This window comes from Pseudomonas sp. MT3 (assembly GCF_054720805.1).
In genome coordinates this window covers 1-111,811 of record NZ_JBTVPY010000017.1, presented here as the reverse complement: position 1 = coordinate 111,811, position 111,811 = coordinate 1, and the positions used below count along the sequence as shown (strand labels likewise).

Annotated in this window: 103 protein-coding genes and 1 riboswitch (1 of these 104 cut by a window edge); of the genes, 62 read left to right on the top strand and 41 right to left on the bottom strand. The window is 66.3% G+C overall.

The window, feature by feature from the left end; genetic code table 11:
* Positions 1–754, bottom strand: the 5' portion of a protein-coding gene (locus ACYCAX_RS18275) for an OprD family porin (protein WP_294977459.1). Its footprint begins 548 nt before the window's first position; the window shows 754 of its 1,302 coding nt (coding positions 1–754); it begins with the start codon at positions 752–754; its stop codon lies beyond the left edge, outside the window.
* Between the two features lie 215 nt (positions 755–969).
* On the opposite strand from ACYCAX_RS18275, the gene ACYCAX_RS18270 reads away from it, so the two are divergent.
* Together ACYCAX_RS18270 and ACYCAX_RS18265 are read left to right on the top strand one after the other, a co-directional pair.
* On the top strand, positions 970–1,641 hold the full coding sequence (locus tag ACYCAX_RS18270) for a response regulator (protein ID WP_015476079.1): 672 nt from the start codon (positions 970–972) through the stop codon (positions 1,639–1,641).
* Positions 1,634–3,040 (top strand): sensor histidine kinase, encoded by a 1,407-nt coding sequence (locus tag ACYCAX_RS18265; protein WP_460248549.1) that lies wholly within the window; start codon positions 1,634–1,636, stop codon positions 3,038–3,040. Before ACYCAX_RS18270 ends, ACYCAX_RS18265 begins: the two co-directional genes overlap by 8 nt.
* A 223-nt stretch (positions 3,041–3,263) precedes the next feature.
* On the opposite strand, the gene ACYCAX_RS18260 is transcribed toward ACYCAX_RS18265, so the two are convergent.
* Positions 3,264–4,100, bottom strand: a complete 837-nt coding sequence (locus ACYCAX_RS18260) for an HDOD domain-containing protein (RefSeq protein ID WP_015476081.1) — start codon at positions 4,098–4,100, stop codon at positions 3,264–3,266.
* Positions 4,101–4,322: 222 nt separating this feature from the next.
* Entirely contained in the window at positions 4,323–5,264 is a 942-nt protein-coding gene (gene ygfZ, locus ACYCAX_RS18255; RefSeq protein WP_460248548.1) for a CAF17-like 4Fe-4S cluster assembly/insertion protein YgfZ, read from the bottom strand.
* A 170-nt stretch (positions 5,265–5,434) separates the two neighbouring features.
* Between ygfZ and ACYCAX_RS18250 the strand changes: the two genes are divergently transcribed.
* Both ACYCAX_RS18250 and ACYCAX_RS18245 read left to right on the top strand, forming a co-directional pair.
* The gene (locus ACYCAX_RS18250; RefSeq protein WP_015476083.1) at positions 5,435–5,689 is read left to right on the top strand and encodes an FAD assembly factor SdhE; all 255 of its coding nucleotides are present in this window, start codon (positions 5,435–5,437) and stop codon (positions 5,687–5,689) included.
* Positions 5,673–6,125 carry a protein YgfX gene (locus ACYCAX_RS18245; protein ID WP_041711787.1) on the top strand — a complete coding sequence of 151 codons (453 nt, stop codon included), beginning with the start codon at positions 5,673–5,675 and terminating at the stop codon, positions 6,123–6,125. The genes ACYCAX_RS18250 and ACYCAX_RS18245 overlap by 17 nt, the downstream gene beginning before the upstream one ends.
* On the opposite strand, the gene nadB is transcribed toward ACYCAX_RS18245, so the two are convergent.
* Positions 6,094–7,710, bottom strand: coding sequence for an L-aspartate oxidase (nadB, locus tag ACYCAX_RS18240; protein WP_015476085.1), 1,617 nt, complete (start codon positions 7,708–7,710; stop codon positions 6,094–6,096). The genes ACYCAX_RS18245 and nadB overlap by 32 nt on opposite strands.
* Before the next feature lie 460 nt (positions 7,711–8,170).
* Here nadB and rpoE point away from each other — a divergent pair, with 460 nt between their 5' ends.
* The 12 genes from rpoE (at position 8,171) to pdxJ (ending at position 18,720) form a co-directional block, all read left to right on the top strand.
* Entirely contained in the window at positions 8,171–8,755 is a 585-nt protein-coding gene (rpoE, locus tag ACYCAX_RS18235) for an RNA polymerase sigma factor RpoE (RefSeq protein WP_015476086.1), read from the top strand.
* Between the two features lie 31 nt (positions 8,756–8,786).
* Positions 8,787–9,371, top strand: coding sequence for a sigma-E factor negative regulatory protein (locus ACYCAX_RS18230; RefSeq protein ID WP_294977454.1), 585 nt, complete (start codon positions 8,787–8,789; stop codon positions 9,369–9,371).
* 22 nt (positions 9,372–9,393) lie between these two features.
* Complete coding sequence (locus ACYCAX_RS18225; protein ID WP_294977453.1) at positions 9,394–10,338, top strand: MucB/RseB C-terminal domain-containing protein; 945 nt, start codon at positions 9,394–9,396, stop codon at positions 10,336–10,338.
* Positions 10,335–10,790: a SoxR reducing system RseC family protein gene (locus ACYCAX_RS18220; protein ID WP_294977452.1), complete on the top strand. Its 456-nt coding sequence runs from the start codon at positions 10,335–10,337 to the stop codon at positions 10,788–10,790. Before ACYCAX_RS18225 ends, ACYCAX_RS18220 begins: the two co-directional genes overlap by 4 nt.
* A 36-nt stretch (positions 10,791–10,826) precedes the next feature.
* Positions 10,827–12,242 (top strand): DegQ family serine endoprotease, encoded by a 1,416-nt coding sequence (locus ACYCAX_RS18215; protein ID WP_015476090.1) that lies wholly within the window; start codon positions 10,827–10,829, stop codon positions 12,240–12,242.
* A gap of 148 nt (positions 12,243–12,390) precedes the next feature.
* Positions 12,391–14,190, top strand: coding sequence for a translation elongation factor 4 (gene lepA, locus ACYCAX_RS18210; RefSeq protein WP_015476091.1), 1,800 nt, complete (start codon positions 12,391–12,393; stop codon positions 14,188–14,190).
* 5 nt (positions 14,191–14,195) lie between these two features.
* Positions 14,196–15,050: a signal peptidase I gene (lepB, locus tag ACYCAX_RS18205; protein WP_015476092.1), complete on the top strand. Its 855-nt coding sequence runs from the start codon at positions 14,196–14,198 to the stop codon at positions 15,048–15,050.
* A gap of 143 nt (positions 15,051–15,193) precedes the next feature.
* The gene (locus tag ACYCAX_RS18200; RefSeq protein WP_015476093.1) at positions 15,194–15,571 is read left to right on the top strand and encodes a DUF4845 domain-containing protein; all 378 of its coding nucleotides are present in this window, start codon (positions 15,194–15,196) and stop codon (positions 15,569–15,571) included.
* Complete coding sequence (gene rnc / locus ACYCAX_RS18195) at positions 15,568–16,257, top strand: ribonuclease III (protein WP_015476094.1); 690 nt, start codon at positions 15,568–15,570, stop codon at positions 16,255–16,257. The genes ACYCAX_RS18200 and rnc overlap by 4 nt, the downstream gene beginning before the upstream one ends.
* Entirely contained in the window at positions 16,250–17,191 is a 942-nt protein-coding gene (era, locus tag ACYCAX_RS18190; protein ID WP_015476095.1) for a GTPase Era, read from the top strand. Before rnc ends, era begins: the two co-directional genes overlap by 8 nt.
* 88 nt (positions 17,192–17,279) lie before the next feature.
* On the top strand, positions 17,280–17,984 hold the full coding sequence (recO, locus tag ACYCAX_RS18185; RefSeq protein WP_015476096.1) for a DNA repair protein RecO: 705 nt from the start codon (positions 17,280–17,282) through the stop codon (positions 17,982–17,984).
* Positions 17,977–18,720 (top strand): pyridoxine 5'-phosphate synthase, encoded by a 744-nt coding sequence (gene pdxJ / locus ACYCAX_RS18180; RefSeq protein WP_294977449.1) that lies wholly within the window; start codon positions 17,977–17,979, stop codon positions 18,718–18,720. The genes recO and pdxJ overlap by 8 nt, the downstream gene beginning before the upstream one ends.
* Before the next feature lie 98 nt (positions 18,721–18,818).
* On the opposite strand, the gene cmoB is transcribed toward pdxJ, so the two are convergent.
* The 8 genes from cmoB to ACYCAX_RS18140 form a co-directional block, all read right to left on the bottom strand.
* Positions 18,819–19,787, bottom strand: a complete 969-nt coding sequence (gene cmoB / locus ACYCAX_RS18175) for a tRNA 5-methoxyuridine(34)/uridine 5-oxyacetic acid(34) synthase CmoB (RefSeq protein ID WP_460248547.1) — start codon at positions 19,785–19,787, stop codon at positions 18,819–18,821.
* On the bottom strand, positions 19,784–20,524 hold the full coding sequence (cmoA, locus tag ACYCAX_RS18170) for a carboxy-S-adenosyl-L-methionine synthase CmoA (protein ID WP_460248546.1): 741 nt from the start codon (positions 20,522–20,524) through the stop codon (positions 19,784–19,786). The genes cmoB and cmoA overlap by 4 nt, the downstream gene beginning before the upstream one ends.
* A gap of 113 nt (positions 20,525–20,637) precedes the next feature.
* The gene (locus ACYCAX_RS18165; protein WP_041711791.1) at positions 20,638–21,210 is read right to left on the bottom strand and encodes a hypothetical protein; all 573 of its coding nucleotides are present in this window, start codon (positions 21,208–21,210) and stop codon (positions 20,638–20,640) included.
* Positions 21,211–21,297: 87 nt separating this feature from the next.
* Positions 21,298–22,047 (bottom strand): substrate-binding periplasmic protein, encoded by a 750-nt coding sequence (locus tag ACYCAX_RS18160; RefSeq protein WP_015476101.1) that lies wholly within the window; start codon positions 22,045–22,047, stop codon positions 21,298–21,300.
* A 1-nt stretch (position 22,048) separates the two neighbouring features.
* A complete protein-coding gene (locus ACYCAX_RS18155; RefSeq protein ID WP_460248545.1) occupies positions 22,049–22,723 on the bottom strand; it encodes a lysoplasmalogenase in 675 nt (224 codons plus the stop codon).
* A gap of 114 nt (positions 22,724–22,837) precedes the next feature.
* Entirely contained in the window at positions 22,838–23,233 is a 396-nt protein-coding gene (locus ACYCAX_RS18150; protein ID WP_015476103.1) for a protease inhibitor I42 family protein, read from the bottom strand.
* Positions 23,234–23,476: 243 nt separating this feature from the next.
* Positions 23,477–25,876 carry an endopeptidase La gene (lon, locus tag ACYCAX_RS18145; RefSeq protein ID WP_015476104.1) on the bottom strand — a complete coding sequence of 800 codons (2,400 nt, stop codon included), beginning with the start codon at positions 25,874–25,876 and terminating at the stop codon, positions 23,477–23,479.
* 105 nt (positions 25,877–25,981) lie between these two features.
* Positions 25,982–26,788 carry an AraC family transcriptional regulator gene (locus ACYCAX_RS18140; RefSeq protein ID WP_460248544.1) on the bottom strand — a complete coding sequence of 269 codons (807 nt, stop codon included), beginning with the start codon at positions 26,786–26,788 and terminating at the stop codon, positions 25,982–25,984.
* Between the two features lie 84 nt (positions 26,789–26,872).
* Here ACYCAX_RS18140 and ACYCAX_RS18135 point away from each other — a divergent pair, with 84 nt between their 5' ends.
* Positions 26,873–27,736 (top strand): ATP-binding protein, encoded by an 864-nt coding sequence (locus ACYCAX_RS18135; RefSeq protein WP_460248543.1) that lies wholly within the window; start codon positions 26,873–26,875, stop codon positions 27,734–27,736.
* Between the two features lie 4 nt (positions 27,737–27,740).
* Here the strand turns inward: ACYCAX_RS18135 and ACYCAX_RS18130 are convergent, their stop codons facing one another.
* Positions 27,741–29,789 carry a TonB-dependent receptor gene (locus tag ACYCAX_RS18130; protein ID WP_460248542.1) on the bottom strand — a complete coding sequence of 683 codons (2,049 nt, stop codon included), beginning with the start codon at positions 29,787–29,789 and terminating at the stop codon, positions 27,741–27,743.
* Positions 29,790–30,039: 250 nt separating this feature from the next.
* On the opposite strand from ACYCAX_RS18130, the gene ACYCAX_RS18125 reads away from it, so the two are divergent.
* The gene (locus ACYCAX_RS18125) at positions 30,040–30,789 is read left to right on the top strand and encodes an AraC family transcriptional regulator (RefSeq protein WP_015476108.1); all 750 of its coding nucleotides are present in this window, start codon (positions 30,040–30,042) and stop codon (positions 30,787–30,789) included.
* Between the two features lie 788 nt (positions 30,790–31,577).
* Entirely contained in the window at positions 31,578–33,095 is a 1,518-nt protein-coding gene (gene putP, locus ACYCAX_RS18120; protein WP_015476109.1) for a sodium/proline symporter PutP, read from the top strand.
* Between the two features lie 163 nt (positions 33,096–33,258).
* On the opposite strand, the gene ACYCAX_RS18115 is transcribed toward putP, so the two are convergent.
* Both ACYCAX_RS18115 and ACYCAX_RS18110 read right to left on the bottom strand, forming a co-directional pair.
* Positions 33,259–34,455: a sugar transporter gene (locus ACYCAX_RS18115; RefSeq protein WP_460248541.1), complete on the bottom strand. Its 1,197-nt coding sequence runs from the start codon at positions 34,453–34,455 to the stop codon at positions 33,259–33,261.
* Positions 34,456–34,626: 171 nt separating this feature from the next.
* Positions 34,627–35,541, bottom strand: a complete 915-nt coding sequence (locus ACYCAX_RS18110) for a LysR substrate-binding domain-containing protein (RefSeq protein WP_294979022.1) — start codon at positions 35,539–35,541, stop codon at positions 34,627–34,629.
* 141 nt (positions 35,542–35,682) lie between these two features.
* On the opposite strand from ACYCAX_RS18110, the gene ACYCAX_RS18105 reads away from it, so the two are divergent.
* Genes ACYCAX_RS18105 through ACYCAX_RS18095 form a run of 3 tightly spaced genes read left to right on the top strand, consistent with a single transcriptional unit; the run spans position 35,683 to position 36,910 of the window.
* Positions 35,683–36,321, top strand: a complete 639-nt coding sequence (locus tag ACYCAX_RS18105) for an FMN-dependent NADH-azoreductase (RefSeq protein ID WP_015476112.1) — start codon at positions 35,683–35,685, stop codon at positions 36,319–36,321.
* Positions 36,321–36,629, top strand: a complete 309-nt coding sequence (locus tag ACYCAX_RS18100; protein WP_015476113.1) for a DMT family transporter — start codon at positions 36,321–36,323, stop codon at positions 36,627–36,629. The genes ACYCAX_RS18105 and ACYCAX_RS18100 overlap by 1 nt, the downstream gene beginning before the upstream one ends.
* Positions 36,630–36,688: 59 nt before the next feature.
* Complete coding sequence (locus ACYCAX_RS18095) at positions 36,689–36,910, top strand: VF530 family protein (RefSeq protein ID WP_015476114.1); 222 nt, start codon at positions 36,689–36,691, stop codon at positions 36,908–36,910.
* 142 nt (positions 36,911–37,052) lie between these two features.
* Here ACYCAX_RS18095 and ACYCAX_RS18090 read toward each other — a convergent pair whose 3' ends face one another.
* Positions 37,053–40,169 (bottom strand): transglycosylase domain-containing protein, encoded by a 3,117-nt coding sequence (locus ACYCAX_RS18090; RefSeq protein ID WP_460248540.1) that lies wholly within the window; start codon positions 40,167–40,169, stop codon positions 37,053–37,055.
* Positions 40,170–40,447: 278 nt separating this feature from the next.
* Here ACYCAX_RS18090 and ACYCAX_RS18085 point away from each other — a divergent pair, with 278 nt between their 5' ends.
* The 3 genes from ACYCAX_RS18085 to ACYCAX_RS18075 all read left to right on the top strand — a co-directional run bounded on the left by ACYCAX_RS18085 (position 40,448) and on the right by ACYCAX_RS18075 (position 43,286).
* Positions 40,448–40,693 (top strand): hypothetical protein, encoded by a 246-nt coding sequence (locus tag ACYCAX_RS18085; RefSeq protein WP_015476116.1) that lies wholly within the window; start codon positions 40,448–40,450, stop codon positions 40,691–40,693.
* A gap of 221 nt (positions 40,694–40,914) precedes the next feature.
* Complete coding sequence (locus tag ACYCAX_RS18080; RefSeq protein ID WP_460248539.1) at positions 40,915–41,613, top strand: class I SAM-dependent methyltransferase; 699 nt, start codon at positions 40,915–40,917, stop codon at positions 41,611–41,613.
* A 290-nt stretch (positions 41,614–41,903) separates the two neighbouring features.
* Positions 41,904–43,286: an amino acid permease gene (locus ACYCAX_RS18075; RefSeq protein WP_051070427.1), complete on the top strand. Its 1,383-nt coding sequence runs from the start codon at positions 41,904–41,906 to the stop codon at positions 43,284–43,286.
* A gap of 330 nt (positions 43,287–43,616) precedes the next feature.
* Here ACYCAX_RS18075 and ACYCAX_RS18070 read toward each other — a convergent pair whose 3' ends face one another.
* The 3 genes from ACYCAX_RS18070 to ACYCAX_RS18060 all read right to left on the bottom strand — a co-directional run bounded on the left by ACYCAX_RS18070 (position 43,617) and on the right by ACYCAX_RS18060 (position 46,875).
* Entirely contained in the window at positions 43,617–45,527 is a 1,911-nt protein-coding gene (locus ACYCAX_RS18070) for a M48 family metallopeptidase (protein ID WP_460248538.1), read from the bottom strand.
* A gap of 11 nt (positions 45,528–45,538) precedes the next feature.
* Positions 45,539–46,135, bottom strand: a complete 597-nt coding sequence (locus ACYCAX_RS18065; protein ID WP_015476120.1) for a LemA family protein — start codon at positions 46,133–46,135, stop codon at positions 45,539–45,541.
* A gap of 191 nt (positions 46,136–46,326) precedes the next feature.
* Positions 46,327–46,875, bottom strand: coding sequence for a cysteine hydrolase family protein (locus ACYCAX_RS18060; protein WP_015476121.1), 549 nt, complete (start codon positions 46,873–46,875; stop codon positions 46,327–46,329).
* A 109-nt stretch (positions 46,876–46,984) separates the two neighbouring features.
* On the opposite strand from ACYCAX_RS18060, the gene ACYCAX_RS18055 reads away from it, so the two are divergent.
* A complete protein-coding gene (locus ACYCAX_RS18055) occupies positions 46,985–47,965 on the top strand; it encodes a GlxA family transcriptional regulator (RefSeq protein WP_460248537.1) in 981 nt (326 codons plus the stop codon).
* A gap of 7 nt (positions 47,966–47,972) precedes the next feature.
* Here the strand turns inward: ACYCAX_RS18055 and ACYCAX_RS18050 are convergent, their stop codons facing one another.
* Both ACYCAX_RS18050 and ACYCAX_RS18045 read right to left on the bottom strand, forming a co-directional pair.
* On the bottom strand, positions 47,973–48,278 hold the full coding sequence (locus tag ACYCAX_RS18050) for a DUF3303 domain-containing protein (protein ID WP_015476123.1): 306 nt from the start codon (positions 48,276–48,278) through the stop codon (positions 47,973–47,975).
* Positions 48,279–48,469: 191 nt separating this feature from the next.
* Positions 48,470–48,838: a cupin domain-containing protein gene (locus ACYCAX_RS18045; RefSeq protein ID WP_015476124.1), complete on the bottom strand. Its 369-nt coding sequence runs from the start codon at positions 48,836–48,838 to the stop codon at positions 48,470–48,472.
* A gap of 177 nt (positions 48,839–49,015) precedes the next feature.
* Here ACYCAX_RS18045 and ACYCAX_RS18040 point away from each other — a divergent pair, with 177 nt between their 5' ends.
* From ACYCAX_RS18040 to ACYCAX_RS17980, 13 genes are all read left to right on the top strand, one after another.
* On the top strand, positions 49,016–49,444 hold the full coding sequence (locus tag ACYCAX_RS18040) for a VOC family protein (protein WP_460248536.1): 429 nt from the start codon (positions 49,016–49,018) through the stop codon (positions 49,442–49,444).
* A gap of 73 nt (positions 49,445–49,517) precedes the next feature.
* Positions 49,518–49,724, top strand: a riboswitch (cobalamin riboswitch).
* Between the two features lie 94 nt (positions 49,725–49,818).
* Positions 49,819–51,774, top strand: coding sequence for a TonB-dependent receptor plug domain-containing protein (locus ACYCAX_RS18035; RefSeq protein ID WP_460248535.1), 1,956 nt, complete (start codon positions 49,819–49,821; stop codon positions 51,772–51,774).
* Positions 51,774–52,475: a (2Fe-2S) ferredoxin domain-containing protein gene (locus ACYCAX_RS18030; RefSeq protein WP_460248534.1), complete on the top strand. Its 702-nt coding sequence runs from the start codon at positions 51,774–51,776 to the stop codon at positions 52,473–52,475. Before ACYCAX_RS18035 ends, ACYCAX_RS18030 begins: the two co-directional genes overlap by 1 nt.
* 311 nt (positions 52,476–52,786) lie before the next feature.
* Positions 52,787–53,674, top strand: a complete 888-nt coding sequence (locus tag ACYCAX_RS18025; protein ID WP_460248533.1) for an ABC transporter substrate-binding protein — start codon at positions 52,787–52,789, stop codon at positions 53,672–53,674.
* 89 nt (positions 53,675–53,763) lie between these two features.
* Positions 53,764–54,858, top strand: coding sequence for a D-alanine--D-alanine ligase (gene ddlA / locus ACYCAX_RS18020; protein WP_460248532.1), 1,095 nt, complete (start codon positions 53,764–53,766; stop codon positions 54,856–54,858).
* Positions 54,859–54,975: 117 nt separating this feature from the next.
* Positions 54,976–55,800, top strand: a complete 825-nt coding sequence (locus ACYCAX_RS18015; RefSeq protein WP_460248531.1) for an aldo/keto reductase — start codon at positions 54,976–54,978, stop codon at positions 55,798–55,800.
* 105 nt (positions 55,801–55,905) lie between these two features.
* The gene (locus tag ACYCAX_RS18010) at positions 55,906–56,277 is read left to right on the top strand and encodes a nuclear transport factor 2 family protein (RefSeq protein WP_015476131.1); all 372 of its coding nucleotides are present in this window, start codon (positions 55,906–55,908) and stop codon (positions 56,275–56,277) included.
* 1 nt (position 56,278) lies between these two features.
* On the top strand, positions 56,279–57,091 hold the full coding sequence (locus ACYCAX_RS18005) for a class I SAM-dependent methyltransferase (protein ID WP_294981094.1): 813 nt from the start codon (positions 56,279–56,281) through the stop codon (positions 57,089–57,091).
* 67 nt (positions 57,092–57,158) lie between these two features.
* Positions 57,159–57,632: a DUF3237 domain-containing protein gene (locus tag ACYCAX_RS18000; protein ID WP_015476133.1), complete on the top strand. Its 474-nt coding sequence runs from the start codon at positions 57,159–57,161 to the stop codon at positions 57,630–57,632.
* A gap of 52 nt (positions 57,633–57,684) precedes the next feature.
* Positions 57,685–58,113: a thiol-disulfide oxidoreductase DCC family protein gene (locus tag ACYCAX_RS17995; RefSeq protein WP_015476134.1), complete on the top strand. Its 429-nt coding sequence runs from the start codon at positions 57,685–57,687 to the stop codon at positions 58,111–58,113.
* A 149-nt stretch (positions 58,114–58,262) separates the two neighbouring features.
* Positions 58,263–58,778 carry an RNA polymerase sigma factor gene (locus ACYCAX_RS17990; protein WP_177324595.1) on the top strand — a complete coding sequence of 172 codons (516 nt, stop codon included), beginning with the start codon at positions 58,263–58,265 and terminating at the stop codon, positions 58,776–58,778.
* 5 nt (positions 58,779–58,783) lie between these two features.
* Positions 58,784–59,611 carry a FecR family protein gene (locus tag ACYCAX_RS17985; RefSeq protein ID WP_460248530.1) on the top strand — a complete coding sequence of 276 codons (828 nt, stop codon included), beginning with the start codon at positions 58,784–58,786 and terminating at the stop codon, positions 59,609–59,611.
* 79 nt (positions 59,612–59,690) lie between these two features.
* Positions 59,691–62,030: a TonB-dependent siderophore receptor gene (locus tag ACYCAX_RS17980; protein ID WP_460248529.1), complete on the top strand. Its 2,340-nt coding sequence runs from the start codon at positions 59,691–59,693 to the stop codon at positions 62,028–62,030.
* Positions 62,031–62,107: 77 nt separating this feature from the next.
* Here the strand turns inward: ACYCAX_RS17980 and ACYCAX_RS17975 are convergent, their stop codons facing one another.
* Together ACYCAX_RS17975 and ACYCAX_RS17970 are read right to left on the bottom strand one after the other, a co-directional pair.
* Positions 62,108–62,851, bottom strand: coding sequence for a TorF family putative porin (locus ACYCAX_RS17975; RefSeq protein ID WP_294975928.1), 744 nt, complete (start codon positions 62,849–62,851; stop codon positions 62,108–62,110).
* Between the two features lie 153 nt (positions 62,852–63,004).
* On the bottom strand, positions 63,005–64,762 hold the full coding sequence (locus tag ACYCAX_RS17970; RefSeq protein WP_460248528.1) for an amidohydrolase: 1,758 nt from the start codon (positions 64,760–64,762) through the stop codon (positions 63,005–63,007).
* Positions 64,763–64,876: 114 nt separating this feature from the next.
* On the opposite strand from ACYCAX_RS17970, the gene ACYCAX_RS17965 reads away from it, so the two are divergent.
* Together ACYCAX_RS17965 and hemN are read left to right on the top strand one after the other, a co-directional pair.
* On the top strand, positions 64,877–65,785 hold the full coding sequence (locus ACYCAX_RS17965) for a LysR family transcriptional regulator (protein WP_015476140.1): 909 nt from the start codon (positions 64,877–64,879) through the stop codon (positions 65,783–65,785).
* Positions 65,786–65,952: 167 nt separating this feature from the next.
* Positions 65,953–67,338 (top strand): oxygen-independent coproporphyrinogen III oxidase, encoded by a 1,386-nt coding sequence (hemN, locus tag ACYCAX_RS17960; RefSeq protein WP_041711795.1) that lies wholly within the window; start codon positions 65,953–65,955, stop codon positions 67,336–67,338.
* Between the two features lie 55 nt (positions 67,339–67,393).
* Here hemN and ACYCAX_RS17955 read toward each other — a convergent pair whose 3' ends face one another.
* The 3 genes from ACYCAX_RS17955 to ACYCAX_RS17945 form a co-directional block, all read right to left on the bottom strand.
* Positions 67,394–68,998, bottom strand: a complete 1,605-nt coding sequence (locus tag ACYCAX_RS17955) for an FMN-binding glutamate synthase family protein (protein WP_015476142.1) — start codon at positions 68,996–68,998, stop codon at positions 67,394–67,396.
* 335 nt (positions 68,999–69,333) lie between these two features.
* A complete protein-coding gene (locus ACYCAX_RS17950; RefSeq protein ID WP_294975919.1) occupies positions 69,334–70,713 on the bottom strand; it encodes an L-serine ammonia-lyase in 1,380 nt (459 codons plus the stop codon).
* Positions 70,714–70,889: 176 nt separating this feature from the next.
* Positions 70,890–71,669 (bottom strand): helix-turn-helix transcriptional regulator, encoded by a 780-nt coding sequence (locus ACYCAX_RS17945; RefSeq protein WP_294975916.1) that lies wholly within the window; start codon positions 71,667–71,669, stop codon positions 70,890–70,892.
* A gap of 162 nt (positions 71,670–71,831) precedes the next feature.
* Between ACYCAX_RS17945 and ACYCAX_RS17940 the strand changes: the two genes are divergently transcribed.
* The 3 genes from ACYCAX_RS17940 (at position 71,832) to ACYCAX_RS17930 (ending at position 74,830) form a co-directional block, all read left to right on the top strand.
* Entirely contained in the window at positions 71,832–72,650 is an 819-nt protein-coding gene (locus tag ACYCAX_RS17940; RefSeq protein WP_460248527.1) for a carbon-nitrogen hydrolase family protein, read from the top strand.
* 158 nt (positions 72,651–72,808) lie between these two features.
* A complete protein-coding gene (locus tag ACYCAX_RS17935; RefSeq protein ID WP_015476146.1) occupies positions 72,809–74,131 on the top strand; it encodes an APC family permease in 1,323 nt (440 codons plus the stop codon).
* Positions 74,132–74,185: 54 nt separating this feature from the next.
* Positions 74,186–74,830 carry a glutathione S-transferase family protein gene (locus tag ACYCAX_RS17930; RefSeq protein WP_294975907.1) on the top strand — a complete coding sequence of 215 codons (645 nt, stop codon included), beginning with the start codon at positions 74,186–74,188 and terminating at the stop codon, positions 74,828–74,830.
* A 634-nt stretch (positions 74,831–75,464) separates the two neighbouring features.
* On the opposite strand, the gene ACYCAX_RS17925 is transcribed toward ACYCAX_RS17930, so the two are convergent.
* Positions 75,465–76,874, bottom strand: a complete 1,410-nt coding sequence (locus ACYCAX_RS17925; RefSeq protein WP_460248526.1) for an MFS transporter — start codon at positions 76,872–76,874, stop codon at positions 75,465–75,467.
* Positions 76,875–77,091: 217 nt separating this feature from the next.
* Positions 77,092–77,979 carry a LysR family transcriptional regulator gene (locus ACYCAX_RS17920; RefSeq protein WP_015476149.1) on the bottom strand — a complete coding sequence of 296 codons (888 nt, stop codon included), beginning with the start codon at positions 77,977–77,979 and terminating at the stop codon, positions 77,092–77,094.
* Positions 77,980–78,093: 114 nt separating this feature from the next.
* Between ACYCAX_RS17920 and ACYCAX_RS17915 the strand changes: the two genes are divergently transcribed.
* The 6 genes from ACYCAX_RS17915 (at position 78,094) to ACYCAX_RS17890 (ending at position 85,989) form a co-directional block, all read left to right on the top strand.
* Positions 78,094–79,821, top strand: coding sequence for an acyl-CoA dehydrogenase family protein (locus ACYCAX_RS17915; RefSeq protein ID WP_460248525.1), 1,728 nt, complete (start codon positions 78,094–78,096; stop codon positions 79,819–79,821).
* Positions 79,822–79,854: 33 nt separating this feature from the next.
* On the top strand, positions 79,855–81,042 hold the full coding sequence (locus tag ACYCAX_RS17910) for a CaiB/BaiF CoA transferase family protein (protein WP_460248524.1): 1,188 nt from the start codon (positions 79,855–79,857) through the stop codon (positions 81,040–81,042).
* A gap of 71 nt (positions 81,043–81,113) precedes the next feature.
* The gene (locus tag ACYCAX_RS17905; protein WP_460248523.1) at positions 81,114–81,914 is read left to right on the top strand and encodes an enoyl-CoA hydratase; all 801 of its coding nucleotides are present in this window, start codon (positions 81,114–81,116) and stop codon (positions 81,912–81,914) included.
* A complete protein-coding gene (locus ACYCAX_RS17900; RefSeq protein WP_460248522.1) occupies positions 81,911–83,446 on the top strand; it encodes a 3-hydroxyacyl-CoA dehydrogenase in 1,536 nt (511 codons plus the stop codon). The genes ACYCAX_RS17905 and ACYCAX_RS17900 overlap by 4 nt, the downstream gene beginning before the upstream one ends.
* Before the next feature lie 31 nt (positions 83,447–83,477).
* Positions 83,478–84,680, top strand: a complete 1,203-nt coding sequence (locus ACYCAX_RS17895) for a 3-oxoadipyl-CoA thiolase (RefSeq protein ID WP_460248521.1) — start codon at positions 83,478–83,480, stop codon at positions 84,678–84,680.
* A 52-nt stretch (positions 84,681–84,732) separates the two neighbouring features.
* Positions 84,733–85,989: an OprD family porin gene (locus ACYCAX_RS17890; protein ID WP_460248520.1), complete on the top strand. Its 1,257-nt coding sequence runs from the start codon at positions 84,733–84,735 to the stop codon at positions 85,987–85,989.
* Between the two features lie 116 nt (positions 85,990–86,105).
* On the opposite strand, the gene metR is transcribed toward ACYCAX_RS17890, so the two are convergent.
* The gene (metR, locus tag ACYCAX_RS17885) at positions 86,106–87,026 is read right to left on the bottom strand and encodes a transcriptional regulator MetR (RefSeq protein ID WP_015476156.1); all 921 of its coding nucleotides are present in this window, start codon (positions 87,024–87,026) and stop codon (positions 86,106–86,108) included.
* 123 nt (positions 87,027–87,149) lie between these two features.
* Between metR and metE the strand changes: the two genes are divergently transcribed.
* Positions 87,150–89,462, top strand: a complete 2,313-nt coding sequence (gene metE, locus ACYCAX_RS17880) for a 5-methyltetrahydropteroyltriglutamate--homocysteine S-methyltransferase (RefSeq protein ID WP_460248519.1) — start codon at positions 87,150–87,152, stop codon at positions 89,460–89,462.
* A 9-nt stretch (positions 89,463–89,471) separates the two neighbouring features.
* Here the strand turns inward: metE and ACYCAX_RS17875 are convergent, their stop codons facing one another.
* Positions 89,472–89,915, bottom strand: coding sequence for a CopD family copper resistance protein (locus ACYCAX_RS17875; RefSeq protein ID WP_294975879.1), 444 nt, complete (start codon positions 89,913–89,915; stop codon positions 89,472–89,474).
* Between the two features lie 193 nt (positions 89,916–90,108).
* On the opposite strand from ACYCAX_RS17875, the gene ACYCAX_RS17870 reads away from it, so the two are divergent.
* Positions 90,109–91,104, top strand: a complete 996-nt coding sequence (locus ACYCAX_RS17870) for an alpha/beta fold hydrolase (protein WP_460248518.1) — start codon at positions 90,109–90,111, stop codon at positions 91,102–91,104.
* Between the two features lie 332 nt (positions 91,105–91,436).
* Here the strand turns inward: ACYCAX_RS17870 and ACYCAX_RS17865 are convergent, their stop codons facing one another.
* From ACYCAX_RS17865 to glpK, 4 genes are all read right to left on the bottom strand, one after another.
* The gene (locus tag ACYCAX_RS17865; protein ID WP_294975934.1) at positions 91,437–91,763 is read right to left on the bottom strand and encodes a GlpM family protein; all 327 of its coding nucleotides are present in this window, start codon (positions 91,761–91,763) and stop codon (positions 91,437–91,439) included.
* A 106-nt stretch (positions 91,764–91,869) separates the two neighbouring features.
* Positions 91,870–93,411, bottom strand: coding sequence for a glycerol-3-phosphate dehydrogenase (glpD, locus tag ACYCAX_RS17860; RefSeq protein ID WP_460248517.1), 1,542 nt, complete (start codon positions 93,409–93,411; stop codon positions 91,870–91,872).
* Between the two features lie 145 nt (positions 93,412–93,556).
* The gene (locus tag ACYCAX_RS17855; protein WP_460248516.1) at positions 93,557–94,312 is read right to left on the bottom strand and encodes a DeoR/GlpR family transcriptional regulator; all 756 of its coding nucleotides are present in this window, start codon (positions 94,310–94,312) and stop codon (positions 93,557–93,559) included.
* Positions 94,313–94,469: 157 nt separating this feature from the next.
* Positions 94,470–95,984 carry a glycerol kinase GlpK gene (glpK, locus tag ACYCAX_RS17850; RefSeq protein WP_015476163.1) on the bottom strand — a complete coding sequence of 505 codons (1,515 nt, stop codon included), beginning with the start codon at positions 95,982–95,984 and terminating at the stop codon, positions 94,470–94,472.
* 171 nt (positions 95,985–96,155) lie between these two features.
* Here glpK and ybaK point away from each other — a divergent pair, with 171 nt between their 5' ends.
* Both ybaK and ACYCAX_RS17840 read left to right on the top strand, forming a co-directional pair.
* The gene (gene ybaK / locus ACYCAX_RS17845; protein ID WP_015476164.1) at positions 96,156–96,626 is read left to right on the top strand and encodes a Cys-tRNA(Pro) deacylase; all 471 of its coding nucleotides are present in this window, start codon (positions 96,156–96,158) and stop codon (positions 96,624–96,626) included.
* 106 nt (positions 96,627–96,732) lie between these two features.
* A complete protein-coding gene (locus tag ACYCAX_RS17840) occupies positions 96,733–97,515 on the top strand; it encodes a PhzF family phenazine biosynthesis protein (RefSeq protein WP_460248515.1) in 783 nt (260 codons plus the stop codon).
* Positions 97,516–97,518: 3 nt separating this feature from the next.
* Here the strand turns inward: ACYCAX_RS17840 and ACYCAX_RS17835 are convergent, their stop codons facing one another.
* Both ACYCAX_RS17835 and argF read right to left on the bottom strand, forming a co-directional pair.
* A complete protein-coding gene (locus ACYCAX_RS17835; protein ID WP_460248514.1) occupies positions 97,519–98,604 on the bottom strand; it encodes an ABC transporter ATP-binding protein in 1,086 nt (361 codons plus the stop codon).
* A 148-nt stretch (positions 98,605–98,752) separates the two neighbouring features.
* A complete protein-coding gene (gene argF / locus ACYCAX_RS17830) occupies positions 98,753–99,670 on the bottom strand; it encodes an ornithine carbamoyltransferase (RefSeq protein WP_460248513.1) in 918 nt (305 codons plus the stop codon).
* Between the two features lie 287 nt (positions 99,671–99,957).
* On the opposite strand from argF, the gene ACYCAX_RS17825 reads away from it, so the two are divergent.
* From ACYCAX_RS17825 to ACYCAX_RS17810, 4 genes are all read left to right on the top strand, one after another.
* A complete protein-coding gene (locus ACYCAX_RS17825; protein WP_460248512.1) occupies positions 99,958–100,395 on the top strand; it encodes a hypothetical protein in 438 nt (145 codons plus the stop codon).
* A 202-nt stretch (positions 100,396–100,597) separates the two neighbouring features.
* Positions 100,598–102,691 (top strand): molybdopterin oxidoreductase family protein, encoded by a 2,094-nt coding sequence (locus ACYCAX_RS17820; RefSeq protein ID WP_460248511.1) that lies wholly within the window; start codon positions 100,598–100,600, stop codon positions 102,689–102,691.
* Between the two features lie 132 nt (positions 102,692–102,823).
* Positions 102,824–103,150 carry a Grx4 family monothiol glutaredoxin gene (gene grxD / locus ACYCAX_RS17815; RefSeq protein WP_015476170.1) on the top strand — a complete coding sequence of 109 codons (327 nt, stop codon included), beginning with the start codon at positions 102,824–102,826 and terminating at the stop codon, positions 103,148–103,150.
* A 61-nt stretch (positions 103,151–103,211) separates the two neighbouring features.
* Entirely contained in the window at positions 103,212–104,375 is a 1,164-nt protein-coding gene (locus tag ACYCAX_RS17810; protein ID WP_294980159.1) for an MFS transporter, read from the top strand.
* A 49-nt stretch (positions 104,376–104,424) separates the two neighbouring features.
* Here ACYCAX_RS17810 and bfrB read toward each other — a convergent pair whose 3' ends face one another.
* The gene (gene bfrB / locus ACYCAX_RS17805; RefSeq protein WP_015476172.1) at positions 104,425–104,901 is read right to left on the bottom strand and encodes a bacterioferritin BfrB; all 477 of its coding nucleotides are present in this window, start codon (positions 104,899–104,901) and stop codon (positions 104,425–104,427) included.
* A gap of 219 nt (positions 104,902–105,120) precedes the next feature.
* Entirely contained in the window at positions 105,121–105,336 is a 216-nt protein-coding gene (locus ACYCAX_RS17800) for a bacterioferritin-associated ferredoxin (protein WP_015476173.1), read from the bottom strand.
* A 277-nt stretch (positions 105,337–105,613) separates the two neighbouring features.
* Here ACYCAX_RS17800 and ACYCAX_RS17795 point away from each other — a divergent pair, with 277 nt between their 5' ends.
* A complete protein-coding gene (locus ACYCAX_RS17795) occupies positions 105,614–106,216 on the top strand; it encodes a peroxiredoxin (protein WP_015476174.1) in 603 nt (200 codons plus the stop codon).
* A 459-nt stretch (positions 106,217–106,675) separates the two neighbouring features.
* On the opposite strand, the gene rnt is transcribed toward ACYCAX_RS17795, so the two are convergent.
* Positions 106,676–107,356, bottom strand: coding sequence for a ribonuclease T (gene rnt, locus ACYCAX_RS17790; RefSeq protein ID WP_015476175.1), 681 nt, complete (start codon positions 107,354–107,356; stop codon positions 106,676–106,678).
* On the bottom strand, positions 107,353–108,399 hold the full coding sequence (pyrC, locus tag ACYCAX_RS17785) for a dihydroorotase (protein WP_015476176.1): 1,047 nt from the start codon (positions 108,397–108,399) through the stop codon (positions 107,353–107,355). Before pyrC ends, rnt begins: the two co-directional genes overlap by 4 nt.
* 139 nt (positions 108,400–108,538) lie before the next feature.
* Between pyrC and ACYCAX_RS17780 the strand changes: the two genes are divergently transcribed.
* From ACYCAX_RS17780 to gloA, 3 genes are all read left to right on the top strand, one after another.
* The gene (locus tag ACYCAX_RS17780; protein WP_460248510.1) at positions 108,539–109,498 is read left to right on the top strand and encodes a MotY family protein; all 960 of its coding nucleotides are present in this window, start codon (positions 108,539–108,541) and stop codon (positions 109,496–109,498) included.
* Between the two features lie 133 nt (positions 109,499–109,631).
* On the top strand, positions 109,632–110,849 hold the full coding sequence (locus tag ACYCAX_RS17775) for an argininosuccinate synthase (protein WP_015476178.1): 1,218 nt from the start codon (positions 109,632–109,634) through the stop codon (positions 110,847–110,849).
* 156 nt (positions 110,850–111,005) lie between these two features.
* Entirely contained in the window at positions 111,006–111,377 is a 372-nt protein-coding gene (gloA, locus tag ACYCAX_RS17770) for a lactoylglutathione lyase (protein ID WP_460248509.1), read from the top strand.
* A 241-nt stretch (positions 111,378–111,618) separates the two neighbouring features.
* Here the strand turns inward: gloA and ACYCAX_RS17765 are convergent.
* Positions 111,619–111,811: hypothetical protein (locus ACYCAX_RS17765; protein WP_460248508.1), on the bottom strand; the 193-nt coding region annotated here is incomplete at its 5' end.

The following is a 111,811-nucleotide window of genomic DNA, read 5'->3' as shown; positions in this document are numbered from 1 at the left end:
AGTGCTGGCGGTAGACGTCGTCCAGGGCGGCGTAGTGGTAGCGGCCGGTGAGGTTGTCGGTGAACTTGTAGTCGCCGCCAGCGAGGTCGTAGTGATCGCCTGCGGCGCTGCCGCCGGAGAAGCGGCGGTTCTTGTTGTTCAGCGCGAGGTCCTGGAAGTCGGTGGAATCGCGGTCCTTGGCCTTTTCCAGGCGGCCGCCGGTGAAGTCCAGGCCGGGCAGGTCGGTGGAGTTGAGCAGGCCGCCTTCGAAGGTCTGCGGGAACAGGCGGCTGTCGTTGGGCTGCAGGGTCGGCAGGTCGGGGATCAGGCTGCCGATCTTCAGCTCCGTCTCGGAGACCTTGAACTTTGCGGTGAGGCCCAGCTTGCTGTACTCGTCGGCGGCGCGGCCGTCGTCGTGGGTCGGCAGCAGGCCGGTGCCGGTGCGGTCCGGGCTGGAGTCGAGCTTCAGGCCGAGCATGCCCATTGCGTCCAGGCCGACGCCGACGGTGCCGGGGGTGTAGCCGGACTGGAAGTCGAGGATGAAACCCTGCGCCCATTCTTCGCGCTTGGACTGGCCGCTGCCGTCGCGGAAGTCGCGGTTGAAGTAGATATTCTGGGTGCTGAGTTTGGCGCTGCTGTCTTCGAAGAACCCGGCGGCGTCGCACAGTGGGGCGAAGCCGGCGAAAGCCATCAGGGCGCTCGCGCGGGCAGGGGACAGGCTGGCAGGGAAGGTCTTGCGGACAGCCAGTGCAGCCTGGGGCTGGGCAGTGGTCATCTGTGGTCTCCGGTTTTTGTTGTTGTCACGAAAGGGCACCACGCCGCCTTTCGCTCTGAGCAGTCTTCGCCGCTTGGGGGCGATGCTAACGGGCTAAGCTTTCACCAGGCTTTCAGTCGCCTTTCATAGTGTTTTCAGCGAATTTCCCCCATTCACAGCGGCGCGTGGATGGGTAAACTGCCGGCCCGAACCTGTCGTCGTAGGAGTGAATCCGCGTGCGAATCCTTCTGGTCGAAGACCATCCGCAGCTTGGTGAAAGCGTCGCCCAGGCGCTCAAGGGCGCCGGCTGGACCGTGGATCTGCTGCAGGACGGCGTGGCCGCGGACCTGGCCCTGGCCAGCGAGGACTACGCCCTGGCGATCCTCGACGTCGGCCTGCCGCGCCTGGACGGCTTCCAGGTACTGGCGCGCCTGCGCGAGCGCGGCAAGACCCTGCCGGTGCTGATGCTCACCGCGCGCGGCGAAGTGCGCGACCGCGTGCACGGGCTGAACCTGGGTGCCGACGATTACCTGGCCAAGCCTTTCGAACTGACGGAGCTGGAAGCGCGGGTGAAGGCCCTGCTGCGGCGTAGCGTGCTCGGCGGCGAACAGCAGCAGCGTTGCGGCGAGCTGGTCTACGACCTCGGCGCGCGGCGCTTCACCCTGGCCGAACAGGCGATGAACCTGACCTCCCGCGAGCAGGCGGTGCTGGAGGCGCTGATCGCCCGGCCTGGACGGGTGATGAGCAAGGAGCAACTGGCCGCCCAGGTGTTCGGCCTGGACCAGGACGCCAGCGCCGATGCCATCGAAATCTACGTGCACCGCCTGCGCAAGAAGCTTGAAGGCAGTTCGGTGCGCATCGTCACCTTCCGCGGCCTGGGCTATCTGCTCGAGGCCCGGGATGGCTGAGCGCCGCTGGGGCTTCCTCGGCGTGGGCAGCCTGCGCGGACGGCTGCTCTGGCGGCTGGGCGGAATGCTGCTGGTACTGCTGCTGATCGGCAGCACGGTGACCTACTGGCGCGCGCGCCATGCCGCTGACATCGCCTATGACCGCACCCTGCTGGCCTCCGCGCGGGACATCGCCGACGGCCTCTACGCCAGCGATGGCACCTTGCGCGCCAACGTGCCCTACGTGGCGTTGGACAGCTTCGAGTACGACAGCGCCGGGCGCATCTTCTACCAGGTGATCGACCCCCAGGGGCGGATGGTTTCCGGCTACGAGAGCCTGCCGGCGGCGCCCCACGGTACGCCGCGCACCGACGATTATCCGGCGCTGGCCAAGTTCTACGACGCCCAGTACCAGGGCCAGGGCGTGCGGGTGGTGAGCCTGCTGCAACCGGTCAGCCAGCCGACGGTCAGCGGCATGGCGGAAATCCGCGTGGCGGAAACCCTGGGCGCCCGCGAGCGACTGGCGCGCAACCTGCTCGGCGATACGTTGCTGAACCTGGCGCTGTCGGCCATCGCCGCGCTGCTGATGGTCTGGTACGCCGTGAGCGCCGGGCTGCGCCCGCTGGATCGCCTGCGCGCGGCGGTTGAGGAGCGCCAGCCGGACGATCTGCGGCCGTTGCCGGAAGTGCGGGTACAGCGTGAGTTGCGTCCGCTGGTGGCGGCGCTCAACCATTTCACCGTGCGCCTGCGCGAGCTGTTCGACCGGCAGTCGCAGTTCATCGCCGAGGCCTCCCATGAGCTGCGCACGCCATTGGCGGCGCTCAAGGCACGGCTGGAACTGGGCCTGCGCGAGCAGGACCCTGAGCAATGGCGCGCCACCCTGGCGGAGGCCGTGCAGAACACCGACCGGGTGACTGGGCTGGCGAACCAGTTGCTGTCCCTGGCGCGCGTCGAAAGTGGCGCGCGCGCCATCGCCGAAGGGGCGGGGGAGGACATCGATCTCGGCCAACTGGCACGGGAGCTGGGCCTGGCGCTGGCGCCGCTGGCCTATGCGCGTGGCGTTGCGCTGGCGCTGGAGGCGGACGATCCGGTGTGGGTGAAGGGGGATCCGACCCTGCTCAACGAACTGCTCAGCAACCTGGTGGATAACGCCATCGCCCACGCCCCGGCGGACGGCAATGTGATCATCCGTGTGCTGTCGCCAGCGGGACTGGAAGTGGAGGACGACGGTCCGGGGATTCCTCCGGAGGAACGCGACAAGGTGTTCCGCCGCTTCTACCGCCGCCGCCGGCAGGGTACCGGCCTGGGGTTGGCCATCGTCGGCGAGATCTGCAGCGCGCACCGGGCACGGATCGAGCTGGCGCAGGGGGCGTTGGGTGGATTGCTGGTGCGGGTGAGCTTCCCGGTGGAAAACCTTTGAGCCAGCAACGCGAAACCCGCCGGTAAGGGCGGGTTTTGGGGGGGATTGATTTCGTGGACAAGATCCACTTCTACGAGAGCTGACGCTGCGAAGTCTCAGGCAGGTCCGGCCCCTGTAGGAGCGAGCTTGCTCGCGAACCCGCCTGACAGCGGAGTCGCAGGAAACCTTGGTTCGCGAGCAAGCTCGCTCCCACGAAGAGCAAGAGTCTCGCGGAGGTTTCCCGTTACTGCAGCATGCTCATCGCGGCTTCCATCGCCGCCGAGAGGTCTTCGTCTTCCTTGAGGTTGGCCCTGGGGTCCAGGCCGAGCTTGGCGAAGGCCGGAATGCGGCTCCAGTCCAGTTCGGTGTACGGGTGCTGGCTGCCCAGGTAGCTCTGCAGGGTGGCGACCTGGACGATGTCCACGTAGTCGACCTTGGCCGAGTCGCGCGCGAAGTCCAGGTGCTGGCCCGGTACGGCGGCGATCGGCGTCGGGAATTCCCAGGCCTTGAGGATGCGCTCGCCGACGATCGGGTGGATGCGCTCGATCACATGGTTGAGGCTGATCGAGTCGGCCAGCAGCTCGCTGTGCTCCTCGGCGTAGGTGAGGATCGGCAGCACGCCGATCTGGTGCACCAGGCCGGCGAGGGTGGCCTGGTCCGGCATCAGGCGGGTGTAGTGGCGGCACAGCGCATGGCAGATGCCGGCGATCTCGGTGCTCTTGTTCCAGACCTCGCGCATCTTGCGGTCGACCACGTCGGAGGTGGCCTGGAACATCTGTTCCATCGCAAGACCGGTGGCCAGGTTGCAGGTGTAGTTGATCCCCAGTCGGCTGATCGCCATCTGCAGGTCGGTGATTTCCTTGTTGGTGCGCAGCAGGGGGCTGTTCACCACCTTGATGATGCGCGCGGTCAGCGCGGCGTCGTTGCCGATCACCTTGCTCAGGGCCTGGATGCTGATGTCCGGGTCTTCCGCCGCCTCGCGCACGCGCAGGGCGACTTCCGGCAGCGTCGGCAGCACCAGCTCATCGTTCTCGATGGCCCGCAGCAGTTCCTGTTGTACTTTGTCGGCAAGCTTGCTCATGGCACTTCCTGGTTGAGTCTGATGTCGCTTCGTGTTGAGTCGTGTTGCCGAGCAACCCGTAGGCACGGGCCGCATTGTGCACGGCGCTGCGTGGCGCGTCGGTTATTTGGGTCACCAAATCGCCAGCTTCATGCCTTGCCCCGTGCCGGATGGGGACCGCCCTGGCGACGGAAACGCCGCATCCGTGAGGGAGGAGCGCCGGGCTCCCCGCCCGGCGGGTATTCAGCGCTGAATCTCGCGGTCGCTGTCCAGGACGTAGGGCAGGTCCAGCAGGCGCAACGGCGAGCCCTCGGCCTCGCCCAGGCGCACGCGGCCGTCGGTGGCGGCGTCGTCCTGTAGCACGGCCAGCAGCTCCACACCGTCCGCCGCTTGGGCGGCCAGCACCACTTCGCCGACACTGGTGGAATGCACCGGCGAGAACAGTTCGCGGCCCGGCTCCGGCAGCTCGGCGCCGTCGAGCGCGAGACGATGCAGGCGGCGCTTGAGGCGGCCGAGGTACTGCATGCGCGCGACGATTTCCTGGCCGGTGTAGCAGCCCTTCTTGAAGCTCACGCCGCCGACGGCCTGCAGGTTGATCATCTGCGGGATGAACAGCTCGCGGGTGGCGCCGAATACCTGGCCGACGCCGGCGCGGACCTGGCCGAGCAGCCAGTCGTTGAGGCTGCCATGCGCCAGTTGCGCGTCCAGGCGTTCGCGCAGCTCGGCGGCCCGTTGTGCCGGCACCCAGAGTTCGACGCGGCCGTGGCCGAGGGCGATGGCGATCAGACCGTCGTGGCGCGCCACCCGGTCGGCCTGGCCTTCGAGCGTCAGGCCCAGTCCGGCGAGCAGGGCATCGGCGCCGCTCAGGCCGAAGCGCACCCACTGGGCGCTGTCGTCCGACAGGCTGGCCTTGGAGAACACGGCGTACTTCTTGAGATCGGTCAGTTGGCTGTCGAGCAGGTCGGCGGCCATCGCCAGCAGGTAACCGTCAGCGTCGGCGACGATGCGGAAGCTGGACGTCATGCGCCCCTTGGGGGTACAGCGCGCCCCGAGGCTGGAGGTTTCGGCGTCCAGGTAGCTGAGGTTGCAGGTCAACTGGCCCTGGAGGAATTTGGCGGCATCCGCGCCGCGTACGGCGAGGATCCCTTCGTGATCGAGAACGGTGAAGAAAGCGGAGGCGGCCATCACGATTCGCTGGAAGAAAGTTAGGGGCCTCATGATAGAGCCCGGACCGAGCCTTGTCAGCGGGTGCCGGGAGCCGGGCCGAATGCGTATAATGCCGCTCGGCTCGCGCCGGCCATCGACCGCGCGAGCGATCCGATGTATTTGCCCGCCGTTATTCGAGGTACCTGCAGATGACCGACGAAATCGAACTCAAACGCCTTTTCTGGCATAGCCGCCGCGGCATGCTGGAGCTGGACGTGCTGCTGGTGCCTTTCGTCCAGGAGGTCTACCCCGGCCTGCCGGCGGATGACCAGGCGCGCTTCCGCAAGCTGCTGGAGTGCGAGGACCAGGACATGTTCGGCTGGTTCATGCAGCGTGGCGAGCCGGAAGATGCCGACCTGCGCATCATCGTTCGCATGATCCTGGACCGTGTCCAGCCGAAGTGACCCCTTCGAATGCCGCTGGCGACCGTCCATCGGGTTGCTGGCGGCCTATCTCGGCGCGCAGGCGCTCGCCATCCTGGCGTTGCTGCTCGCCGACATTCCCCTCCACTGGACGTCGCTCGGCCTGAGCCTTTGCCTGCTGCACGCGTGCTGGGTGGTGCCGGCGCGGATTCTATTGCGCGGACCGGCTTCGGTGCGCGCGCTGCGCCATGACGCCGAGGGTTGGCGGGTGTGGAGTGAGCGGGAAGGATTCCAGCCGGTGCAACTGATGCCGGACAGCCTGGCGCTGCCGGCGTTGATCGTGCTGCGTTTCCGCCGTCCCGGCCAGTGGCTGACTCGCAGCGTCTGCGTGCCGGCCGACGCCCTGGCGCCGGACATTCACCGGCGCCTGCGGGTCAGGCTGCGCTTCAGCCGCAATAGGTGGGCGGCGCCAGGATAGTGTCGCGGGCTTCGGGCAGCAGGTCGGGATAATCGAGGGTGTAGTGCAGGCCGCGGCTTTCGCGGCGCTGCATGGCGGAGTTGATGATCAGCTCGGCCACCTGGGCCAGGTTGCGCAGCTCGATCAGGTCGCGGCTGACCTTGTAGTTCGAGTAGAACTCGTCGATCTCGTCCAGCAGCAGGCGCACGCGGTGCTGGGCGCGGGCCAGGCGCTTGTTTGTGCGCACGATGCCGACGTAGTCCCACATGAAGCGCCGCAGTTCATCCCAGTTGTGCGCGATGATCACGTCTTCGTCCGAGTCGGTCACCTGGCTGGCGTCCCAGCCGGGCAGGCCCGCAGGAACGGGCGCGCGTTCGAGTTTGCCGATGATGTCGGCCGCCGCCGAACGGGCGTAGACGAAGCACTCCAGCAGGGAGTTGCTTGCCATGCGGTTGGCGCCGTGCAGGCCGGTGAAGGTGGTTTCGCCGATGGCGTAGAGGTTCGGCACGTCGGTATGGCCGTGCTGGTCGACCAGTACGCCGCCGCAGGTATAGTGGGCCGCGGGCACCACCGGGATCGGCTCGCGGGTGATGTCGATGCCGAAGTCCAGGCAGCGCTCGTAGACCGTGGGGAAGTGCTCGCGGATGAACTCGGCGGGCTTGTGGCTGATGTCCAGGTAGACGTAGTCGATACCCAGGCGCTTCATCTCATGGTCGATGGCGCGGGCCACGACATCGCGCGGTGCGAGTTCCGCGAGCGCATGGAAGCGCTGCATGAAGCGCTCGCCATTGGGCAGGCGCAGCAGGCCGCCTTCGCCGCGCAGGGCTTCGGTGATCAGGAAACTCTTGGCCTGCGGGTGGTACAGGCAGGTCGGGTGGAACTGGTTGAACTCCAGGTTGCCGACCCGGCAGCCGGCGCGCCAGGCCATCGCGATACCGTCGCCGGAGTTGCCGTCCGGGTTGCTGGTATAGAGGTAGACCTTGCTGGCGCCGCCGGAGGCGAGCACGGTGAAGCGCGCGCCGAAAGTGTCGACTTCGCCGGTGCTGCGGTCCAGCACGTAGGCGCCCAGGCAGCGTTGGCTCTTCAGGCCGAGCTTGCGCTCGGTGATCAGGTCGACCGCAACCCGCTGCGACAGCAGTTCGATGTTCGGCCGCAGGCGCGCCTGCTCCAGCAGGGTGTTGAAAATGGCGGCGCCGGTGGCATCGGCGGCGTGGATGATGCGGCGGTGGCTGTGGCCGCCCTCGCGGGTCAGGTGGAATTCGAAACCGCCGTCCTCGCGCCCCGGCTCGTGGTCGCGGGTGAAAGGCACGCCCTGTTCGATCAGCCACTGGATGGCTTCGCGGCTATGCTCGACGGTGAACTTCACGGCGTCTTCGCGGCACAGGCCGGCGCCGGAGACCAGGGTGTCCTCGACGTGGGACTCGACGGTATCGGTGTCGTCGAGTACGGCGGCGACCCCGCCCTGGGCCCAGAAGGTCGAGCCTTGGGACAGTTCGCCCTTGCTCAGGACGGCAATGCGCAGGTGCGCGGGCAGAGTCAGGGCGAGCGTCAGGCCGGCGGCCCCGCTGCCGATCACCAATACATCATGCTGGAAGTGCTGACTCATATCCGGCTCCACCAAAAAGGCGCCCTAGTATATAGAAGGGCGCCACGGCACAATACTGGCGAACCGATGACACCGAAGGCGCCTGCAACATACGGCAGCCGCAGGGCGGACTCCCCCGGATTCCCGCTCATGCCGTGGAAGGCCGCGCGCTGGCGTTGCGTCGCAGGTGATGGATCGTGGCAAATCGCCGGAACTTTTTTAGTCGTTCCGGTTCCAACACGGAATACCTTAAGTCGCTTTCGCGCAGGCTTGGACTGCGCGGAGAAGGCGCGGGTGTTTCGCCCGATACAGTTGAATTCAACGGGCTTCGGACGCATGTCTGGGTCCGGTTGCCGCCAATGTGAAAAAACTGTGCGGCGCATGCTTGGAGGGGAGAACTTTTGCAGAAGTCCCGAGTCTATCTTGGCAGGACGATTCACCAGGGTGCTCGAAGCTCCTCCAGGTTCGTAGAGGAGCATTCATGCTAACCCAGGAACAGGATCAGCAACTGGTTGAACGGGTACAGCGCGGAGACAAGCGGGCATTCGATTTGTTGGTACTGAAGTACCAGCATAAGATCCTCGGGCTGATCGTGCGGTTCGTGCATGACGCCCAGGAAGCTCAGGATGTCGCGCAGGAAGCGTTCATCAAGGCGTATCGCGCCTTGGGTAACTTCCGCGGCGACAGTGCCTTTTATACCTGGCTGTACCGGATCGCCATCAACACCGCGAAGAACCATCTGGTGGCGCGCGGTCGGCGTCCGCCTGACAGCGATGTCACGGCGGAAGACGCGGAGTTCTTCGAGGGCGACCATGCCCTGAAGGACATCGAATCGCCGGAAAGAGCCATGCTGCGAGATGAGATCGAGGAAACCGTCCATCGCACCATCCAGCAGCTGCCCGAGGATTTGCGCACGGCATTGACCCTGCGTGAGTTCGAAGGCCTGAGTTACGAAGATATCGCCACCGTGATGCAGTGTCCGGTGGGAACGGTCCGCTCACGGATCTTCCGTGCGCGGGAAGCGATCGACAAAGCTTTGCAGCCTTTGTTGCATGAAGAAGTTTGATACAGCGGCAACAGCCAAGAGAGGTACCGCTATGAGTCGTGAAGCCCTGCAGGAGTCGCTGTCCGCTGTCATGGATAACGAAGCGGATGAGCTTGAGCTGCGGCGAGTGCTTGCAGCCTGCGGCGAGGACGCCGAATTGCGGGCCACCTGGTCCCGTTATCAACTGGCCCGTGCGGTGATGCACCGGGAGCCGGCGATGCCAAAGCTGGATCTCGCCGCCGCCGTGTCCGCAGCCCTGGTCGATGAGGCCGCGCCGGCACCGCGCGAGCGCAGTCCGTGGCGCAATATCGGCCGTCTGGCGGTAGCGGCTTCGGTGACCCTGGCCGTGCTGGCCGGTGTGCGTCTGTACCATCAGGACGACAGCGTCGCCAGCGGTCTGGCCCAGCAAGGCGCCACTCCGCAGATCGCTCTGCCGCAAGTGCAGGGGCCGGCGGTGCTGGCAGGCTACACTCAGGACGAGGCGCCGCAGGTGATCACCAATGCCCAGGGCGGGCAGACCACCTGGCATGAGCAGCGTCTTCCGGGTTATCTGCGCCAGCATGCGCAACAGTCCGCCGTAAGCGGCACGGACAGCGCTCTGCCTTACGCACGCGCCGCGAGCCTGGAAAGCCGCTGATTTTGCGACCTTAAGGAGCGTCATGCGCGCGACTACAGCACTGCTGTTCATCCTTGGCGGTCTGCTGGCATTGCCGGTGCAGGCCGCCGATGCGCTGGACTGGATCAAGCGCCTCTCCGAGGCGGATCAGCAACAGAATTTCCAGGGTACTTTCGTCTACGAGCGTAGCGGCACCTTCTCGACGCACGATGTCTGGCATCGGGTCGATGCCGATGGTTCGGTGCGCGAGCGCCTGGTGCAGGCCGATGGGCCGCGGCAGGAAGTCCTGCGGGTCGATGGCGCCACACAATGCGTGGGTGGCGGCATGGCCAGCCAGGTGGTGGCGGGGCAGCTCTGGCCCGCGCACAAGCTGAACCCGCAGGAGCTGTCGTCGTGGTACGACATTCGCGTGGCCGGCGAGTCTCGAATCGCCGACCGCCCGGCCGTGGTGCTGGCGGTGCTGCCGCGTGACCAGCATCGCTACGGCTTCGAGCTTCACGTGGACAAGGAAACCGGTCTGCCGCTCAAGTCCCTGCTGCTCAACGACAAGGGCCAGATCATCGAGCGGTTGCAGTTCACCCGTATCGAACTGACGCAGCCGGACGATGCCGAGTTGCAGCCGACATCGGCCTGCCAGCCGGTCAAGGAACTCAAGGGCACCAGCGTGAAAACCGGCTGGCATTCGGAGTGGGTTCCTCCGGGGTTCACCCTCAACAGTACCCTGCAGCAGCGCAGTCCGGTGTCGAACGACCAAGTGCTCTGCCTGGCGTACGGGGATGGCCTGGCGCGCTTCTCGGTATTCCTCGAACCACTGCACGGCGCCAAGGTTGACGATGCGCGTACCCAGTTGGGCCCGACGACGGTCGTGTCCCGGCGGTTCGCCAGTGACGATGGTGGCACGATGGTGACCGTGGTCGGCGAGATACCCAGCGGTACGGCTGAGCGGGTGGCGCTATCGATGCGGCCATCGGGAGCCCGGCCAGAGTGATCGAAGAGCGGGGGAGGGTGATAGCGGTCGAGTCCGGAGCGGTCTGGGTCGAAACGCTGCGCCGCTCCACCTGCTCGGGATGTTCGATGAACGCCGGCTGCGGACAGGGTTTCCTGGAGCGGCTGGGCGTCGGTAACGGGCGTGGCCGCGTGCGCGCCCTGTCCTCGCTACCGCTGGCGCCTGGCGACGAAGTCGTGTTGGGCGTGGGCGAGGACCTTCTCCTGAAGAGTGCTCTGCTCTTCTATCTTTCCCCTCTGCTTGGACTTTTCGCACTGGCGCTACTGGCGTCGCGGATCGGTTTGGGCGAACCTCTGGTCGTGGCGGCCGGGCTGGCGGGATTCCTGCTGGCCTGGCTGTTCGTGCGTCGCCTGTCGCGACGCCATTCGAATGATCCGGCGATGCAACCGGTTGTGCTGCGTGCGCTGGTCGGTGGGCCGTCCGGCCCGGTTTAGTGTCTTTCCCAATCAACATCACGGGAGCTGTAGTCAATGCAAACCCTGAAACGCAGCATGGCTGCGCTGGTCGCCCTGCTGGCCTTGAGCCTGACGGTCACCGCGCATGCCGAACTTCCGGACTTCACGCCGCTGGTCGAGCAGGCGTCACCGGCGGTGGTCAACATCAGTACCACGCAGAAGCTTCCGGATCGCTCCAATGCCCAGATGGGCATTCCGGATCTGGACGGCCTGCCGCCGGGCCTGCGCGAGTTCTTCGAACGCAGCATTCCCCGTGGCCAGGCGCCCCGTGGCCAGCAGCGCGAAGCGCAGTCCCTGGGTTCGGGTTTCATCATCTCCGATGATGGCTACATCCTGACCAACAACCATGTGGTGGCCGACGCCGACGAGATCCTCGTGCGCCTGTCCGACCGCAGCGAGCACAAGGCCAAGCTGGTCGGCGCCGACCCGCGCAGCGACGTCGCCGTGCTGAAGATCGAGGCCAAGGGCCTGCCGACCCTCAAGCTGGGCGACTCCGACAAGCTGAAAGTGGGCGAGTGGGTGCTGGCCATCGGCTCGCCGTTCGGCTTCGACCATTCGGTGACCGCCGGTATCGTCAGCGCCAAGGGCCGCAGCCTGCCGAACGAGAACTACGTGCCGTTCATCCAGACCGACGTGGCGATCAACCCGGGTAACTCCGGCGGCCCGCTGCTGAACCTGCAGGGTGAGGTCGTGGGCATCAACTCGCAGATCTTCACCCGCTCCGGTGGCTTCATGGGCCTGTCCTTCGCCATTCCGATCGACGTGGCGATGAACGTCGCCGATCAGTTGAAGAAGGCTGGCAAGGTCAGCCGCGGCTGGCTGGGCGTGGTGATCCAGGAAGTGAACAAGGATCTGGCCGAGTCCTTCGGGCTGGACAAACCGTCCGGCGCCCTGGTGGCGCAGCTGGTCGAAGACGGTCCGGCGGCCAAGGGCGGCCTGCAGGTTGGCGACGTGATCCTCAGTCTGAATGGTCAGGCCATCAACGAGTCGGCTGACCTGCCGCATCTGGTGGGCAACATGAAGCCGGGCGACAAGGCGGCTCTGGAGGTCATTCGTGACGGCAATCGCAAGACGCTGAACATGACCATCGGCAACCTGCCGGACGAAGACGATGAAGTCGCCGCCGTCCAAGGCAAGGGCGCCGAGCGCAGCAGCAACCGCCTGGGTGTGACCGTCGCCGAACTGACCGCCGAACAGCGCAAGTCGCTGGACATCAAGGGCGGCGTGGTGATCAAGGAAGTCCAGGGTGGTCCGGCGGCGATGATCGGCCTGCGCCCGGGTGATGTGATCACTCACCTGAACAACCGCGCGGTGGACTCCTCCAAGAGCTTCTCCGAGATCGCCAAGTCTCTGCCGAAGGATCGCTCCATCTCCATGCGCGTGCTGCGCCAGGGGCGTGCGAGCTTCATTACCTTCAAGCTGGCCGAGTAAGGCCCGGGTACTGAAAAAGGGCGGTTTCGACCGCCCTTTTTCATGCCTGTCCGTCCGGCGCGGCGTGGCGCATGGTGCCGTAGTCAGGTAAACTCCCCGGCTATTTTTCGGCGGATTGCCGCCTTCAGCCTTTCGAGTGTGTTCAGCCGTGAGTGACCTGAGTCATATCCGCAATTTCTCCATCATCGCCCACATCGACCATGGCAAGTCGACGCTGGCCGACCGCTTCATCCAGATCTGTGGCGGCCTGTCCGACCGCGAGATGGAGGCCCAGGTCCTCGATTCAATGGACCTGGAACGCGAGCGCGGCATCACCATCAAGGCGCACAGCGTCACCCTTCACTACAAGGCGAAGGACGGCAAGACCTACCAGCTGAACTTCATCGACACCCCCGGTCACGTCGACTTCACCTATGAAGTCAGCCGTTCGCTGGCCGCCTGCGAGGGCGCGCTGCTGGTGGTGGACGCAGGGCAAGGCGTGGAAGCGCAGTCGGTCGCCAACTGCTACACCGCCATCGAGCAGGGCCTGGAAGTGATGCCGGTCCTGAACAAGATGGACCTGCCGCAGGCCGATCCGGACCGCGTGAAGGACGAGATCGAAAGCATCATCGGCATCGACGCCACCGACGCCGTGGCCTGCTCGGCCAAGAGCGGCATGGGTGTGGAGGACGTGCTGGAGCGTCTGGTCAGCGCCATTCCCGCTCCGGAAGGCGAGATCGACGCGCCGCTGCAGGCGCTGATCATCGACTCCTGGTTCGACAACTACCTGGGCGTGGTCTCGCTGGTGCGGGTGAAGCACGGCCGCGTCAAGAAAGGCGACAAGATCCTGGTGAAGTCCACCGGCAAGCTCCACCAGGTGGACAGCGTCGGCGTCTTCACCCCGAAGCACACCGAGACTGCGGACCTCAAGGCCGGCGAAGTGGGCTTCATCATCGCCGGCATCAAGGACATCCTCGGCGCGCCGGTGGGCGACACCCTGACCCTGTCCAACACCCCGGACGTGGAAGTCCTGCCGGGCTTCAAGCGCATCAAGCCGCAGGTCTACGCCGGCCTCTTCCCGGTCAGCTCCGACGACTTCGAGGACTTCCGCGAAGCCCTGCAGAAGCTGACCCTGAACGACGCCGCGCTGCAGTACGAGCCGGAAAGCTCCGAAGCCCTGGGCTTCGGCTTCCGCATCGGCTTCCTCGGCATGCTGCACATGGAGATCATCCAGGAGCGCCTGGAGCGCGAATACGACCTGGACCTGATCACCACCGCGCCGACGGTGATCTTCGAGATCGTGCAGAAGAACGGCGACATCCTCTATGTCGACAACCCGTCCAAGCTACCCGACCTCTCGTCCATCGACGAGATGCGTGAGCCAATCTGTCGCGCCACCATTCTTGTGCCTCAGGAGCACCTGGGCAACGTCATTACCCTGTGCATCGAGAAGCGTGGCGTACAACGCGACATGCACTTCCTCAGCGGCCAGGTCCAGGTGATCTACGATCTGCCGATGAACGAAGTGGTGCTGGACTTCTTCGATCGCCTGAAGTCCACCAGCCGCGGCTATGCTTCGCTGGACTACAGCTTCGATCGCTTCGAGCCGGCCAACCTGGTTCGTCTCGACGTGCTGATCAACGGCGAGAAGGTTGACGCCCTCGCCCTGATCGTCCACCGCGACAACGCCCCTTACAAGGGCCGTCAGCTGGTGGAGAAGATGAAGGAACTGATTCCGCGGCAGATGTTCGACGTCGCGATTCAAGCGGCCATCGGTGGGCAGATCATCGCCCGTTCGACGGTCAAGGCGCTCAGGAAGAACGTGCTGGCCAAGTGCTACGGTGGTGATGTGAGCCGTAAGCGCAAGCTGCTGGAAAAGCAGAAGGCCGGTAAGAAAAGGATGAAGCAGGTCGGTAGCGTGGAGATTCCCCAGGAAGCCTTCCTCGCTGTGCTCAAAGTGGACAGTTGAACCCTATGACACTGAATTTCCCGCTGTTGCTGGTGATCGCCGTTGCTGTGTGCGGCGTTCTTGCCCTGGTGGACCTGGTGCTGTTCGCACCGCGCCGCCGGGCGGCCATTTCCGCCTATGAAGGCACGGTCAGCGAGCCTGATCCGGAAGTACTGGAAAAACTGAACAAGGAACCGGTGCTGGTCGAGTACGGCAAGTCCTTCTTCCCCGTACTGTTCATCGTGCTGGTGCTGCGTTCCTTCCTGGTCGAACCGTTCCAGATTCCGTCCGGCTCGATGAAGCCTACCCTGGAAGTGGGTGACTTCATCCTGGTCAACAAGTTTGCCTACGGAATCCGCTTGCCGGTGCTGGACACCAAGGTGATCCCGGTGGGCGATCCGCAGCGCGGCGATGTCATGGTGTTCCGCTACCCGAGCGACCCGAACATCAACTACATCAAGCGTGTGATCGGCGTTCCCGGCGATACCATCCGCTACACCAGCGACAAGCGTCTCTACGTCAACGACCAACTGGTGGCCGAGAGACTGATGGGCGAGGAGCCGGGCAGCCTGGGCAGCGTGACGCTGTACAAGGAAAAACTGGGCGACGTCGAGCACCTGATCCGCAAGGAAATGACCCGCTACCGCATCGAGCCGGGCCGGCAGTGGAAAGTGCCGGCCGAGCATTACTTCATGATGGGCGACAACCGCGACAACTCCAACGACAGTCGCTACTGGAACGACCCGAAGATTCCGAAGAACCTGCTGGGCATGGTTCCGGACCGCAATATCGTCGGCAAGGCGTTCGCGGTCTGGATGAGCTGGCCTGAGCCGAAACAGCGCAACCTGCCGAATTTCTCGCGAGTGGGCGTGATCCACTAAAGTTGTGAGACGTTCGAAGCCTTTGGGTGGCGAACAGTGCTAGAACCCGGGCGGGGCTGCACGCGGGGAGCGAGGCAGCCCCGCTTGCACTTGAACCCGCCGCGATTGGCGGACAATAAGAACGATACCGACATGAGGTCGATATGAAGTACGCACGTTCGCAGAAGGGCCTGTCGCTGCTGAGCTGGCTGGTGGTACTCGCCGTTGTGGCGTTCCTGGCCAGCACGGCGTTCAAGATCATCCCGCATTATCTGGACTACTACGCCATCGAGAAGGCCATCACTTCGGTGGAAACCGACAAGGCGGCCGAAGTGCGTAGCGTTCCAGAGTTCTACGCTTACGTGAGCAAGGCGCTGATGCTCAACAACATCCGCGACCTCAAGTTGGAAGATGCCCTGGACGTGCAACTCGAGAACAACGAGTTCCGCGCCCACCTGAAATACGAAAAACGCGAGCCACTGGTGCAGAACATCGACCTGGTGGTCAACTTCGACAAAGAATTCCGTGTACGAATGCCGTGAGTAACAGTCTGGATCGACTCGAGCGCAAGCTTGGCTATACCTTTCGCGACCAGGACCTGATGGTCCTGGCGCTGACCCATCGCAGTTTCGCCGGGCGCAACAACGAGCGCCTGGAGTTCCTGGGTGACGCCATCCTCAACTTCGTCATCGGCGAAGCCCTGTTCAACCACTTTCCCCAAGCCCGCGAAGGCCAGCTGTCACGCCTGCGCGCGCGCCTGGTGAAAGGCGAAACCCTGGCCCTGCTGGCCCGTGGTTTCGAGTTGGGCGACTACCTGCGTCTGGGCTCCGGCGAGCTGAAGAGCGGCGGTTTCCGCCGCGAGTCGATCCTGGCCGATGCGATGGAGGCGCTGATCGGCGCCATCTACCTGGACACCGGCATGGATTCCGCCCGTGAGCGGATCATGGCCTGGCTCGGCCCGCAGCTGCGTGAGCTGACCCCGGTGGATACCAACAAGGATCCCAAGACCCGCCTGCAGGAGTTCCTGCAATCGCGCGGGTGCGAGTTGCCGCGTTACGACGTGGTGGATATCCAGGGCGAGCCGCATTGCCGCACCTTCTTCGTCGAGTGCGAGGTTGCCCTGCTGAACGACAAGACCCACGGTCACGGCGGCAGCCGCCGCATCGCCGAGCAGGTGGCCGCCGCCGCCGCGCTGGCAGCCCTGGGCGTGGAGAATGGCCATGAGTGAGCACGAGCAAGACCAGCACGACCGATCCGAGCACGATGAAGCAGGCGCCGTTCGTTGCGGCTACGTCGCCATCGTCGGCCGCCCCAACGTGGGCAAGTCGACCCTGCTCAACCACATCCTCGGGCAGAAGCTGGCGATCACCTCGCGCAAGCCGCAGACCACCCGCCACACCCTGCTGGGCATCAAGACCGAGGGTGACGTGCAGGCGGTCTACGTCGATACTCCCGGTCTGCACAAGGACAACGACAAGGCGCTCAACCGCTACATGAACCGTTCGGCCAGCGCCGCGCTGAAGGACGTCGACGTGGTGATCTTCGTCGTCGACCGCAACCGCTGGACCGACGAAGACCAGATGGTCTACGACAAGGTCAAGTACGTGAGCTGCCCGGTCCTGCTGGCGGTGAACAAGGTCGACCGCATGGACGACAAGGGAGAGCTGCTGCCGCACCTGCAATGGCTGGCCGAGCAACTGCCCAACGCCGAAGTCGTGCCGATTTCTGCCCAGCACGGGCAGAACCTGGACATTCTCGAGGGTCTGGTCGCCGAGCGCCTGCCCGAGTGCGAACACTTCTTCCCGGAAGACCAGATCACCGACCGCAGCAGCCGCTTCCTCGCCGCCGAGCTGGTGCGCGAGAAGATCATGCGCCAGCTCGGCGCCGAGCTGCCGTACCAGGTCACCGTGGAGATCGAAGAGTTCAAGCAGGACGGCCCGATCCTGCATATCCATGCACTGATCCTGGTGGAACGTGACGGCCAGAAGAAGATCATCATCGGCGAGAAGGGCGAGCGGATCAAAAGCATCGGCCAGAACGCCCGCAAGGACATGGAGGTGCTGTTCGACTCCAAGGTCATGCTCAACCTCTGGGTGAAAGTGAAGGGTGGCTGGTCCGACGACGAGCGCGCGCTGCGTTCGCTGGGCTACGGCGACCTCTGACCTGCACTGCCCCGCGAGCCTTCGCGGGGCCCATCCTTCGGGCGCCCGAGTGCGCCTGCCTCCCGACTCCCACTCCAGGCGCAGCGCCATGAGCCTCGCTTCTACTGCCCAAGCCGCCTTCGTCCTGCACAGCCGCCCCTACAAGGAAACCAGCGCGCTGGTGGATTTCCTTACGCCCCAGGGCCGGCTGCGGGCCGTATTGCGCGGTGCGCGGGGCAAGGCCGGGGCGCTGGCGCGGCCCTTCGTGCCGCTGGAGGCCGAGTTTCGCGGACGCAGCGACCTGAAGAACGTCGTACGCCTGGAAGCCAACGGCATTCCCAACCTGCTCAGTGGCGAAGCGCTGTTCAGCGGCCTGTACCTCAACGAGCTGATGATCCGCCTGTTGCCGGCGGAAGACCCGCATCCCGCGCTGTTCGACCATTACCGAGCGACCCTGCCGCTGCTGGCCGCCGGGCGGCCGCTGGAGCCGCTGTTGCGAGCCTTCGAATGGCGGCTGCTGGACGAGCTGGGCTATGGTTTCTCCCTGGACAGCGATATCGTCGGCCAACCGGTGGCCCCCGAGGGTCTCTACCGATTGCTGCCGGACTCGGGCCTCGAGCCGGTCGGCAGCCTGCAGCCGGGGCTGTTCCACGGCGCCGACCTGCTGGCGATGGCCGAGGCCGACTGGAGCGCGCCGGGCGCCCTGGCGGCAGCCAAACGTCTGATGCGCCAGGCCCTGGCACCCCATCTTGGCGGCCGACCGCTGGTCAGCCGCGAGTTATTCATGAATCGCAAGGACAACTCCCGTGACTGAAGCCAACCGTATTCTGCTGGGTGTGAACATCGACCACGTCGCCACCCTGCGCCAGGCCCGTGGCACCCGCTATCCCGACCCGGTGAAAGCCGCGCTGGACGCCGAGGAAGCCGGTGCCGACGGCATCACTGTGCATCTGCGCGAGGATCGCCGGCACATCCAGGACCGCGACGTACGCGTGCTCGCCGAAGTGCTGCAGACCCGCATGAACTTCGAGATGGGCGTCACCGAAGAGATGATGGCTTTTGCCGAGATCATCCGCCCGGTCCACGTCTGCCTGGTGCCGGAAACCCGCCAGGAACTGACCACCGAGGGTGGGCTGGACGTCGCCGGGCAGGAGGTGCGCATCCGCGCGGCAGTGCAGCGCCTGTCCGCCGCGGGCTGCGAGGTATCGCTGTTCATCGACCCGGACCCGCGCCAGATCGAAGCCTCCGCGCGGATTGGTGCGCCGGCCATCGAGCTGCACACCGGCCGTTATGCCGACGCCCACAACCCGGCCGAAGCCGCCCATGAGCTGGCGCGCATTCGCGATGGCGTGGAGTTCGGCCTGTCCCACGGCCTGATCGTCAATGCCGGCCACGGCCTGCATTACCACAACGCCGAGCCGGTGGCGGCGATTGCCGGGATCAACGAGCTGAACATTGGCCATGCCATCGTTGCCCACGCGCTGTTCGTGGGCTTCAAGCAGGCGGTTGCCGAGATGAAGGCGCTGATCGTGGCGGCGGCGAATCGCTGATTCGCCGAGGTTCGCGAGCAAGCTCGCTCCTACACGTCAGCCGGCCACCACGGCACCGCGCTTCGTAGGAGCGAGCTTGCTCGCGAACCCGACGCAACCTAGGGCTTGCGCGCCACCAGCGTGGCGCGCAGCGGCGCCGGCAGGCCTTCGAGGGTGCGGCTGTGGTCGTCCGGGTCGAGGAAGTCCGGCAGCGACTGGTAGCGCATCCACTCGGTGGCGCGTTGCTCTTCCACCGAGGTACGGCTGATGTCCACGCTGCGCACCTCGGTGAAGCCTGCGCGGCGCAGCCACAGCTCCAGCGCCGGCACCGACGGCAGGAACCACACGTTGCGCATCTGCGCGTAACGGTCCTCGGGCACCAGCACGGTGTTCACGTCGCCGTCCACCACCAGGGTTTCCAGCACCAGTTCGCCGCCACGACGCAGGCAGTCCTTGAGCGCCAGCAGGTGGTCGATGGGCGAGCGGCGATGGTAGAGCACACCCATCGAGAACACGCTGTCGAAGCCTTCCAGCTTTTCCGGCAGGTCTTCCAGGGCGAAGGGCAGGTGCCAGGCCGGCAGGTCCGGCAGGTAGCGCTTCATGGCGAGGAACTGGCAGAAGAACAGCCAGTTCGGGTCCACGCCGACCACGCTGCGCGCGCCGGCGCCGAGCATGCGCCACTGGTAGTAGCCGTTGCCGCAGCCGACGTCGAGGACGCGTTTGCCGACCAGGTCGATGTGCGGCGAGACGCGCGCCCACTTCCAGTCCGAGCGCCATTCGGTGTCGATATGCACGCCGAACAGGTTGAACGGCCCCTTGCGCCACGGGATCAGCCCTTGCAGGGCGAGCTTGAGCTGTGCGCGGGTGTCCTCGTCACAGTCGCCTTCGAGGTTGAAGCGCTCGCGCAACTCGACGGCGGCGGCCTGCAGCGGCGGCAGGCGGTCCACCGCGGCCAGCCAGCGTTCGAGGTCGCCGTGGCCATCCTCGACCTTGCTGGCCAGTTGCGCGGGCAGCGAGGCGGCCCAGGATTCCAGTGGCGTGCCGGCCAGTTCAAGGCGCAGGCGGCCCAAGTCGAAGCGTTCGATCATGGCAGGGCAATCAGGGAGGCGAAGTTGAGGCACTGGAACCAGGGCACGACCTTGGAAAAACCGGCGGCCAGCAGGCGCTCGCGGTGGGTATCCAGGGTGTCGGGGCGCATGACGTTCTCGATGGCGGTGCGTTTCTGGGCGATTTCCAGTTCGCTGTAGCCATTGGCGCGCTTGAAGTCGATGTGCAGGTCGGTGAGCAGCTCGTGCTCCTGCTCGTCGGCGAAGCGCAGTTTTTCCGAGAGGATCAGCGCGCCGCCGGGCAGCAGGGTGCTGTGCAGGCGGGTGAGCAGATCCAGGCGCTGTTCGGGGGCGATGAACTGCAGGGTGAAGTTCAGCGCGATCAGCGAGCAGGGCTTGAGGTCCAGCTTGAGGATGTCCGCCTCGATCAGTTCGACCGGCAGCAGTTCCTGGTGCATGGCGTCCTGGGCGCGCAGGTATTCGCCGCAGCGCTCGATCATCGGCGCGGAGTTGTCCACGCCGATGACACGGCAGCCCTCGGTCTTCACGTGGCGGCGCAGCGCCTGGGTCACGGCGCCCAGCGAGCAGCCGAGGTCGTAGAGCACGCTGTTCGGGGTGGCGAAGCGCGCGCCGAGTACACCGATGTTCTCGACGATGGTGGGGTAGCCCGGCACCGATCGCTTGATCATGTCCGGGAAGACGCGCACCACGTCCTCGTTGAAGGTGAAGTCGGGAACCTGGGCTTGCGGCTGGGCGAAGATGCGGTCGGATTCGCTCACGCTGGATGGGGCCTCGTTACGCTGAACAGGCAACAGGACGCGGCGCGCCCGGTTTGCCGGGGCGCGCATTGTAGCCGAGGCGCCGGGTGCGCCCAAGCTTCAGCCGATAAGGGTCACTTGAGCTGGTCGGAGAAGTATTCGCCGGCGCCCTGCAGCGGGCCGAGCGGATTCTTCTTGTCTTCCCGGCGGCGGATGTTCGGCTCGCCGTTGCTGGTCTTGTGCACCACCACGTCGTCGATCAGCACGAACACCGGGCGGAACGACCAGCCCTGGACTTCACGGCGCTTGCGGAAGTTGAAGATGTCGGCCCAGAAGCTGCCGACCCGCTGGCTGTCGGTCTTGCTGAAGTCGAAGGCATAGCCGACGCAGCGATCCTTCGCCTGCAGGCAGGTGATCAGGCCGTCGGGCAGATAGTCGATGGGAATGTTGGGTTGCACGAACATCAGCCGCACATCGATGAACGAGAGCATCTTGGCGTTGCCCTGGGACAACGGGTCGAAGCCCAGCGCATAGAGCTGCGAGCGGGTGGTTTTCCCGGTATCGACCTGGTTGAAGCGGCTCTGTGCATCCTGGTAGTCCAGGAAAGGCGACTGCACTTCCGCACGTTCGCTGGGCAGCAGGCTGCCACAGGCGGAGAGCATCAGGCCTGCTCCCAGCAACATCATCGAGCGAACTACTGCACGCATGGAAGCTCCCCTTCTCGCAGTCTCTTGTCATTGATCTATAGCCGAAGGCTAACCGCTGTGCCGGACTTTTCTCACGCCCTGGGAAGCCTACTCCACAGCCACTCCGTATCCCTGCATCACCGCCTTCCACTGGTCGTTCCGGCGAAACTCGCGCAGGCCGTCGTCGAGCTCGGCCAGGCGCTCCTTGAGCGACTCCAGGCGAGGGTTGAGGGCGACGTACATGGGACGTTTATCGGCAAGCTGTCCGGCTGCTCGAACCCGCTCGGACAGGCGGTGGCGGTGGAGATAGTGTTCAACGATCCGGCTGTCTTCAAGCAACACGCTGATGCGGCCGAGCAGCAGCTTCTGGATGTTGCGCTCCAGTACCCGCTCGCCGCTGAGGACCTGCACCTGGTCGTGATCGTCCAGGTGGCTGTCGCGCCAGGCGTCCAGCTGCGCGCCGTAGGAATAGCCCTGGGCAAGGCCGATGGACTGGTCGTCCAGCGACGCCGGTCCCTGGTAGTGCCATTGGCTGTCGGCGCGGGTGTAGAAGCGCATGGTCACCCAGCCGATGGGCTCGTCGCCGATGGCGAGGTTTTCCGACTCCTCCGGATAGGCGCCGACCACGCCGTCCACCAGGCCTTCGCGGGCCATCTGCAGGGCGCGCGGCCAGGGCAGGGGTTCGAAGATCGGTGGCTGGTTCAGGATGCGGGACAGGGCTTCGAGCAGGTAACCGGGCTTGTCCGGGTTGTCCGGGCAGATGTAGGGGCACCAGTCGTCGCCGGCCAGGCGCAGCGGCTCGGCACTGGCGATCAGTGCGCTGCACAGGAGCAGAGCCGCTACGGCGAAATGCAGCATGTCAGACTCGGGTAGTGGGTTGTCCCGAGGAGTATGGCAGAGCCAGGTGACGACTTGTGACCGAGGCCGCGATACCGAACTGGCCCAGCCAGTAGGTGAGCATGATGGCGTAGGAGGAGCCGTCGAAGGCGCCGACGAATCGGCTGATACCGATCATCGCGTCGGAACTGACGAACAGCAGGGCGCCGACGGCGGCGAGGTTGCGGCTGGCGGCGGGCAGGTCGTTCCGGCCGAGGCGGGCGAGGGCGCGCCAGAGCATGCAACTGATGGTCAGGCTGTACAGCGCGATTGGCAGCAGCAGCGGACCCAGGCCCCGGCTGTAGAGCAGGGCGAACAGCCCGCCACCGATCAGGCCGGCGAACAGCAGGCCTGTCGGCGCCAGGCGGCGGGTATCGGCGAGGTAGGCCAGCAGGTAGGCCAGGTGCGCCAGCAGGAAGGCGGCGAGTCCGGGGACGAAGGCGTTGAGCGGCCATTCCAGCAGGATGTCGCCGAGCATCGACAGCACCAGGCCTGTCGCGATCCAGCGCCGGTAGGCGTCGGCCGGTGTGCCCAGCACCCAGAACAGCAGCGCGAGGACCGGCAGCGGCTTGCACAGCATGCGCAAGGGCGGCAGGTCGAAGGTGACGGCGAGCAGGTAGGCGACGGCGCCGCCGAGTGCCAGAAATGCCCAGCGCATGGGGTTCCCTCCCGTGGAAATGTGTGTCCACTGTGCCGCAATGCGCCGCGCCGCCACAGGCCTGTGGCGTCAGCGCGAGCGGCTTATGGCGCCGGGCGGTCAGCGCGCGGCGATCTACTTGACGGCGATGGGGCAGACGAAGGTCTGCGCAGGTGCGACTTCCGCTTCCCAGGGGCGGCGGTAGGCCAGTTCCAGCTTGTCCTCGCCGGTGCCGGTCACGCGGAAGCGCCAGGTGGATTCGCCGGCACTGCCGACCAGGCCTGCATCTTCGGGGTTGCTGTAGACCTCGGGGCCCAGGCTGCGCAGCAGGCCATTGGCGGCATTGCGCATTTCCCAACGGAATCCGGTGGTGGGGTTGCTTGGCAGGATCAGCACCAGCTCCTGGCCTTCGCGCAGCTTCAGGGGGTTGCAGTCACTGGCGTCTTCCAGGGTGACCACGGGTTTGGACTGCCCGGCGCAGCCGGCGAGCAGGGCCAGGGAGAGGGGGAGCAACAGGCGGTACGACGGCATGGCGACTCCTGGGGTGGGAACCAGACTGGGCCGCAGGATAGCGCAATCGGACGAAGAGGGAAGACTGCGGGCGGGTTGCTCTTTCGTAGGAGCGAGCTTGCTCGCGAACGGAGTTTCCCTGTGGCACCGGTGTTGGGCGGTTCGCGAGCAAGCTCGCTCCTACAGGGGATCATCCGGTGGCGAGGGTTCGGTGGCGGGCACGGTAGGGCGCATAACGTCGAACGTTATACGCCCTACGCTCCGTCAGCCCGGGAACAGCACCTTGGCCACATCGCCATAACGCTTGGCGAAATGCACGGTGATGTCTTCCTTGAGGTACTCCGGCAGTTCCTCGAAGTCGCCACGGTTGGCTTCCGGCAGGATCAGCTCATGGATCTTCTGCCGACGCGCGGCGATGACCTTCTCGCGCACGCCGCCAATCGGCAGCACCTGGCCGGTGAGGGTCAGTTCGCCGGTCATGGCCACGCCCTTCTTCGGTGCCTGGTTGCGCGCCAGGGACAGCAGGGCGCTGGCCATCGTGACGCCGGCGCTGGGGCCGTCCTTGGGCGTGGCGCCCTCGGGTACGTGCAGGTGGACGAAGGCCTGGTCGAAGAAGCCGGCGTCGCCGCCGTACTGCTTCAGGTGCGAGCTGATGTAGCTGTAGGCGATCTCCGCCGACTCCTTCATCACGTCGCCCAACTGGCCGGTGAGCTTGAAGCCGCGGTTCAGCGTGTGGATGCGCGTCGCCTCGATGGGCAGGGTCGCGCCGCCCATGCTGGTCCAGGCCAGGCCGGTGATCACGCCGATGCCGGAGAGCACCTGCTCGGTGCGGAACACCGGCATGCCGAGGTAGTCCTCCAGGTCCTTGGCGCCGATCTTCACCACCGACTCCGGGTCTTCGAGCAACTTCACCACCGACTTGCGCACCAGCTTGCCGAGGACTTTCTCCAGCTGGCGCACTCCGGCCTCGCGGGCGTAGCCCTCGATCACCGCGCGCAGGGCGGCGTCGTTGATCGACAGGCGGCTCTTCGGCACGCCGGCCTTCTCCAACTGCTTGGGCCACAGGTGGCGCTTGGCGATGGCCAGTTTTTCCTCGCCGATGTAGCCGGAGAGGCGGATCACTTCCATCCGGTCGAGCAACGGGCCGGGAATCGCGTCCAGGGTGTTGGCGGTGCAGACGAACAGCACCTTGGACAGGTCCAGACGCAGGTCCAGGTAATGGTCGAGGAACTCGACGTTCTGCTCCGGATCCAGCGTCTCCAGCAGCGCCGAGGCCGGATCGCCCTGGTAGCTGCTGCCGAGCTTGTCGATCTCGTCGAGCATGATCACCGGGTTCATCACCTGCACTTCCTTGAGCGCCTGCACCAGCTTGCCGGGCAGGGCGCCGATGTAGGTGCGGCGGTGGCCCTTGATCTCCGCCTCGTCGCGCATGCCGCCGACGCTGAAGCGGTAGAACGGCCGCCCCAGGCTCTCGGCGATGGACTTGCCGATGCTGGTCTTGCCCACGCCGGGCGGGCCCACCAGCAGTACGATGGAGCCGGCGATCTCGCCCTTGAAGGCGCCCACGGCGAGGAACTCGAGGATGCGGTCCTTCACGTCGTCGAGGCCCGCGTGGTACTTGTCGAGCACCTTGCGCGCGTGTTTCAGGTCGAGCTTGTCGGTGCCCAGCAACCCCCAGGGCAGCGAGGTGGCCCAGTCCAGGTAGTTGCGGGTGACGGCGTACTCGGGCGAGCCGGTCTCCAGGATCGACAGCTTGTTCAGCTCCTCGTCGATGCGCTTCTTCGCCTGTTCGGGGAGGACCTTGCCCGCCAGGCGGGCGCGGAACTCGTCGGAGTCGGCGCTCTTGTCGTCCTTGGTGATGCCCAGCTCCTGCTGGATGATCTTCAACTGCTCCTTGAGGAAGAACTCGCGCTGGCGCTCGCCGATCTTGCGGTTGACCTCGGCGGACAGCTCCTTCTGCAGGCGCGCGACTTCCACTTCCTTGCGCAGCAGCGGCAGCACCTTCTCCATGCGCTTGAGAATCGGCACGGTATCCAGCACGCCCTGCAGCTCGGTGCCGGGCGCGGTGGTCAGCGCGGCGGCGAAGTCGGTCAGCGGCGACGGATCATTCGGGTTGAAGCGGTTGAGATAGTTCTTCAGCTCTTCGCTGTACAGCGGGTTGAGCGGCAGCAACTCCTTGATCGCGTTGATCAGGGCCATGCCGTAGGCCTTCACCTCGTCGCTCGGGTCGCTGGGCGTGTGCGGGTAGTCCACTTCCACCAGGAACGGCGGGCGATGGCGCTTGATCCAGCCACGGATACGCACCCGCGCCAGGCCCTGGGCGACGAACTGCAGCTTGCCGCCCTCGCGGCTGGCGTGGTGCACGCGCACCAGGGTGCCGTGCTCGGGCAGGCTGTTGGGGTCGAAGTGGCGCGGGTCTTCCGGCGGGTTGTCCATGAAGAACAACGCCAGCGAGTGGTGCTCGGTCTTGGCCACCAGCTCGAGGGTTTCCGCCCACGGCTCTTCGTTGACGATCACCGGCAGCACCTGCGCCGGGAAGAACGGGCGATTGTGGATCGGAATGACGTAGACCGTGGTCGGCAGGTTCTGCCCCGGCAACACCAGCCCGGTGTTGCTGACCTCTTCGGCGCTATGGATATCGTGAATCTCGTCGTGGTCGCTCATGAGGCACCTGACTGATTGAACATGACAGTCTAGATGGGGAAATCGGCACGGGGTTTCAATCCCATGCTTGGCGATGAGTGTCGAATGGATGTTGCAGGAAATTGCTTACGAACGGATTAGCGGCCGTGGCCGCAGGAAATCGCTGGGCGGCCGGCCGAACTGGCGGCTGAACATGGCGCTGAAGGCGCTGGGCGTGCTGTAGCCCACTTCCAGCGCCACGCTCAGCACGCTGTCGCCCAGGGCCAGGCGCTCCAGCGCCGCCAGCAGCCGCGCCTGCTGGCGCCATTGGCCGAAGGTCAGCCCGGTTTCGCGGAGGAACCAGCGTTGCACCGTCTTGCTGTCGACGTTCGCCTGGCGCGCCCAGTCGGCGAGGCCGGCATGTTCACCGGGCTGGTGCTGGATGGCCTGGCACAGCGTGCGCAGGCGTGGGTGTGCCGGCAGGGGCAGGTGCAGCGGAAGCACGGGTTCTTCGCGCAATTCATCGAGCAGCAGGCCGAGGACGCGGCCGTCTCGGGAGTTCGGCGTTACCTCACCGCTGATCGTCAGCGCCGCGAGGATCAGTTCGCGCAACAGCGGCGAGACTGCCAGCACGCAGCAATTCTGCGGCAGGTGCGGGGCGCTGTCCGGTTCCACGTAGAGGGTGCGCACCTGCACGTCGCCGACCATGCGCGTCCAGTGCTCGACGCCGGCGGGTATCCACAGGCCACGGTTGTCCGGCACCACCCACTGGCCGCTGGCGCTACCCACCACCAGCACGCCGCGCACGGCGTACAGCAGCTGCGCGCGGCGATGGCTGTGGGCCGGCACTTCGTGGCCGTCGGGGAAGTCCAGGGCGACGGCAGCGACCGGGCTGGCCGCGCGCTCGTCGCCGTGATCCAGCTCGGCCTCGACAGAGATGTCCTTTTTACGCATCTGACTGCCTATTTATCGTTAGACGCCCACTTTCCCCCATCGCTAGGCTGCTGAACAGTCCCCATCTGCTTCGATGATCCCGCCATGAACGACATGTCCATTATCGCCGAACAACTGGCTCGTATCGCCCGGTTGCTCGAACAATCCCTGCCACCGCGCCCCGAACTGGTGCTGGAGGAGGGCGCCATCGCCCATCTGTGGGAATACCGCCAGGGCCAGCCGCGCCTGGTGCCGGTGCGCGAGCCGGCGCTGATCGCCTTCGGCGACCTGCGCAACGTCGACCGGCAGAAAGGGCTGATCGAACAGAACACCCGCCAGTTCGTCGCCGGCCGTCCGGCCAACAACGTGCTGCTGACCGGCGCGCGCGGCACCGGCAAGAGTTCGCTGGTGAAAGCCTGCCTGCACGCTTTCCAGGCCGAAGGGCTGCGCCTGATCGAGGTGGACAAGGAGCACCTGGCCGACCTGCCGCAGATCATCGATCTGCTGCGTCATCGCCCGGAGCGCTTCATCCTGTTCTGCGACGACCTCTCCTTCGAGGACGGCGAGACCGGCTACAAGGGCCTGAAGACGGTACTCGACGGCTCGGTGGCCGGGCAGTCCGGCAACGTGCTGATCTACGCCACCTCTAACCGCCGCCACCTGCTGGCCGAGCGCGCCGAGGACAATCTGGCCTTCCAGCGTAGCGAGAGCGGCGAGCTGCATCCCGGCGAGGCGGTGGAGGAGAAGGTCTCGCTCTCCGAGCGTTTCGGCCTGTGGATATCTTTCTATGCCTTCAGCCAGGAGCAGTACCTGGAAACGGTCGCCCGCTGGCTGGAGTACCACGGCCTGGGCGGCGTGCGACAGGACGAATGGGAGCAGGCGGCGATCCGCTGGGCGACCCATCGCGGGTCGCGGTCCGGGCGGATCGCCGCGCAGTTCGCCCGGGATTACGCCGGGCGTCGGCCCTAGATCGTCAGAAGGCGACTCTCACGCCGGCCTGGATACCGCGCCCACCGGCCGGCACGCTGTCGCGCAGGATCGAGCTGGCGTAGCGCACGGTCTGGTCGGTGAGGTTCTCGCCCTTGACGAAGGCCAGCCAGCGGCTGTCACCCAAGTCGAAGCTATAGCCGAGGCTGGCGCCGAGGGTGGTGTAACCGTCGGTGCGCAGCTCGTTCTCCGGCACGCGGTTCTGGTCGGCGGCGTATTCCACTTCCAGCCGCGCCTGCCATTGCTGCAGCTCCCAGAGCAGCGCGCTGTTCAGGCGCAGCGGGGCGATGCGCGGCAGGGCTTCGCCGGTGTCCTTGTTCTTGGCGCGGGTGTAATCGCCGGAGAGCTCCAGGTCGAAGCGGCCGTAGGGGCTGTCCAGCAGGTGGATGCGGTCCTGCGCCTCGACGCCGTAGAAGTCCGCCTTCACGCCGCTGTAGAGGTATTCGGGCAGCGCCTCGTCGTCGCCGGCGTCCACCACCGCGCCTTCCTCGTCGCGATAGCGTCCGCTGGCCAGCAGGCCGATGTAGTTGGAGAAGCGGCTGTAGAACACGCCGACGCTGCCCTTGTGGCGGCCGCTGTCGAAGCGCAGGGCGAGGTCGGTGGAGACGGCCTTTTCCTTGCTCGCGTCGGCGTCGCCCACTTCATAGGTGCTGGTGGCGGCATGGGCGCCGTTGGCGTACAGCTCGTAGAAGGTCGGCGCGCGCTCGGTGTAGGCCAGGGTGGCGGCCAGCGACCAGATCGGCGTCAGCGTGTAGACCGCGCCGCTGGACAGGCTGCCGGCGGTGAAGCTGCGCGAGCCGTCGTTCTCGGCGAAGCGCTCGTTGTCCTTGGCGTTCGGGTCGATGCGGGTGTGTTCCGCGCGACCGCCGAGGTTCAGGGCGAGACGTTTGCTGGCCTGCCAGTTCTCCAGGAAGAACAGCGCGGCGCTGTCGGTCTCGGTGTGCGGCACGAAGGCTTCTTCGCCCAGTGCCGAGAAGCGGCTGTTGGCGACCTGTGCGCCGACCACGCCGTCCAGCGGACCGATGGGCTTGTGCCGCGCCTCGATGCGCGCTTCGTAACCGTCGTTCTTGAAGGTGGTGCCGGTCTCGCCGTCCGCGATTTCCTTGTGCTGGTACTCGGTGTAGGCGGCGTCCAGCTTCACCGAACTGAAGGGGCCGTCGAGGTCGCGGATTTCCGAGGCGAAGGCGTAGCGGTCCTGCTGCATCTTCAGGCGCACGTCGTCTTCGGCGGGCGAGCCGTAGTTGCTGTCGTAGCCGCTGTAGGACAGGCCGGCATAGCCGTGGTCCCAGTGGTAGCTGCCGCCGATGGCGCCGCTGTCCTGGCGGCCGTCGCTGTTATCGACGCGATGCTTGCGCTCGTCTCCGTCGATTGCGCGCTGGCGGCTGGAGTGGGCATAACCGGGGATGCGCAGGTCGTTGAACTCGCGGGAGCCGGCGTCCAGGTGCAGGGCGAAGTTGCCGTCGCCGGCTTCCAGCGCGCCAGCGGCGCTGCGGGTGGTGTCCGAGCCGCCGTAGCGCAGCTCGCCCTGGCCGTGGATGCCGTCCACCGGTTCGCTGGGGATGCGGTTGTCGAAGCTGTTGACCACGCCGCCAATGGCGTTGCCGCCGTAGAGCAGGGCGGCCGGGCCGCGGACCACTTCGATGCGCTCGACCACGTTGGGATCTTCCGGCACGGCGTGGTCATAGGACAGCGAGGAAGCGTCCAGCGCGCCCACGCCATTGCGCAGCAGGCGGATGCGGTCGCCGTCCATGCCGCGGATCACCGGGCGGCTGGCGCCGGGGCCGAACCAGGTGGAGGACACGCCGGGCGTGCCGTTGAGGGTTTCGCCCAGGCTGCCTTTCTGCCGCAGGGTCAGCTCGTCGCCCTGCAGGACGCTGCTGGGCGCGGCGGGGGAGCTATCGCCCAGCGGGTTGGCGGTGATCACCTGGGGCTCCAGTTCGGTGGGGGCGGCATCGGCCAGCGACGTCGCGCCGGCGCACAGGGCCAGGCCCAGCGGTGCTAGACGCCAGCGCGGGCGGGAAAGGGATGGGGGCATGACGAACTCCTGGTTTTTCTTCTGGCAAAGCGAACCCCTCCCTCATGGTCAGGGATGCGCCAGGCGGCGGGGAAGGGCAAAGTGGAAATATGTTATTTGTTATAACATAACATATCTGTTGGTTAGCAATATTTTCCGGCTTAGAGGCTTTGGTGCTTGCGTGTCTTTGGAGTTGCGCCTGGTTGCACCTGGGTACTGGGCAGGCCTGGCCGAATCCCGTACCATGCTCAAAATTTGATCAGTTCGTGCCATGTTCGAAACCCGTCTCGCTCGCCTGTCCGACCAGGCCCATCACCACGCCCACGGCCATCACCAGTTGGTGATGTCGCTCAGTGGCCGCGCGGAGTTCGAGGTCGATGGCCGGGGCGGCGAGGTCTGCCGGATGCGCGCCTGCCTGGTGCCGGGGGATGTCGACCACGAGTTCGCCGGCCTGGGCGACAACCGCATGCTGATCGTCGATCTCGACGAAGCCGGCACCGGCGAACAGGATCGCGACCTGCTGGCGCGCCTGTTCGAGGCGCCGCGCTATCCGACCCTGGATGCCGATTTCCAGAACCTGCTCAGCTACGCCGGCGCCGAAATCGCCCGTTACGGCAACGATCCGCTGCTGGCCCGGGCGCTGGGTGGCGTCCTGCTGCGGGCGTTGCACCTTCGCCTGTTCGGTGAGGACCAGGCGCCGCGCAGCGGTCCGTTGGACCTGGAGCGGCTGGATACCTACATCGGCGAGCACCTGGCCCGGCGCATCACGGTGGCGGAGTTGGCGCAGGTCGCCTGCCTCAGCCCCAGCCAGTTCCATGCGCAGTTCAAGGACCGGATTGGCCTCACGCCCCACCAGTACCTGCTGCGCCAGCGCCTGGATCGCGCGGCGCGCCTGCTGCGCGAAAGCGACCTGCCGCTGGTGCGGGTGGCGGGGGAGTGCGGCTTCTCCAGCCAGAGCGCGCTGACCACCACCATGCGCCGTTACCTGGGCTTGACCCCGGGCAGCCTGCGCCGTCGCTGAGTTCGCCCGCCTGCACTGTCGGTATAGCTGACCAAATGGTCAGTGATTTCCGGCGTGGGCCGGAGTCTTTTGCAAGAACTCCAGAGTTTTCGGCAAGAAATTCGTTGGGTGCAACCCATAGAGTCCGCCAACCGCGTTGCAGGTATTCCTAGGTGCAACCCGGTCAAGATCAAGAACAACATCCAGTCCGATACGCGGGAGGGGCAATATGCCCATCACCGGTTCTGTCTTCGCCTGCGGCGCGCTTCCTGGCGCCCGCGCCAGCTCCGCCACGGCCCGGCCCACGACGCCCGCCCGTGGCCTTGTGCCGTCGTCGGTCGGACTGGTGCAACCGACTTCCCCGCTTTCTGTACAATCCGCGCCTTCGCGCGCCGGCCACCCCTTGCCGCCTCTCATGGCGCGCGTGAGCACAGTTCTGATCGATCGCCCTAGCCGCCACGGCAAGCCGCGTATCATGCGGCCCGTGGGCTTTCGGCGGATCATGGGCGCCAGACCCGGCGCCTGACGGATCGCCGGGCAATGCCCGGTCATGCCGCCCGCACTTCGCCCCATCGGCGAAGGTGGACGGAAGGTCGCCGTGGTGAGACGGCGGCCGCAGGAATGCGCCGGCAAGGACGACGGCGGGCCTGCGACGGGATGCGTAGCGGTTCGGTGCCACCTGGCGCCACGCGCACCTCGGCTTGCTGGAGGGCAAGCGCTAACCGGTCGGCGCCAACCGCGCCGGCTGCCAGTCAAGGGCCCGCGTTACCCAGCGGGCCTGGATAAAAACAAGCTGTAGGGGAGTCCCCATGAGCGTCAACACGCCAACCCTGATCACCTTCGTGATCTACATCGCGGCTATGGTTCTGATCGGCTTGGCCGCCTATCGTTCGACCAACAACTTCTCCGACTACATCCTCGGTGGCCGCAGTCTCGGCAGCTTCGTCACCGCGCTGTCGGCCGGTGCCTCGGACATGAGCGGCTGGCTGCTGATGGGCCTGCCGGGCGCCATCTACCTGTCGGGTATCTCGGAAAGCTGGATCGCCATCGGCCTGATCTGCGGCGCCTACCTGAACTGGCTGTTCGTCGCCGGCCGCCTGCGCGTGCACACCGAGCACAATGGCAACGCCCTGACCCTGCCGGATTACTTCAGCACCCGCTTCGAGGACAACAGCCGCATCCTGCGGGTGATTTCCGCGCTGGTGATCCTGGTGTTCTTCACCATCTACTGCGCCTCCGGCATCGTCGCCGGTGCCCGCCTGTTCGAAAGTACCTTCGGCATGTCCTACGAGACCGCGCTGTGGGCCGGTGCCGCCGCGACCATCGCCTACACCTTCGTCGGTGGCTTCCTGGCGGTGAGCTGGACCGACACCGTGCAGGCCTCGCTGATGATCTTCGCGCTGATCCTCACGCCGGTCTTCGTGCTGCTCGCCACCGGCGGTATCGATCCGGCCTTCGCCGCCATCGAGCTGAAGGACGCCGCCAACTTCGACATGTTCAAGGGCGCCTCCTTCGTCGGCGTGATTTCGCTGATGGCCTGGGGCCTGGGTTACTTCGGCCAGCCGCACATCCTGGCGCGCTTCATGGCCGCCGATTCGGTCAAGTCGATCCCGGCTGCCCGCCGCATCTCCATGACCTGGATGATCCTCTGCCTGGGCGGCGCCGTGGCCGTCGGCTTCTTCGGCATCGCCTACTTCCAGGCGCACCCGGAGCAGGCTGGCGCCGTGGGCGAGAACCATGAGCGCATCTTCATCGAGCTGGCGAAGATCCTCTTCAACCCGTGGATCGCCGGCGTGCTGCTGTCCGCCATTCTCGCCGCGGTGATGAGCACCCTGAGCTGCCAGTTGCTGGTGTGCTCCTCGGCACTGACCGAAGACTTCTACAAGGCCTTCCTGCGCAAGAGCGCCAGCCAGGTCGAGCTGGTGTGGGTCGGTCGCGCCATGGTGCTGCTGGTGGCGCTGATCGCCATCGCCCTGGCCGCCAACCCGGACAACCGCGTACTGGGCCTGGTGTCCTACGCCTGGGCCGGCTTCGGCGCCGCCTTCGGTCCGCTGGTGCTGTTCTCCGTGCTGTGGAAGGGCATGACCCGCAACGGTGCGCTGGCCGGCATCGTCGTCGGTGCGGTCACCGTGATCGTCTGGAAGCAGTTCGGCTGGCTCGGCCTGTACGAGATCATTCCGGGCTTCATCTTCTCCAGCGTTTCCATCGTGGTGTTCAGCCTGCTCGGCTCCGCGCCGTCCAAGGCGATGATCCAGCGTTTCGAGGCCGCCGAGGCCGAGTACGCGGAAGCGCATCTGCCGGAGGGTTCGTCGGCCGCCAGCCGTTGATCCTTCGCTGAATGAGAAAGGCCGCGCTCCCGGAAGGGAGGCGCGGCCTTTTTCGTTTGGGTCTCTTCGTAGGAGCTTGCTCGCGAACGGGGATCGCAGCGGGGCGGGGTTCGCGAGCAATAACGATGGCGTCCCCCTCGCTCCTACAGGTTTCGCTGATGTGTCAGTGCGAAGCGTGGCCACCGCGGAGCGCCGCCGCATAGCGCCAGCAGGCGAACAGGCACAGCAGCAGGCCGACCACCGCCAGCGCGCCGCCGACATGGCCGATCCACTGCAGCCCCGCGCCCGCCGCCACACGGCTGCCGAGCAGCGCTCCGCCGCCGATGCCGACGTTGTACAGGCCGGAGAACATCGCCATCGCCACGTCGGTGGCGTCATGGGCCAGTTGCAGCACCTTGGCCTGCAGCGCCAGGCCGAAGCAGAGAATCGCCGCACCCCAGAACAGGCTCAGGACCAGCAGCGCGGTGGACGAGCGCGCCAGCGGCAGGAGCAGCAACAGGCAGGCGCCGAGCACGGCGATGGCTGTGCAGGGGAAGGCACGCGGGAAGCGCTCGCTGTAGCGGCTGAAGAGGATCGAGCCGAACACCCCGGCGCCGCCGAACAGCAGCAGGAGCAGGGTGGTCTTCTGGCTGTCCAGCGCGGCGACCTCGCGGGCGAACGGTTCGATGTAGCTGTAGGCGGTGAACTGCGCGGTGATCACCAGTACGGTGAGCGCGTACATCGACACCAGCGCCGGACGGCGCAGCAGCAGCGGCAGGCTGCGCAGGGAGCCGGAGTTCTGGCTCGGCAGCGGCGGCAGCGAGCGCGCCAGCCAGAGCACCACCACCACCGACACCCCGGCGATGGCGAGGAGGGTCGTGCGCCAGCCCAGCGCCTCGCCCAGCACGCGCCCCAGCGGAATGCCCAGCACCATCGCCAGGATGGTGCCGGTGGCGAGCAGGCCGAGGGCTTTCGCCTGCTGTCCTGGCGGCGCCACGCGGACCGCCAGCGAGGCGGTGATCGACCAGAACACCGCGTGGGCGAAGGCGATGCCGAAGCGGCTGAGCATCAGCACGGTGAAGTTCCAGGCGACGCCCGAGAGCAGGTGGCTGCCGATGAACAGGCAGAAGATCACCACCAGCAGGCGGCGGCGTTCCATGTTGCGGGTCAGCAGCATCAGCGGCAGCGAAGTGAGGGAAACCACCCAGGCGTAGAGGGTGAGCATCAGCCCGGTCTGTTCCGGGCGCATGTCGAAGCTCTTGCCGATGTCGCTGAGCAGGCCCACCGGAACGAACTCGGTGGTATTGAAGATGAAGGCGGCAAGGGCCAGGGCGATGACGCTCAGCCAACTGCCGGTGTGGGTGTGTTGCGCGGTGTTCATGGGAATCCTGAGGTGAAGTGGGGCTCAGGCCGTGCCGTGGAATCACACAGGAGGCGTGTCCCTGGCAAAGAAGAATTGTTGTTGCGGCAGGCGTAATTCTACCCACGGGTTGCCCATCGCGCACGGCGAGGCCGGCGTGCGCGGGTGCAGCGACAAGCGCGTTGACCGGTCTCAGGCGGCGTTGTCGATCAGCGGGTCGGCGGCCTGGGCCGCTTCCTCGGCCAGCCAGTCGAGGAAGGCGCGCACCGGCGGATGGCGCTCGCGGCCCGGCACGCAGAGGGCGGTGTAGCGCGCGCCGGGGACGTTGATCTCGGGACGGTAGGGCAGCAGCAGGCCCTTCTCCACGCTTTCGGAGACCAGCAGCGAGCTGGCCAGCACCAGCCCTTGGCCGGCAATCGCCGCCTGCAGGGCGTAGAACTCCTCGTCGTACTCGCGCTGCACCGCGCCGGCCAGCAGGCACTCCTCGCCGGCCGCCTGGCACCAGGCCTTCCAACCGCGCTCGTAGAGCTCGGAGTTGTGCCAGCGCACGCCGATCATTTCCGGCACGTTCACGTCGGCGGTGGCCACCAGGGCCGGTGCGCCGTACACCGCGAAGCGTTCGCCGAGCAGGAACTGGCTATGCATGCGCGGGTAGTCGCCGAAGCCGTAGCGGATCGCCAGGTCGACGCTGGCGTCCTGCTGCAGGTCGAGCAGTTCGCACTGGCTGTCCAGGCGCAGGCGGATGTGTGGGTGACGCGCGTAGAAGCGCCCCAGGCGCGGCACCAGCCAGAGCGCGGCGAAGGCCGGCGTGGTGGAGATCGTCAGGCTGCCGGCGCTGCGCTGCGGGCGCAGGCTGTCCACCGCCTGCGACACCTCCAGCAGCGCGCCGTGGAGACTGCGGAACAGCCGTTCGCCGGCCTCGGTCAGGCGCACCTGGCGCGGCAGGCGCTCGAACAACGGCAGCCCGAGCCAGTCCTCCAGCGCGCGGACCTGGTGGGATACCGCGGTGGGGGTCACCGACAGTTCCTGAGCGGCGGCCTTGAAACTCAGCTGGCGGGCGGCGGATTCGAAGGTGCGCAGGGCCGGCAGTGGCAGGTTGGCGAACATGGCGTTCTCCACGGATGAGTTGAATTCATCTGGATGCAGTTCCCCTCAGTTGTTCGTCCATTCACCGGGAAATAGCTTTGGCGGCAACAGAGAGGCTCATTCAGGGCCTTTCCAGTGTACATCCGGTTGAAGGAGTTATAGATGAACAGGATTCTTGCCATTCACGCCAGTCCCCGCGCCGAGCGCTCCCATTCCCGGCGCCTGGCCGAAGGCTTCCTCGCCGCGTTGCCACAGGCGCGGCTCACCCGCCGCGAAGTCGGGCGCGCCGATCTGCCCCATGTGGGCGAGTCCTTCATCGCGGCGGCGTTCCATCCCGAACCGCAGAACCGCCCGGCGAGCATGCAGGCTGATCTGGCGTTGAGCGACGAGTTGGTGGACGAACTGCTCGACCACGATCTGCTGGTGATCTCCACGCCCATGTACAACTTCAGCGTGCCCAGCGGGTTGAAGGCCTGGGTCGACCAGGTCGTCCGTATCGGCCGCACCTTCGACTTGCACCTGAAGGAGGGCGAGGCGCAGTACGAGCCGCTGCTCAAGGGGCGCAAGGCGTTGATCGTCACCAGCCGTGGCGGCGCAGGCATGGGGCCGGGTGGTGAGCTGGAGTGGATGAACCATGCCGACGCCTGGCTGCGCGTGGCGCTGGGTTTCCTCGGTATAGAAGACGTGCAGGTGATTGCCGCCGAGGGTGAAGAGGGCAATCCCGAAGCCTTCCGCGCCTCCTGTCAACAGGCTGAAAAGGCCCTGGCCGACCTCGCCGAGAGCGAGTGGGCGCGTGCGTGATGGCTTGGGCGATGTTGATGGTGGCCGCGGTGTTCGAGGTGATGTTCGCGGTGTCGATGAAGTATGCCGAGGGCTTCACCCGGCCCCTGCCGACCGTGGTGACGGTGCTCGCGGTGATCGGCGGGATCTTCTTCCTCACCCTGGCGATGCGCCAGTTGCCGGTGAGCATCGCCTACCCGGTGTGGACGGCCATCGGCACGCTGGGCACGGTGTTCTTCGGTTTCCTGCTGCTGGGCGAGGCGCTGACCCTGACCAAGCTGGCGTCGGTCGCCCTGATCGTGGCTGGCGTGGCCGGGTTGCGGGCCTGATCGCCTGTGGCTGATTCTTGGTGGTAAGGTGCCGCGCATTCTCCACGACGGCACCGAACATGAACGACAAACCGAAGAACCCGCTGCATGGCATGACCCTGGAAGCCATCCTCAACCAGTTGGTCGCGCAGTACGGCTGGGACGGCCTGGCCAAGCGCATCGACGTGCGCTGCTTCAAGAACGACCCGAGCATCAAGTCCAGCCTCACTTTCCTGCGCCGCACGCCCTGGGCGCGGGAGCAGGTTGAGGCGTTGTTCGTGAAGTCTGTCCAGGGCAAGTGAGGGGGGCTCTTGTAGGAGCGAGCTTGCTCGCGAACCGCCTGATGCCTTGGGGGCCGGGTGGGGTTCGCGAGCAAGCTCGCTCCTACAACCCCCTGGTGGCGTCGGTGCGGGATGTGGGAGCTGGGCGAGTTGACGTCAGTGTTCAGCGCCAGCTCACCCGCAGATTGTCGATCCGCTCCTGGCACCCGGTGCTGATCCCCGGTTCCAGGTAGCTCGCCAGCATCGGCGCCATGCCCTTGAGCACTTGTACCGGCAGGGCCGAGGTGAATTTGAAGTTGTCCGACTCGCTGCCGGCCACGTAGGCGGTGAGGGTGCCGAAGTGGCGCGGGCCGAGGTAGAACACGAAGGTCGCCGTGCGGTTCATCGCCTTGGAGCTCTTCACCCAGCCGCTGCGGGTCACGCTCTCGATGCGGTTGTCGCCGGTGCCGGTCTTGCCGCCCATCACCAGGGCGCTGCCGTCGGCCAGCTTGAAGGTGCCGGACAGGCGCCGCGCGGTGCCGGCGTCCACCACCCGGGACAGCGCGGTGCGCAGGGCCTGGGCCACTTCCGAACGCATCACCTGGCGCCCGGTGTTCGATTGCGGGCCGAGGCTGGTTTCGTACGGCGTGTTGGCGGCGAAGCGCAGGCTGTCGATGCGCAGGGTCGGCAGGCGTACGCCGTCGTTGAGGATGATCCCCATCAGCTCGGCCAGCGCCGCCGGGCGGTCGCCCGAGCTGCCCAGCGCGGTGGCCAGCGACGGCACCAGGTGGTCGAAGGGGTAGCCCAGGCGTTTCCACTGTTCGTGCAGGTCGAGGAAGGCTTCCACTTCCAGCATGATGCGGATGCGCTTGTCGCGCGCGTACTTGTGCCGCGACTTGAACAGCCAGCCATAGACCAGCTTGCGTTCCTCCGCGCTGGCCGCCACCGCGTCGGTGAAACTGGCCGCCGGCTGCCGTTGCAGGTAGCTCAGCAGCCAGAGTTCCAGCGGGTGCACACGGGCCACGTAGCCCTGGTCGTTGAGGTCGAAGGCGCCCGGACCGTAGCGCGTGTAGAGGTCGGCGATGCGCTTGTCGGTCAGTTTGTCGCCGGCGTACTTGCCTTTCTTCAGGCGCTCCTGGAGGAAGGCGCTGAAGGTCGGCAGGTCCGCCTGCGGCTGCAGGTAGCGGTGGATCGCCGCCAACCGCACCGGCCAGGCGCGCAGGCCGTCGAGGAAGGTGTCGAGGCGTTCGTCGGTGGTCTTGCCCTTGTACTTCTGCCAGAAGCGCAGCAGGTAGACCTGGCTTTCCTTGTCGACGAAACGGTCGAGGTAGTCGCGGCGGCGCGGGTCCTTGTCGTCGGCCAGCACGGCGACCTTGCTGCCGGAGTTGGCATAGATGTCATGCCGCACCAGGTCGCGCAGCAGGCGCACGAAGGGCAGGTTGATCGACTCGCGCAGGGCGTCCTGCAGGGTCGGGATGCGGCCGTTGTCCTCCTTGCGGAAGTTGCTGAAGGTGTGGATGCCGCCGCCGGTGAAGAAGCTCTCGTAGGGGCTGGCGGAATATTTGCGCTGCATGGCCGCGGCCAGCATGTCCGGCAGGTTGCGGTCCTTGGTGGTGAGCAGGTAGTCGACGGCCCAGCGGCTGATGAAGTCCAGCGGCTCCACCGGCACTTTCCTCAGCTCGGCGGCCGGCAGCGCCGCGTATTGCCGGTGCAGCTCGGCCACGGTTTCCAGGTAGCTCGCCAGTACCCGCAATTTGGCGGTGGAGCCCAGTTCCAGCTTGCTGCCTTCGTTGATGTCGAACGGTTGCTCGGTGTTGTCGGTCTGCACGCGCACGCGGTTGCCGCTGGGGGTGCGCTCGAACAGGGTGAAGCTGTAGCGCACATCCCGGGTCTTGTCCTCGGACAGCAGGTGTTCGCCGAACAGCCCGATCTGCGCGGCGAACGCCGGGTCGGAGAGGCGCCGCAGGTAGGCGGTGACCTGCTCCTGCAGCTCGTGCTGCAGGGTGGTGCTGAAGGACAGGTCGAAGCGGTCCAGGTCATACAGCGGCACGTCGAGCATCCCGGCCATGCGGGTGCGCGCCAGGGTCACGCCCTTGTTGTTCTCCAGCGGGGTGACGGTGGGCTGGTTGCGCGGATCGCGGAAGGCCAATTGCTGGTTCAGCGCCGCATCGCGCAGCGAGGTGGCGATGACGCCGGACTGGGCCAGCAGGCGCAGGTAGCTGTCGGTCAGCACCGACAGCTGGTCGCGGCCACGTGCCAGGTACCAGGAGGGGCGGCGGTGGGCGATCATCAGCGAGACGACCTGGCGCAGTGCCTTGCCCTGCTCGACCAGCGAGACGCCGCTGGCCGGCGGTGCGTTGAGCAACTGGTTGACCTGCTGGTAGTCGGCGCCGTACCAGATCCACAGGCCATCGGGCAGGCCGCTGACTTCGCCGTAGCCCGGCTGCGCCGAGAGCGGCACCGAGTTGAGGTAGGTGAGCACCACGTTGCGCCGTGCCAGCAGGTTTTCCGCGCCGCCCTGGTAGGTGCGCACGCTGGCCGATGCCATTTGCCGCAGCTTGTCGGCGATGGAGTTGGTGCGACCGTCCTCGGAGTGCCGGTACTTTTCGATCTGCGTGGCCAGGGTGCTGCCGCCGGGGGCGTGGTTGCCCATGCCGACCATCTTGCCCAGTTGCGCCGCCGAGGCCTGGGTGAAGCGGCTCCAGTCGATGGCCGGGTTCAGGTAGGGGCGCTGGGTGTCCAGCAGGTCGCGGTTCTCGATGAACAGCAGGCTCTGCACGATCAGCGGGGAAACGCTCTCGAAGTTGGCGTACAGCCGCTGCGGATAGCGGAAGTTGTAGATCGGCAGGCCGCGGCAGTCGGCGATGTCCACGCCGGCCTGGGACTTCTCGGGGTAGGGCGGGAACAGGCCGTGGCTGGCGTACTGCATCAGCGGTGCGGAGAAGCGCGCCTGACTGAGGGTGATGTAGTTGCGCTGGTGCAGGCGATCGAGGAAGGCCGGCAGCTGCAGGTAGCCCAGGCGGCGGTCGAACGGGCCGTTCTGCGGATACACCACCTCGCTGCTGGGGCCCTGCGCCAGTTTCCAGGTCAGCTCGCCGGCGTAGCGCGCCAGCTCGCGCGCCTGCAGTATGGACGTACGCGCCTCGTAGAGCAGGGCGGCACCGATGGCGGCGAGCAGCGGCAACAGGAAGAGGAACAGCAGCAGGAAACGATGATGATGAACTTTCGTCGGGGAAATACCGGGCTCCGAGCGACCCGGTTGAGCTGCACTGTGCGTACCGGAATGCTTCGAGCTATCCATTTCACGACCTGCCCATGCTCAGACAACAGCCTAGGTAAGCGGACTCCGCCCACGTGACGACCGACGCCCCTCCCGACGCCGCGAAAGCCCTGGGACAGCGGCTTTCCTAATTTCCAGCGTAGTCGGCGGCGGGAAATCTGCGCGCCTGGAGTACCCTTCCAGGCCCACCGGGTTGATTTGCCGACGGCCAGCAGGTGCAATGGTCGGGTCTGCCAGGTTTTGCCGTACCGTGCTCCAGCGTCGGTAGACCCTCACTTCTTCGACAGGACTTTCCGGCCATGCGTTCGTTATTTCTGCCCGTTGCGTCCCTGCTGCTGGTTTCGTTCGGCGCCGTCGCCGCGCCCATGCCGTTCTACAAGTGGCAGAGCAGGCTGGACGGCCGCTATACCTGCCAGCAGACCTCGCCGGGGGACGGTTGGCAGAAGGTCGGAGGGCCGTTCCGCGACGCCGGCTGCCGCGAGATGCTGCCACAGGGACCGTCGACCAAGGGGCTGGCGGTGCCCAAGGCGTGGAAGACGCAGTAGCCGTTGCCGAGGGGCCGAGGTTCACGCCTGTGTGGCAGGTTTGCGCAGGATCGAGAGAGTCCATTCCTGTTTCGATAGCTGGGCGGGGTTCGCGAGCAAGCTCGCTCCTACGAAAGGCGTGCCGGAGTCCACCTGTAGGAGCGAGCTTGCTCGCGAACCGCCCGACACCAGCGCCGCGATTCGCAAGGCATGGTTCATCGCATGCACAGCAGGAGGCTTCCGTGACCGACCCGAGCGCCCGCATCCGCCACAGTTGGCAGGCCAACGCCGACGCCTGGACCCGCGCCGTGCGCGAGCAGCGCATCGAGAGCCGGCGCCTGGTGACTGACGCGGCGATCCTCAGCGCCGTCGCCGCCGGGCCGGCGCGCCGCCTGCTGGACATCGGCTGCGGCGAAGGCTGGCTGTGCCGGGCCCTGGCGGAGCGCGGCAGCCAGTGCGTGGGGGTGGATGCGTCCGCGCCGCTGATCGAGGCGGCCCGTCAAGCGGGTGGAGGACGCTTCGAGGTGATGGATTACGCCGGCCTGATCGCCGAGGGCGAAAGCTTGGGCCGCTTCGACGTACTGGTCTGCAACTTCGCCCTGCTCGACGAATCCATTGCGCCGCTGCTCCTGGCGCTGCGCGAACGCCTCGACCCCGGCGGCCGCCTGCTGATCCAGACCGTGCACCCCTGGTCCGCCTGCGGCGACGAGCCCTATGCCGATGGTTGGCGGCTGGAAACCTTCGCCGCCTTCGGCGAGGCCTTCAGCGCGCCGATGCCCTGGTTCTTCCGTACCCTGGAGTCCTGGCTGGCGCTGCTGGCCGGTAGCGGCTGGCGTGTGCGGCAGTTGCGCGAGCCGCGCCATCCCGAGAGCGGCAAGCCCGGCTCGCTGCTGCTGGAGGTGCAACCGCTGGGCGGCTGGGTAGGACCGGGTTGCGCCTGACGCGACGAATCGTCTCTACGCCTTTGGTCAAATTGCACCCGATTGGGGCAGACGTCTTCGGTGGACTTGTGTACATTCGGCGGCGACCTCAGCCGTGGTCCTCCCGCAATGCCCACGTCCGCTTCACAAGAGCGGGCAGCCTCTTCCGGTGTGCCGTCCTGGAATTGCCAGACACTTCTCCCTCCGTGCCGAACGGCGCGGTGGCGAAGCCTTTTCGGTGGTTCCGCATCCCGACTGCACTCAGAGTCCGTGGCTGATATTCCCCAAGAACAAAATGAGGTTGCATCACCATGTCGTCCCACGATCTCCAAAGGGATCTCAACGAGCGGCACATCCGTCTCATGGCCCTGGGCGCCTGCATCGGCGTCGGCCTGTTCCTCGGTTCGGCCAAGGCCATCCAGATGGCCGGCCCGGCCATCATGCTCTCCTACATCATCGGCGGTCTCGCCATCCTTGTGATCATGCGCGCCCTCGGCGAGATGGCCGTGCACAATCCCGTGGCCGGCTCCTTCGCCCGCTATGCGCAGGACTACCTCGGCCCGCTGGCCGGCTACCTGACCGGCTGGAACTACTGGTTCCTCTGGCTGGTGACCTGCGTCGCGGAGATCACCGCGGTGGCCATCTACATGGGCATCTGGTTCCCCGACGTGCCGCGCTGGATCTGGGCGCTGGCCGCCCTGGCGAGCATGGGCACCATCAACCTGGTGGCGGTGCGCGCCTTCGGTGAGTTCGAGTTCTGGTTCGCCCTGATCAAGATCGTCACCATCGTAGCCATGATCCTGGTCGGCGGCGGCATGATCCTCTTCGGCCTGGGCAACGACGGTATCGCCACCGGCATCTCCAACATCTGGAGCAACGGTGGTTTCATGCCCCACGGCATCAGCGGCGTGCTGATGTCGCTGCAGATGGTGATGTTCGCCTACCTGGGCGTGGAGATGATCGGCCTCACCGCCGGTGAAGCGAAGAACCCGCAGAAGACCATTCCCGGTGCGATCAACTCGGTGTTCTGGCGCATCCTGCTGTTCTACGTCGGCGCGCTGTTCGTGATCATGTCGATCTACCCGTGGAACGAGATCGGCACCCAGGGCAGCCCCTTCGTGATGACCTTCGAGCGACTGGGCATCAAGACCGCCGCCGGCATCATCAACTTCGTGGTGATCACCGCCGCGTTGTCGTCCTGCAACGGCGGCATCTTCAGCACCGGGCGCATGCTCTACAGCCTCGCCCAGCATGGCCAGGCCCCGGCCGTGTTCGCCAAGACCTCCAGAGGCGGCGTGCCGCGCAACGCACTGCTGCTGTCCATCGTCGCGCTGCTGCTGGGCGTGCTGCTGAACTACCTGGTGCCGGAAAAGGTGTTCACCTGGGTGACCTCCATCGCCACCTTCGGTGCGATCTGGACCTGGGCGATGATCCTGCTGGCCCAGCTCAAGTTCCGCCGTGGCCTCTCCGCCGCCGAAGCCGGCAGGCTGCAGTTCAAGATGTGGCTGTACCCGGTCAGCTCCTATCTGGCGATGGCCTTCCTGGTGCTGGTGGTGGTGCTGATGGCGTTCTTCGAGGACACCCGCATCGCGCTGTACATCGGCCCGGCCTTCCTGGTGCTGCTGACGGTGCTGTACTACGCACTGAACCTGGCGCCCAAGGGTGAGCAGGGCGGTGCCGCCAGCCGCGCGTAAGCGATGGTTGCGTGAATGCAAAGGGCCTCTTCGGAGGCCCTTTACTTTTGTGCGCCTTTCAGCTTCGGCCCTGAAAGGGGCATGCGGACGTGTATCTGGAGGGCTTCACACGCCGGAGCAGGGGCGGATCGCGTCCTTCGTGGGAGCGGACCTGTCCGCGGAATCCATCGCGGATGACTCCCGGTTTCCAATGGGGGCCGGAGCTTAGCGCCTGTGTCGATGTGGACTCCGCCCGTGATCCGCCGGTGGGTTTGGTGTGGTGGGTTCGCGAGCAAGCTCGCCCCTACAGGTTGAGTTCGGTGCCAGCCGGTTGCGCTTGCGAAGGCGGCGTCAGGTCGCCAGCAACGGCGGCATGGGGCAGTCGAGAATGTCCGCCACGGCGCGCATGAGCTCGGCTTCGGCGGGGCTGATGCGGCCATCGTGCTCGATGCAACGGGCCATTGCCTTGAGTAACTGCGGCTTCTGCAGTGGCCGCAGGTGTTCCAGCCGCTTCAGCGCGCCTTCCAGTTCGCGCAACCGGCCGGCGGCCGGCAGCGGCCGGGGCGTGAAGGGCAGGCCGCCCCAGGCATCGGCGAAGGCCTGTTCGACCTGTGGATCGCGGCTTTCGCCGACGCGGGCGAGGAAGGCCAGCAGTGTCGCGGACTCCTCGGCGAGCTCCGCCAGCGGCATATTGCCGATCGTCCCGCTGCCCGGCCGCAGGTTGCGTTCGACGATCCGCAGCAGGGTCCACTCCAGCAGTTTCACCGCGCCGTCGAACTTGATCAGCAGCGCCATGTTCTCGCGCAGGGTGAGGAAGCCCTGGACGTCGAACTGCTTCAGCGCCGGCATGGCCAGGTCCAGCAATGGCAGGCGCTGGCCGGGGTCGAGGTGCAGCAGCGGCTCCTCCAGCAGGTCGAGCTGTAGCGCCAGGCTCAGGTTCAGGCGCTTCTTGATCTCTTCCAACTGGCGCGCGCGCTGGCCGGGCTCGCTGTCCAGCAGCAGGCCGTAGATCAGCGCCTCGGCGCCTTCGCTGTCATGGGCGGCGCGCTGCAGGCGCTCGTCCAGGCGCTGCAGGGTGCTACGGGCTTCCAGCAGGTGGGCGGCAGTCGGTGCGCCGACGGCGGCGACCGCCACCTCCACGGCGCTGGGCTGGTATGGCTGGCCGGTGACGGCGGCGGTCCAGGCTTCCTTGCTCATCAGCGCTACGTCCAGGCGCGGCTCGAATTTCGGGTAGCGGCCGTCCCAGCCCGGATCGACGCGGCGGATGCGATCCTTGAGCGGCGGGTGGGTGTCGAACCAACTGCTGCCCACCCCATCGCCGAAGTACAGGTGGCTGAACTCGGCGGCGCGCGGCGCGCTGAGCAGGGCGCCCAGCGGGTTGCCGCCGATCTTCTTGAGCGCGCCGGCGATGGTCGAGGGATCGCGGGTGAACTGCACCGCCGAGGCGTCGGCCAGGTACTCGCGCTGGCGGCTCACCGACGCCTTGATCAGTTGGCCGAAGAAGGTGCCGACGTAGCCCAGCACATAGAGCACCACGCCGGCGCCCAGCACCAGCAGCACCACGCTGCCGCCGCCGTTCTTGTCGTTGCTGCTGCTCCGGCTGCCGACGCGGATGCCGGTGCTGGTCTCGCTCCAGCCGCGCAGCAGCATGCCGCCGATCAGGCCGAGCAGGAGGATGCCGTGCAGCAGCGCGGTCAGCCGGGTGTTGAGCAGCATGTCGCCGTGGTGGATATGGCTGAATTCGTGGGCGATCACGCCCTGCAGCTCGTTGCGTTCGAGCTGCTCGATGGCGCCACGGGTGATGCCGATCACCGCATCGCGCGGGGTCAGGCCGGCGGCGAAGGCGTTGATCGAGCCGTCTTCCAGCACGTACACCGGCGGCACCGGCGACCCGGAGGCCAGGGCCATTTCCTCGACGACATTGAGCAGGCGGCGCTCGTCGGCGTTGCTGGCGCTGAGGTTGAGCAGGCGGCCGCCCAGGCTCTCGGCCACCACCTTGCCGCCGGCGCTCAATTGCACCTGCTTGTACAGCGCGCCAAGCACGACCACGCCGACGATCACGGCGGCCACCGACAGGTACAGCTCCGGATCGGGCAGGGAGGTGCGCGAGGTCAGGTGCAGCGTGGGCTCACCCAGGTAGCGCCAGAGCCAGCCCAGCGCCAGGCTGGTGATGATCACCAGGCAGGCCACCGCGATGGTGAGCAGCAGGACCAGGCGCCCGGTCTGCCTGCGGGCGCGGTCCTGGTGTTCGAAGAAATTCATCGACGATCAGGTCAGAAGGCGACTTTCGGCGCGGCCTGGATTGCCTTGCTGTCCTCGTACTCCAGCAGACTGGCGTCCTTGCTGTGGCCGTAGGTGGTGGCCAGGAAGTTGGCGGGGAACGACTGGCGGTAGGTGTTGTATTCCATCACCGCATCGTTGTAGGCCTGGCGGGCGAAGGCGACCTTGTTCTCGGTACTCGACAGCTCCTCGCTGACCTGCTGCAGGTTCTGCGAAGCCTTGAGGTCCGGGTAGGCTTCCAGAGTCACGTTGAGGCGGCCCAGGGCACCGCCCAGGGCGCTTTCCGCGCTGGCCAGCTGGGCCATGCGCGAGGCTTCGCCCGGCTGGCTGGCGGCGGCCTTGAGGCCGGCGACGGCGGCGTTGCGCGCGGCGATCACGGCTTCCAGGGTTTCCCGCTCGTGCTTGAGATAGGCCTTGGCGGTTTCCACCAGGTTGGGGATCAGGTCGTAGCGGCGCTTGAGCTGCACTTCGATCTGCGCGAAGGCGTTCTGGTAGCGGTTGCGCAGTGCCACCAGGCGGTTGAACACGCTGATCAGCAGGAAGATCACGCCAGCGATGATGGCCAGGGTGACGATCGACGAAACGCTCATGGGATGTCCTTATCGACAGGCGATTGAGCGTCGATCATAGCGGAAAGCCAGCAAAGCGGTGCTCGTCCTTTCCCCAATATGCAGGACCGTCCTCAACTGTAGGAGCGAGCTTGCTCGCGAACCTGCCCGGTACCCAAGCTGTCAAGCGGTTCGCGAGCAAGCTCGCTCCTACATAAGCGTTACGGTGCTTTTCAGCGATTCAGGTACTCGGTGGTGGACACCACTTCGGCGTAGGCAAAGGCCAGGGCTGCCATGTAGGCCGCGTGAACCTGCGCGGCCGGCACCTTCACGCCGTTGAACTCCAGGTCCAGGGTGGCGCAGGCATCGTGCAGCACGGTGACCGGGTAGCCGAAGTCGGCGGCCGCGCGGGTGGCGCCGTCAACGCACATGTGGCTCATGTGCCCGACGACCACCAGCGACTCGATGCCGTGCTGGTCGAGGATGGCCTTCAGGTCGGTATCGCGGAACGAGTTGACGAAATGCTTGAGCACCACCGGCTCGCCGGGCAGATTGGCTACCTTGCCGTGGATCTTGGCGCCCTCGCTGCCGGGGGCGAAGAACGGCGCGTCGGCGCTTTCGAATTCGTGACGCACGTGCACCACCAGATCACCGCGCTCGCGGAAGGCGGCGAGCACCCTGGCGGCCTGGTCGGCGGCGGCCTCGATGCCGACCAGCGGCCATTTGCCGGAAGGGAAGTAGTCGTTCTGGATATCCACTAGGATGAGCGCTTGCTTGGCCATTTCCGAAGTCCTTCTTGAACGTTGAGTGGTGAGGAAGTGGAACCAGTATGGTTCGCCGCGCGCTGCGGGGGGATCAGGCGGAACGACAATAACCGGGGGAAAACTGACAATGGTTGTGCAACGGAGCGTCGTCGAGATCGGGTTGCTGCTCTACCCCGGTGTGCAGGCGGCGGCGCTGCATGGGTTGACCGACCTGTTCGCGGTGGCCGAGCGGATCGCTGGCGAAGAAGCCGCGCAGCAGTTGCCGGCGCTGCGCGTCAGCCACTGGTCCGGCGAGGACGGCGGCGAGCCCCGGCGTATCTTCGACACGCGCCCGGACGTGGACAGCCGGCTGGTCGCCGTGCTCGTCCCTCCGGCGCTGTTCGGCCTGCCGGATGCTGAGCCCTTGCGCCATCTCACCGAATGGCTGGCCGCGCGCCATGCGCAGGGCGCCATCGTCGGTTCGGTGTGCATCGGCGGGCTGCTGGTGGCCGAGGCGGGCCTGCTCGATGGGCGTTCCGCCACCGCCCACTGGAGCGGGGCCGAGGCCTTCGCCCGGCGTTTTCCCAGGGTGCGCCTGGAGGCGCACAAGCCGATCGTCGATGATGGCGACCTGATCACCTCCGCCGGGCTGATGGCCTGGTCGGACCTCGGCCTGCGCATCGTCGACCGCCTGCTCGGCCCGAGCATCGCCAACCGCACCGCACGCTTCCTGGTGGTGGAACATAGCGACAGCGCCCAGCAATGCGGCAGCAACTTCGCGCCGCTGCTGGGGCATGGCGACGCCGCGATCCTCAAGGTGCAGCACTGGTTGCAGGGCAATGGCGCGGTGGACGTCAGCCTCGCCGTCATGGCCGCCCAGGCAGGGCTGGAGGAGCGCACCTTCCTGCGCCGTTTCCGCGCCGCTACCGGACTCAAGCCTACCGAGTACTGCCAGCACCTGCGGGTGGGCAAGGCGCGCGAGCTGCTGGAGTTCACCAACGGTACGGTGGACCACATCGCCTACACCGTTGGCTACCTCGATCCAGGCTCGTTCCGCAGCACCTTCCGCAAGATCACCGGCATGGCGCCGAGCGACTACCGCAAGCGCTTCGGCGCCAAGCCGGGCTAGGTCGCGCTCAGGGACTGACCGATGGCGTGTCCGCCGCCTGCTGCAGCATCTGCGCGAGCAGCGGTGCATATTCCGCGTCGGTCATCGCCGGGTGCACCTGCAGGTGCATCAGGTCGGTCCACTGCAGCATCCAGCGTTGCACGTCGAGGGGGTTCTCGGCTTCCGCCAGGCCGAAGCCGAGCATGTGGCCCATGGCGTGCCAGCGACCGACCAGCTTCACGCCGGGCGGCGGCTGGCCGCCGGTCTTGAGGAAGCGCTGGATGATCCTGTCGCGGTTCTCGATGGGGATGGTCCAGTTCACCAGATAAAGCATGTCGCACCTCCGGCCCGGCTCCGGGCTTCGCTGGACGCGGACCCGAACCGGCGACGCCGCCAGAGCCGCGCCTGTGTATCCCAGGCGTGACAGTCTCCGGCTGGGAGCGGCGTTCTTCCGACAGGCATAGCAGCAGCCAGCGAAGCGGGAGCGGCCGCTGATCGGCGGTCGTCAGGGCAGGTGATCGACGGTCAGATCCAGCGATCATTCTCCGCCGTGCGTTCGCCGCCCTGGTCGCCGGTGTTCAGCACGCCGCGCGGTTCGATCAGCATCACCTGCACCTCGTGTTCGGCATAGGGCTTGTGCTCGACGCCGCGAGGCACCACGTAGAGTTCGCCGGCTCGCAGGGTCAGCGGGCCGTCGCGGAAGTCGATGCGCAGCTCGCCGTCGAGCACGATGAAGGTCTCGTCGGTGTCGGCGTGGCTGTGCCAGACGAAATCGCCGTGCAGCTTCACCACCTTGAACTGGTAGTCGTTCATCTCGGCGATCACTCGCGGCTGCCAGGTCTCAGTGATGCGGCCGAGCTTGTCCTGCAGGTTGATCGGTTGGCGTTGGGTCACGGTGGTTTTCTCCTTGGGATCGTTCTGTCCAAACTACTGCTGGTCCCTGGAGCGGTCTTGCAGGAACTTGCGCTTCGGTGTGGCTCCCCGTGTTGCGGTTGGTCTCCGGGCAGCGCTGAGCAGCGCAAAGCGGGCGACTATGCTCAGAACCTCGCGCCCTTTTCGCCGGAGATCGCCATGCCCACGCCCGCTCCCATCGCCCGCCCCAGCGTCATTCCCTGCCTGCGCTACCGCGATGCGCCGCAGGCCATCGACTGGCTGTGCGCCACCTTCGGTTTCCAGCGGCAGCTGGTGGTCGCCGATGACCACGGCGGCATCGCCCACGCGCAGTTGGCGCTGGCCGATGGCAGTGGGCTGGTGATGCTCGGGTCGCTGCACGACAATGAGTACGGCCGGCTGATGCGCCAGCCCGACGAGATTGGCGGCTGCACCCAGAGCATCTATGTGGTGGTGAGGGATGCCGAGGCGCTGTATCGCGCGGTAGTGGACGGTGGTGCGCAGATCGTCATCGACATCAAGGACGAGGACTACGGCGGCCAGGGTTTCACCTGCCGTGGTCCGGAAGGGCACATCTGGAGTTTCGGTACCTACGATCCCTGGCACTGATCCTGCGCTTTTGCGCCGCTCCCGCAACATCCTGTCCAACCCCCGCGCTTGACGCTTTCGTCCGCCGAATGTTCAGATTCGCCCCGTTTCAGGTGCCCCCCGCCGCCGTGCGTGGGGTGAAACGGGAAGCCGGTGCGTCGCCCTCGTGCGATCAGTCCGGCGCTGCCCCCGCAACGGTAAGCGAGCGGAGCATCCACTAGGCCACTGTGTTCAGGCATGGGAAGGCGGATGTTTCATGATCCTCGCAAGCCCGGAGACCGGCCTGGAACCTGTTTGGCAAACCCGCGGTGGGCGGGCGTGAGCCGGTTCCCGGGGCGCGCTCGTTCCGGGTGTCGCTGCGCCGCCTGCGAAATCCCGATTTCGAGGCGATCACCTTGCAACTTCCTATCTATCCGAACCGGCGTGCCCTGCGCTGGACTCCCGTTTTCTCCCTCTGCGTCCTCGGCCCGCACCTGTCGGCGGCGCCGCTGGACCTGGCCGATGAAATCGTCAACGCGCCTTCGGTGGAGTCCACCACCGTGGCGGACATGGCCCGCTACGGCAGCAAGCTGGAGGTCATCGACCGCCAGCAGATCGAACGCGCCGGCCCCAGCGCCGACATCACCCGCGTGCTGCAGATGTACGTGCCCGGCCTGTTCGTCGCGCCGAAGAACGGCCCGTTCGACTACGGCACCTACTCGCTGCTCGGCGGACGCAACGACGACACGCTGATCCTGCTGGACGGCGTGCGCCTGAACAACCGCCTCTACGGCGGCATCTACCTCGACACCCTGCCGACCACCGCGGTGGAGCGCATCGAAGTGCTCAAGGGCGGCCAGGGCCTGCTGTTCGGCACCCAGGCGGTGTCCGGGGTGATCAACATCGTCACCCGCAGCGCGCGCAGTCGCGAGGCATCCGGCGAGGTGAACCTCGGCCTGGACACCTTCAAGGGCCGCAGCGGTGATGCCCGCGCCGAGAAGATCGTGCACAACGGCCTGGGCGACCTCGGCCTGATGGCCTATGTCAGCCACAACCGCTCCGACGGCTACCAGCCGTACCGCGACCAGGACATGACCAGTACGGTCAGCGACAAGCGTCGCTCGTACGACGTCAACGTGTTCGGCGCCAAGGCCATCCAGGCCATCGGTGAGGCCTCGCGGCTGGAGCTGTTCTACCAGTACGCCGATGCCGAACTGGACTTCGCCCGGCCGACCTCCAACCACCACACCAGCAACAACCGCGTGCAGCAGATCGCCACGGCGACCTTCCAGCAGAGCGTCGGCGACGATTTCAGCTGGTTCGCCAAGACCCACCTCAACGATTGGGACACCCGCTACGACCGCGTCTACAACCTGCAGGGCGGCGGTACCCAGGTGCTCAATCACAACGACTACTGGGGCTTCACCGACTGGGGCACGCAGCTTGAAGGCAAGGCACGCTTCGGCGGTGGCCACGAGCTGGTCTTCGGCAACGACAACCAGTGGTACAAGGGCCAGGACGATGTGCTGATCATCGACAACGACAAGGCCGAATCCCATGCGCTCTACGCCCAGCTGCGACCGAACATCGAGGCGCTGCCCGACTGGCACCCGAGCCTGGGCGTGCGCCGCGAGGAAATCTCGGGCGGTGAGGGCGCCACCGTGTGGATGCTGACCTCGCTCTACGACCTCACGCAGCAGCTCAAGCTGCGCGGCCAGTTGGGCACCGCCTTCAAGTTGCCCACCGCCGAGCAACTGTTCGTCAACGAACCGGGCGACGAAGTCGGCAACCGCGACCTCAAGCCCGAGCGCAGCCGCAACGCCGAACTGGGCCTGGACTACACCGGCGAGCTGTTCGACCAGCCGTGGAGCGGCAGCGTCACCCTGTTCCGTCGCGAGATCACCGACCTCATCACCCTCGCCGGCGATCAATGGGTGAACGGCAATGGCGAGATCACCGTGCGTGGCGTGGAAGCCAACGGCCAGTGGCAGTTCGGCCGGCACTGGCAGCTCTCCGCCGACGCCACGCGCAATCGGGTGGACAGCCACGACGGCGTGACGGTGAACAACATCCCGCACTTCTTTGCCCGCCTGCGCCTGGGCTATGACGACAGCCTCTGGGGCGCCGGTCTTGCCGCGCGCTACGTCGGCTCCATCGTCAGCGCCCAGGACGACGACTACGGCCACTACAGCGTGCTCGATGGCGATGCCTACCGCTACCTCGACGGCGCCCGCGCGCATCGCCTGAGCCTGCTGCTGGAGAACCTGCTGGACCGCGACTACGCCACCGGCCGCAGCAGCAACGGTATCCGCCAGGTGGACAACCTCGGCCGGCCGCGCACCGCCGAGCTGCGCTACACCTTCAGCTTCTGATGAAGGCCATCCTGCTGGTCGGCCCGCTGGCCGGAGCCCAGGGCGAGCGCCTACTGCGCGAGGTATCGGCGCGCCTCGCCGGCGTCGAATGCATCGACACCGGTGAGGGTTTCGATTCGCTCTGGGGGCGGGTGCGCGAGCTGTTGGCCGAGAGTATCGAACTGCTGCTGGTGGACCTCGAACCGACCGCCGACGGCGCCTATCTCGAGTGGCTGCGCGCGGAACTGGCTGCGCTGTGCGGGGAGCATCCGCAGGCGCCGTTGCCGAAGGTCACCGCTTCGGCGCTCGGTCGGCGCGGGCTGGATGTGGCGGCGGTGCTGACGGCGATTGACGATCCGGCGCAACAGCTGGACTGCCAGGGCGTCGGCGAGGTGCCGTCGCAACCGGACTGGTCCGCGCCGCCGCCGCATCGCCGTCACCTGTTCCTCTGCACCGGGCCGCGCTGCGTGCGGCGCGGCGCGCTGCCGTTGTGGAAGACCCTGCGCCGCGAGTTGATCCGCCTCGACCTCTACGAGAACGCCGAGGGCGCCCTGCTGACCCGCACCGGCTGCCAGTTCCCGTGCAATCGCGGGCCGCTGCTGACGGTGTATCCCGAACGTGTCTGGTATGGCCTGCGCAGTGACGAGCAGGTGTGCCGGGTGGTGGCGGAGCATCTGCGTGACGGCGTGCCGGTGGCGGAGCTGCGGGTGGATGAACTATGACGCACTCGCGCTTCGTAGGAGCGAGCTTGCTCGCGAACCGCTGGATGCAGGGAGTTGGGTTCGTCGTCCTCCTTCAACGGCTCCTCACCCTAACCCCTGCCCGGAGGGAGATGGGACCGTTCGGTGCAGGGGAAGGCCGAGCTTTCAGCCGGCATAGGCTGCTCCTTCTCCCTGAGGGAGGGGGTCGGGGTGAGGGGCGAATCCCGGCACGGACTTCCCAGGAGCGTAGTAGCGGACTTCGTCCGCGATGTTTCAGAGCTGGCGCTGTTCGCGAGCAAGCTCGCTCCTACAGGTCAAGCCTGGCGCTTGGTTTGGCGTTGATTCTGGGGGCGGTAACTGCTTCCGCCCAGGACTACCGCAACTGCGCCCAAACCTGGCGAATCGACCACCCGCCGCAACGCATCCTCGCCCTCAACCAGCACGCCGCCGACCTGCTGCTGGCGCTGGGCGCCAGGGAGCGGCTGATCGGCGTGGCCTACATCGATGACGATCTCGACCTGACCAAAGGAAGCTATCGCGGCGTGCCGCTGCTGTCGCGCCAGTATCCGTCGGCGGAAGCGGTCTACGCGCAGCAGCCGGACCTGGTGGTGGCTGGGTTCGCCTCCGCCTTCCGGCTGGGCAACCTGTCTCGCGAGGAACTGGCCGGCCACGGCGTCGCCAGCTACCTGCTGGATGCCGGTTGCGGAGTTTGGCAGGACGATCTGTTCGCTGGTGTCGAGACGGACCTGAAGACTCTGGGCGATCTGCTTGGCGAGCAGGAGCGGGCGCAGGATCTGATCCGCCGGCAGCGCGCCGAGCTGGCCGAAGCGCGCCGGCTTTCGACCGGCCGCCAACTGCTGGACGTCTTCTACCTCGATAGCGCCAGCAACGGCCTGGAGAGCCAGGGGCGGCGCGGCGTGGTCACTCAGTTGCTGCACGCTGCCGGCGCGCACAACCTGTTCGAGGATGTCGACCTGGGTGGCTTCACCGCCAACAGCGAACAGCTGCTGGCGCGCGATCCGGACGTGATCCTGCTGGCCGATGCACTGTGGTCCACGGCCGGGCAGAAGATCCGAACGTTGCGCGCCGACCCGGTGCTCTCGCGCCTGCGCGCCGTGCGCGAGGGGCGCTTCGTGGCCTTGCCTTTCACCCACCTGTTCCCCGGCGTGCACAGCGGGCAGGCTGCCCGCGAGCTGGCGCAGGAGCTGGGCAGGTACTGAACGCCGGCTCGTCTGTTCGCCAGCCACTGTTCCTACCCAAGCGCCGGAGCCCGTGTTAGAAAGCGCCCATCGATCATGCGGAGACTGTCATGGGCAAGTTGCGCGTTGGGGTGATTTTCGGTGGGCGTTCGGCGGAGCACGAAGTGTCCCTGCAATCGGCGAAGAATATCGTCGACGCGCTGGACCGCGAGCGTTTCGAACCGGTGCTGGTGGGTATCGACAAGGAAGGCCGCTGGCACCTCAACGATGCCTCCGACTACCTGCTCAACCAGGAAAACCCGGCACTGATCGCCCTCAACCGCTCCAACCGCGAACTGGCCGTGGTGCCGGGCAAGGCTGAGCAGCAACTGGTGGAAACCGGCAGCCGCCAACTGCTCGATCACGTCGATGTGATCTTCCCCATCGTCCACGGCACCCAGGGCGAAGACGGTTGCCTGCAGGGCCTGCTGCGCATGGCCGACATCCCCTTCGTCGGCTCCGACGTGCTCGGTTCGGCCATCTGCATGGACAAGGACGTGAGCAAGCGCCTGCTGCGCGACGCCGGCATCGCCATCACGCCGTTCGTCACCCTGACCCGCGCCAATGCCCCGCGCACGTCGTTCGACGAGGCGCAGCGCAAGCTCGGCCTGCCGCTGTTCATCAAGCCGGCGAACATGGGTTCCTCGGTGGGCGTGAGCAAGGTCGAAGACGAGGCCGCCTACGACGAAGCCGTGCGCCTCGCGCTGGCCTTCGACGACAAGGTGCTGGTGGAGGCCGCCGTGCAGGGCCGCGAGATCGAGTGCGCGGTAATGGGCAACGAGCAGCCCATCGCCAGCGGCTGTGGCGAGATCGTCGTGGGTAGTGGCTTCTACTCCTACGACAGCAAGTACATCGACGAGGATGCCGCCAAGGTCGTGGTGCCGGCGGACATTCCCGCAGAGGCCAGCGAGCGCATCCGTCAGCTTGCCGTGGAGGCCTTCCTCGCCCTGGAGTGCTCGGGGCTGGCGCGGGTCGACGTGTTCCTCACCGACAGCGGCGAGGTACTGGTCAACGAGCTGAACTCGCTGCCCGGTTTCACTCGCATCAGCATGTACCCCAAGCTCTGGCAGGCCGCCGGGATGACCTACAGCGAGCTGGTCAGCCGGCTGATCGACCTGGCCATCGAGCGCCACGCCGCGCGCCGGCATCTGCAGACCAACCGCTGATCCGCAACCTGGCTCCTGCTTCTGCGCTACCCTGTGTGCCCGTCGTCCGGTTTCGGGCGGCTGGCCCCGTGTCGCCATGACAATCGCGAACATGACAGCCGCAACAAGGAGCACGAGATGAACACTGTGGTATTCGCCGACGGCACCGCCGTTCCCGCCATCGGCCAGGGCACCTGGCGCCTGGGCGAGGACAGCTTCCAGCGCAAGCGCGAAGTCGCCGCCCTGCGCGAAGGCATCGAGCGCGGCCTGACCCTGATCGACAGCGCCGAGATGTATGGCGAAGGGGGCTCGGAGGAAGTGGTTGGCGAGGCCATCGCCGGGCTGCGCGACCAGGTCTTCCTGGTCAGCAAGGTCTATCCGCACAATGCCAGCCGGCGCGGTATCCCCGAAGCCTGCGAGCGCAGCCTGAAGCGCCTGCGCACCGACTGCCTGGACCTCTACCTGCTGCACTGGCGCGGCCAGTATCCGCTGGAGGAAACGGTGGAAGCCTTCGAGCGCCTGCGCGAGGCCGGCAAGATCCGCCGCTGGGGCGTGTCCAACTTCGACCTCGACGACCTGCAGGAACTGAGCGAGCCGGCCTGCGCCACCAACCAGGTGCAATACAGCCTGGAGGAGCGCGGTATCGAGTGGGACCTGCTGCCCTGGTGCCAGGAGGAGCGCATGCCGCTGATGGCCTACTGTCCGGTCGGGCAGGGCGGTCGCTTGCTGCGCCATCGTACCCTGGCCGAAATCGCCGGCCGCCACGACGCCACCCCGGCCCGCGTGGCGCTGGCCTGGCTGATCCACCAGCCGGGCGTGATCGCCATTCCCAAGGCCGTGGAGCCGCTGCACGTGCGTGACAACGCCGCCGCGCTGCAACTGCGCCTGACGCCCGAGGACCTCGAAGCGCTCGACGCCGCCTTCCCGCCGCCCACGCGCAAGCGGCATCTTGCGGTGGTCTGACGCCCTTGCGAAGCGCGTCCCCGGTCGTCGCCGCGAACGGCGCGGCCGGGGCACGGTGCTAGCCTTGCCCGATGACCGGACGCACCGGCAAGGAGGGCAGCACAGATGAGCAATTACACGGCGGACAGCGCCGCCATCAACCGGGTCCTTGCGGATTACGTGGAGGGCATGACCTTTGCCGACGAGGCCAGGTTGCGCCAGGCGTTCCATCCGTCGTGCAAGATCATCGGCAACTACCACGGTGACCTGGAGTGGGCCTCGCTGGACGATTTCATCGGCGCGATCAAGGCCGAGTCGCCGCCGCCGACCGGGGCTCCGCCGGTGTGGGAGCTGAAGTCGCTGGATGTCACCGGCGACAGCGCGGTGGCGAAGGTGACGGACGACTTCCTCGGCATGCACTTCACCGATTACCTGTCGCTGCTGCGCATCGGTTCGCAGTGGTCGATCATCAACAAGCTCTACTACCTGCACCCGTGACGTGGAACGCATCGACCTGCACGGGACGCCGGAAACGCTGCTGATCACCTTCTATGCCAAGGCGAAGGAGAGCGAGCTGGCGGACAGCCTGCTGCACGACCACGTCGCCCGCCGGGCGCTGGACCGGGTCGACTATGACTTCGCCCGCCTGCACATCGGCCGTGCCGGGCAGATCGGCGTGGTGCTGCGCGCCAAGCTGTTCGACGACTGGGTGCGCGACTTTCTCGCGCGCCACCCTGCGGCGGTGATCCTGCAACTGGGCTGCGGCCTCGACAGCCGGGTGTGGCGTATCGATCCGCCCTCCACGGTGCAGTGGTTCGAGGTGGATTTCCCCGAGGTGATCGCCCTGCGCGAGCGCCTGTATCCGGAGCGGGAGAACTGCCACCTGGTATCCAGCGCGCTGACCGAGCCGGACTGGTGGCGCGTGGTGCCGGTTGGCCAGCCGGTGCTGATCGTCGCCGAGGGTGTGCTGCCCTATGTGGAAAGCGATGCGCTGCCCTGGCTGCTGCGCGCGCTGGTCGCCCATTGCGGCAGCGGCGAGCTGATCTTCGACGGCTACACGCGGCAGGGCATCCGCTGGATGCAATACCATCCGATGATTCGCAAGACCGGCGCCATCCTGCACTGGGGCATCGACGACAATGCCGAACTGGAGGCGCAGGTGCCCGGCCTGCGTTTCGTCGACGCCGTCGAGCCCTACGACGAGGCGCAGATCGCCCGGATGTCCCTGGGCGTACGCCTGCTCTACCGGATCACCCTGGCGATTCCGGCGCTGCGGCGCATGGGGCGGCTGCTGCGCTATCGCTTCGGCTGAGCGTGGCCGGTGTCGGGGGCGGCTGCTTTACTCAAGGGGCCATGAAGATGCCTGACAGGAGCTGTCGATGAAACTCGAGCCGCTGATGACCATGAGTGTGAAGGCGAGCGTGCCGCTGGAGATCGGCCGGGTGCCCCACGGTCAGCGTTTGATCTCGGCGGCCGGCGGGGGGACCTTCCAGGGGCGGCGCCTGAGCGGCGACGTGTTGCCCGGCGGGGGCGACTGGATCCTGGTGGATAACGATGGCGGCTGGCACCTGGAGGTGCGCCTGGTGCTGCGCACCGACGATGGGGCGCGGATACTGATGCAGCATAACGGGCTGCTGGTGGCCAATCCGAGGGTCATCACGGCGGTGTCCCGGGGCGAGAGCACGGAGTATGGCGATACCTATTTCATGATCCAGCCGCGCTTCGAGGTCGGGGATGAGCGCTACCGCTGGCTGAACCATCTGCTCGCGGTGGGCGAGGGGCGGCTGGGACCGGGCTGGGTGGAGTACCGGTTGTATTCACTGGCCAATGGGGTGAGCGACGAAAGTCCGTAGTTGTCACATACGGCGGGCAGAGTGTGCGTACCAGGGTTCTGGAGACGACGCCATGCCGCTGCCCCCCGACATGCTTCCCGGTGACAAGGTTGTGTTGTTCGATGGCGTCTGTCGCCTCTGCACGGGCTGGAGCCGCTTCCTGCTGCGCCATGATCGCGACCGGCGCCTGAAACTGTGCAGCGTGCAGTCCCCGGAAGGCCAGGCGATCCTCGACTGGTTCGGGCTGCCGACCGACTATTTCGACACCCTGCTGTACATCGACGGCCACTGCGGCTACGAGCGCAGCGAAGCCTTCCTGCGGGTGATCGGCCAACTGCCGGCGCCGTGGAACTGGCTGCGCGTCCTGTGGCTGGTGCCGATGTCGTTGCGCGACGGGCTCTACGACCGTATCGCCCGCAACCGCTATCGCCTGTTCGGCCGCGAGGACCGCTGCCTGATGCCTTCGGCGGAGTACCGGGGCCGTTTCCTGGGCAATGGGTAGCGCGGCCCTGCCGGTGGCCGTGAGGCAGCGGGCAGGCGAGCTCCACCTGGCGTCGAGCGTTCGAGGCGACGGATCAATGGAGAATAGGTTACCAATGCGATTAAATATCATTTATGATCGACGGCTGCCTACCCACTCATCCGTTCGCGCTGCCATCCATGTCCGCCAAGCCGTCTTTACTCGCTGCGCTGGTCCATCACTACGATGAGTTGGTGGAGCATGTACGCCGCCGTTTCGGGGACCGTGGATTTGCCCAGGAAGTGGTGCACGACGTTTGCGTGGAGATGCTGGAGCGCTCCGAACGGCACGGCATACAATCGCCGCTGGCGCTGCTGCGGAAGATATCCAGCGACCGCGCGGTGGACCGTTACCGTAGCGAGCGCCGCCGGCGCGCGCTGACGGCCCCTCTGGTCGAGGCGGCCGAGCCGGTTTGCCCGGCGCCTTCGCCCTATCGGCACTGCGAGTCCGAGCGCGAACTGGAGCGTTTGGTCGAGGCGATCGAAGCGTTGCCGGTCCGTTGCCGGATGGTGTTCGTCATGCACAAGATCCACGGCCTCCCGCAGGGCGAGGTCGCCAGGCAGATGGGCATATCCCTGAAGACGGTAGAGAAGCACCTGCGCCTGGGCATGCTGGCGTGTCGCGCGCATCTGGAGCGAAAAGGATAATCGCCGTGAGTGCATCCGGTCCGAACAAGCAACCCTTCCAGCCCGAAGAGGACGTCCTGGAGCGTCACCGCGACCTGCTCCGCGAGCGTTTCCCCCTGCCCGTGCCGAAGCCGCGCAAACCCCGTGCGCCCTTGGCCGGCGTAGCGTCGTTGCTGCTCATCGCGCTGCTGTTCTGGCTGGACCCCGCCTACCGTCACGAGCAGTTCGCGACGGAGCCGGGGCAGCGTCGAACCCTGGCGCTGGCCGATGGCTCCCATCTGACCCTCGACGGCGGCACCCGCGTGTCGCTGGCCTGGCACCTTCGCTCGCGCCGCGCCGAGTTGCAGGACGGGCAAGCCCTGTTCGATGTCTCCAGGGCGCGCCTGCGCCCGTTCCAGGTCCTCGCCGGCACCACCCGGGTACAGGTCAAGGGCACGCTGTTCAATGTGCTGAATGCGGGAGCGGACGTGCAGGTGACCCTGTTGCGTGGCAGCGTCCTGGTTGGCGCGGGGGACAGCGAAGCGCACCTTGCGCCCGGGCAGCAGACCATCACGCATGACGGGCGGCTTTCCGCTCCCAGAACCGTGGACACCGCCACAGCGACGGCCTGGCAGGACGGCAAGCTGGTCTTCAAGCGTACTCCGCTGAAACAGGCGCTGGAGGCGATGCAGCGTTACCGGGGGCCGAGGATTGTCCTGGACGATCCGGAGCTGGCCGACCTGCCGATCAACGGGGTGTTCAAGAGCGAGAACGTGGAGTCGCTGCTCAAGCTGCTGCCGGGTGTCCTGCCCGTCGAACTGAGCTTCGATTCGGATGGCACGGCGCACCTGCAAAGGCGACCTGCGAAAAAATAATCAGGTGCGGAGGTAGGGTTTTGCCGTTCGGGCAGCGGCATGGAGGGAAACCAGAATCATTCACAAGGAATCCCTCCCCATGCGCGCCCCTGTGCCCCGAGCCCTGTTGTCGCTTTCCGTGCTGGCCGGCAATCTGTTGCTGGCCGCCTATGCGAGTGCCCAGGACACCTTCACCCTCGACCTGCCCAGCTCCAGGCTGGAACACGCCCTGAACGACCTGGCCAGGCAGTCCTCGTCGCAGATCCTGTTCGCCAGCGATATCGCCAATGACCGGCCCAGCCCGACGCTGAAGGGCAGCTACACCCTCGAGCAGGCCCTGCAGAAGCTGCTGGAAGGCACCGGGCTGCACGCCGTCGCCAAGGAGGATGGAACCTTCATCATCGTGCCGGGGACTGCCACCGGGCAGAACGTCCAGGCGGAAGCGCCTGCCCCTCTCGCACCGATGGTGATCACCGGCGATGTGCTGGGGAATGCCAGCGCGCCGGAGGTCATCAGCTATGCCGGCAGCCGTACCCTGGTGGATTCCGCCCAATTGCAGAAGCCCAGCGTGCGGGGCGTGGACGATGCGCTCCAGCGCGTGCCAGGGGTGAAAATCTTCGACGAGACCGGTACGGGTGCACTGCCGCAGATTGCCGTCCGCGGCCTCTATGAAAGCCGCAGTGGCCGCATCCAGGCCCTGTCCGACGGCATTCCGCTGGCGCTGGCGCCCTATGGGCAAACCGGTCTTTCCCTGTTTCCGGTGACGCTGGCGATGGTCGATCGAATCGACGTGGTCAAGGGCGGCGCGGCCGTCCAGTACGGCCCCAACAACGTCGGGGGCGTGATCAACTTCATCAGCCGGCCGATCCCGCGCACCTGGGAAACCAACCTCAAGGAGAAGGCGACCTTCTACCCCGGAGGGCGGCAGCTGTGGGACACCTATGTCGGCACCGGCGGCTTCCTGACCGACAACTTCGGCCTGCAACTGGACCTCAATACGCTCAGCGGCGAGGCCGGGCGCGAGCATTCCGATACCGATGTGCAGAACTACCGGCTACGCGGACAGTGGAATATCGACGACTACCGCGATCTGAGCTTTGGCGTCCAGTACTACAAGGCCGACATGGACCTGGCCGGCGCGCTGTCGCCGGAGGACTATCGACACGATCCGCGCCAGTCCACCCGTCCGCTTGACCGCTTCGAAGGCGATACGACGCGAGTCTGGGGCACCTACACCGAGCAACTGGGCAGCATCGGGCCCTTCGACTCGGTGGAGTTCAGCTGGACCAACTTCGCCCACGACAGCTACCGCAACTTCGTGGTCGGCCTGCCGTTCACCCCCGATGCGTCGCCCCTGACCCGCCAGGATGGCCCGCGTGACTTCAAGGTCTGGGGCAGCGAGCCGCGATTGAGCCTGAGCATCGACGACGAGCAGGTCAGCCAGACCTGGCTGGTCGGGGCGCGCTACGTCAGCGAGGACATCGATTACAAGGTGAACAGGCAGAGCCTGGCGACGGGCGTCACCACGCCGTTCCGTGATTGGAAGTTCAACGATGACGCCCAGGCGGTCTACCTGAGCAATGCCATCGGCCTGATGGATCGCCGCCTCACCATCACGCCGGGGGTGCGTTATGAAAACGCCCGCATGGACTATGACGACGGCCTGACCCAGGTCCGCAAGGACAACCGATCCGAAGAGTGGCTTCCGGGGCTGACCGTCGGCTTCCAGGCCACGGACGAGTGGTACCTGTATGCCAATGCCCAGAAGTCCCTGCGCCCGCCGCAAGTGACGCAGATCGTGAAGGAGGGGGATGTCGGCGCGGAACTGGCCTGGAACTATGAAACCGGGGTCCGCTACATCCCCTGGGATGGCTTGCGTGTGGACTTCGGTGTCTACCGCATCGATTTCGACGACCAGATCGTCTATTCGGCGACCACCGACCGCTTCCAGAACATCGGCAGCACCCGGCACCAGGGTATCGAGACCGAGGTGTTCTGGACGCCGGAGGCCTTGCCCGAGCTCAATCTGCACGCCAGCTATGCCTACCTGGATGCAGAGCAGCGCAGTGGGGAGTTCAAGGGGAACGACGTGCCCTATGCCTCCCGGCAGCAGTTCGGTGTGGATGGCCAGTACCGCTTCGCCGAGTTCTGGACCTACAGCCTGGATGGTCTGTATGTCAGCAGCGCCTATACCGACGCCGCGAATAGCGCTGACGAGGATGCCAATGCGACGGTCGGGGAACTGCCAGCCTATTGGCTGTGGAATACGGCGATCCAGCGGGAGTTTCCCCTGCAGGACCAGAGTGTCCTGACGGCGTCGGCCGGTATCAGCAACCTGTTCAATCGCCAGTATTACTTCCGTGGCATCGACACCAGCCCCTGGGGACGGCAGCCCGCCCCCGAGCGCTCGTTGACGCTGGCGGTCAACTACAAGTTCTGAGGCCGGCGGGCGCAACGCGAACTCCCCGTGTGCACCGGGACGCCGCGATTCACGCGGCGCCCCGGTTGGCTTTCGCCTCAGAAACTCTTCGCCACGCTGGCCACCACCGTGGCGGTACAGGCGTCCTTGAAGCCGAAGTTGTTCAGGCATTCGTACCGGGACAGGTCGGTATCGATGTAACTCACCGCCCAGTCCAGCCCCACCAGCTCATGGCCCAGTTTGACCTCCCACTCGTGGTAGGTGTCGCGGGTGTCTTCGCCGCCGGAAAGGTAGAGCGGGTCCTTCGCGTCGTTGCGGCCATAGCGCACGCGCAACTGGAACTCGGCCGGCAGTTCGGCGTTGTAGGCCAGGTAGGTGTAGAGATTGCTCTGCTTCTCGCCGAAATAGGTGGGGTAGTCGTCACCGTAGTAGGCCGCCAGCTCGAAGCCATAGGCGTGGAGGATGGCGTACACGTCGCTCTGGTTGAACTGGCTTTCCTTGGGGTAGCTGTACTTGAGATAGCCCAGGTCCAGGGCGACATCGTCGTTGGCCTGCCAGTACCAGCCGACGTAGTAGTCCATTTCCTGGCGGGTCTTGTAGTCGTAGCCGTAGTCGACGTTGGAGGTCCAGGCCCCCAGGTACGGGCCGCTGGCATGCTGCAGGGTGAGGCCGAGCTGGGCGGCCGGATCGCCCTGGGTCTGCGAGATGCCACGGGTGCGGTAGTCGCTGAGCAGCGCGGCGTCGATCTGCAGGGCGAAGTCCTGGCTGAGCTCCACGGCCAGGGCGGGGGGGAGCGGCGCGCAGGCGAGCAGCGCGCCGATGAGCCATTGCGGGCGGTTCATGCGGTTGTCCCTTTGTTGTGATTGTCTGTGGGGCAGGGCGAAAAGGCCCGCGCAGCGCCAGCCCTCCCGGCGTCGTCGGGGGCTTGGAGGAAGGGCTGGGCTGGCGGGCAGGGCGCCGGGGGTGTTCAGGTCCCGGCGCAGGAGCCCGGCTCGTCAGAGAGCCGGAGCGTCGTCGGCGCGGTAGACTTCGCGGCCTTCGAACAGGGTGTGCAGCACGCGGGCTTCGGCCAGTTGCTGCTCGGGCACGCTGAACACGTCGCGGTCGAGGACGACCATGTCGGCCTGCTTGCCGGGGGCCAGGCTGCCGATCTTCCGCTCCAGGCCGATGGCCTGCGCGGCATTGCGGGTGTAGGCGTAGAACATGGTCTGGCGGTCGACGCGCTCGGCGGCATTCAGCACGCCTTGCTCGCCCTGGCGGGTCACCGCCTGGTAGACGGCCTTCAGCGGGTCCGGGGTGGATACCGGCCAGTCGCTGGCGCCGGCGATGGTGGCGCCGTTGTCCAGCAGCGATTTCGCCGGGTACATGTAGCGATAGGCGTCGTCGGCGATGTAGGGCTTCACCAACTCGACCGTGTAGGGCTCGGCGGTGGCCCAGTCCAGTTGCATCGAGGCGATCACGCCCAGCGACTTGAAGCGCGGGAAGTCCTGCGGGCTGACCAGTTGCAGGTGGGTGATCGAGTGGCGGATGCCGCTCTGCCGGTCCTTGCGCGCCTGGGCGATGCCGTTGAGCGATTCGCGCACCGCGCGGTCGCCGATGGCGTGGATGTGCACCAGCCAGCCACGGGCGTCGGCGGCGCTGACCAGTTCGCCGAAATGCTGCGGGTCGATCAGCAGTTCGCCGGGCTTGTGGCTGTTCTTGTAGTCTTCCAGCAGCGCGGCGGACTGCGCCGGGAACTCGATCACGCCGTCGGCGAAGATCTTGATTCCCGGCAGGGTCAGGTTGGGGATGCCCTGGAACTGCTGGCGCACCTTGTCCAGCACCGCGAGATCGGCCGGACGGCTCTTCGGATTGGCCACCAGCAGCGCCGCGACGTGGGCGCTGAGCTGGCCGTCACGGGCCAGGTCGCGGTACACCGGCAGCACGCCGACGCTCTTCTCGGTGGGCGTGATGTTGAACAGCGCCTCACCCGGTGCGCCGTTGGCCGCCGGGTCCATCCAGGCGGTGATGCCGAGGCTGTTGTTGTACTTCACCGCGGCCACGCCCGCACGCTTCATGGTCTGGGTGTCGGCGACGGGCATGGCGGCCGCGGCCAGGTCGAAGCCGGAATCGACGAGGAAGCCGGTGGGATTGAAGTGCTTGTCGTGGGCGATGTTCTGCTGTTCCAGGGCGCTCAGGCCACGCAGGCGCTGCGCATCGAGCCCGGCGCGCTTGAGCATGGCGGCGTTGGCCCAGGCGGTGTGGTGGTCGCTGCCGATCAGGATCACCGGCACGTTCTCCCACTCGCCGTGGTTCAGGCGCTGCGCCAGGCCCTCGGACTGGGACCAGTAGGTGGAGTTCATGCCGTTCATCACCACCACGTCGCCCGCTATCGCCCTGCCGCTGTCGCGGTCCTTCTTCAAGCGCTTGACGAAGGCGTCGAGGTCCATTTCCTCATCCTGCAGGCTGGCGGAGATCAGCTCCAGGCCACCGAAGATGGAGTGCGAGTGGCTGTCGATGAAGCCGGGCATCAGCACCTTGCCACCGAGGTCGACGACCTTGCTGCCGGCGTCGCCCAGGGCGCGGATCTCGTCGTTGGTGCCCACTTTCAGCACCTTGCCATCGGCCACCGCGACCGCCTGTTGCAGCGCCTGGCCCGGCTCGGCGGTGAAAACCTTGCCGTTGAGCAGGATCAGGTCCGCGTTCTGTGCCTGTGCTTCCAAAGTGCCGAGCGCGATTGCAACGGCCAGCGCGCCTTTGAGCAACGTGTGCATGACTTCCCCTTGTGTACCGGTTGATTTTTATTGGTCTGCGCAAGAGGCTATCGGGGCGGCCAGCGGCCAGGAAGGCGCAACGGCTCATAACACTTGTGAAAATCTGGAAATAATATGGACAAGTTCAGCAGCCTGACGATGTTCGTTGCCAGCGCTGAAACCGGCAGTTTCAGCCGCGCAGCCGAGCGACTGGGCAAGACTCCCTCGGCCGTCACCAAGGCCATCGGCCTGCTGGAGAGCGAACTGGGCGCGCGGCTGTTCGAGCGCACCACGCGCAGCATGTCGTTGACCGAGGCCGGCCAGCTTTACCTGGACGGCGCCCGCGAGGTGCTGGAGCGGATGCGCGAGACCACCGAGGAGATCGCCCAGTTGCAGCACAGCCTGCGGGGCGTGCTGCGCATCACCGCGCCGCTGCTGTTCGGCCCGGCCTTCCTCGACCAGGCTTGCGCGGACTTCCTCGCCCTGCACCCGGACGTACGCCTGCAGGTGGACCTCTCCGACAGCTACCTCGACCTGCTCGACGGCCGCTACGACCTCGCGTTGCGCATGGGCAACAGCGACCTGCCGGGGCTGATCGCGCAGCCACTGGCGGAAAGCCGCATCGCTGTCTGCGCCAGTCCCCTGTACCTGGCACGGCGCGGCACGCCCCAGCATCCGCGCGAGGTCATCGAGCACGACTGCCTGATCTACCGCCACCCGGCGCTGGACGATCGCTGGTGGTTCGACCTGGACGGCGAGCGCTACTCCACGCCGCGCAGCGGACGCCTGAGCAGCGACAACCAGGCCATGTTGCTCACCGCCTGCCTGGCCGGACACGGCCTGCTGCCGTGCCCACGCTGGAGCGTGCTGGATCACCTGCGCTGCGGACGGCTGGTCACGGTGCTGGATGCGTTCTACTTCGAGCCGGACACCTTCGGCTCGCAGATCCTCGCCGTGTACCCGAGCAACCGCCGGGCCACGCGCAAGATCCATGCGTTCATCGAACACCTGCGCGAGGCGCTGCGGCGCACCGGTATCCTTTGAGGCGCTACAGGCTGTCCGGCTGCGCCTGGCATGCCCCGTCCGGAGGATGCTTCGGGCGGCATCGAGTGGGAAGTTCTTGATCCTGCACAGGAGCGGCGTAGCGTGATCGGTGTATTGTGCGTCGGCGACTTGCAGCGACAGACTGCCAGCGCCAGAGGAGCCGTGTCATGCCCGAATCTATGAGTTTCAACCGCGCGCTGGTGGAGAAGTACGACCGCCCCGGCCCGCGCTATACGTCCTACCCCACCGCGCCGCAGTTCCACGGCGCCTTCGCCGCCGACGACTACCGCGCAGCGGCCCGGCGCAGCAACGAGGCACCGTCCAAGCCGCTCTCGGTGTACATCCACATCCCGTTCTGCCAGAGCCTGTGCTACTACTGCGCCTGCAACAAGATCATCACCCAGAAGACCCACCGCGCCGTCGAATACCTCGACTACCTCAAGCGCGAGATCGCCATGCAGGCGGCATTGTTCGACGGTTCGCGCAAGCTCACCCAATTGCACCTGGGTGGCGGTACGCCCACCTACCTGACCAGTGCACAGTTGACCGAGCTGATGGATTGCCTGCGCGAGCATTTCAACCTGGACGAGAGCGACGACCATGAGTTCTCCATCGAGGTCGATCCGCGCACCATCAGCCGCGAGCGCATCGCCGAGCTGCGCGCCCAGGGCTTCAACCGCCTGAGCTTCGGCGTGCAGGATTTCGACGAGAAGGTCCAGGCGGCGGTCAATCGCGTACAGAGCGAGCAGCAGATCTTCGACCTCATCCACGCCGCCCGCGAGGCGCGCTTCAAGTCGGTTTCCGTGGACCTGATCTACGGCCTGCCGCTGCAGACGGTGGAGAGCTTCGACGCCACCCTGAGCAAGATCGTCGCATTGCGTCCCGACCGCATCGCCGCCTACAGCTACGCCCACCTGCCCGAGCGGGTGCGCGCGCAGCGGCTGATCCGCCGCGAGGACATGCCGCCGCCCGAGCGCAAGCTGGAACTGCTGGAACTGACCATCCGCCGGCTGACCGGGGAGGGCTATGCCTACATCGGCATGGACCACTTCGCGCTGCCCGACGACGAGCTGACCGTGGCCCGCGCCAACGGTACGCTGCAACGCAACTTCCAGGGCTACTCGACCCACGCCGACTGCGACCTGATCGCCCTAGGCGTGTCGTCCATCAGCAAGGTCGGCGACACCTACGGGCAGAACGTGAAGGAGCTGTCGCAGTACTACGCGCGCCTCAACGAGGGGCTGCTGCCGGTGCACAAGGGCTACCGCCTGACCGACGACGACCGCCTGCGCCGCGAGGTGATCGGCGCGCTGATGTGTCATGGCCGCGTGGACTACGCACCGCTGGAAGCGCGCCACGGTATCCGTTTCAGGGAGTATTTCGAGGAATCGCTGCAGCAGTTGCAGGAGCAGGTCGGCGACGGCCTGATCGAGCTGCACGGCGATGCGCTGGTGCTGCTGCCCCAGGGGCAACTGATGATGCGCAGCGTGGCGATGGCTTTCGATGCCTACCTGGGCGGTGGGCAGCAGGAGCGCTTCTCGCGGACCATCTGAGCCAGGAAAAGCCCCGGCAACCTGCAGGTTGCCGGGGCTTTTTTTCGTGCCGGCGTCAGCCCGCCGCCGCCTCGAAGCTGTCGCTGCGCGCCATGCGCCAGATGCGCTCGTAGAACTCGCCCTCGATGTTGCCCGAGAGCAGTTCGCCGGGCTTGAGGAAGTAGTGCAGGTGCGAGAACAGGCGGATCTCGGTGGCCGACACGCGACGCACCAGATGCCTGGCTTCCAGTTGCGAGGGATGCTCGATGCCGGCCGCGGCGATCATCTCGGCCAGGCCCTTGAGGGTGTTGCGGTGGAAGTTGCGCACCCGCTCGGCCTTGTCCGGCACCACCAGGGCGCGTTGGCGCAGCGGATCCTGGGTGGCCACGCCGGTCGGGCACTTGTTGGTGTGGCAGCTCTGCGACTGGATGCAGCCGATGGCGAACATGAAGCCGCGCGCCGAGTTGGCCCAGTCGGCGCCCATCGCCAGCACGCTGGCGATATCGAAGGCGCTGACGATCTTGCCGCTGGCGCCGATGCGGATCTTGTCGCGCAGGTTCAGGCCGACCAGGGTGTTGTGCACGAACAACAGGCCCTCGCGCATCGGCAGGCCCATGTGGTCGGTGAACTCCAGCGGCGCGGCGCCGGTGCCGCCTTCCTTGCCGTCGACCACGATGAAGTCGGGGAGGATGCCGGTCTCCTGCATGGCCTTGGCGATGCCCATGAACTCCCACGGGTGGCCGATGCACAGCTTGAAGCCCACCGGCTTGCCGCCGGAGAGTTCGCGCAGTTTGACGATGAAGTCGAGCAGCTCCTTGGGCGTGCTGAAGGCGCTGTGGGAGGAGGGCGAGATGCAGTCCTGGCCCAGCGGTACACCACGGGTGGAGGCGATTTCCGGGGTCACCTTGTGCTTGGGCAGGATGCCGCCGTGGCCGGGCTTGGCGCCCTGGCTGAGCTTGATCTCGATCATCTTCACCTGCGGGTCGACCGCCTGCCTGGCGAAGCGCTCCGGGTCGAAGTGGCCATCCGGGGTGCGGCAGCCGAAGTAGCCGCTGCCCAGTTCCCAGGTCAGGTCGCCGCCGTACTCGCGGTGGTAGGGGCTGATGCTGCCCTCGCCGGTGTCGTGGATGAAGTTGCCCATCTTCGCGCCCTTGTTCAGCGCGCGGATGGCGTTGGCGCTGAGGGAGCCGAAGCTCATCGCCGAGATGTTGAACACCGAGATGGAGTAGGGCTGCTTGCATTCCGGGCCGCCCACGTCGACGCGGAAGGTGCAGGGATCGGCCACCGGCGCCGGGCGGATGGAGTGGGCGATGAACTCGAAGCCCGACTGGTAGACGTCGATCAGGGTGCCGAACGGTTTGTCGGCGCTCTCGTTCTTCGCCCGCGAGTAGACCAGCGCCCGCTGGGCACGGGAGAAGGGCAGGGCGTCGTTGTCCCCCTCGAGCAGGTACTGGCGGATTTCCGGGCGGATGCCTTCCACCAGGTAGCGGATGTTGCCGAGGATCGGGTAGTTGCGCCGTACCGCGTGGTGCTGCTGGCGGAGGTCGATGACGCCGAGCACGCTGAGGGCGAAGGTCAGCAGGGTCAGGGGCCAGACGTGGCCGAGGAAGGGCAGGCTGATCAGGGTAAACAGGATGCAGGCGGCGAAGAAGGCGTAGCGGCTGAGCAGCGACAGGTTCATGGAGTCTCCAGTCGTTGGGCTTATCACGGTCAGGTTGGGTCGAAAGGGCCGTCACAGAGCATGGCAGGTATTGCGCGAACGTGCCTGGACAAAGGGCAAGGCGATGGGCTTTCGGAGGTCGTTCCAGTTCTGGCGGGCACCGACGGTAGCCCGAAGCAGGGGAAAAAGAAAGCTGGCTAACGATTTTTTTCGGGGCTGAGAAAGGGTGTTTCGGGGCTGCAAGAAACGGCCACATCCGTACCTGGGCTGTTCGCGAGCAAGCTCGCTCCTACAGGGTTGGCACCGGCGTGCACTTCGTAGGAGCGAGCTTGCTCGCGAACCCGCATTCAGCCGGATTAACAGGCAATCACGTTGACTGCCAGCCCGCCCTTGGAGGTCTCCTTGTACTTGTCCATCATGTCCCGCCCGGTGTCGCGCAGGGTGTCGATGGCCTTGTCGAGGCTGACCAGATGCTGGCCGTCGCCGCGCAGGGCCAGTTGGGCGGCGTTGATGGCCTTGAGCGAAGCCATCGCGTTGCGCTCGATACAGGGTACCTGCACCAGGCCGGCCACCGGGTCGCACGTCAGGCCGAGGTTGTGCTCCAGGCCGATCTCGGCGGCGTTCTCCACCTGTTCCAGGCTGCCGCCGAGGACTTCCGCCAGAGCGCCGGCGGCCATCGCGCAGGCCGAGCCGACTTCGCCCTGGCAACCCACTTCGGCGCCGGAGATCGAGGCGTTGAGCTTGCACAGGATGCCGATGGCGGCGGCGGTCAGCAGGTAGCGTTCGATGGCCTCCGCGTCGGCCCGGGGGGCGTAGCGCGCGTAGTAGTGCAGCACCGCCGGAACGATGCCGGCGGCGCCGTTGGTGGGCGCGGTCACCACCCGGCCACCGGCGGCGTTCTCCTCGTTCACCGCCAGCGCCCAGAGATCGACCCAGTCCATCGCGCCGAGGGTGCTGGCGATCAGGTTGCCGCTGTCCGCTTCGTTCAACCGGCGGTAGAGCATGGGGGCGCGACGGCGCACCTTGAGCCCGCCGGGCAGGGTGCCTTCGGTTTCCAGTCCACGGCGCACGCAGGCCTGCATTTCGTCCCAGATATGGGCCAGGCCGGCGTGGATTTCCGCCGCGCTGCGCACGGCCAGTTCATTGGCCCACATCAGGTCGCTGATGCGCTTGAACTCATGCTGATGGCACAGGCGCAGCAGCTCCTCGGCGCTGTGGAAGGGGTAGGGCGTGGGGTTGCCGGGCAGGGCGCGGTCGGTGTTGAAGTCGGCCTGGTCCACCACGAAACCGCCGCCCACGGAATAGCAGACGCGCTCGGCCAGCAACCGGCCGTCGTCGTCCAGCGCGCGCAGGTGCAGCCCGTTGGGATGGGCGGGCAGGCTGCCGTCGTGGAAGACCAGGTGCCGCGCCGGATCGAAGTCGATCTCCCGCACGCCGCCCAGGCGCAGGCGACGGCGCAGCAGGATGTCGTCCACCTGTGGCGCCAGGGCGGCTGGATCGGCTTCCGCCGGATCGATGCCGAGCAGGCCTATCAGGCAGGCGCGGTCGGTGGCGTGGCCTTTGCCGGTGGCGCTGAGGGAGCCGTAGAGGTGCACCTCGATCGCCGCCACCCGCTCCAGTCGGTCGTCCGCCCGCAGGCGGTCGACGAACTCGCGGGTAGCGCGCATCGGCCCCACGGTGTGGGAGCTGGATGGCCCGACGCCGGGCTTGAACATGTCGAAAACACTGAGGGTCATGGGGGATTCCTCCTGTCCTCAAGCATGGACCCGCAATGCCGCGGTTGCTCACCGGCTGCTCGACGGCTGGCTGCTTTCTGTAGGAGCGAGCTTGCTCGCGAACAGAATTTCCAGGTATCTCCGCTGGCGCGCGGTTCGCGAGCAAGCTCGCTCCTATAAACGCGTAAGGTGCGATGTCACCCCTGCGCCTGCAAAAACAGCGAGAACAATTCCGACTGCGACTTGATCCCGAGCTTGGCGTACATGTGCTTGCGGTGGACCTTCACCGTTTCGGCGGAAATGGCCAGCTTGCGGGCGATTTCCTTGCTGGAGCAGCCACTGAGCATCAAGCGGCCGACTTCCAGTTCGCGGGCGGTGAGTGGGGTTTCCACCTGTTGGGCGGTGGCTTCCAGGCGGTTCTGCCAGCGCGGCGGCGGGGGCGCTTCCTGCACTTCGCGCTCGAAGGCCATGCGCTGGCGCATCAGCCCGGCGACCCAGGGTTGCACCAGGGCGAGCAGGGCGATCTGCTCCGGGGCGAAGCGGCCCTTGCTGCCCACCGAGCAGCACAGCGTGCGTTCGCCGTCGAGCTGCACGTTGATCTGCACTTCGTCGGCCACCACGTTGAGGCTGAAGTAGCGCTGGTAGTAGTCGGTCTGCTCGAACATTTCCGGGGCCACGTCGTCCAGGCGGAACAAGCCGCTGCCGGGGGCCTCGCGGCTGGCGATGTAGAACGGGTCGAGCAGGTAGAGGCCCCTGAGGTAGTCCTGGAACAGCGGGTCCGGCCCGCCATCTTCGCCGGGACATTCGGCGAACACCTGCGGCCTGCCATTGCTGAAAAGCAGCACTACCCAGCTGTCGAAGGGCACATACTGACCCAGCAGGCGCACCAGCGAGGTCCAGAAGTTCGGCTTGTCCAGCGCCTCGATCAGTTGCCCGACCGAGCGGTGCCAGGCGATGTCCTGCAGGGAAAGGCCCATGACTCTACCCCCGTTGGGTTACCACGCGGGCGTAATTACCCGGTGAGGGCGCCGCCGGCATACTCGGTGAATGCCTTTACGCCGGCGCGGTGCGCATTCTGACCCTTTTGCGGCATCGGGTCATGTCTTCGCGCCCGTCCATGAAACACCCGAGGAGCCCCCATGAAAGTCGAACTCGTTCAACTCGCTGGCCGTGATGGCGATGTGGCCTGGAACCTGGCGCGTACCCTCGGCGCCATCCACGCCTGCGCCCCGGACAGTCAACTGGTGGTGTTCCCCGAAACCCAACTGACCGGCTTCCCCACCGAGGCCAACATCGCTGCCATCGCCGAGCCGATCGACGGTCCCAGCGTGCAGGCCGTGCTGCGTGCCGCACGGGAGAAGAACATCTCGGTCGCCGTGGGTTTTGCCGAAGCCGCCGGCGGCCGCTTCTACAACACCACGCTGCTGGTCACCCCCGACGGTATCGCCATGCAGTACCGCAAGACGCACCTGTGGGCATCGGACCGCGGCATCTTCACCCCCGGCGACCGCTACGCCACCTGCCTGTGGAACGGCATCCGCGTCGGCATCGTGATCTGCTTCGACATCGAGTTTCCCGAGTCCGCACGCGCCCTCGGCCAACTGGGCGCCGAGCTGATCATCGTGACCAACGGCAACATGGACCCCTACGGCCCGACCCACCGCACCGCGATCATGGGCCGCGCGATGGAAAACCAGGCCTACGCCGTGATGGTCAACCGCGTCGGCGAGGGTGACGACGAGCTGGTGTTCGCCGGCGGCAGCGCGGCGGTCGATCCCTTCGGCCAACTGCTCTGCGAGGCCGGCCGCGAAGAGTGCCGGCAGATCGTCGAGCTGGATTTCGAACGCCTGGCCCAGGCGCGCCGCGACTACAGCTACCTGGCCGAGCGCCGCTTCGTACTGCCGGGCGAGATGCGCGAGTACGACGGCGGCCTGCGCGAATTGATCATTCCCACCTGAGTGTCCCATCCGGCTTCTGCGGAGCCGGGGCGCAGGGCCGCGCCGACACAGCGTTGTTCCACGATCGACGGGCGACGAGAGCGCCCGCGAGGCCTGCGGGTGAGCGCAGGCCAGCAACTTTGCGCTGCCATAACAAACACAATGCGGAGTAAGCAGTAATGGCTCGACTGAAACGAACCCTGTCGCTGGGTTCGGTGGTGCTGTTCGGCATCGCCTACATGACCCCGATCATCGTCCTCGGCACCTTCGGCATCCTCGCCGACGTCACTCGTGGCGTGGTGCCTTCGGCCTATCTCGTCGCCTCGGTAGCGATGCTCTTCACCGCGCTCAGCTATGGGCGCATGGCCGCCGCCTTCCCGGTGGCCGGCTCCGCCTACACCTACGTGCGCAAGTCGATCAGCCCGAAACTGGGCTTCCTCGCCGGCTGGGCGGTGCTGCTGGACTACCTGTTCCTGCCGATGGCCATCTGGCTGATCGGCGCGGCCTACCTGCACTCCGCCTTCCCGGCGGTGCCCCAGGCGCTCTGGGTGCTGGCGTTCATCGGCGTGACCACCGCGATCAACGTGGTCGGCCTGCGCCTGGCGAAGAACATCAATGGCGTGCTGATGCTGGTGCAGTTCCTGGTGCTGCTGGCCTTCGTCGGCCTGGCGATCCACTACGTGATGGGCGACGCCAGCCGTCCGTTGTGGACCCTGGAGCCCTTCCTCAAGGAAGGCACCCAACTGCCGCTGATCATGGGCGGCGCGGCCATCGCCTGCTACTCCTTCCTGGGCTTCGACGCGGTCAGCACCCTGACCGAAGAAACCCATGAGCCGCGCAAGACCATTCCGCGCGCGATCCTGCTGATCACCCTGATCGGTGGCGGCATCTTCATCGCCGCCAGCTACTTCGTACAACTGGCGCATCCGTCGCTGGAGTTCCAGAACGCCGATTCCGCCGCCTACGAAATTGCCCGCAACATCGGTGGCGATCTGTTCGTCAGCTTCTTCCTCGTCGGCCTGATCGTCGGCCAGTTCACCTCCGGACTGTCGGCCCAGGCCAGCGCCTCGCGCCTGCTGTTCGCGATGGGCCGCGACGGCGTACTGCCGCGCCCGTTCTTCGGTCGCATCGGCAAGCGCTTCGAGACCCCGGTGAACAGCATCGTGCTGTGCGGCGTGGTGGCGCTGCTGGCGCTGCGCATGGACGTCACCACCTCCACCTCGTTCATCAACTTCGGCGCCTTCCTGGCCTTCAGCCTGGTGAACCTCTCGGTGATCTTCCACTACTACCTGAACGCCGAGCGCCGTGGCCTGCGCGAGCGGGTGCTGTTCCTGCTGTTCCCGCTGATCGGCCTGCTTGCCGACCTGTGGCTGATGGTCAGTCTCGACCACCTGGCGATCTGGCTCGGCGCATCCTGGCTGGCGATCGGCGTGGTCTACCTGGCGGTGATCACCGGCGGTTTCCGCGAGCAACCGCCGGAGATGCACTTCGACGAGGCATAACGGTCTGGCGGGGCTATGCTGGGGGCTCCATGCGGTGCCCGAGGAGCCCCCGCCATGTCCCGCATCACCCTGTACCATTCGCCCCAGACTCGCTCCAGCGGCACCCTGGTGCTGCTGGAGGAGCTGGGCGCCGACTATGACCTCGAACTGATCAACATGAAGGCCGGCCAGCAGCGCCAGCCGGCATACCTGGCCATCAACCCGATGGGCAAGGTCCCGGCGATTCGCCACGGCGAGGCGCTGGTGACCGAGCAGGGCGCGGTCTACCTCTACCTCGCCGACCTGTTCCCCCGCGCAGGCCTTGCGCCCGCCCTGGATGACTCGCTGCGCGGCCCGTACCTGCGCTGGCTGGTGTTCTATGGCTCCAGCTTCGAGCCGGCCATCCTCGACCGCGCGCTCAAGCGCGACCCGCCGCCGCCGGCCATGAGTCCGTACGGCGACTACGACAGCGTGATCAGAACCCTGGCCGCGCAACTGGAGCAGGGGCCTTACCTGCTGGGCGGCCGCATGACGGCCGCCGACGTGCTGTGGGGTTCGGCGCTGAGCTGGACCATCGGTTTCGGCGTGGTGCCCAAACTGCCGGTATTCGAACGCTACGTCGAACTCGTCACGGCGCGGCCGGCTTTCGCCCGCGTGCGCGAGCGCGATGAGCAGTGGGCGGCGGAACACGCCCGGGCCGCCGAGGCCAAGGCGCCGTGATTGCGTCCCAGGCAGGGCGATGGCGTAGCGGCATTCGGGACGTGCCGGGAGATCAGTGCGTGTTTTGCGAAAACGATCTCAAGCTATGTGGGAAGTTTCTTTTTTGCTTGTGGCTTTCTTTGTCAATCAGCGCTGCTGATCAATGATTGCCCCAACGCCGCGTCGATCCCCATCTCGTGGCGTCAGCGGCACCTGACGACGAGAAAGACGTTGCATCCGTTAGCCCCCTGAAGCCCATCCGCGAGGATGGGCTTTTTTCGTTCACTGTTCCTGCGCCCTTCAATCTCAGTCTTCGGAGGACGAAGTGGGAAATATCTACTGTTCGGAAGCCTGAGGTCCATGTGCCTCAGGAAAATGCCGACGATGTAGTCTTTATCCCAATCTTCTGAGGTTTTTTCTTACGCGGATATCTGGGCTTGGAGGTGGCTGTCAGCTGTTGGATCATATGTCCGTGCCCTGTTCCTACAGGGCGCCCTAATGATTGATCGACTAGTCAATCGTTAACGTTCTTGGCCCGCCAGCAATGGCGGGTCTTTTTTTGGGCTCTCCGCAGAGCCTGGGAAGGCGCGATGAACCATGAAAAACGCCCTCTGCCGTTTCCGGAAGAGGGCGTAGTCGGTGCCGCGCGCCGAACTCAGGCGAGAGCTCGTCGCGCAGCGGGTTGATGAGCGACTGGTTCCTGCTTGCTGGCTGCGCTCCTTTCCTCGCGCAGTTCCTCGGCGTCGGCCTGCTCGGCGGTGGACAGGTCGCTGGCGCGGAAGCCGGTGAGCCTGAGCAGGATCAGGGTGCAGGCCAGGGAAACCACCGCGTACATCGCCGAGGCGATGGCCACGCCGACGATGCTGCCGGTGCTGTTGAGAATCCACTGGGCGAGGACCGGCGTACCGCCGCCGATCAGCAGCGAGCAGAGCTGGTAGGCCAGCGACAGGCCGGTATAGCGGACGCGGGCGGGGAAGGCGCGGGCCAGGATGCCGCCCACCGCGCCGTAGAACATCGCGTGCGGCACGGTGGCCAGGCACATGCCGACGGCGGCGATCCAGTAGATCTTGGTTTCCACCGCGAAGAACATCGCCGGCATCAGGATGAACTCCGGCAGCACCATCAGGCAGACGGCCTTGCGCATGTCGATCCGCGAGGTGAGCAGCGCGCCGATCGGCTGGCTGATGAACTGCACCACCAGGGCGATGACGATGATGCTGAGGAAGGTGCCCTGGCTGTAGCCCAGCGTCTTGGTCGCCCAGGACAGGGCGAAGGTGCTCTTGAAGTAGGTGACGTGGATGATCGGCAGCACGCCGGCGCCCAGCAGGACGATCCGCCAGTGCTTGCTCAGCACCTCCGCGATCGGCAGCTTCACGGTCTTCTTCTGTTGCAGCAGGCGCTTCATGTCTTCCGACTCTTCCAGGCGGAGACGGATGACCATGCCGATGATGACCAGAGCCGCCGAGAGCAGGAAGGGAATGCGCCAGCCCCAGAGGATGAACTCGGAGGCCGGCAGGCTGCTGAGGGCGAAGAACACCACGGTCGCCAGCAGGTTGCCGGTGGGCGAGCCCTGCTGGGCGAAGGCGGCGTAGAGGATACCCTTGCCCTTGGGCGCGCTTTCGCTGGCGATCAGGATGGCGCCACCCCATTCGCCGCCCACCGCGATGCCCTGGATGATGCGCAGCACCACCAGCGCGATCGGCGCCCATACGCCGATGTCCGCATAGACCGGCAGCACGCCGATGCAGGTGGTGGCGATGCCCATCATGATCAGGGTGATCACCAGGGTGTTCTTGCGGCCGATCCTGTCGCCGAGGTGGCCGAAGATGATGCCGCCGAGCGGGCGGGCGATGAAGCCGGACCACAGCGTGACGAAGGACAGCAGCGTGGCCAGGCCCGGGTCCATGTCGCTGGGGAAGAACACCTTGCCGAATACCAGTGCGGCGGCCAGGCCATAGATGTAGAAGTCGTACCACTCGATGGTGGTGCCGATGAAGGAGGCGATACCCGCCTTGCGGGCCTTCTTGTGGAGGACGGAGTCGTCCCGGGGCGTTGTGCTGTGCATAGGGCAAGTCCTGGTTATTTTTGTTTTCCGCAGATACGCAGGTCCTTGCCGCGTCGTTCGGGTGCGGCGGGGGAAGCGAAACGAGAGGTTTCGCCGTCTTGCGTGCGGTCGGTTTTGCCCCGGGGTGAGCGGAGTCTATGCGGCACCTGGTGAAATAAATAATCTTTTAATCTTATTGTTCGATAATCGATTCCATATGGCGCGGGCCGCGCGGGCTCTACGGGGCGGCCAGGCAGGTCTTCATCACCGCGAGGAAGCCTTCCGCCGCCTGCGGCGCGTCGTTGGCGGAGAGAATGGCGTGGAGTTCGGAGAGCGCGCCGGGCTGCTCGATCTCCAGGCAGCTCACCTGGTCCTTCCAGGCCAGGCACAGGGTCTTCGGCAGCAGGGCGACGCCCATGCCGAGGCTGACCATGGTGGCGATGGTCTGCCAGAGCCGCGCCTCGTGGCGGATGTGCGGGCTGAAGCCGGCATCCACGCAGCGGGCGATGATCAGGTCGTGGTAGTGCGGCGACACGGTGCGCGGGAAGAGGATGAAATCCGCCTCCCTGAGCTCGGCGAGGTCGATCCGCGAGCCGCTGGCCAGTGGGTGCTGCGGGGGCAGGCAACAGAGGAACGGGTCGGCGATCAGGCATTCGGAGACGATCTCCGGCGGCAGCTTGCTCCAGTGCACGAAGCCGATGTCGATCTGCCCGCGCTGCAGCGCCAGCGCCTGTTCCGAGGTGTTCATCTCCATCAGCACCACTTCCATGTTGGGGTGCTCTTCCTCGAAGCGCGTCACCGCCTTCGGCAGGCCGCGATAGAGCATGGAGTTGACGAACCCCACGCGCAGCCGGCCGACCGTGCCCTTGGCGGACAACTGCGTCAGGCGCTTCACCTGCTCGGCCTGCAGCAGCAGGTTGCGCGCCTCCTCCAGCAGCACCTGGCCGGCGGTGGTCAGCTTCACCGACTTGTTGTTGCGCACCAGCAACTGGATGCCCAGTTGCTCCTCCAGCTTCTTGATATCGAAGCTCAGCGCCGGCTGGGAGATGAACAGGCGCGCCGCCGCGCGGCCGAAATGCAGCTCTTCGGCGACGGCGATGAAGTAGCGGAGTTGCTTGAGATCCATGAGGGAGCACGCATTTTTACGATTTGTTTTTCTTATCGTAGGTGATTTTTATTGTATTGGATACTTATCGAAACCTTCCCCTAGTCTCGGCGTAAAACAAGTAGGAGCTACGCCATGACGTCCATGCCCGAAGTACTTCCCGTAGATGACCTGAACATTCCGGACAGCCGCGGGATGAACCTGTATTCCTGCGATCCGGGGCTGCGCCGGCTGCTCGAGGTCTACCTGCAACCGGGTGTGCTCGCCCAGTGGCTGCCGGTTCTCCAGCAGCTCGGCGCGCGGGCGGGGGACGAACTGGACATGCTGGCGCTGTCGGCGGACAAGAACCCGCCGCTGCTGGCCGCCCGCACCCGCCGCGGCGAGGATGTGCAGAGCATCCACAAGCACCCGGACTTCGTCGCGCTGGAGCGCGTGGCCTACTCCGAACTCGGCCTGGCGTCCATGAGCCACCGCCCGGACGGCCCGCCGCCGCTGGTGAAGTACGCGCTCACCTATCTGTTCGTGCAGGCCGAGTTCGGCCTCTGCTGCCCGGTCAGCATGACCGACTCGCTGACCCGCACCCTGCGCAGGTACGGCTCGCCGGAACTGGTCGAGCGCTACCTGCCGTCGCTGGCCTCGCGTGACTTCGACAGCCTCTACCAGGGTGCGATGTTCATGACCGAACAGGCCGCCGGCTCCGACGTCGCCCGTACCCAGACCCGCGCGCGGCTGGAGGACGGCGAGTGGAAGCTGTACGGCGACAAGTGGTTCTGCTCCAACCCGGACGCCGACCTGGCGATGGTCCTGGCCCGCCCCGAAGGCGCGCCGGAAGGCATGAAGGGCGTCACCCTGTTCCTCCTGCCGAAGATCCGCCCGGACGGCTCGCGCAACGCCTATCGCATCCTGCGCCTGAAGGACAAGCTGGGCAGCCGTTCCATGGCCAGCGGCGAGATCTGCCTGGAAGGCGCCACCGCCTACCTGATCGGCGAGATCGGCCGCGGCTTCCAGCAGATGGCCGACATGGTCAACATGTCGCGCCTGTCCAACGGCGTGCGTGCCGCCGGCCTGATGCGTCGCGGCTTGAACGAAGCGCTGTTCATCTCGCGCAACCGCCGCGCCTTCGGCAAGCACCTGATCGACATGCCGCTGATGCAGAAGCAACTGCTGAAGATGATGCTGCCCGCCGAGCAGGCGCGCTCCATGTTCATGCAGATCGCCACGCTGCTGCCGCGTGCCGACGGCGGCGATGCCGGGGCGCAGAAATGCGTGCGCATCCTCACCCCGCTGATCAAGTTCCGCGCCTGCCGCGACGCCCGCCGGGTGACCGGCGACGCCATGGAGGTGCGCGGCGGCGTCGGCTACATCGAGGAGTGGAGCGACCCGCGCCTGGTGCGCGATGCCCACCTCGGTTCGATCTGGGAAGGCACCAGCAACATCGTGGCGCTGGACATCGCCCGCGCGGTCACCCGCGAACAGGCCCTGGAGCCCCTGCACCAGTACCTGCGCGGGCTGCTCGATGACAGCGGGCTGCCGGAGAACAGCCGCGCGCTCTTCGAGTCGGTCCTGGTACGCACCCTGGACTGCATGCGCGAAGTGGCCGGGCAGCGCCAGGACGAGCAGGTCCGCCAGGCGGGCAGCGCGCTCTATCACATCTGCACGGCGATCTTCATGGCCTGGGAAGCCGGCCGCCAGGCGCCCGACTACCGCCGCCTGGCGCTGGCCCACCTGCTCCTCGAACACAAGCTGCTGCCGCGCGACCCGCTGCGCCTGACGGACTGGGCGGGCAGGGCGGAGCTGCTGGCCAGGGTGGTCGGCGAAGCGAGCCTGTCGCAGGCCGAGGCCATGCAACTGCTGCCGGCCTGACCGCGCTCAACCAATAACAATCAGAGAGCTGCCATGAACAATGCGACCGGTGCCCTGCGTGGCCTGAAAATCATCGATCTGAGCCGGGTCCTGGGCGGCCCGTACTGCTCCCAGGCGCTGGCCGACCACGGTGCCGAAGTGATCAAGCTGGAGCCCCTCGGCGGCGACGAGACCCGTGGTTGGGGGCCGCCCTTCGAAGGCGACACGGCGTCCTACTTCATCGGCGTCAACCGCAACAAGAAGGGCATCGCCGTCGACCTGTCGAAGCCGGAAGGCATCGAGGTGCTGCTGCAACTGCTGGAAGGCGCCGACGTGCTGATCGAGAACTTCAAGCCCGGCACCCTGGCGCGCTGGGGCATCGACTACCTGGACGTGCTGAGCAAGCGCTTCCCGCGGCTGATCCACTGCGCGGTTTCCGGTTTCGGCGCCGATGGTCCGCTCGGCGGGCTGCCGGGCTACGACGCGGCGATCCAGGCGATGGCCGGGCTGATGAGCGTGAACGGCGATGCGCAGGGCGAGGCGCTGCGCATAGGCCTGCCGATCGTCGACATGGTCACCGGGCTGAACGCGATGGTCGGCATCCTGCTGGCGCTGAACGAGCGCCAGCTCAGCGGGCGCGGGCAGTCCATCGACATCGCCCTGTACGACTGCGGCATTTCCCTGCTGCATCCGCACATGCCGAACTACTTCGCTTCCGGCCGCACGCCGCAGCGCACCGGCAACGCCCATCCCAACATCGCTCCGTACGACAGCTACCGCACCGGCACCGAGCCGATCTTCCTCGCGGTCGGCAACGACCGGCAGTTCGCCAGGCTGTGCGAATACCTGGGCGCCGGCGAACTGCTGGAAGACCCGCGCTTCGCCGACAACGGCAAGCGCTCGGTCAACCGCCTGGCGCTGAAGCAGGCACTGGAAGGCCATCTGACGGCGCACGACGGCCGCGAGCTGGCCGAGCGGCTGATCCGCCTCGGCGTGCCCTGCGGCGCCATCGCCACGGTGGACCGCGTGGTCGAGCACCCGCACACCCGCCATCGCGGGCTGCTGGTGGAGATGGGCGACTACCGCGGCATCGCCTCGCCGGTGAAGCTGTCGCGCACCCCTGCCAGCTACCGCAGCCCGCCGCCGGCGCTGGGCGAAAGCACCCGCGAGGTGCTCGAGGACCTCGGCCTTGCCCCCGAAGTGATCGAGACCCTGTTCCAGCGCGGCATCGTTCGCGGCTGAAACGCGCCTCCTTCGAAGCGGCCGGGCATCGCCGGCCGCCGACTTCCCGAATCGAATAGCCGGAGATCGTCATGAGCTCTTGCCAGGGGGCCGTGCGCCCCGAATCCACGCTGCTGCTGGAACGTCCGGAGGAGGGCGTGGCCCTGCTGCGGCTGAACCGTCCGGCGGCCCTGAACGCCCTGAACATGACCCTGCGCGAGGAGCTGGCCGAGCACTTCGTGCAATTGAACGACTGCGCCGAGACCCGGGTGATCGTCGTCACCGGCGGCGAAACGGTATTTGCCGCCGGAGCGGACCTCGGCGAAATGGTCGATGCCGGCGCGCTGCAGATCTACCGGCGCCACGTCGAGCGCCACTGGCAGGCGATTTCCCGCTGCGCCAAGCCGGTCATCGCCGCCGTCAACGGCTACGCCCTGGGCGGCGGCTGCGAACTGGCGATGCACTGCGACCTGATCGTCGCCGGCGCCTCCGCGCGTTTCGCCCAGCCGGAGATCAGGGTCGGCGTGATGCCCGGCGCCGGCGGCACCCAGCGTCTGGTGCGGGCGGTCGGCAAGTACCAGGCGCTGCGCATGCTGCTGACCGGCTGCATGGTGCGCGCCGAAGAGGCGCTGGCGATGGGGCTGGTCAGCGAAGTGGTGGCCGACGCCCAGACCCTGCCCAGGGCGCTGGAACTGGCGCGCGGCATCGCCGCCATGCCGCCGCTGGCGCTGGCGCAGATCAAGGAGGTGGTGCTGGCCGGCATGGACATGCCGCTGGACCACGCCCTGGCGCTGGAGCGCAAGGCCTTCCAGCTGCTGTTCGATTCGAAGGACAAAAAGGAAGGCATGCGCGCCTTCCTCGACAAGCGCAAGCCGGAGTATCGCGGAGAATGAGCAGTCAACCGATCACCTGCGTCGGCATCGTCGGTGCCGGCGCCATGGGGCAGGGCATCGCCCAGGTCGCGGCGCAGGCCGGGCTGCAGGCGTACCTGTTCGATGTCCGCGCCGGCGCGGCGCAGAGTGCCCGCGACGGTATCGCGTCGATCCTCGCGAAGCGGGTGGAAAAGGGCCGGCTGACCGCCGAGGCCGCCGACCGGGCGATCGGCAACCTGCACGTCGCGCAAAGCCTGGAGGCGCTGCGCGACTGCCAGGTGGTGGTCGAGGCCATCGTCGAGAACCTGGAGGCCAAGCAGGCGCTGTTCCGCCAGCTGGAAGAGGTGCTGGACGCGGGGACCATCCTGGCGAGCAACACCTCGTCGCTGTCGATCACCGCGCTCGCCTCGGGCTGCCGCGATCCCGGCCGCGTCGCCGGCCTGCATTTCTTCAACCCGGTGCCGCTGATGCGCCTGGCCGAGGTGATCGACGGCCTCGCCACCCGCAGCGAGGTCGGCGAGCGCCTGGACGAACTGGTCAGGGCCATGGGGCACCAGCCAGTGCGGGCCAGCGACACGCCCGGCTTCATCGTCAACCATGCCGGACGCGCTTTCGGCACCGAGGCGCTGCGCATTCTCGGCGAGGGCGTGGCCAGCGTGGGGGCGATCGATCGCGTGCTGCGTGAAAGCGCCGGCTTCCGCATGGGGCCGTTCGAGCTGCTCGACCTGATCGGGCTCGACGTCAGCCTGCCGGTGATGGAGTCGGTCTACCGGCAGTTCTACGAGGAGCCGCGCTACCGGCCGCATCCGCTGCTGCGGCAGATGCTCGCGGCCGGGCACCTGGGGCGCAAGAGCGGCCAGGGCTTCTACCGCTACGCCGGGGCCGATGCGGAGCCGGGCGATGCAGCCTGCGCCGTGCCGGTCTGCGAAACGCTGCCGCCGGTATGGCTGGGAGCCGACGACCAGATCGGCCGCATCCGCCTGCAGGTGTTGCTGGAGCGCCTGGGCGCCAGGATCGAGTCCGGCGAGCGTCCCTCCGACGATGCGCTGTGCGTGCTTGCGCCGCTCGGCGACGATGCTACCCATGCCGCGCAGCGTTTCGCCGTCGATCCGGCGCGAGTGGTGGCCGTCGATACCCTGGCGGACCTCGCGCAGCATCGCTGCCTGATGCTCAACCCGCTGACCCGCGCGGACATGCAGCGCGCCGCCCACGCGCTGTTCGCCCGCGATGGCGCCGGGGTGACGGTGATCCGCGACAGCACGGGCTTCATCGTCCAGCGCACGCTCGCGTCGATCGTCAACCTGGCCTGCGACATCGCCCAGCAGGGCATCGCCTCGGTGGCCGACATCGACCTGGCGGTGCGTCTCGGCCTGGGTTATCCCCACGGGCCGCTGGAGTGGGGCGACCGGCTGGGCGCCGCGCGCCTGCTGCGCATCCTCGAACGCATTCACGCGCTCAGCGGCGACCCGCGCTACCGCCCGAGCCCCTGGCTGCGCCGCCGCGCCAGCCTGGGGATTTCCCTGAGCCAGCCGGAAAACCCGTTGCCGGCCTGACCATCCGCCTTTCCCTGCGAGAACCTGAATCATGCTCGATGCCTATATATACGCCGGCCTGCGCACTCCGTTCGGCCGCCATGCCGGAGCCCTGTCCCGGGTGCGCCCGGACGACCTGGTCGGCGCGCTGCTGGCGCGGGTCGTGGAGACCTCCGGCTTCGCTGTCGACGACCTGGAGGATGTCATCCTCGGCTGCACCAACCAGGCCGGCGAGGACAGCCGCAACCTGGCGCGCAACGCCCTGCTCGCCGCCGGCCTGCCCTGGCGGGTGCCGGGGCAGACGGTCAACCGCCTGTGCGCCAGCGGCCTGTCGGCGGTGATCGACGCGGCGCGCGCGATCACCTGTGGCGAGGGCCGGCTGTACCTGGCCGGCGGCGCCGAAAGCATGTCGCGCGCGCCGTTCGTCATGGGCAAGGCGGACAGCGCCTTCAGCCGGGCGCTGAACGTCTTCGACAGCACCATCGGCGCGCGTTTCGCCAATCCGCGGCTGGTCGAGCGGCATGGCAACGACAGCATGCCGGAGACCGGCGACAACGTGGCGCGCGAGTTCGGCATCGCCCGGGAGGATGCGGACCGCTTCGCCGCCGCCTCCCAGTCGCGCTACCAGGCGGCGCTGCAGGCCGGTTTCTTCGCCGGCGAGATCATGCCCGTCGAGGTGCCGTCCGGGCGCAGGGGCGAAACGCTGGTCGTCGAGCACGACGAGCATCCGCGCCCGCAATCGGACCTGGCGGCGCTGTCCCGCCTGCCGGCGCTGTTCCCCGGCGGCGTGGTGACCGCCGGCAACGCCTCGGGCATCAACGACGGCGCGGCGGTGCTGCTGCTCGGCGACCGCGAGATCGGCGAGCGCCACGGCGTGCGGCCGCTGGCGCGGGTCCTGGCTTCCGCCAGCGTCGGCGTGGAGCCGCGCATCATGGGCATCGGCCCGCACCGGGCGATCCAGGTCGCGCTGCAGCGCGCCGGCCTCGGCCTGCACGAGGTCGACCTCATCGAGATCAACGAGGCGTTCGCCTCGCAGGTGCTGGCCTGCCTGAAGGCGCTTGGCCTGGACTTCGACGACCCACGGGTCAACCCCAATGGCGGCGCCATCGCCCTCGGCCATCCGCTGGGCGCGTCCGGCGCCCGGCTGGTCCTGACCGCCAGCCGTGCGTTGCACAGCCGCAACCTGCGTTACGCCGTGGTCAGCCTGTGCGTCGGGGTCGGTCAGGGCGTGGCGATGGTGATCGAGCGCGTCTGAGGCGCGCGGACGGGGCGCCGTCCGGCGCCCTGGAAATTTCTGGAGAGCATCGATGAACAACAACAAGAAAAACATCGTTTTCCTGCCGGCCGCCCTGGCTGCCTGCTGCGTCCCGCCGCTGGCGCTGGCCGACGGTTTCCTGGAGGACGGCAAGGCCAGCCTGTCCATGCGCAATTTCTACATGAACCGCGATTTCCGCGACGGCGCCGGCCGCTCGAAGAGCGATGAGTGGGCCCAGGGCTTTCTCCTCGACTACCGCTCGGGCTATACCGCCGGCACGCTCGGCGTCGGCCTGGACGTCCTCGGCAAGTTGGGCGTCAAGCTCGATTCGAGTCCCGACCGCAGCGGCACCGGGCTGCTCCCGGTGCAGGGCGATGGGCGCGCGGCGGACGACTATGCTCGGCTCGATCCGACGGCCAAGCTGCGCATCTCCCGCACGGAGCTGAAGATCGGCGCGCTGGTGCCCAAGCTGCCCACCGTGCAGCCCAACTACGGCCGCCTGTTCCCGCAGGTGTTCCAGGGCGGCCTGCTGACCTCCGGCGAAGTGAGCGGCCTGACCCTCAACCTGGGGCGCCTGGACGAGGTCAGCCAGCGCAACGAGGCGGGCACCAGCGACCTGGCGCTGTTCAACCGTAACGGCCGCTTCGCCGGGGCGGTGCAGGCGGACCATTTCCATCTGGGCGGCCTGGACTACCAGTTCGCGCCGGGCTGGACCGCCAGCTACCACTACGGCGAGCTGGAGGATGTCTACGACCAGCACTTCCTCGGCCTGAAGAGCCAGACACGCATCGGCGCGGACAGCCTGGAAACCGACCTGCGCCTGGCGCTCAGCAGGGACGCCGGCGATGGGCGCGGCGGCAGGATCGACAACCGCTCCTTCAGCGGCCTGGTCACCTACCGCCTGCACAATGGCCACGCCATCGGCCTGGGTTACCAGCGCATGCACGGCGACAGCGCGTTTCCATACCTGGACGGGACCGATCCCTACCTGATCAACTTCGGCCAGTACGGCGATTTCGCCGAGGCCGGGGAACGCTCCTGGCAGGCGCGCTACGACTACGACTTCGCCCCGCTGGGCCTGCCCGGCCTGAGCTTCATGACCCGCTACTTCAGCGGCCGTGACGCGCAGCCGACCTCGGGCACCGGCAGCCGCGAATGGGAGCGCGACACCGACATCAAGTACGTGCTGCAGAGCGGCGCCCTGAAGGGCCTGGGCCTGACCTGGCGCAACGCGACCTATCGCTCCGACTTCAGCCGCGACGTCGACGAGAACCGCCTGTACCTGAGCTACAGCATTGCGCTGTTCTGATGGGTGTGGCCGATGTTCGCGAGCAAGCTCGCTCCTACGAAGAGCAGGTGCTACCTGTAGGAGCGAGCTTGCTCGCGAACATCGGCCGAACATCGGCCCCGCAAGCGCTTCGCGACTTACCCCTTCGCCGCGCTGACCCCTTCCAGGGTGGCGAACGAGGTGTCCTTCGCCGTCAGCAGGAAGTCGCGCATGAACGGCGCGTCCAGCATGTCGGCACGGATCGCCGCGAACAGCGTGCAGTACAGACCTTTCTCCCCCAGGCGCTTGGCGGTGACGTAACCGCGCGAGCTGTATTCGTGCAGCGCCCAGTTGGGCAGGCTGCAGACGCCGCGCCCGGATGCCACCAGTTGCATCATCATCACCGTCAGTTCCGAGGTGCGCACCTGCGCCGGCTCGATGTCGGCCGGTTCCAGGAAGCGGGTGAAGATGTCCAGGCGGTCGCGTTCAATGGGGTAGGTGATCAGCGTCTGGCTGGCGAGGTCTTCCGGCACGATGAAGGACTTGCCGGACAGCGCATGGTGGTTGTCCACCGCCAGCAGCGCCTCGTAGGTGAACAGCGGCACATAGGTGATGCCGGCGAGGTCCACCGGGTCGGAGGTCACCACCAGGTCGAGGTCGCCGCGGGCCAGCGCCGGCAGCGGGGCGAAGGAGAAGCCCGAGGCGAGGTCCAGTTCCACCTCCGGCCAGGCGTCGCGGAATTGGTCGATGGTCGGCATCAGCCACTGGAAGCAGCTGTGGCACTCGATCGCCATGTGCAGGCGTCCCGCGGTCCCTCCGGCCAGCCGCGCCAGGTCGCGTTCGGCGCCGCGCAGTTGCGGCAGCACGGAATCCGCCAGTTGCAGCAGGCGCAGGCCGGCGCTGGTGAAGCGCACCGGCTTGGTCTTGCGGATGAACAGCGACAGGCCCAGGCGCTCCTCCAGCTCCTTGAACTGGTGGGAGAGGGCGGACTGGGTGAGGTGCAGGCGCTCGGCCGCCTCCACGAGACTGTCGGCCTCGCGCAGGGCGTGGAGGGTTTTCAGGTGACGGAGTTCAAGCATGATGCCGGCCTCGATCTCAATATGAGGAAAACTTGATTTCAACGCGAAGGAATTGAGTTTGTCTCATGAACACCCGGCTGTCGACAATGCCTGCATCTGACGTATTGGACTGGAGTTTCCGTCATGGCATTGGCCCACACCCTCGGTTTTCCCCGCATCGGTCGCGACCGTGAACTGAAGAAGGCGTTGGAAGCCTTCTGGAAAGGCGAGCTGGATGAAGCCGGGCTGCGCAAGGTGGGGCGCGAGCTGCGCGCCGCGCACTGGCAGGTACAGAAGGACGCCGGTATCGATCTGCTGCCGGTGGGGGATTTCGCCTGGTATGACCAGGTGCTGACCCATTCTCTGACCTTCGGCGCGATTCCCGAGCGCTTCCGCCCGCAGGACGGCCAGCCGACGCTGCAGACCCTGTTCGCAATGGCCCGTGGCCGCGGCAACGATGCCTGCTGCGGCGGTGCGCATGGGCAGCCCGGCTTTGCGCAAGAGCTGACCAAGTGGTTCGACACCAATTACCACTACCTGGTCCCGGAGTTCAGCGTCGACCAGCAGTTCCAGTTGAGCTGGGAGCAACTGTTCGACGAGGTGGACGAGGCGCTGGCGCTGGGGCATGCGGTCAAGCCGGTGCTGATCGGCCCGCTGACCTACCTGTGGCTGGGCAAGCTCAAGGGCGAGCACGCCGGTTTCGACAAGCTCGACTTGCTCGAACGGCTGCTGCCGGTCTATGGCCAGATCTTCCAGCGTCTGGCCGCCCAGGGCGTGGAGTGGGTGCAGATCGACGAGCCGATCCTGGCGCTCGACCTGCCGCAGGACTGGAAGACCGCATTCGAGCGCGCCTACAACCTGCTCCAGCGCGAACCGCTGAAGAAGCTGATCGCTACCTACTTCGGCGGTCTCGAAGACAACCTCGGGCTGGCCGCGAGCCTGCCGCTGGACGGCCTGCACATCGACCTGGTGCGCGCGCCGCAGCAGTACCCGAGCATTCTCGATCGCCTGCCGTCCTACAAGGTGCTGTCCCTGGGCCTGGTGAACGGCCGCAATGTTTGGCGCTGCGATCTCGAAGCGGCGCTGGAGGTACTGCGCCATGCCCACGAACGGCTGGGCGAGCGGCTCTGGGTTGCGCCGTCCTGTTCGTTGCTGCATTGCCCGGTGGACCTGGACCGCGAGGAGCAGTTGGAGGCCGAGCTGAAGGATTCCCTGGCTTTCGCCGTGCAGAAGTGCGCCGAAGTGGCGCTGCTGGCACGGGCGGTGAGCGAGCCCGAAGCGCCGGAGGTGCTTGCCGCGCTGGCCGGGAACGCGGCCGTGCGGGCCCGTCGCGCCGCTTCGCCGCGCATTCACAAGCCCGAGGTGCAGGCGCGCGTGGCCGGTATTCGTCCCCGGGATGCGCGACGCCAGTCGCCCTTTGCCGTGCGTATCGAAAAGCAGCGAGCCAGGCTCGACCTGCCGCTGTTCCCGACCACCACCATCGGTTCCTTCCCGCAGACGCCGGCGATCCGTCTGGCGCGCCAGGCGTTCCGTCAGGGGCAACTGTCCGAAGCGGACTACGTGGAGGCCATGCACGGCGAAATCCGTCACGCCGTGGAGCTGCAGGAAGGGCTTGGCCTGGATGTGCTGGTGCATGGCGAGGCCGAGCGTAACGACATGGTCGAATACTTCGCCGAACAGCTCGACGGCTATGCCTTCACGCGCTTTGGCTGGGTACAGAGCTACGGGTCGCGCTGCGTGAAACCGGCGGTGATCGTCGGCGATCTGAGCCGCTCGCGGCCGATGACGGTCGAGTGGATCCGCTACGCCCAGAGCCTCACCGACAAGGTGATGAAGGGCATGCTGACCGGACCGGTGACGATGCTGATGTGGTCCTTCCCGCGCGAGGATGTGCCGCGCGAGGTGCAGGCGCGTCAGTTGGCGCTGGCGATCCGCGACGAGGTGGAAGACCTGGAGCGCGCCGGCATCCGTATCGTGCAGATCGACGAAGCGGCGTTCCGCGAGGGCCTGCCGTTACGCCGGGAACAGTGGAAATCCTATCTGGACTGGGCCACCGAGGCCTTCCGCCTGTGTGCTTCGGGCGTGCGCGACGAAACCCAGATCCACACCCACATGTGCTACAGCGAATTCAACGATGTGATCGAGTCCATCGCCGCGATGGACGCCGATGTGATCACTCTCGAGACTTCGCGCTCGGACATGGAGTTGCTGGAGGCCTTCGAGGCGTTCGAGTACCCCAACGAGATCGGCCCGGGCGTCTACGACATCCACTCGCCGCGCGTACCGGGCACCGAGGAAATGGTCGCCCTGCTGCGCAAGGCGGCGCAGCGGATTCCCGCCGGACGTCTGTGGGTCAACCCCGACTGCGGCCTGAAGACCCGTGGCTGGCCGGAGACGGAGGCGGCGCTGATCAACCTGGTCGCGGCGGCCCGCCAGTTGCGCCGCGAGTTCGCCTGAGCGCGGGTGTCACCAGCTCAGGTAGAACATGCTCTTGGCCAGCACGACGATGGCCAGCACGTGGACGAACACGCTGTAGTGGATGCGCCGCGAGCGCTGGCCGGTCATGCGGCCGGTACGGAAGGAGTACATGGCGAAGGCGAAGTGTCCGAGCACGCTGGTGGCCAGCAGCAGCTTGAGGCTGAGCAGGGTGGCGAAGGGGGATGCCAGCGGATCGGCCAGCAGCGGCAGGTAGCGCAGGTACAGCATGCCCAGGCCGGCGCCGAACAGGGTCAGGATGACCCACGGCATCAGGTGCCGGGCGCGCCGGCCGACGGCGGCCTCCACCGCGCGCATGGCCCGCGCCGGTACGTGGTGGCGAACGCTCTCCAGGATCAGGACTTCGAAGAACACCGTGCCGATGAACAGGATCGCGGCGAGCAGGTGCAGGATGAGCAGGAGGGGGTAGGCCATGTGAGCGGTTCCGTGCGGTGGTCCCTTATCTTCTCCAGCGGCGGGGCACTTCGCCCTTGATCAGGGTCAGGGGAAGGGCCGTCCGTGACCACTCGGCGCCTTTCATCAAATTGTCACGGACCTGTGGCAGAGCGAATGACGGAAATTCATCAGAATCCCGTTCCACTGGGGTTTTGCGTTCCGGATTTTCATCATGCGTGCCTTCCTGCTGGCGGTCGCCCTTTTGTGCGGACTGCCCTCGCTTTCCTTTGCCGGCGATCGTTGTGATCCCAGGGTGCCGACCGATCTGGTCGACCTGGGCGACGTGCGCCTGGCCTACCAGAGCATCGGCCGTCCGCAGGACCCGACGCTGCTGCTGATCATGGGCCTGGGCGGCCAACTGATCCACTGGCCCGACGAGGTGGTCGAGGCGCTCTGCCAGCAGGGCTTCCGGGTGATCCGTTATGACAACCGCGATGTCGGGCTGTCCGCCTGGCGCATTCCCACGCCCAGCGGCAACCTGACCTACGAAGTGATCCGCTACCGCCTGGGGCTGCCGGTGAGCGCTCCCTACAGCCTGACCGACATGGCGGACGATGCGCTGCGCCTGCTCGATGCCTTGCACGTCGAGCGTGCCCATGTGCTGGGCGCGAGCATGGGCGGGATGATCGCCCAGCACGTCGCCGACCTTGCGCCGGACCGGGTGATCAGCCTGACCCTGGTGATGACCAGTTCCGGCGCGGAGGGCCTGCCGGCGCCCAGCGAGTCGCTGTTGCGCCTGCTCGCCCGGCGCGAGGCCGCCAGCCGTGAGCAGGCCATCGAGCAGCAGGCCGACCTGCTGGCCGCGCTCGGCAGCCCCGAGGTGCGCGACGACCGCCAGCAACTGCTGGAGCAGGCGGCCCGGTCCTACGACCGCGCCTTCAACCCCGAGGGTGTGCAGCGACAACTGCTGGCGATCCTCGCCGAACCGAGCCGGGTGGCCTTGCTCAACCGCCTGGACGTGCCGACCCTGGTGGTCCACGGCACCGCCGATCCGTTGCTGCCGGTGATGCACGGGGTGCATGTGGCGGCGCATATCCGTGGTTCGGAGCTGAAACTGATCCCCGGCATGGCGCACCGCTTCCAGGAGGATTTCAAGGCGCCGCTGCTCGGTGCGGTGCTGCCTTACCTGCGGGCGCATCACGGCGGCGGGCATGTCGCGCAGCTCTAGCGTCGCGCGGCTCTTTGCAGGAGCGAGCCTGCTCGCGAATCCGTTTCCCGGCGAGTTTTGGCGTCGGGCGGTTCGCGAGTACGCTCGCTGCGTAAAGAGGCTTCCGGGCAACGGATTACCATCTGCAGACCGCGGGCACGGCGCTGGGTATCTCGCGCACCGCGATGCACAAGTGACCTGTGGCAGCGACGACAACCTGATCAGCAGGTGACCTGCTCGCCCAACGTCGAGGCCGTCTACGGCTGGCCGGCCACTTCCAGCAAGGACTTCCGGCGAGGACATCGCTGCCATGCGGGCCGTGTATGACTGCGCCATCGCCGAGCGCGCCTGATTCAGTGCAGGCGCACCCAGATGGTCACCAGCAGCGAGGCGGCCACCAGCCAGGCCAGCGCCGCCATCGCCAGCGACAACTCCAGGCGCAGGCGATCCACCAATAGGTAGAGCGCGGCGAGGTAGACGAAGTAGGGGATGATCGACCACATGCCGAACGCGATGGTGGTCTTCAGGTCATCCAGCGAGCGACTCTTGCCCACAATGTAGTGGGCAATCAGGGCGAAGGTGGGAAACAGCGGCACCAGCCCGGCGATGTAGTAATTGCGTGTCTTCGACAGCGCGGCGAGGATCAGCACCACGCCGGCGCCGAGGGTTGCCTTGAGAATCAGGTCCACGAAGGTCTCGATACAGCGACGCCACAGGGATGATGGCGTCGAGCATTATCGGCGAGCATGGCGTTTGCCTCCAGGCCTGCAATCCGGCCGCGGACGCTCAGGCAACCTGTGTGCTCGGTTCCCTCGGGCTTTCGCTGCGCAGGAACTGTGCCAGCCGCTCCTGCTGCCGGTCGGTGAGGAACAGGCCGAGCTTGGTGCGGCGCCAGAGGATGTCGTCGGCGTCGCGCGCCCATTCCTCGCGGCACAGGTATTCCACTTCGCGGGCATAGAGCCCGCCACCCAGGTGTTCGCCCAGCTCGCCGACCTCTTGTGCGCCGTCCAGCAGGTTCCAGATGCGGCTGCCGTAGGTGCTGGCCCAGCGCCGGGCGAGGGCCGGGTCGAGCTGGCGCAGGCGCCCCATCAGCTGGATCGCCAGGTCTTCGACGCTGCCCATCGATTCGCCGCCGGGTAGCGGGGCGGTGGCGGTCCAGCGCGGGCCCATGACGCCGGTGAACGACGGTGCCAGTTGCTCCAGCGCGGCTTCGGCGAGCTTGCGGTAGGTGGTCAGCTTGCCGCCGAACACCGAGAGCAGCGGGGCTTCACCGGGGGTGTTGTCCAGCGCCAGGGTGTAGTCGCGGGTGACGGCCGAAGGATCGTCCGACTCGTCGTCGCACAGCGGCCGTACGCCGGAGAAGCTGCGCAGTATGTCGTCGCGGCCGAGCTGGCGCGTGAAGTGGGCATTGACCACGTTCAGCAGGTAATCGATTTCATCTTCGCTGATCTGGAGCTGCGTCGGGTCGCCCCGGTACTCGCGGTCGGTGGTGCCGATCAGGGTGAAGTGCTGCAGGTAGGGAATGGCGAAGACGATGCGCCGGTCCTCGTTCTGCAGGATGTAGGCGTGGTCGCCGTCGTACAGGCGCGGCACGATCAGGTGGCTGCCCTGGATCAGGCGGATGCCGTAGGGCGGTTTCTGGCGCAGTTCCTCGCGTAGGAAGCGGTCGACCCAGGGCCCGGCGGCGTTCACCAGGCCGCGGGCGCGGACCGAGTAGAGGCTGCCGTCCCGGCGCTCCAGATGCAGGTGCCACAAGCCCTTGCTGTGCCGCGCGCTGACGCAGCGGGTGCGCGGGTGGATATGCGCGCCGTGCTCGCGGGCGCTCATGGCGTTGAGCACCACCAGGCGGGCGTCGTCGACAGTGCAGTCGGAATATTCGAAACCGCGGCTGATGTCGGCCTTCAGCGGGCTTTGCGGGCCAAAGCGCAGGCCACGGGAGGCCGGCAGTTTTTCGCGCTTGCCCAGGTGGTCGTAGAGGAACAGGCCGGCGCGGATCATCCAGGCCGGACGCAGGTGCGGTCGGTGCGGCAGAACGAAGCGCAGCGGGTGGACGATGTGCGGCGCCTTGGCCAGCAGCACTTCGCGTTCGGCCAAGGCTTCGCGCACCAGGCGGAACTCATGGTGTTCGAGGTAGCGCAGGCCGCCGTGGATGAGCTTGCTGCTGGCGGAGGAGGTGTGGCTGGCGAGGTCGTGCTGTTCGCAGAGGAACACCGAGAGGCCGCGCCCGGCGGCGTCCGCCGCGATACCCACGCCATTGATGCCGCCGCCGACGACGGCCAGGTCATAGACTTCAGCCAGGGGCGCGTTGCGCGAGCGGGTTGAGTTCATGGGGGCCGCCTCGAGTGGAAATGAACGTATTTATGTTCGTTTTCGAAAATATCTTAGTTCCATGAACGAAATATGACCAGCTCAAGGCGCGAAATCGCGCGGGCGTTCGTCAGATTATTCGAAATTGAAAAGACTGGAGTGGCGTTCAGACCAGCTCGAGCTGGACCTTGTGCTGTGTCAGCAGGCGTGCCACGGCGGCGGGTGGCGGGCTGTCGGTGAACACGCGGTTGACCAGGGCGATCGGGCCCAGGCGCACCACGGCGTTGCGCCCGAACTTGCTGGAGTCTGCGGCGAGGAACACCTGCCGGGCGTTGTCGATGATGGCGCGGGAGACGCGCACTTCCTGGTAGTCGAAGTCCAGCAGGCTGCCGTCTTCGTCGATGCCGCTGATCCCGACCACGGCGAAGTCGACGCGGAACTGCTCGATGAAGTCCACCGCCGCCTGGCCGACCACGCCACCGTCGCCGCGCACGGTGCCGCCGGCGACCAGCACTTCGAAGTCGTCCTTGCCGGCGAGGATGCTGGCCACGTGCAGGTTGTTGGTGATGATCTTCAGGTGGCGATGGCCGAGCAGGGCGCGGGCGATGGCTTCGGTGGTGGTGCCGATGTTGATGAACAACGAGGCGTTGTCCGGGATGTGCCCGGCGATGGCTTCCGCGATGCGCTGCTTCTCGTCGCGCATCTGGTCGGCGCGGGTGTTGTAGGCGGTGTTCTCGATGCTCGAATCCCAGGCCGCGCCGCCGTGGTAGCGGCGCAGCAGGCTCTGTTCGGCGAGCTGGTTGATGTCGCGGCGGATGGTCTGCGGGGTCACGGCGAACTGCTGCGCGAGCTCCTCGATGCTCAGGTAGCCACGTTCACGGACCAGGTCGAGGATGCTTTGCTGTCGGGGTGGCAGGTTCATGCGCGGTGCTCGTGCGGACGGGCCGAAGGGGCAAGGATGCCGGAGTGGGCAGGGTATGTCATGAACTTGTGGGAGCGAGCTTGCTCGCTAACCCCACTTGGCACGTCGGCATCAGGCGGTTAGCGAGCAAGCTCGCTCCTACAAAGAGCCATGCGCGTCAGTCCTCGGCCGCCCAGCCACGCGTACGCTCCACGGCTTTCTTCCACCCCGCATACAGCCGCGCGCGCTCGGCCTCGTCGCAGGCTGGCTGGAATACCCGCTCGATCACCGCCTTGTTCTTCAGTTCGGCCAGGCTGCCCCAGAAACCGCAGGCCAGGCCCGCCAGCAGCGCGGCGCCCAGCGCTGTAGTTTCGCGCATTTGCGGGCGTTCCACCGGGGTGCCGAGGATGTCGGCCTGGAACTGCATGAGGAAGTTGTTGGCGACCGCGCCACCGTCCACGCGCAGGGCACGCAGCGGTTCGCCGGCGTCCTGCTGCATGGCGTCGAGCACGTCGCGGGTCTGGTAGGCGATGGATTCGAGGGTGGCGCGGATCAGGTGGTCGGCCTTCACCCCGCGGGTCAGGCCGAACAGCGCGCCACGGGCGTACGGGTCCCAGTAGGGCGCGCCGAGGCCGGTGAAGGCGGGGACCAGGTAGACGCCGTTGCTGTCCTTCACCTTGGTGGCGAAGTACTCGGAGTCGTGGGCGTCGTTGATCACCTTCAGTTCGTCGCGCAGCCACTGCACGGTGGAGCCGCCGTTGAACACCGCGCCTTCCAGCGCATAGGCCACTTCGCCGCGCGGTCCGCAGGCGATGGTGGTGAGCAGGCCGTGGGTGGACTTCACTGCCTTGGCGCCGGTGTTCATCAGCAGGAAGCAGCCGGTGCCGTAGGTGTTCTTCGCCTGGCCCGGTTCCACGCACATCTGGCCGAACAGCGCGGCCTGCTGGTCTCCGGCAATCCCGGCAATCGGCGTGCGGTGCACGCCCAGGCCGCCGACCTTGCAGTGGCCGTAGATTTCCGAGGACGCGCGTACCTGGGGCAGCATGGCGCGCGGGATGTCCAGCGCGGTGAGCAGGCGCTCGTCCCAGTCACGCTGGTGGATGTCGAACATCAGGGTGCGCGAGGCGTTGGTGTAGTCGGTGACGTGCACCTCGCCTTCGGTGAGCTTCCAGATCAGCCAGCTGTCGACCGTGCCGAACAGCAACTCGCCGCGCTGGGCGCGTTCGCGGGCGCCTTCGACGTTGTCGAGGATCCACTTCAGCTTGGTGCCGGAGAAGTAGGGGTCGATGACCAGCCCGGTGGTGTCGCGGATGTGCTGCTCCAGGCCGTCGCGCTTGAGCTGCTCGCAGATCGCCGCGCTGCGCCGGCACTGCCAGACGATGGCGTTGTGGATCGGCCGGCCGCTGGCCTTGTCCCACACCAGGGTGGTTTCGCGCTGGTTGGTGATACCGATGGCGGCCACTTCGCCGAAGCCGATGTTGGCCTGGGCGAGGGCTTCCACCAGGGTCGAACTCTGGGTCGCCCAGATTTCCATCGGGTCGTGCTCGACCCAGCCCGGCTGCGGGTAGATCTGCGCGAACTCGCGCTGGGCCACGCTGACCACGTTGGCGTCATGGTCGAAGACGATGGCGCGCGAGCTGGTGGTGCCCTGGTCGAGGGCAACGACGTATTTCTTGTTCGTAAGGTCGGTCATGGCGGCGGCCTTGTGCGGATTTCGTTCGGCAACCCCGGCGGCAGGTCCGGGCAGGGACTGGCGGTGAACATACGGGATTCATCCGCGTCGGTGAAGCGAACACCGTGCAGTGCGCCACACCTTGGCTTACTGTTATGCGCTGGAAAGCCGCCTGCGAGAAGCCTGCCGATCATGACCCCCGCCATCGACCTGCTGAAAAAGAACCGCGCCGAACACCAGGTGCTGAGCTACGAGCACGACCCCAAGGCGCCGTCCTATGGCCTGGAGGCCGCCGAGAAACTCAACCTCGACCCGGCGCGGGTATTCAAGACGCTGCTGGCGGCGAGCGAGAAGGGTGAACTGCTGGTGGCGGTGGTGCCGGTAGTGGGCAGCCTGGACCTCAAGGCGCTGGCCCACGCGGCGGGCGTGAAGAAGGCCGACATGGCCGACCCCAACGCTGCGCAGCGCGCCACCGGCTACCTGGTGGGCGGCATCAGCCCGCTGGGACAGAAGAAGCGCCTGCGCACCTTCATCGACGAATCCGCCCAGGGCTTCCCGACCATCCATGTCAGCGCCGGCCGGCGCGGGCTGGAAGTGGAACTGAGCGCCGCGACCCTGGCGGGCCTGACCTCGGCGAAATTCGCGCCCATCGGTCGAAGCTGATCGGTCGCTGCTTGTTGATGGGGGCGGGGGACTGTCTGGCCCCTTCTGTACGGTTCGCGCTCCATCGGCTTCTGTCATGCTCGGGCATCACTTTCAGGAGACTGCCATGCAACTCGATTTCCATCAGGTGGACGCCTTCACCGACCGTCCCTTCGCTGGCAACCCGGCGATGGTTTACCGCCTCGATGCCTGGCTGGCCGATGAGTTGATGCAGAGGATCGCCGCCGAGCACAACCTGTCCGAGACCGCTTTCCTGGTGCAGGAGGCCGAAGGCTGGCGCATCCGCTGGTTCACCCCGACCGCCGAGGTGCCGCTGTGCGGCCATGCCACGCTGGCCAGCGCCCATGTGCTGTTCGAGGTGTTCGGCGAGCCGGGCCAGTCCCTGGAGCTCAACTCGCAATCCGGGCCGCTGCGGGTGTTCCGCGAGGAAGGCCGGCTGGCCCTGGATTTCCCCGCGCAGCCGCCGAGCGAGGTGGGCAGCACCGTGGAACTGGAACAGGCGCTGGGCCTGCCGGTGGTGGACGCCCTGAACACGCCGGTGCACCTGCTGGTGCTGCTGGAGTCCGAGCAGGCCGTGCGTAGTTGCTCGCCCGACTTCGCGGCGCTGTCGCGGATGCCGTACCTGGGCGTGATCGTCACCGCGCGTGGCGACGACTATGACTTCGTCTCGCGCTTCTTCGCCCCGGCCATCGGCCTCAACGAAGACCCGGTGACCGGCGCCGCCCATTGCAGCCTGATCCCTTACTGGTCGCAGCGTCTGAACAAGTTGCAGATGCGCGCCTACCAGTGCTCGGCGCGCGGCGGTGAACTGTGGTGCCGCCTCGAGGGCGACCGGGCGCGCATCGCTGGCCACGCGCGGCTGATCGCCAGTGGCCGGATGGTCCTCTGAGGTTCAGCGCTGGTGGCCGAGGGCCTGGTGCGCTTCCACGCTGCCCTGGGCGGGGAACAGCACCAGGTGCTCGGCGGCGACGCTGATGCCCACTTCATCGCCGGGCTGGTGATCGGCGTGGCTGGGGAAGATCGACTCCAGCAGGGTGCCCGTGGGCAACTGCAGGCGGTAGAGTGTCGCCGCGCCGAGGAATGACTTGCCGACGATCCGCGCTTTCAATGGGCCATCGGCCGCCGGCACCAGATCGTCCGGACGCAGCAGCACATCCACGGCGCTGCCGTCCGGCAGGCTGTAGGCGCGGTTGCCGCGCAGCAGGCCCAGTTCGGTCTGTACCGCATCGGTGCCGCGCATCTGTCCGCGAATGAAATAGCCCTGGCCGACGAAGCTGGCGACAAAGGGGGTCTGCGGTTCGTGGTAGAGGTTGAACGGGGTGTCCCATTGCTCCAGCAGGCCGTGGCGGAATACGCCGACGTGGTCGCTGACGGCGAAGGCCTCTTCCTGGTCATGGGTAACCAGGATCGCGCTGGTGCCGCGCGCCTTGAGGATATCGCGCACCTCGTGGCTGAGCTGGCGGCGCAGCTCCACGTCGAGGTTGGAGAAGGGTTCGTCGAGCAGCAGCAGTTGTGGCTGCGGGGCCAGCGCGCGGGCCAGGGCCACGCGTTGCTGCTGGCCGCCGGAGAGTTCGTGCGGGTAACGCTGGCCGAGGCGGTCGAGCTTCACCAACTGCAGCAGTTCGGTGACGATGCGCTCGCGCTCGGGATGCTTGCGGATGCCGAAGGCGATGTTGTCCGCCACCGACAGGTGCGGGAACAGCGCGTAGTCCTGGAACACCATGCCGATCCGGCGCTTCTCCGGCGACAGGGTGAAGCCGGGGCGGGAAATCACTTCGCCGGCCAGCTCGATGCGCCCGCTCTGCACCGGCTCGAAACCGGCGATGGCGCGCAGGGTGGTGGTCTTGCCGCAGCCCGAGGGGCCGAGCAGGCAGCCGATGTCGCCGGCGTTCAGGTGCAGGCTGACGCCTTGCACCACACGCTGCTGTTCATAGCCACAGGAAAGATCGTCGAGGGTGAGCAGTAGCGTTTGGGTCATTGAACGTAGAGCCTGTTCAGAATCTCGCCGAGCGCAGTCCGGGCCAGGCGGAATCAGGTAAAAAGCGCAGTTTACGCCTGCTGAATGAGCATTTTTTACCTGATTCCAACGCCGCCCGGGGCCGCGCAGGCAGATTATGGGCAGGCTCTCAGGCGTAGTGGGCGTGCTCGACCAGCAGTTCGAGCAGGGCCTTCTGGGCGTGGAGACGGTTTTCCGCCTGGTCCCAGGCCACTGAGCGCGCGTCGTCCAGCAGGTCTTCGCTGATCTCTTCGCCACGGTGGGCCGGCAGGCAGTGCATGAATAGTACATCCGCCGCCGCGCCGTCGAGCAGCGCACGTGTTACCTGATATGGCTGGAACAGGCGCAGGCGCGCGGCCGCTTCGTCTTCCTGGCCCATCGAGGCCCACACGTCGGTGCTCACCAGATGCGCGCCGGCCACCGCTTCGCGCGGGTCGCGCACGACCTTCACGCGCTCGCCGGCCAGCTCCATCAGCGCGGCATTCGGCTCGTAACCTTCCGGGCAGGCCACGTTCAACTGAAAGTCGAAACGGATCGCCGCCTCGATGTAGCTGTTGCACATGTTGTTGCCGTCGCCGATCCAGGCCACGGTCTTGCCGGCGATGCTGCCGCGATGCTCGTGGAAGGTCTGCATGTCGGCCAGCAACTGGCAGGGATGCAGGTCGTCCGACAGGCCGTTGATCACCGGCACGCGGGAGTTCTCGGAGAACTCGATCAGGTTGCTGTGGGCGAAGGTGCGGATCATCACCGCATCGACCATCCGCGACATCACCCGCGCGGCGTCGGCGATCGGCTCGCCACGGCCCAGCTGGGTATCGCGCGGGGAGAGGAAGATGGCCTGGCCGCCGAGCTGGATCATGCCGGCTTCGAAGGAAATCCGCGTCCGCGTCGAGGCCTTCTCGAAGATCATGCCCAGCACGCGGTTCTTCAGCGGTTCGTAGAGCACGCCTCGGTCACGCAGGTCCTTCAGCTCGCTGCCGCGGCGGATCAGACCGAGGAGTTCGTCGGTCGTGTAATCCAGCATCGAGAGGAAGTGCCGTGCGCTCATGGTTCGTACCTACTACTTATTCTCAGAATCGGGCCGAGGTACCGACCGGCTTTCGTGAGAAAAAACGGGCTGAACCTGCGGCGGGACCGCATGGAGCGGAAAATGGGGGAAGGCGCGATCCTATAAGGAAATGACGGATCTACGCAAGTTTCGCACAGCGCAGGGCTCTGGGACGTTTCCGACGGCTTTAGAGGCGGTGGACTACATACGTGCTCCAGGGGCGATTGGTAGCTTTTCGCCGCCATCAGAAGGTGGTGTATCCGTTTCATCCCCTAAGGAGTTGTTTCATGAAGAAGTTCTGGATGTCCGCTGCCATCACCGCCGTGATTGCCACCGCCGGCGGCTGCACCACCTACAATATCAGCCAGCCGAGCGCTGCGCTGGACCAGGAAGTCAAGACTGGCCTGAAGGCCGATGTCGCCGTAGGTGAGACCATCAGCGGTCAATCCCAGGTCAACGTCCTGTTCGGTTTCCTGAAGTTCGGCGGCGACTCCCAGTTCGCCGACGGCGTGACCTACGGTGGCGAATCCAGCGGCCTGGGTCTGGGTGCCTTCGACCCGGTCTCCAGCGCCAAGGCGGCGGCGGCCTTCAAGGCAGTGAAGAGCTCCGGCTCCGACCTGATCGTGGCGCCGCGCTATGAAGTGAACGTCCAGGATTACTTCATCTTCAAGAAAGTCGACGTCAAGGTCACCGGCAACAAGGGCTCGATCAAGAGCATCCACTGAGCCGCCCTGCCGGCGGGATGATCCCGCCGGCGCATTGCGCGGGTGCCTCGGTGTCCGCGCGATCCTTCCATCCTCCCCCCTGATGCCCCCCGATTCACCCGACTGACGCTAGTGGCGTTCGTCGTATCCCCGCTCCATAGTGCTTGCTCGACAAGACGACCGGCCCCATGAGGCGCCGGCGACAACAATAACGAGGCGAGCCATGAGCAAGACCCTCCACCACCGTGCGTGCCATCTGTGCGAGGCCATCTGCGGCCTGACCATCGAGACCGAGGATGAGCGCATCCTCTCGATCAAGGGCGATCCGCAGGATAGTTTCAGCCGCGGGCATGTTTGCCCCAAGGCCGTCGCGCTGCAGGACATCCAGAATGACCCGGACCGCCTGCGCCAACCGATGCGCCGCGTCGGCGAGGAGTGGCAACCGATTGGCTGGGACGAGGCTTTCGAGCTGGTCGCCACGCGCCTGGCGGAGATCCGTTCACGCCACGGCAACGATGCCGTGGCCGTGTACCAGGGCAATCCCAGCGTGCACAACTACGGGCTGATGACCCACAGCAACTACTTCCTCGGCCAGTTGAAAACGCGCAACCGCTATTCGGCGACGTCGGTGGACCAGTTGCCGCACCACCTGGTGAGCCAGCAGATGTTCGGCCACGGCCTGCTGATCCCGATCCCGGACATCGACCATACCGATTTCATGCTGATCCTCGGTGGCAACCCACTGGCATCCAACGGCAGCATCATGACCGTGCCGGATGTGGAGAAGCGTCTGAAAGCGCTGAAGTCGCGGGGCGGCAAGCTGGTGGTCGTCGATCCGCGCCGTACCGAGACGGCGGCGCTGGCCGACCGGCACCTGTTCGTCCGCCCCGGCGAGGACGCGGCGCTGCTGCTGGGTATTCTCGATACGTTGTTCAGCGAAAACCTGCTCCGCCAGACACACCTGCCGGTAACCGGCCTGGACGCGGTGCGCGAGGCACTGAAACCGTTCAAGGTCGAGGCGCTGGCCGAACGCTGTTGCGTGCCGGCGCAGGACATTCGCCAGCTGGCGCGCGACTTCGCCGCCGCCGACAAGGCCGTCTGCTATGGGCGCATGGGTGTTTCGACGCAGGTGTTCGGCAGCCTCTGCCAGTGGCTGGTGCAACTGATCAACCTGCTCACCGGCAACCTCGACCGCGTGGGCGGCACGCTGTGCACCACGCCGGCGGTGGACCTGGTGGCGACTACCTCCGGTGGCGCCTTCAACCGCTGGCGGAGCCGCGTGTCCGGCTTGCCGGAGTACGGCGGCGAGCTGCCGGTGGCGGCGCTGGCGGAGGAAATGCTGAGCGAAGGGGAGGGGCAGGTCCGCGCGCTGGTGACGGTGGCGGGCAACCCGGTGTTGTCCACGCCCAATGGCCGGCGCCTGGAACAGGCACTGGACGGCCTGGAGTTCATGCTCAGCATCGATCTCTACATCAACGAGACGACGCGCTACGCCGACCTGATCCTGCCGCCCACCGCGCCGCTGGAGCACGATCACTACGACACCACCTTCAATGTCTTCGCGGTGCGCAACGTCACCCGCTTCAACGAGGCGGTGCTGTCCAGGCCGCAGGGCGCGCTGCACGACTGGGAGATCTTCGTCGGTCTGGCCAAGGCCTACGCCGCGCGCATGGGCGGTGAGCTGAAACCAACGATGGCGCCGGAGCAGATGATCGAAATGGGGCTGCGTTTCGGCCCCTATGGCGATGCGTCCGAACACAAGCTCAACCTGGCGCGGCTGCGTGAGCATCCCCACGGGCTGGACCTCGGGCCGCTGCGGCCCAACCTTGCTGCGCGCCTGAAGACTGCCAGCCGGAGTGTCGAGGCCGCCCCGGAAATCCTGCTGAACGACCTGCGACGCTTCGCCGATGCCCAGGCACCGGCGCTGGATCAACTGCTGCTGATCGGCCGTCGCCATGTGCGCAGCAACAATTCCTGGATGCACAACTATCGCCGCCTGGTGAAGGGCAAACCGCGCCACCAACTGCTCATGCACCCGCAGGACCTGGCGTCGCGCGGGCTGGTCGACGGCCAGAAAGTGCGAGTGCGCTCGCGGGTCGGCAGCATCGAGATCGAGGTGGCGGCCAGTGACGAGGTGATGGCCGGCGTGGTCAGCCTGCCCCACGGCTGGGGGCACGGGCGGCCGGGCGTGCAGTTGTCCATCGCCCGCGAACAGGGTGGGGTGAGCGCCAACGACCTGACCGACGAACGCCACCTGGATGCGCTCTCCGGCAACACGGCGCTCAATGGCGTGCCGGTGGAGGTCGAGGCGGCCTGACAAGCTGACGCACGTCACCTGCAAAGCCGAGCGTTGTACTCGGCTTTGCAGTACAATGCGCGGTACCGTGCCGGCCAAAGCCCACCGTGGGGATTGCCGGGTCAGTATCTGATAGTTCAGCCGAGGAAGTTCATGGATATCATCGATACCATCAAAGAGCAGATCGCCAACAACCCTGTCCTGCTGTACATGAAGGGTTCGCCGAACGCTCCCCAGTGCGGTTTCTCGTCCCGCGCCGCACAGGTGCTGATGGCTTGCGGCGAGAAGTTCGCCTACGTGGATATCCTGCAGAACCCGGAAATCCGCGCCAACCTGCCCAAGTACGCCAACTGGCCGACCTTCCCGCAACTGTGGGTCGGCGGTGAGCTGGTCGGCGGCAGCGACATCCTGGCCGAGATGTTCGAGAAGGGTGAGCTGCAACCGCTGATCAAGGAAGCCGTAGGCAAGGCCGACGCCTGAGTCTTTCCTGCTGCCGCACAAAGCCCCGCTTCGGCGGGGCTTTGTTTTTTGGGAAAAACAAATGACTGAACAAACGCGGGCCAACGCCGCGCGCTGGGCGTGTGGATACTGTTTCGCGATGGGTGGGATGGTGCACGGGAGCGTGATGGGGCGGGTGCCGGCGCTCAAGGGCATGACCGGGGTGGACGAGCAGCAGCTCGGCCAGGCCCTGTTGGGCGCGGGCTTCGGCGCGCTGCTGGCGTTCGTCTTCGCCGGCTCCCTGGTGCGTTGCTACGGCAGCCGGGCGCTCACCGTCGTCTCCGGGTTGGCGCTGATGGCCTGCTTCCCCTTGCTGGGGCTGGCGCGGAACGTCTGGGAGCTGGCGGCAGGCTTCCTGGTGGTCGGTCTGACCTTCGCCTGCATGGACGTGGCGATGAACACCCAGGCCGTGGAAGTGGAGCGGCGCCTCGGTCGGCCCTGCATTTCCAGCCTGCACGGCATGTACAGCCTGGGCGGCCTGGTCGGCGCGGTGGGGGCGGCGGCCTTCGCGGACCTGGCGCCGATCCGGCATTTCACCCTGCTGGCGCTGATCGCCGTGGCGATCCTGCCGTTCTTCGCCCGTCACCTGTTCGAAGGACGTCCGGAACCCGTGGAGGAAGAGGCGCCAGCCCAACGCGGCTGGCGCCTGCCGCCACCGGCGCTGATTGGCCTGGGTCTGCTGACTCTGTGCGCATTCGTCTCCGAAGGCGCGGTCGCTGACTGGGGCGCCTTGTTGCTGCATCAGGTAATGGGCGCGTCCGAACGCCTGGCGGCCCTGGGCTTCGCGGCATTCTCCGCGACTATGGTGCTGGGACGGCTGTTCGGCGACCGCCTGCGGGTGCGTTTCGCCGACGAGACGCTGGTGCGCAACCTGGCGCTGCTGGCGTGCACGGGCATGCTGCTGGCGTTGTTCAGCCCTTCGGTGGCGGGCGCAATCGCCGGCTTCGCCCTGGTGGGCGCGGGGCTGTCGGTGGTGGTGCCGATCCTGATCGGCGCGGCGGGCAATCGACCGGGTGTCGAGCCTTCCAGCGGCGTGGCCGCGGTGGCGTCGTTCGGCTATGGGGGCTTGCTGATGGGGCCGCCGCTGATCGGCTTCCTCGCCGAGCACGTGGGGCTGCGTCTGTCGTTGCTGGTGGTGGTGGGGCTGTGTGCCGGGCTGGTGCTCAAGGCATCGCTGGTGCGCCGTCCGCCGAAGGCGAACGCTTGAGAAGGGAAGGGCACCGGCGTCCACAACCGCGCCGGTGCCTTTTTCCTGATCAGTCGTCTTCGTGCATGTGCGACTGCAGGTAGTTCTCCAGGCCGACCTTCTGGATCAGGCCCAGCTGGGTTTCCAGGTAGTCGATGTGTTCTTCCTCGGACTCGAGGATGTCCTTGAGCAGATCGCGGCTCACGTAGTCATGCACGTTTTCGCAGTGCACGATGGCGTCGCGCAGATCCTTGGCGGCCTTGAGTTCCAGGTTCAGGTCGCACTGCAGCATTTCCTGGGTGTTCTCGCCGACCAGCAGCTTGCCCAGGTCCTGCAGGTTGGGCAGGCCTTCGAGGAACAGGATGCGTTCGATGAGCTTGTCGGCGTGTTTCATCTCATCGATGGATTCGTGGTACTCGTGCGCGCCGAGGCGTTTCAGGCCCCAGTCGTTCCACATGCGCGAGTGCAGGAAGTATTGGTTGATGGCGATCAGCTCGTTGCCGAGGACCTTGTTCAAGTGCTGGATGACTTTCTTGTCGCCTTTCATGCCGGAGTCCTGCCGTGTGGAGTGGGAGAGTCTGAAAGTGTGGTCCTCTTATAACTGGCTGTCAAACATAAGTACTTGAAAACCTTATAAAAAGGAATATGAATGCGAATGTTTTCATTCCTCATCTCGGCAGTAAGATGCTGAATTTCAGGCATAAAAAAACCGGGCATGGCCCGGTTTTCTGGAGTCTTCAGCTGAACTGAGCGTAGATCGCCTCGATCAGCTTGCCGCATAGGCGAGGGAATAGTTCACCGACTGCGCGCTCTGCAGTTCGCCAAGGGTCTCGCGGACCACCTGCTTGGCGAGGCAGGCACACTTGCCGCACTGGGTACCGACGCCGGTGCTTTCACGCACTTCGCGGTAGTTGCAGCAACCTTCGTAGATCGCATCGCGGATATGGGTATCGGTGACACCTTGGCAGAGACAGACGTACATGGTTGCACTACTGGTCGCTATGGGGTTGTTGGAGGCGATACTAATCTTAATGAGAATGATTGTCAAAATTTGTGGACGGGCTTTTCTTCCACCGGACAAATGGTCATTTCCGCCAAAGGGTTAGCGTTGCGAGGAGAAGGGCGTGCGCTGGGCGCACCGGAAAGTCGCGGTGTATCATGGCCGCCCCTCTGGAGTGGATAGCCGCGGATCCGGCCGCTTCAAGCCGGGCAGGGCATCTTGCACTCCCTTACGTCCTCACCACCGAAGGAAACATGGAATGAGCGTACTCGTAGGTAAGAAAGCTCCCGACTTCAACGTAGCCGCCGTCCTCGGCAGCGGCGAGATCGTTGATAGCTTCGTGCTGTCCGAAGCCATCAAGGGCAAGTACGGCCTGGTGTTCTTCTATCCGCTGGACTTCACCTTCGTCTGCCCGTCCGAACTGATCGCCCTGGACCGCCGCATCCCTGATTTCAAGGCGCGTAACGTCGAAGTGATCGGCGTGTCCATCGACTCCCACTTCACCCATAACGCCTGGCGCAACACCCCGGTGGACAAGGGCGGCATCGGCCCGGTCCAGTACACCCTGGCCGCCGACATCACCCATGAAATCGCCAAGGCTTATGACGTCGAGTCCGCCGACGGTGTCGCGTTCCGTGGCGCCTTCCTGATCGACCAGAACGGCGTGGTGCGCTCGCAGATCGTCAACGACCTGCCGCTGGGCCGCAACATGGACGAACTGCTGCGCCTGGTCGATGCCCTGCAGTTCACCGAGGAGCATGGCGAAGTCTGCCCGGCCAACTGGAAGAAGGGCGACAAGGGCATGACCGCCTCGCCGGAAGGCGTCGCCGCCTACCTGGCAGAGAATGCCGGCAGGCTGTAAGGCTGGCTGTGCATGAAAGAGCCCCGCCTTGGCGGTAATGCTGTTCACTTAAGCATTTAGTGGACAATCGCGAGCTCCGATAAACCGATACCAGGTGCTCTGGTATCGGTTTTTTGTTCCTTTTTCAGAGCCACAGAGGGAACAACCCATTCAAAATCTCCGCTTGAGGCGACCTGCGGAGCAAAGAAACGCCGCGATCCTGGCAAAGGAGTCGCGGCGTTTTTCTTAAGTGAACGGCATTACCGCCTTGGCGGGGCTTTTTTGTGGGCGCGCGGTAAAGCTCTTCGTAGGAGCGAGCTTGCTCGCGAACCATCGCCCCGCGGACGTAAGCCCCGACGCTGACGTCTTGTTCGCGAGCAAGCTCGCTACAGAAAGCGCGTGCAGAGAGTGCGCAGGCCTTGTAGGAGAAAGAAAACGCCCCGCAGGTGCGAGGCGTTTCCATGGAGACGGGAAGAACGATCAGTGATCGTCTTCCATCCAGCCGCCGAACTCTTTCCAGCGGTTGACGATGCCGCAGAACAGCTCGGCGGTCTTCTCGGTGTCGTAGCGCGCCGAGTGGGCCTCGCGGTTGTCGAACTCGATGCCGGCGGTCTGGCAGGCCTTGGCCAGGACGGTCTGGCCGTAGGCGAGGCCGGCGAGGGTGGCGGTGTCGAAGCTGGAGAACGGGTGGAACGGGTTGCGCTTCACGCCGCTGCGGTTCACCGCGGCGTTGAGGAAGCCCAGGTCGAAGCTGCTGTTGTGGCCGACCAGGATCGCCCGCTTGCAGCCGTTGGACTTCAGCGACTTGCGCACGCCGCGGAAGATCTCGGTCAGCGCCTGTTCTTCCGGCACGGCCATGCGCAGCGGGTGGTCCAGCTTGATGCCGGTGAACTCCAGCGCGGCCTGCTCGATGTTGGCGCCTTCGAAGGGCTCCACACGGAAGAAGTAGGTGTGTTCGGGGAACAGGTAACCGCTTTCGTCCATGCCGATGGTGACGGCGGCGATTTCCAGCAGGGCGTCGGTGCCGGCGTTGAAGCCACCGGTCTCGACGTCCACTACCACCGGCAGGTAGCCACGGAAGCGGCGCGCCATCGGATGGCGCGGGCCGGGCGGGAAGGAACCGTCGAGTTCTTCTTCGAAGATTTCGTTCTCATCACTCATGCCTCGGTCTCCAGCAGGCGCCAGCGCAGTTTCTCGCCGGCACGCAGCGGGACCACGTCGAAGTCGCCGAACGGCAGGGCCGCCGGGGCTTCCCACTCTTCACGCACCAGGGTGATGCGGTCGCTGTTGCGCGGCAGGCCGTAGAAGTCCGGGCCATGGAAGCTGGCGAAGGCTTCCAGCTTGTCCAGCGCGTTGCGTTGCTCGAAGGCCTCGGCGTACATCTCGATGGCGGCATAGGCGGTATAGCAGCCGGCGCAACCGCAGGCGGCTTCCTTGGCGTGGCGCGCGTGGGGCGCGGAGTCGGTGCCGAGGAAGAACTTCGGGCTGCCGCTCGTGGCCGCATCCAGCAGGGCTTCCTGGTGGGTGTTGCGCTTGAGGATCGGCAGGCAATAGAAGTGCGGGCGGATACCGCCGACCAGCATGTGGTTGCGGTTGTACAGCAGGTGGTGCGCGGTGATGGTGGCGCCGACGTTGGCCGGGGCGGCCTTGACGAAGGCGGCGGCATCGCCGGTGGTGATGTGCTCGAGGACCACCTTGAGGGTCGGGAAGCGCTCGACCACGCGGGTCAGGTGCTCGTCGATGAAGCGCTTCTCGCGGTCGAACACGTCGATCTCGGCGCGGGTCACCTCGCCATGCACCAGCAGCGGCAGGCCGACGTCGGCCATGGCTTCGAGCACGTGGAAGATGTTGTCGACGCTGGTCACGCCGGAATCGGAGTTGGTGGTGGCGCCGGCCGGGTACAGCTTGGCGGCGTGCACGTAGCCCGAGGCCTTGGCAGCGCGCACGTCGTCGGCGCTGGTGCGGTCGGTGAGGTAGAGCACCATCAGCGGCTCGAAGCGGCTGCCGGCCGGACGGGCGGCCAGGATGCGCTGGCGGTAGGCGTCGGCTTCGACGGCATTGCGTACCGGCGGAACCAGATTCGGCATGATGATGGCGCGGCCGAAGGTGCGGGCGGCGTCGCCGACGGTTTGCGCGAGCGCGGCGCCGTCGCGCAGGTGGATGTGCCAGTCGTCGGGGCGCAGGAGTGTCAGGCGGTCGGACATGCGGATTCCAGGAGGGCGGTTGCAGCGGAAAGATGTGGGGAAATGCTACCGGAAAAGGTTGTCGGCGGCACTCGCTATCAAGTTTCGCCGTGGCTGACCGATAGATTCGAAGAACCAATCCAGCTTGTGTGGAACCGCCGTGCGCCAGTCTCTTCTTTTCCTGCTTGTCCTTTGCGCGAGCCTGCCGGCCTGGGGGCTGACCTTTCAGACGCGCCTGGAAAGCGCCGAATGGACGGTGGCGGGCGACCAGTTCGAATGCCGGCTGTCGCAGAACGTGGCGGGCTTCGGCCTGGGCGAGTTCGTCTGGCGCGCCGGTGAGCAACCGACCTTCCGTCTCAAGCCCCAGCAGGACTGGCTCGGGCGCGGCGCGGCGACGCTGCTGGCGGCGGCCCCGCCGTGGCGGCCAGGGCAGGGCGAGGTGAACCTGGGCGCCGTGCAGGTCGGCGCTGGCGACGTGCCGTTCAACAGCACCCAGCAGCAGGCCGGGCGTCTGCTCGGCGGCCTGCTGGAAGGCCGTACGCCGGAGGTCCGGCATCGCACCCGTGATGGCGAGCGTTTGCTGGTGCGCCTGTTGCCGACGCGTTTTGCCGCCGGTTATGCGCAGTTCCAGGATTGTTCGGCGAAGATGCTGCCGGTGAATTTCGATCAGGTCCGACAGAGCCAGATCGGCTTCCCGGACGGCGGCACCGGGCTCGACGCGCTGGGCCGCGCCAAGCTGGACATCATCCTGCAATATATGAAGGCCGACCCGAGCGTGAACCGCATCGAGCTCGACGGTCATTCCGACAACAGCGGCAATCGCCTGGCCAACCGCGATACCTCGCGCCGCCGTGCCGTCGCGGTGATGGACTATCTCAAGGCCAATGGCGTGCCGGAGTCGCAGATCACCCTGCGTTTCTATGGCGAGCGCTATCCGTTGGTGAAGAACAATTCCGAAGCCAACCGGGCGCGCAATCGTCGGGTGACGGTGAACCTGTCTCGCGGACCTGCCGCCGAGGCAGAGCCGGCCGTTCCGGCTTCAGCGGCGCCCGCTGCGCCGGAAGCCTCGACAGCGGGCGCGGCCCCACCGGCGGCGGCCAGTCCCGCGCCCAGGAGCTGAAGCTGCGGCAGCGAGTCGCACCGACGATAGTATTTGTCGCTTTGTCGTCAAAAGCTGTCGCGCCTCTGTAAATAATCCTGAGCGGGCAGTAGAATCGGTCCCTTTCGTGACAACCCCCGTGGAGTTGAGTGGCATGGCGGACGTGAAGAAGGTAGTCCTGGCGTATTCCGGTGGCCTGGACACCTCGGTAATTCTGAAGTGGCTGCAGGATACCTATAACTGCGAAGTGGTGACCTTCACCGCCGACCTGGGTCAGGGCGAGGAGGTCGAGCCGGCCCGTGCCAAGGCCAAGGCGCTGGGTGTCAAAGAGATCTACATCGAGGACCTGCGAGAAGAGTTCGTCCGCGACTTCGTCTACCCGATGTTCCGTGCCAACACCATCTACGAAGGCGAGTACCTGCTGGGTACTTCCATCGCCCGTCCGCTGATAGCCAAGCGCCTGATCGAGATCGCCAACGAGACCGGCGCCGATGCCATCTCCCACGGCGCCACCGGCAAGGGCAACGACCAGGTGCGCTTCGAGCTGGGCGCCTATGCCCTCAAGCCGGGCGTGAAGGTGATCGCTCCCTGGCGCGAGTGGGACCTGCTGTCCCGCGAGAAGCTGATGGACTACGCCGAAACCCACAACATCCCGATCGAGCGCCACGGCAAGAAGAAGTCGCCGTACTCCATGGATGCCAACCTGCTGCACATCTCCTATGAAGGCGGCGTGCTGGAAGACACCTGGACCGAGCACGAAGAGGACATGTGGAAGTGGACCGTCTCCCCGGAGAAGGCCCCCGATACCCCGACCTACATCGAGCTGACCTACCGCAAGGGCGACATCGTCGCCATCGACGGCAAGGACATGACCCCGGCCCAGGTGCTGACCGAACTGAACCGTATCGGCGGCGCCAACGGCATCGGCCGTCTGGACATCGTCGAGAACCGCTACGTCGGCATGAAGTCCCGCGGCTGCTACGAGACCCCCGGCGGCACCATCATGCTCAAGGCGCACCGCGCCATCGAGTCGATCACCCTGGACCGCGAAGTCGCTCACCTGAAGGACGAGCTGATGCCGCGCTACGCCAAGCTGATCTACACCGGCTACTGGTGGAGCCCGGAGCGCGAGATGCTCCAGCAGATGATCGATGCGTCCCAGGAATACGTGAACGGCGTCGTGCGCCTGAAGCTGTACAAGGGCAACGTCATCGTGGTCGGCCGCAAGTCCGACGACTCGCTGTTCGATGCCAACATCGCGACCTTCGAGGAAGACGGCGGCGCCTACAACCAGGCCGATGCCGCTGGCTTCATCAAGCTCAACGCGCTGCGCATGCGCATCGCCGCGAACAAGGGCCGCAAGCTGTTCTGAGCGGCCCTTGGGTAGGAGCGAGCGTACTCGCGAAGCCTTTGCTTTTTGCGCGATTCGCGAGCAAGCTCGCTCCTACGAAAAGCACAACGAACCCCGGCCACGAGCCGGGGTTCGTGTTTATAAGCCCCCACCGGGGCGCCTGATGAGGAAGAATCGATGAGACTGCTGCACACCATGCTGCGCGTCGGCGACCTGGACAAATCCATCGCCTTCTACACCGAAATCCTGGGCATGACCCTGCTGCGCCGCAAGGACTATCCGGACGGCCAGTTCACCCTGGCCTTCGTCGGCTACGGCAGTGAAGACGAGAACAGCGTCATCGAGCTGACCTACAACTGGGGCGTGGACCAGTACGAACTGGGTACCGGCTACGGTCACATCGCCCTGGAAGTGGCGGATGTCTACAAGGCCTGCGAGGACATCCGCTCCCGTGGCGGCAAGATCACCCGCGAGCCGGGCCCGATGAAACACGGCACCAGCATCCTGGCCTTCGTCGAGGATCCGGACGTACCCCAAAGTTTTCACTGATTTGACATATCTCTAAAGTATTCTATACATGGACAGGCTTCTTCGTGATCGGAGACTGCCATGCCCCCCCGTTCCTCGCGCAGAGTTGTTCTGCCATCCTTCAGTCGATTTAGTTCGTCATTAGTAAATACTGGCTCAGTACATTTCCAGAAGACGGATGCCTTTTGCTACGCAACAACGTATTGCGAATCTGGTTCGTTTGAAGAGTCGACGAATGAGTTCACCCATTTCCCTGTCGTGATTAATCGAGACGGCAGTGTTTGGCGTGAGGCAGCATATTATATATATCACAGACTTTCTGTTGACGCGGCGTCAAATCAAACTGCATATGCTGTTGCACTGGACTTGGCGCTATTTCGCCGATTTCTCGATGAGAATGATTTAGCATTTGAATCGCCCCGGCTTTCCTAGACACTTTCCAAGCTCTGGAAATA

What these genes read in the sequence shown, in the direction of transcription:
- ACYCAX_RS18215 (WP_015476090.1), top strand. Translation starts at nt 10,827, where the DNA reads ATGCAAACCCTGAAACGCAGCATGGCTGCGCTGGTCGCCCTGCTGGCC.
- ACYCAX_RS17940 (WP_460248527.1), top strand. Translation starts at nt 71,832, where the DNA reads ATGAAAGTCGAACTCGTTCAACTCGCTGGCCGTGATGGCGATGTGGCC.
- ACYCAX_RS18265 (WP_460248549.1), top strand. Translation starts at nt 1,634, where the DNA reads ATGGCTGAGCGCCGCTGGGGCTTCCTCGGCGTGGGCAGCCTGCGCGGA.
- pyrC (WP_015476176.1), bottom strand. Translation starts at nt 108,399, where the DNA reads ATGTCCGACCGCCTGACACTCCTGCGCCCCGACGACTGGCACATCCAC.
- ACYCAX_RS18000 (WP_015476133.1), top strand. Translation starts at nt 57,159, where the DNA reads ATGAAACTCGAGCCGCTGATGACCATGAGTGTGAAGGCGAGCGTGCCG.
- ACYCAX_RS18085 (WP_015476116.1), top strand. Translation starts at nt 40,448, where the DNA reads ATGCGTTCGTTATTTCTGCCCGTTGCGTCCCTGCTGCTGGTTTCGTTC.
- ACYCAX_RS18150 (WP_015476103.1), bottom strand. Translation starts at nt 23,233, where the DNA reads ATGCCGTCGTACCGCCTGTTGCTCCCCCTCTCCCTGGCCCTGCTCGCC.
- ACYCAX_RS18250 (WP_015476083.1), top strand. Translation starts at nt 5,435, where the DNA reads ATGACCGACGAAATCGAACTCAAACGCCTTTTCTGGCATAGCCGCCGC.
- ACYCAX_RS17965 (WP_015476140.1), top strand. Translation starts at nt 64,877, where the DNA reads ATGGACAAGTTCAGCAGCCTGACGATGTTCGTTGCCAGCGCTGAAACC.
- metE (WP_460248519.1), top strand. Translation starts at nt 87,150, where the DNA reads ATGGCATTGGCCCACACCCTCGGTTTTCCCCGCATCGGTCGCGACCGT.
- ACYCAX_RS18115 (WP_460248541.1), bottom strand. Translation starts at nt 34,455, where the DNA reads ATGAACACCGCGCAACACACCCACACCGGCAGTTGGCTGAGCGTCATC.
- ACYCAX_RS18050 (WP_015476123.1), bottom strand. Translation starts at nt 48,278, where the DNA reads ATGCTTTATCTGGTGAACTGGACCATCCCCATCGAGAACCGCGACAGG.
- ACYCAX_RS17930 (WP_294975907.1), top strand. Translation starts at nt 74,186, where the DNA reads ATGTCCCGCATCACCCTGTACCATTCGCCCCAGACTCGCTCCAGCGGC.
- ACYCAX_RS17870 (WP_460248518.1), top strand. Translation starts at nt 90,109, where the DNA reads ATGCGTGCCTTCCTGCTGGCGGTCGCCCTTTTGTGCGGACTGCCCTCG.
- ACYCAX_RS18130 (WP_460248542.1), bottom strand. Translation starts at nt 29,789, where the DNA reads ATGCCCCCATCCCTTTCCCGCCCGCGCTGGCGTCTAGCACCGCTGGGC.
- ACYCAX_RS18055 (WP_460248537.1), top strand. Translation starts at nt 46,985, where the DNA reads ATGGTTGTGCAACGGAGCGTCGTCGAGATCGGGTTGCTGCTCTACCCC.
- ACYCAX_RS18105 (WP_015476112.1), top strand. Translation starts at nt 35,683, where the DNA reads ATGAACAGGATTCTTGCCATTCACGCCAGTCCCCGCGCCGAGCGCTCC.
- ACYCAX_RS17775 (WP_015476178.1), top strand. Translation starts at nt 109,632, where the DNA reads ATGGCGGACGTGAAGAAGGTAGTCCTGGCGTATTCCGGTGGCCTGGAC.
- ACYCAX_RS18225 (WP_294977453.1), top strand. Translation starts at nt 9,394, where the DNA reads ATGCGCGCGACTACAGCACTGCTGTTCATCCTTGGCGGTCTGCTGGCA.
- ACYCAX_RS17995 (WP_015476134.1), top strand. Translation starts at nt 57,685, where the DNA reads ATGCCGCTGCCCCCCGACATGCTTCCCGGTGACAAGGTTGTGTTGTTC.
- grxD (WP_015476170.1), top strand. Translation starts at nt 102,824, where the DNA reads ATGGATATCATCGATACCATCAAAGAGCAGATCGCCAACAACCCTGTC.
- gloA (WP_460248509.1), top strand. Translation starts at nt 111,006, where the DNA reads ATGAGACTGCTGCACACCATGCTGCGCGTCGGCGACCTGGACAAATCC.
- glpD (WP_460248517.1), bottom strand. Translation starts at nt 93,411, where the DNA reads ATGAACTCAACCCGCTCGCGCAACGCGCCCCTGGCTGAAGTCTATGAC.
- ACYCAX_RS17835 (WP_460248514.1), bottom strand. Translation starts at nt 98,604, where the DNA reads ATGACCCAAACGCTACTGCTCACCCTCGACGATCTTTCCTGTGGCTAT.
- ACYCAX_RS18095 (WP_015476114.1), top strand. Translation starts at nt 36,689, where the DNA reads ATGAACGACAAACCGAAGAACCCGCTGCATGGCATGACCCTGGAAGCC.
- ACYCAX_RS18090 (WP_460248540.1), bottom strand. Translation starts at nt 40,169, where the DNA reads ATGGATAGCTCGAAGCATTCCGGTACGCACAGTGCAGCTCAACCGGGT.
- ACYCAX_RS18125 (WP_015476108.1), top strand. Translation starts at nt 30,040, where the DNA reads ATGTTCGAAACCCGTCTCGCTCGCCTGTCCGACCAGGCCCATCACCAC.
- ACYCAX_RS18110 (WP_294979022.1), bottom strand. Translation starts at nt 35,541, where the DNA reads ATGTTCGCCAACCTGCCACTGCCGGCCCTGCGCACCTTCGAATCCGCC.
- ygfZ (WP_460248548.1), bottom strand. Translation starts at nt 5,264, where the DNA reads ATGGCCGCCTCCGCTTTCTTCACCGTTCTCGATCACGAAGGGATCCTC.
- ACYCAX_RS18140 (WP_460248544.1), bottom strand. Translation starts at nt 26,788, where the DNA reads ATGCGTAAAAAGGACATCTCTGTCGAGGCCGAGCTGGATCACGGCGAC.
- ACYCAX_RS17795 (WP_015476174.1), top strand. Translation starts at nt 105,614, where the DNA reads ATGAGCGTACTCGTAGGTAAGAAAGCTCCCGACTTCAACGTAGCCGCC.
- ACYCAX_RS17970 (WP_460248528.1), bottom strand. Translation starts at nt 64,762, where the DNA reads ATGCACACGTTGCTCAAAGGCGCGCTGGCCGTTGCAATCGCGCTCGGC.
- ACYCAX_RS18015 (WP_460248531.1), top strand. Translation starts at nt 54,976, where the DNA reads ATGAACACTGTGGTATTCGCCGACGGCACCGCCGTTCCCGCCATCGGC.
- ACYCAX_RS18160 (WP_015476101.1), bottom strand. Translation starts at nt 22,047, where the DNA reads ATGCTGCATTTCGCCGTAGCGGCTCTGCTCCTGTGCAGCGCACTGATC.
- ddlA (WP_460248532.1), top strand. Translation starts at nt 53,764, where the DNA reads ATGGGCAAGTTGCGCGTTGGGGTGATTTTCGGTGGGCGTTCGGCGGAG.
- ACYCAX_RS17855 (WP_460248516.1), bottom strand. Translation starts at nt 94,312, where the DNA reads ATGAACCTGCCACCCCGACAGCAAAGCATCCTCGACCTGGTCCGTGAA.
- rpoE (WP_015476086.1), top strand. Translation starts at nt 8,171, where the DNA reads ATGCTAACCCAGGAACAGGATCAGCAACTGGTTGAACGGGTACAGCGC.
- ACYCAX_RS18155 (WP_460248545.1), bottom strand. Translation starts at nt 22,723, where the DNA reads ATGCGCTGGGCATTTCTGGCACTCGGCGGCGCCGTCGCCTACCTGCTC.
- putP (WP_015476109.1), top strand. Translation starts at nt 31,578, where the DNA reads ATGAGCGTCAACACGCCAACCCTGATCACCTTCGTGATCTACATCGCG.
- cmoB (WP_460248547.1), bottom strand. Translation starts at nt 19,787, where the DNA reads ATGATCGAACGCTTCGACTTGGGCCGCCTGCGCCTTGAACTGGCCGGC.
- ACYCAX_RS18260 (WP_015476081.1), bottom strand. Translation starts at nt 4,100, where the DNA reads ATGAGCAAGCTTGCCGACAAAGTACAACAGGAACTGCTGCGGGCCATC.
- ACYCAX_RS17975 (WP_294975928.1), bottom strand. Translation starts at nt 62,851, where the DNA reads ATGAACCGCCCGCAATGGCTCATCGGCGCGCTGCTCGCCTGCGCGCCG.
- ACYCAX_RS18165 (WP_041711791.1), bottom strand. Translation starts at nt 21,210, where the DNA reads ATGCGTGCAGTAGTTCGCTCGATGATGTTGCTGGGAGCAGGCCTGATG.
- ACYCAX_RS17935 (WP_015476146.1), top strand. Translation starts at nt 72,809, where the DNA reads ATGGCTCGACTGAAACGAACCCTGTCGCTGGGTTCGGTGGTGCTGTTC.
- ACYCAX_RS17910 (WP_460248524.1), top strand. Translation starts at nt 79,855, where the DNA reads ATGAACAATGCGACCGGTGCCCTGCGTGGCCTGAAAATCATCGATCTG.
- ACYCAX_RS18200 (WP_015476093.1), top strand. Translation starts at nt 15,194, where the DNA reads ATGAAGTACGCACGTTCGCAGAAGGGCCTGTCGCTGCTGAGCTGGCTG.
- ACYCAX_RS17820 (WP_460248511.1), top strand. Translation starts at nt 100,598, where the DNA reads ATGAGCAAGACCCTCCACCACCGTGCGTGCCATCTGTGCGAGGCCATC.
- ACYCAX_RS17890 (WP_460248520.1), top strand. Translation starts at nt 84,733, where the DNA reads ATGAACAACAACAAGAAAAACATCGTTTTCCTGCCGGCCGCCCTGGCT.
- ACYCAX_RS18230 (WP_294977454.1), top strand. Translation starts at nt 8,787, where the DNA reads ATGAGTCGTGAAGCCCTGCAGGAGTCGCTGTCCGCTGTCATGGATAAC.
- ACYCAX_RS18040 (WP_460248536.1), top strand. Translation starts at nt 49,016, where the DNA reads ATGCCCACGCCCGCTCCCATCGCCCGCCCCAGCGTCATTCCCTGCCTG.
- ACYCAX_RS17875 (WP_294975879.1), bottom strand. Translation starts at nt 89,915, where the DNA reads ATGGCCTACCCCCTCCTGCTCATCCTGCACCTGCTCGCCGCGATCCTG.
- era (WP_015476095.1), top strand. Translation starts at nt 16,250, where the DNA reads ATGAGTGAGCACGAGCAAGACCAGCACGACCGATCCGAGCACGATGAA.
- ACYCAX_RS17915 (WP_460248525.1), top strand. Translation starts at nt 78,094, where the DNA reads ATGACGTCCATGCCCGAAGTACTTCCCGTAGATGACCTGAACATTCCG.
- lon (WP_015476104.1), bottom strand. Translation starts at nt 25,876, where the DNA reads ATGAGCGACCACGACGAGATTCACGATATCCATAGCGCCGAAGAGGTC.
- ACYCAX_RS17895 (WP_460248521.1), top strand. Translation starts at nt 83,478, where the DNA reads ATGCTCGATGCCTATATATACGCCGGCCTGCGCACTCCGTTCGGCCGC.
- lepB (WP_015476092.1), top strand. Translation starts at nt 14,196, where the DNA reads ATGACACTGAATTTCCCGCTGTTGCTGGTGATCGCCGTTGCTGTGTGC.
- ACYCAX_RS17980 (WP_460248529.1), top strand. Translation starts at nt 59,691, where the DNA reads ATGCGCGCCCCTGTGCCCCGAGCCCTGTTGTCGCTTTCCGTGCTGGCC.
- ACYCAX_RS17945 (WP_294975916.1), bottom strand. Translation starts at nt 71,669, where the DNA reads ATGGGCCTTTCCCTGCAGGACATCGCCTGGCACCGCTCGGTCGGGCAA.
- ACYCAX_RS17905 (WP_460248523.1), top strand. Translation starts at nt 81,114, where the DNA reads ATGAGCTCTTGCCAGGGGGCCGTGCGCCCCGAATCCACGCTGCTGCTG.
- metR (WP_015476156.1), bottom strand. Translation starts at nt 87,026, where the DNA reads ATGCTTGAACTCCGTCACCTGAAAACCCTCCACGCCCTGCGCGAGGCC.
- ACYCAX_RS17800 (WP_015476173.1), bottom strand. Translation starts at nt 105,336, where the DNA reads ATGTACGTCTGTCTCTGCCAAGGTGTCACCGATACCCATATCCGCGAT.
- ACYCAX_RS17955 (WP_015476142.1), bottom strand. Translation starts at nt 68,998, where the DNA reads ATGAACCTGTCGCTGCTCAGCCGCTACGCCTTCTTCGCCGCCTGCATC.
- ACYCAX_RS17840 (WP_460248515.1), top strand. Translation starts at nt 96,733, where the DNA reads ATGCAACTCGATTTCCATCAGGTGGACGCCTTCACCGACCGTCCCTTC.
- ACYCAX_RS17920 (WP_015476149.1), bottom strand. Translation starts at nt 77,979, where the DNA reads ATGGATCTCAAGCAACTCCGCTACTTCATCGCCGTCGCCGAAGAGCTG.
- ACYCAX_RS18135 (WP_460248543.1), top strand. Translation starts at nt 26,873, where the DNA reads ATGAACGACATGTCCATTATCGCCGAACAACTGGCTCGTATCGCCCGG.
- ACYCAX_RS17925 (WP_460248526.1), bottom strand. Translation starts at nt 76,874, where the DNA reads ATGCACAGCACAACGCCCCGGGACGACTCCGTCCTCCACAAGAAGGCC.
- recO (WP_015476096.1), top strand. Translation starts at nt 17,280, where the DNA reads ATGAGCCTCGCTTCTACTGCCCAAGCCGCCTTCGTCCTGCACAGCCGC.
- glpK (WP_015476163.1), bottom strand. Translation starts at nt 95,984, where the DNA reads ATGACCGACCTTACGAACAAGAAATACGTCGTTGCCCTCGACCAGGGC.
- ybaK (WP_015476164.1), top strand. Translation starts at nt 96,156, where the DNA reads ATGACCCCCGCCATCGACCTGCTGAAAAAGAACCGCGCCGAACACCAG.
- ACYCAX_RS18070 (WP_460248538.1), bottom strand. Translation starts at nt 45,527, where the DNA reads ATGAATTTCTTCGAACACCAGGACCGCGCCCGCAGGCAGACCGGGCGC.
- ACYCAX_RS17825 (WP_460248512.1), top strand. Translation starts at nt 99,958, where the DNA reads ATGAAGAAGTTCTGGATGTCCGCTGCCATCACCGCCGTGATTGCCACC.
- rnt (WP_015476175.1), bottom strand. Translation starts at nt 107,356, where the DNA reads ATGAGTGATGAGAACGAAATCTTCGAAGAAGAACTCGACGGTTCCTTC.
- ACYCAX_RS18065 (WP_015476120.1), bottom strand. Translation starts at nt 46,135, where the DNA reads ATGAGCGTTTCGTCGATCGTCACCCTGGCCATCATCGCTGGCGTGATC.
- nadB (WP_015476085.1), bottom strand. Translation starts at nt 7,710, where the DNA reads ATGAGTCAGCACTTCCAGCATGATGTATTGGTGATCGGCAGCGGGGCC.
- ACYCAX_RS18030 (WP_460248534.1), top strand. Translation starts at nt 51,774, where the DNA reads ATGAAGGCCATCCTGCTGGTCGGCCCGCTGGCCGGAGCCCAGGGCGAG.
- ACYCAX_RS17810 (WP_294980159.1), top strand. Translation starts at nt 103,212, where the DNA reads ATGACTGAACAAACGCGGGCCAACGCCGCGCGCTGGGCGTGTGGATAC.
- ACYCAX_RS18010 (WP_015476131.1), top strand. Translation starts at nt 55,906, where the DNA reads ATGAGCAATTACACGGCGGACAGCGCCGCCATCAACCGGGTCCTTGCG.
- ACYCAX_RS18100 (WP_015476113.1), top strand. Translation starts at nt 36,321, where the DNA reads ATGGCTTGGGCGATGTTGATGGTGGCCGCGGTGTTCGAGGTGATGTTC.
- bfrB (WP_015476172.1), bottom strand. Translation starts at nt 104,901, where the DNA reads ATGAAAGGCGACAAGAAAGTCATCCAGCACTTGAACAAGGTCCTCGGC.
- hemN (WP_041711795.1), top strand. Translation starts at nt 65,953, where the DNA reads ATGCCCGAATCTATGAGTTTCAACCGCGCGCTGGTGGAGAAGTACGAC.
- ACYCAX_RS18060 (WP_015476121.1), bottom strand. Translation starts at nt 46,875, where the DNA reads ATGGCCAAGCAAGCGCTCATCCTAGTGGATATCCAGAACGACTACTTC.
- ACYCAX_RS18075 (WP_051070427.1), top strand. Translation starts at nt 41,904, where the DNA reads ATGTCGTCCCACGATCTCCAAAGGGATCTCAACGAGCGGCACATCCGT.
- argF (WP_460248513.1), bottom strand. Translation starts at nt 99,670, where the DNA reads ATGAGCGCACGGCACTTCCTCTCGATGCTGGATTACACGACCGACGAA.
- ACYCAX_RS17950 (WP_294975919.1), bottom strand. Translation starts at nt 70,713, where the DNA reads ATGACCCTCAGTGTTTTCGACATGTTCAAGCCCGGCGTCGGGCCATCC.
- ACYCAX_RS17900 (WP_460248522.1), top strand. Translation starts at nt 81,911, where the DNA reads ATGAGCAGTCAACCGATCACCTGCGTCGGCATCGTCGGTGCCGGCGCC.